Below are 115,343 nucleotides of genomic sequence, written 5' to 3' on the forward strand. Positions count from 1 at the left end.
GTCATCGTGCCCAGGCACAGCTCCGAAACAAACACACCGGTACGGCCTAACTGGTTGTATCGCATCGTCGAGACTCCATCGTGGATTCGTGGATCGGTGAGCCGTACAGGGTACTGCACCCGGCAAATTTCGGCAGGACCCGGCGCGCGTCCTGATCCGCCGCCCGACGAACGAATGTTTCAAACCACTTACGGTTCCCGCAGGAGTTACCGCAGCGCTTTTTCGGTCCGGAAAAAATGCCTTCTCCTGCGAAGAGCGAGGCGCCATGCGGGTCTCGGTCAAGCGTCGGCGATTCGCAACATATTCGTAATGTTATGTCGGGGACGTTTGGAAAGTTTTGGTAAGGCGTGTATAAGTCGGACCATTCCGCTCGTATGGTGCAGTGCCTTTAACAAGGACCGTGCGTATGAAGAAGAAGAAAACGTTTGGAATCGGCCTCGGCAGCGTCGTGCTGCTCACAAAGGCATTCACCCCCTCAGCCATGGCCGCGTGCAGCAATACCGCGCCGCCGAGCAATACGACAGTCACCTGCACGGGCAGCGGCATCGCCGCCGTGATTGCGCAAACCGGCAGCACCGGTGTGACGATCAATGCCGATAGCACCGCCTCGGGCAGCTTCGTGCGCAGCGCCAATCCGGTTATCTTCAGCGTCGACACCAACAGCACGATCAACAGCAGCGGCAACTTCACACTGACGGGAGGCGGCGGCACGGGCACCGTGCGCGGCGCGGTATTGCTCGGCGTGGGCAATGGCAATCAGATTACCAACGCGAGCGGCGCCGTCATCACCACGACCGGCGCCTTCAACGACGGCATGGCCGCCAACGGCAGCGGCAACACGCTGACCAATCGCGGATCGATCACCACCAGCGGTCCCAACGCTTACGGCATGACGGCCGCGTGGGGACAAACGAACGTCGGCCAGTTGAACAACACGTTGATCAACAGCGGCAGCGTGACGACCTCGGGCAGCAACGCGCGCGCGGCATCGATTCTGGGCGGCAGCGGCACCATCAACAACAGCGGCACGTTGACTACCACGGGCTCGGCCAGTCCAACCGCTTATCTGCAAGGCAATAACGACCAGTTGATCAACAGCGGCACGATCAGCGCGAGCGGCAGCGGTTCGGATGCGGTGTTTTCCAACACCGCGGGATCGAGCTTCGTGGCGACGATCCAGAACCTCGCGGGCGGCAGCATCATCAGCCAGAACGGCTCCGGCATCCGCACGCTCAACGGCAACAGCACCATCATCAATGCGGGGCTTGTGCAAAGCGGTATCGGCACGGCCATCACGATGGGCAACGGCAACGATTCGCTGATTCTGCAAACCGGATCGGTGATCAACGGCGCAGCCGATGGTGGCGCAGGATCGAATACGGTGACCTTGCAAGGCTCGGGCACGGCGTCGAATGCGTTCACCAACTTTCAGACCTTGCTGATGCAAGGCACGCTGTGGAACTGGACCGGTAGCGGGACCTTCACGCTCGCACATGTGCAAACCGGCACGCTGAATCTCACCGGCACGTTAGGCGCGAGCGCAACGGCGCTCGTCGATAGCGGCGCGACCTTGCAGGCGACTGCGCAGAACCTGCCCTCCACCGTGACCGACGATGGACTCGTGCGGTTTGCCCAGGATAGCGCGGGCACCTACACGGGATCGATCAGCGGCACCGGCGCAGTGGATAAAACCGGTGCCGGCGTGTTGACGCTTGCACCGGCTGCGGCGAGCGGCAACACCTATTCGGGCGGCACGACGATCGATCAAGGCACGATTGCCGTCGGCGCGGACAACGCGCTCGGCGCGAACACTGGCGGCCTCACGTTCAACAGCGGCACGCTGCAATTGACTACAAGTTTCGACCTCGCCGCCACACGTGCCATCACGTTGGCCGCGGGCGGCGGCACGATCGATACGCAATCCTTCGATAGCACGCTCTCCCAGGCGGTGAGCGGAACCGGCGCGTTGACGAAAGCCGGCAGTGGCAGCTTGCTGATGACCGGCGTGAGCACCTATAGCGGCGCAACCACGGTCGCAGCGGGCACCCTCGCGATCGGCGACGCCACCCATGCCAGCGCCGCGCTGACGGGCGGCGGCGCCATCACGGTGGCCGCAGGTGCGACGCTCGGCGGCTATGGCAGCGTGACGGGCGCGGTCACGAACAACGGCACGCTCGCGGTGGCGAATGCAGTGCCGTCGTTTGCCAGCGAAGGCAATGGCGCGTTCTCGATCAACGGTTCGCTGGTGAATGCCGGACTCGTGCAGATCGGCGGCCCTGCCGCCGGCGGTGTGGGCAACCGCTTGAATGTGGCGGGCAACTACACCGGACAGGACGGCACCATCGGCCTGAACACCGTCGTCGCCGGCGACGGCGCGGCGTCCGATCGCCTCGTGCTCAGCGGCGGAACGGCCACTGGTTCGACGCACTTGCAAGTCACGAACGTCGGCGGCCAGGGCGCACAAACAGTAGCGGACGGCATTCAGGTGATTCAGGCGACCAATGGCGCCACCACCGCCTCGAGCGCCTTTACGCTGGCTGCACCGGTGAAGGCCGGCGCGTATTCCTACTATCTGGCCAAAGGCGGTGTGAGCAGCGGCACGACGGACAACTGGTATCTGCGCAATACGGTTGCGCCGCTGCCGACCGCAACGGTACCCGGCCAGCCGCCGGTCACGACGCCGGGCGCCCCTGGCGAACCACCCGTTGTCGCGTCGGGCGTGCCGATTGCGGCCGAGGGCACGCCGCCCTTGCCGCCCGCGCCCCCCGCTGGCTCGGCCGCCATACCGCTGTATCGCGTCGAAGTGCCGGTCTACGCCGCAGCGCCCGGCGTCGCGCGTGAGCTCGGCCTGATGCAGATCGATACGTTTCATGACCGGCAAGGCGATCAGGCCTTGTTGAGCGAAAGCGGAAAATTGCCTGCCGCGTGGGGTCGCGTGTGGGGCGGCCATAGCGTGCTGAGCCAGAACGGCACGGCAAGTCCGCAATTCGACGGCTCCGTGTATGGCATCCAGGCCGGGCAGGATCTTTACGCGGATCGCAGCGCGAGCGGCCAGCGCAATCACTACGGTTTGTTTGTCGGTTTCGCGCGGGCCACCGGCGACGTCGACGGCTTCGCGCTCGGCATGCCCAATCTCGCGGTAGGCCACCTTGCGATCAACGCGTACAGCCTCGGCGGCTACTGGACGCATATCGGCCCAAGCGGCTGGTACACGGACGCCGTGCTGATGGGAAGTTCGTTGACCGTCGATCCGGATTCGCGCGACGGCCTCAATACGACGACTCACGGCAACGCAGTGACCGGCTCGCTCGAAGGCGGTCTGCCGATTCCGCTCGGCGCGGGGCTCACGCTCGAACCGCAAGCGCAACTCGTGTGGCAGCACCTGTCGTTGTCCGATTTCAACGATGGCGTATCGAGCGTCGGCTTCAACAGCGGTAATACTTTCGTCGGACGAATCGGCGCGCGCCTGCAAGCTCAGTTCGATGCCTTCGCAATCGCCTGGCGGCCCTATCTGCGTGTCAGCTTCCTACGCGAATTCGGCTCCGACGACAAAGTCACCTTCGGCGGCGGGACCGTGATTCCGGGCACTGTCGGGCAAACCGCGGCGCAACTCGGCGCGGGCGTGGTCGGCAAATTCAGCACGTCGGGCAGCGTGTTCGCGACGCTCGGCTGGGTGACGAATCTGGGTGGCGCACACCAGAGAACGGTGACGGGCGACGCAGGCGTACGCTGGGTCTGGTAGTTTTGCGCCGGACTGTGCTGCAGGTGCGGTGCGGTCCGCACCTGCGGTTTTTGCCGCCTTATTCAGCGCGATTGCCGCCACCCAGGCATCGGCAAAGCCGCCGAAAACCTGCCAGACTGATTGTTGATCCTCGAAACAGGCCGGCGCTTGCCGCCCTCTGGATATGGCACATCGCGTCCCCATCTATGCCAGCATGACTTCGGCCTCGACATCCACCGCCGCGTTGGACGAGCGCTCTGATTCTTCGGGCGTCGATCCGGTAGTGCAGCCAACTTCAAACGCTGCTTCGGGCCCTTTCACGCCTCGCGCGCTGGATGATTTCCATCCGGCAGTCGCCAGCTGGTTCCTGAAGACCTTCCCCGCCCCCACCGATGCCCAGGCCGCCGCCTGGCCGCAGATTCGCAGCGGACGCTCGACGCTGGTGGCCGCGCCGACCGGTTCGGGCAAAACTCTCACCGCCTTCCTGTCCGCGCTCGACGAACTCGTCCAGCAAGGCCTCGCCAACGGCGGCGCGTTGCCCGACGAAACCCTCGTGGTCTACGTCTCGCCGTTAAAAGCGCTCTCCAACGACATCCGCATCAACCTGGAGGTGCCTTTGCAAGGCATCGCAGCGGAACTCGAGGCGCGCGGCCTGCCGCCGCTCGACATCCGTACCGCAGTACGCACAGGCGACACCACGCAACAGGAGCGCAACGCGCTGAAAAAACGCGCGCCGCATATTCTCGTAACCACGCCGGAATCGCTCTACGTCCTGCTCGGCTCAGATTCCGGCCGGCGCATGCTGTCGACGGTGCGCACGGTGATCGTCGATGAAATTCATGCGCTTGCCGGCAGCAAGCGCGGCAGTCATCTGGCGCTCAGTCTCGAACGTCTCGACGCGTTGTGTCAACGACGCCTGCCGCGGATCGGTCTGTCGGCAACGCAAAAACCGGTGAGCGCCGTCGCGCGCTTTCTGGTGGGCGGCGCCAGCATCGAAAGCGATATTCCGGCGGACTGCGCGATCATCGACGTAGGTCACATTCGCGAGCGCGATCTCGCGCTGGAGATTCCGCCCGTGCCGCTCGAAGCGGTGATGCCGAACGAAGTGTGGGAGCGCATCTATGACCGCCTCGCCGAACTGATCGCGATGCATCGCACCACGCTGATTTTCGTGAACACCCGCCGCATGGCCGAACGCGCCGCGCGTCATCTGACCGAGCGGCTCGGCAAGGACGCAGTCGCCGCGCACCACGGCAGTCTCGCCAAGGAGCATCGCTTCGACGCCGAGCAGCGCCTGAAACGCGGCGAGTTGCGGGTGCTGATCGCGACCGCTTCACTGGAGTTGGGCATCGATATCGGCGACGTCGATCTGGTCTGCCAGATGGGTTCGCCGCGCGCGATCGCGCCGTTCCTGCAACGTGTGGGACGCTCGGGCCACCATGTGGGCGGCATGCCGAAGGGCCGGCTCTTTCCCGCTTCGCGCGACGATCTGATCGAATGTGCCGCCCTGCTCGATTGCGTGCGGCGTGGTGAACTCGACGCGTTGCGGATTCCGCGCGCGCCGCTCGATGTGCTGGCACAACAGATCGTCGCCGAAGTATCGAGCGCCGAATGGAGCGAAGACGCACTGTTCGAGATGCTGCGGCGCGCGGCCCCCTACGCGGACCTCGAACGCGAGCAATACGACGCCGTGCTGCGCATGCTGGCCGAAGGCTATACCAGCCGTCACGGCCCGCGCGGCGCCTATATCCATCGCGACGCGGTGAGCGGCACCTTGCGCGGCCGGCGCGGCGGCAAACTGGTCGCCGTGACCTCAGGTGGCACGATTCCCGAGAACGCCGACTATGCGGTGGTGCTCGAACCGCAGGCGATCAATATCGGCACCGTCAACGAGGATTTCGCCGTCGAGAGTCTGGCAGGCGACGTGTTTCAACTCGGCAATGCGTCGTACCGGATTCTGCGGATCGAGAGCGGCCGCGTGCGGGTCGAGGACGCACAGGGACAGCCGCCGAATATCCCGTTCTGGCTAGGCGAGGCGCCGGGGCGCAGCGATGAACTGTCGTTCGGCGTCGCACGCCTGCGTGAGCAGATTGGGCGCCTGCTCGATGGGGAAGAGCTCATGACGGCGCGCATCCAACGCGCAATCGACTGGCTCGTCGACGCCCTCGGTCTCGACGAAGCCGCCGCGCGGCAAATCGTCGACTATCTCGCCCGCGCACGCGCCGCGCTCGGCGTGCTGCCGACGCAAAACACGCTCGTGATGGAGCGCTTCTTCGACGAATCCGGCGGCACGCAACTCGTGATCCATGCACCCTTCGGCAGTCGCGTGAACCGCGCGTGGGGTCTCGCATTGCGCAAGCGTTTTTGCCGGACCTTCAACTTCGAACTGCAAGCCGCCGCCACCGAAGACGCGATCATCCTCTCGCTGACCGGCAGCCATTCCTTCGTACTCGACGAAGTATGGCGATACCTCCATTCGAACAGCGCCGAGCATCTGCTGATCCAGGCGCTGCTCGACGCGCCGCTCTTCGGCGTGCGCTGGCGCTGGAACGCGACCACCTCGCTCGGCCTGCCGCGTTATACCGGCGGGCGCAAGACCCCGCCGCAATTGCAGCGCATGCGTAGCGAAGATCTGCTGGCGAGCGTGTTTCCCGAACAGGCCGCATGCCTGGAGAACATCGTCGGCGAGCGCGAACTGCCGCATCATCCCTTAGTGGACCAAACCGTCGACGACTGCCTGCACGACGCGATGGACAGCGAAAGCTGGATCGCCTTGCTGCGTCGTATTGAACGGGGCGACGTGCAACTGATCGCCCGCGATCTGCCGGCGCCCTCGCCGCTTGCCGCCGAAATCCTCACGGCCAAGCCCTACGCCTATCTCGACGATGCGCCGATCGAAGAGCGCCGCACGCAAGCCGTGCAGAACCGCCGCTGGACCGATCCGTCCAGCGCCGACGACCTCGGCGCACTCGATGCTGACGCGATCGACAGTGTGCGCGACGAGGCATGGCCGCAGGCGCGCACCGCCGACGAGATGCACGAAGCGCTAACAGGTCTCGCCTGCATCACGCAGGCTGAAGCGCGCAATATCGAAGCGTGGCCGGCATGGCTCACCTCGCTTGCCGAATCCGGCCGCGCGACCCGCCTGCGGATCGCGGCTGAGGACGCGCTGTGGCTGCCCGCCGAGCGCCTGACCTGTTTCCAGGCGCTCTACCCAGATGCCCGGTTTGAGCCCGCGCTCACCGCACCGAAGGGCTATACCGATAGCTGGAGCGCCGACGACGCCCTGCTCGACGTGCTGCGCGCCCGGCTCACCGGCTTCGGCCCACTGCCGGTGCGTGCAATCGCGCAGGCACTGAACTTGCCCACGGCGTCGGTCGAACACACGCTGACGCGCCTCGAAGCTGAAGGCTACGTGATGCGCGGCCGCTTCTCGCCGGGCGCAACCGAAGAAGAATGGTGCGAACGCCATCTGCTTGCGCGGATCCACCGTTACACGGTCAAACGCTTGCGACGCGAAATCGAGCCCGTGGAACGGCACGACTTCATGCGTTTTCTGTTCGAGTGGCAGCATTTGACGCCGGACACCCGCAGCGAGGGACGCGACGCGTTAGCCGCCGTTCTCGACCAGATGGAGGGTTTTCAGGCCGCGGCGGGCGCATGGGAGGAAGATATTCTGCCGGCGCGCGTAAAGGCGTACGCGAACATTTCGCTCGACGAACTATGCCGTGCCGGCAAGATCGTCTGGACCCGTCTGACCGAGCGGGCACGCGGTACGGCGGGACCGGTGCGCAGCACGCCGATCGTGCTGTTGCCGCGCGCGCAGGTACGCGTCTGGCGCGCGCTGATCGATCCGTCGAAACAACCGGAGCTATCGGCGCGCGCGCAGAGCGTCCATGACACGTTATCGCAGCATGGCGCGATGTTTTTCGACGAATTGCTGGCCGAGGTACACGGCTTGCGTATGGAACTGGAGAACGCACTGGGCGAGCTGGTTGCCGCGGGCCTCGTGAATTCCGATAGTTTCGCCGGCTTGCGGGCGTTATTGAAACCCGTCGCCAAACGCAGTGCTTATTCCAGTAGCCGGCGTGTCAGGTCGAGTGCATTGATCGGAGGAATGGACGACGCGGGACGCTGGGCCCTCGTCAGCCGGCAGCCCGTTGTTGTGACATCCGAAGCATCGCCGGCGCGCCGTCAGCAATTCGCCCCCGAAGTACTCGAGCATGTCGCCATGACATTGCTGCGCCGCTATGGCGTGGTGTTCTGGCGTTTGCTCGAACGCGAGGCCGAGTGGCTGCCGCCGTGGCGGGACCTGTTACGCGTGTTTCAACGGCTCGAAGCGCGCGGTGTCATTCGTGGCGGGCGGTTTGTGAATGGCCTCGCCGGCGAACAGTTTGCTTTACCGGAAGCGATTCCAATCTTGCGTGAAGTTCGACGGCATGCGAACGATGGTGCTTTTGTGTGTGTCGCCGGAACCGATCCTTTGAATCTTGCCGGTACGCTGCTGGTGGGCGAACGCGTGCCTGCCGTTGCCGGGAATCGGGTTTTGTATCGCGATGGAATCGTTATCGCGACGCTGGTTGCGGGGACTTTCTGGTTTGACCCCGCGGTGGAAACGATTCCCACAGAGCGGGAACACGCCCGAAGCGCGTTGGCCAGGCGGTTTTGAGGCAGTCCTGAGCTAATTCCGCGGCGGTTTAATGCGGTTTTAATGCGATTTCGACGCTTCAGGCCAATGCGCACGCCAAAACAAAAGTCTTAAGACGAAGGCCATCACGACCGTTAATGTTTATAGGCCCGAAGGCCAGCCGCTTCGCTACAATGGGGTCAGTCTTTAAGTATGATGAAGACTGTTTGCCGCCACCCCACCTTTATGGTTGGCTCATCGGCACACCGCCCGGGGATCTCATGAACGACGACCAACACGATCAGGTGCTGTTTGCCCAGTTCGGCACAAGCAGCCCTTGCTGGCGTCTGTCGAACGACAGCAACGCGCTGGAACTCACGCCCGTCACCGGTGACGTGCCGGCTAATGTCGCCATTCCGCTGAATCCCCAACAGGCCTCGCAAATCCGCTGCCTCACCGGCATCACCTCGCACCTCGTCCTCGACGTACGGCTGTTCGGCGAACCACTGCGCCTGCACCTCGTCGGTAAAAAACTCGCCAGCAATACGTGGGCAGGCACCGCCTCGGCCTACGACGATACGGAGTCCGTTGCACGCGACCTCGTCCATGGTCTCTCTTTCGCGGAACAGGTCGTGTCCGAAGTCAATTCGGTCGTGGTGATCGTCGACAGACACGGTCGAATACAGCGCTTCAACCGTCTCGCCGAGGAACTCACCGGCGTCAAGGAAGAAGACATCGTCGGCCGCAATGTGTGGGCGCTGTTCATGTCCACTGAGTCCGGCGCGGCGTCGAGCCAGAACATCACGGGTTTCTTCAATCGCGGTGTCTCGTACGAAGTCGAGCGGCGCGTGAAAACCCTTCGCGGCGAACGGCTATTCCTGTTTCGCAACAAGTTCGTTCACAGCGGCAGCGGCGTCGAAGAACAGTTTCTGATCTGCTCGGGCACCGACATCACGGAAGAACGGCTCGCGCAGGAACGGCTCACCGAACTGGCGAACACCGATTCGCTCACCGGCCTCGCCAATCGCAACGCGATCCAGGACAAGATCAGCGCTGCGATCGAAGCGGCTGCCCCAGGTGAATCGGTCGGCGTGCTGTTCCTCGATCTGGACAACTTCAAGAAGGTCAACGACCACTACGGCCATGTCTTCGGCGACCGGTTGATCCGCGATGTGTCGTCGGCGATCAGCACCTGCCTGAACGAAGGCGACGTACTCGCGCGCCTCGGCGGCGATGAGTTCATCGTGCTCGCCGCCCAAGGCACCGCCCACGATCTCGAAGCCACCGCGCAGCGCATTCTCGAACGTCTGCGCACGCCGTTCAGCCTGGGGCTCGTCGAGGTCTACACGGGCTGCTCGATCGGCATCGCGCGCTATCCGGAACACGGCAACGACCTCGAATCGCTGATCCGTTCGGCGGACACGGCCATGTACGTTGCCAAAGACGAAGGCAAGCGCACCTATCGCGTGTTCTCACCCGACATGAACCGCAAGGTCGCCGAGTACATGTGGCTCGACACCAACCTGCGCCGCGGTCTCGAAGAGGGTCAGTTGACGCTGCACTACCAACCCAAGCTCGTACTCGCCACCGGTGCGGTGCAAGGCGTGGAGGCGCTGGTGCGCTGGAACTCGCCGGAGCGCGGGCAGATCATGCCGGTGGAATTCATTCGCTATGCGGAAGAATCCGGGCTCATCGGCGTGCTCGGCCGCTGGGTCATGGAAACGGCCGCGAAGCAGGCGGCCAAATGGAAGGCAGACGGCTACAACCTGCGCATTGCGATCAATGTGTCGGCACGGCAACTCGTGGATACGGCGGTGGTGCGGCATTTCAGCGAAGCGCTGCAGCGCGCGAATCTCGATCCGTGTCTGATCGACCTGGAACTCACCGAGAGCTGCCTGATCGAGGACGAAGCGGCGGCAATCGATCTGATCAAGCAGTTCCGCCAGCTCGGCGCGCAGGTTCACCTGGACGACTTCGGCACCGGCTATTCGTCGCTCTCGCAGTTGGGCCGCATTCCGCTCGACGTCATCAAGCTCGACCGCAGTTTTGTCCGCTCGATCAACGCCGACACCAAGGCGCAAGCACTCGTGCGCTCCATGGTGGTGGTCGCGCAGGAGTTGAATTTCAAGGTGGTCGCCGAAGGCATCGAAACCGAATCGGAAGAGGTGTTCATGAGGGGGCTGGGCGTCGATTACGTACAGGGCTTCCTGTACGGCCAGGCCATGCCGGTCGCGGAGTTCGAACGCTGGTTGCAGGACAGGCAGAAGCTCAGACTGATTGCCTGAGCTTCCACTCGCCCGAAAAACACGTCCCCTGGGGATTGAGGAACTCGCCCACTGCCGCTCGATAGGGTCGAGACCCGGAGCGATTCAGGCGAAATTGGCCGCGCTGGAGGCCGTCTGGCGCAGGTTCGAAGTACGGCGGTTCTGCAGCATCACCAGCCGCTCCATAAAGACGAGGTCCTTCTCCTCGATCGTGAACGCGGCATCCACCCAGTCCTCGGTAATTTCCATCAGCTCGGCGCGCGAGAGTTGCAGCACCCGTTGGCGTGCCCGCAGCATCGCGCGGATCCCGTTCATCTTCGGCCGGAGCGTATCGATGAAGGTGCGCGTCGCCATATAAGCGTCGCCCGGCTCGAACAGCTGATCGACCAGTCCCTTGCCGTGGTGCCACTCAGCCGTGTGCGACTCGCCCATGCCGATCAGTTCCTCGGCCAGACGCATCCCCACCTTGCGCGCGACCAGCGAATAGCCGCCCATGCCCGGGAACAGATTGAACGCGATCTCCGGAAAGCCCATGCGCGCGTCGTTCTGCGCCAGCAGGAAATGATGCGCGAGCGCCGCCTCGAACCCGCCACCAAGCGCAGTGCCCTCCACCATCGCGATCGAAATTGCCCCCGTATCAAAACCGCGCGCGGCAGCATGCACGCAATCGACGCAGGCGCGCGCGTACGCCATCAGCGCCTGGCGCTTGCCGGAGCGGATCGTGTCAGCGAAGAAATCGAGGTCGCCCCCGACGTTGAACATGGTCGGAATCAACGAGCCGGTCACCCAGAAATCGATCGGCAAACCGGATTCTCGTGCTGCCTGCGCGAGACCCAGAATGTCATGCACCAGATCGAGATTAAAACAGGGACGCGGCTGCGCCCGCAGCATCATCCACATGATGTTGCGGCCTTCTTCATAGTAGGCGGAGACTTGCGACAAATTGCCGGCTTCAAGGAACGGACGGCAGGCGTGGTGGTTATGCAGATTCATTTTGAACGGTCCTTTTAAGGTTAAACACTGGCATTGCAATGCGAGCCTAAAGCAGACCGGAATCGGATGGGAGCGGGGTAACCAACAGATGAATGCAACACGCGCGTGAAGCCCCGCCAGACGGCGCTCTGCGGGGAGGCGAACGGATGGGTAAAAGATCCTGCGGACGCAAACGCTTGCGCACCGGGGAAGGGCGAAATTAGCCCGCAAATGAGCATCCGGCTGCAATAAATTAGCGAACGAACAAAGCTTGAATTTTTTGCCGGATTTGGAAGAGAAAGAAATAGTCTTCGATTAGGTAATGCAATCGAAAATATAGCTTGTAGAGGTTTGTTTTTTATTTGTGGGCTAACAGACGGACTATTCAATTCGCATATTTAAACGCGGACGCCCCGGGGCGCCCGCTAATTCGCCTGCTGCGTCATTGCAGCGAAACGCTCATCAAGGCGCGGCCGCGATCACCTGAGCAACGGCTGCCGTGAGCTTCTTGCCATACGGCACGTGCAGGAACTCGTTCGGTCCGTGTGCGTTCGATTTCGGCCCGAGCACGCCGCACACCATGAACTGCGACTTCGGGAAGCCCGACTTCAATACGTTCATCAACGGGATCGTGCCGCCCTGCCCCATGTAGGCAACGTCCGCGCCGTAGTGGGTGCGCGACGCGTCGTTAAGCGCGGTGGCGAGCCACGGTGCGAGATCGGGCGCGCTCCAGCCGCTCGCCGCGCCGGCGTCCGGTTTGAAGGTGACCTTGGCGTTGTATGGCGGATCGAATTCGAGCAGCGCCTTCAGTTCGGCGACCGCCTTTTCCGCTTCGATCAGCGGCGGCAGGCGCAGCGACAGCTTGAATGCCGTGCGCGGACGCAGCACGTTGCCGGCGTCGGCAAGCGCGGGCAAGCCAGCCGCACCGGTGACCGACAACGACGGACGCCATGTCGAGTTGAGCAAGGCTTCCTGCGGATCGGTGGTGGTGGGCAGCACCTGACGGCCGTCCTGGCCGCAGGCCCACGGCAGTTTCTTCCAGACGTCGTCGCCAAGAATCTGCGCGGTCGCTTCCGTTTCGCGCAGACGGTCCGCCGGAATCTGAACGTGGAAACCCTTCGGCAGCAACGTGCCGTTGGCGGAGTCTTCGAGGCGGTCGAACAGTTGCCGCATGATGCGGAAGCTCGACGGTGCGATGCCGCCGTATCCGCCCGAGTGAATGCCTTCGTCGAGCACCTGCACTTCGAGGTCGCCGGCAACCAGACCGCGCAACGACGTAGTGAGCCACAGTTGATCGTAGTTGCCCGCACCCGAGTCGAGACACACCACAAGTCCGACTTTGCCGAGCCGTTCACGCAATGCGTCGACGTACGGCAGCAGATCGTAGCTGCCCGACTCCTCGCAGGTTTCGATCAGGCCGACGCAGCGCGGACGCTCGATGCCTTGCGCGTCCAGCGCGGCCAGCGCCGTGATGCTCGCGTAGATCGCATAGCCGTCGTCGGCACCGCCGCGGCCGTACAGCTTGTCGTTTTCGAGCTTCGGCGTCCAGGGGCCGAGGTCGTTGCGCCAGCCGTCGAATTCAGGCTGCTTGTCGAGGTGGCCGTAGAGCACGATGGTTTCTTCGCTGCCCGATCGGGTCGCGGCCGTTTCGAAGAAAATCACCGGCGTGCGGCCCGGCAAGCGGATCACTTCGAGTTTCAGGCCGCGCACGGGTTGCTGTTCGGCCCATTGCGCCGCGTCGGTAATCACGCGCTCAAGGTAGCCGTGCTTGACCCACTCGGGATCGAACGCCGGACTCTTGGCCGGCACGGCGATGTAGTCCGTGAGCGCAGGAACAATCTCGTCATTCCATTTACGGTCTACGAATTCGCGTAGCGTGTCCTGGTTGATGCGCTGGGTCTGCTGGGTCGTATCGTCGGAGATCATGGTGGCGGTCCGTGGCGGTTCTGTTCAGTCGAAACGTCCATGATAGTCCTGATGGGCGACGCGCTGAACCCCCTCGCCTTGCATGCAGGTTTCGGAACAACCCAGCGCAAAGAAAACAATCGCGCGACAATCGGGGGATACATCGCGTCCTGAGGAGCCAGGCTATGGGTGGCAACGTCGTGGTACAGGCCATCGCCGCGGTGCTCGCGCTGGCGCTGTATTTTCTGCCGAGCATTCTCGCGGACCGGCGCAAGCGTCATGACGTGCTGACGCTGGCGCTCTTCAACGCATGCCTCGGTTGGACCGGCTTTGGCTGGCTCCTCGCCCTCTACTGGTCGCTACAGCCCAACCCGCCGAAGAACGTGGCCGGCGAAGTGGTAGAGACGCGCAAGATCGTGCGGATGCGCGCGTTTTCATCGGCGCTTCTGGTGCGCGTGCAAAGGCGGTCCGCGGCGCGTGAGCGTCCGGAAAACAAGCAGCCTTGATTCAATAACAATTGTGCGCAGCAACCGCAGGCAGCCGGCTAGCGGTGCATTTGCTGCCGCGCGTCATAGCGCTCACGCGCAGCGTCGAGTTCGGCCGCGTTTTCCTCGGCCCAATGATCGAGCGTCACCAGCGCGTCACTGAGCGTTCGCCCCAGTTCGCTGAGCCGGTACTCCACGTGCGCCACCGCGCCCGGCTGCTCCTCACGAATCACCAGCCCGTTGCGCTCGAGTTCCTTGAGCGTCTGCGTCAGCACCTTCTGTGAAATGCCACCGATCTTGCGCAGCAAGGCGTTATTGCGCATCGGGCCGGGCAGCAGCGCCGGCATGATGAGCAGCGTCCACTTTCCCGCGATCAGTTCGAGCGCGAGCCGCGACGAACAGGCGGCGTCGAAAACGTCACCGCGGTAGGGCTGTTCGGTCGAGGCGAGGGGCGCGTTGGTGGACTCGGGCAATGCCATGGTTACCAGTGGGTAAGTAATGGTGAGCGCATCACTATAGCCCTAAGCTGGCCGCTCATTCACCACTCACCGATGGGGCTCACGATGGCATGGCTCATTCTGCTCGCCGCAAGCGCGGTCGAAATCCTGATGGCGTTGGCGTTGAAATATGCAAATGGATGGACGCGCTTGTGGCCGAGCATCGGCGGCGTTGCAGCCGCGCTCGGCAGCGTGTTTTTACTGACGCTGGCGATGAAGCATTTGCCGGCCGGTACGGCCTACGTGGTATGGACAGGGATCGGATCGTTTGGCATCACGGTGCTGGGCGTGATGCTGTTCAACGACCCGGTTTCGGCACCCCGCGTGATCTGCATGACCTTGATCGTGCTGTCAGTGGCGGGGTTGAAACTGATCGATGGATAAACCGGTTCGCGGGGCGAATACGTACGCTGGGCCGCTTCTCTCAGGCAGCCCGGCCCATTCTGCCCCACATCACCGAGCCGGCGGGAATCGAGCGCGGCTCAGCCCGCACGCTCTCGTGCGCGAACATTTCGCGGCGCAGCTCGCCATGTTCGTCGAACCACTCGCAAATCAGCCAGTCGCCCGGATTGAGCGCCACCGGTCCCGCATACGTCACCGTCATGCGCGGACCGCCTTCCTTCAGCGTGACGACATCGCCGACATTGAAGCGTGCGGCTGGCGGTGTTTCGAATACGTCAATGGTAGCGGTCAGCATATTCAATCCCCTGCGGAACCCGTTGAGCGGAATAAAGTCATCGCACCGTGCTTTGCAACATAGAACCCTGCCGAATGAAAACTCTAAAAAGTTGGCCAAGATTAACAATCGAAATTAACTACGGCAAGCGCTTTTTATTGATACCGTTTTCATTGGGACTGGAATAGGTTTCCCATCCCGGCAGTCGACGGGTAAAACCGGGGAAAACCCTTTATAACGGCGCCAGGCCACCACCCGTGCGGCATTGCACGATCGCAAAACTTACGGCGGCAAACCCGGTGCGCAAGTAGAAAATGCGCACTGGATTTGTCATATCTAAACTACCACCGACAAACCCGATTCGGGTTTATTCCGATCGCTCACACGCGGAATTACCTATGAACGGGAAACTCATCGGTAAATGCACCCACTCCAAAACCAGTTTTGTTTAAAGTGCATAATAGTTTTTAGCGACCCCCGTTGAAAACGATCTCCGGTCCGCTATTTTCAAACCGGCTGTGCAGCGCGACGCAATGCGAGCTGTTGATGCCGCACCAGCAGCACGCTCAAACCGATACACACGAACATCAGACACGCGTTGATCGCGAGGCTGTACTGGAACGCGTGAGCATAGGCAGCTGGCGTTTCACGGCCGCTGATCACACCGAAAAACGCGCCGCTGATGGCCGCCGTGCCGAACGCCGAGCCGATCTGCAAGGTCGACGACACCACGCCCGAAGCAAGCCCTGCCTTCTCCGGCGCGACTTCCAGCAGCACGATGCGCATGATCGACGGCAGGAGCAGGCCGTGACCGACACCCGCGCACACCAGTCCGCAATAGAACAGCAGATCAGGCGTAGCGGCATGGGTCGCGGACCAGCCGGTGACCGTGAAACCGATGGTCATCATCGAAAAGCCGAGCGCCAGCACATGACCGCCGATGCGCTTGACCACCGTGGGCGACGTCAACGGCCCGATCACGAAACCGATCGCGAACGGCATGATGGCCATGCCCGAGGCGAGCGGCGTCCAGTGCAAACCGGTTTGCAGGAAGATCCCGTAGGTCAGGAAAAACGCACTGTTGCAATAGAACAGAAACGCGAGCACCAGGCCCAGTGCGAAGGCCGGGTTGCGGAACAATTGCAGATCCACCAGAGGATGGCCACCGCCGCGCTCCACGCGCCGCTCGGTCGCCACGAATAGCGCGAAGACGGGGACGGCCAGTGCGAACATCACGAAGGTCCACGCGGGCCAGCCGGCTTCACGGCCGTGCGTCATCGGATAGATGACCAGCAGCAGGACCATCGAGAGCAGCGCGACGCCCTTCAGGTCGATGCCGGTGTTGGTGGCCGGCTGATTTTCCGGCACGAACTTCCATGTGCCGATGAAGGCCACGATGCCGATCGGAATGTTGATCAGAAAAATGATGCGCCAGTCGAGCCCGAACGGGTGATACGTGATCAGCGCGCCGCCGCCCAGTTGGCCCACGATCGACGACAGCCCGAAGACGAAACCATAAAGGCTCATGACCTTGGTCTGCCGATGCAACGGCACGACCGCGCGGATGGTGGCCAGCACTTGCGGCGCCATGACCGCGGCGGCGATGCCCTGCACGATCCGCGAGATCACCAGCATGTGGCCGCTGGTGGCGAAGCCACACAGCGCGGAGGCGACCACGAAGGCCGCCATGCCCGTCATGAACATGCGACGCCGGCCGAACAGGTCGCCGAGACGCCCTCCCGTGATCAGCAACACGGCATAAGCGGATGCGTAGGCGGACACCACGAGTTGCAATTGCGCGTCGGTAGCGTTCAGGCCGGTGTGAATCGACGGCAGCGCGAGGTTGACGATGAAATAGTCGAGCGGCGCGAGGAAGGCGCCGACGAACAGCACAGCAAGCGCGAGCCCCTGGCGCTCGAAGCCGGACGCGGCCTTTGCAGCGTGGGTGGCCTTCGTAGCAGTGGCAATCCCGCTAGCGGCAACCGCACCCACGCCTGGACAAACGGCGGCGGCTCCGCCTGCCGGCCCAACAAATGCCGCCGGAGCGGGCTTGATCGGGTCTCTATTCATGACCGTTCGTTCAAAAATTAGGTAAAAAAATTAGACGAGCGCACGCATGGCGACGTCCACGATTCCGATTAGCGCATCTTCCTTGTGGGCGACTCGCCCCAATACGCGCAGCCCTTGCATCACGCACAGGAGGAAATCGCCAACGGCTTTTTCGTCGAGCGTGGAATTGAAGGCACCGCTCGCCTGGCCGCGAATCACCGAGGCTGCCAGCAGCGTCGCCATGCGGCGTTGAATCGCCGCGACGCGGGTGCGCAGTTCTTCGTCCCCGGGTTGCATCTCCAGCGTGGTGTTGGTGATGAAGCAACTGCGCTCGCCGGTCAGCGCGCATGCGACCCGGGCGTAATGCAGCAAAGCGTTGCGCAGTGCCTCTTCTGCCGGCACCGGCGCGTTCAGCCGCTCGGCGAGCCGCGCGACCGAACCCTCCGCGTAATGATCGAGCGCGGCGAGCATGATGCCGTGCTTGTCGCCGAATACCCCGTACAGACTGCCCCGCAACAGGCCGGTGGCCTTACAGAGGTCGTCGATCGAGGTGGCGTGATAGCCGTGATTCCAGAAAACCTGGCTTGCGCTGGTTAAGACGGTGTCCGTGTCGAACTCGCGCGGCCGCCCCCGAGGGCAGGCCTCACCGTCTTTTTTCGCGAATTGCTTCGAATTGCCAGATTGCTTCATGTGACGGATATTATGACTAACCGTTCAAGAAAGCAAGGCGAGATTCGAAACGGGTGCGGCCGTCTATTTGCCCCACTTCTGCGCGGCGCTCGTGAAGAGCTGGTTGATCTCATTGCCGCTGGCGGCTTCTTTCGTGTAGTTGAAAGTGCCGTGATCTCGCATCTCGTGCGCGGCGCGGAGAAATGCACCCAACGCCGCGCGCGCCAACGAGCCGCCCACACTGACACGCCGCACACCCAGCGCCTGCAGGTCCTCGAAACTGAGCAGCACGCCTTGCAAGCCCATCAGCACATTGACCGGCCGGTCGAGCGAACTGACCACGGCGGCGATCTCTTCGCGCGTCTTCAGGCCGGGCGCGTAAAGCACGTCGGCCCCAGCCTCCTGGTAAGCCTGCAGACGCCGGATCGTATCGTCGAGATGGGGCCGACCCACCAGATAATTCTCGGCACGCGCCGTCAGCGTGAACGGAAACGGCAGAGCACGCGCCGCGACGACTGCCGCGCGCACGCGCTCCACGGCCGCCTCGAACGGGTAAATCGGTTCGTCCGCGCGACCGGTTGCATCCTCGATCGAGCCGCCGACCACGCCCGCAGCCGCGGCCTGCATGATCGTTTCGGCGCAGTCTTCAGGGCTGTCGCCAAAACCGTTTTCCAGATCGGCGCTGACCGGCAAATCGGTCGCACCCGCGATTTCGGCGAGGTGCACCATCATCTGCGCGCGGCCGATGGCGTTATCCGGCAGGCCACGCGAAAACGCATAGCCGGCGCTACTGGTGGCGAGCGCCTTGAAACCGGCCAGCGCGAGCAGACGCGCGGTGCCGATGTCCCAGGGATTCGGGATGATGAAGCCCTCGCCCGCTGCGTGATAAGACTGGAATTGCCGTGCTTTTTCGGTTTGCGTTGTCATCGACGGTCCCATTGAAAACGACGACCGGCGTTTTGCGCCCACGCGCTGCCGGATCGTCGTCGTGTGTTCGTTAAATAAGCAGCAAACAGCAAGAACGGAGAGTGGCAGCCGGCGGTCTGGCTACCGCCGCCAGCCTGCCCTTCATCTGTCCGCAATAGACGAACCGCACGCTCAGGTTTCGAGCTTCGCGTCCATCGTGATGGTGGCCTTCAGTACCTTGGAAACCGGGCAGCCCGCCTTGGCGTCCGCGGTCGCCTTCTCGAACGCGGCTTTATCGCCACCGGGGATTTTCACGGCTACATCCAGATGCACCGCGGTAATCGAAAAGCCGCCGCCGTCCTTGTCGAGCGTGACGGTGGCCGCTGTGGCGATACGTTCAGGGGTGATGCCGGCCTTGCTCAGTTCGGCCGATAGCGCCATCGAGAAACAACCCGCGTGCGCAGCCGCAATCAGCTCTTCCGGATTCGTGCCGATGCCGTCCGCGAAGCGCGTTGCAAACGAGTATTGGGTGTCCTTGAGGACGCCGCTGTCGGTGGAAATCGAGCCCTTGCCGTCTTGCAGGCCGCCTTGCCAGACTGCTGATGCCTTGCGCTTCATTGCTCTCTCCTGTTTGCCCTGCTTCGCACCGCTCCTCAACCCTACGTGATGCCGCCCACAACGGTCCAGCCCGGGTATTCGTAGTATCGGCATCGGTCGTGAGTGCCCCAAGGGAACTTCCTTCGGGGCGTGCCGCGCGGCGCAAGAGGTGCGGGCGTGGACCGAACTTCATCATAGGCGCTTCCGTGTGCCAGTGTCGTGACGACGCCGGCACACGGTTCGCCGATGCACGTCACGGTCCGTGCCGCAATCCGTGTAGCAGACTCAGGGCGCAGTCGCTACTCGGCGAACGGCAGGCTCTCCTGCCCCACTGCGCGCATGTCGAACACGTTCAGTGTCATCGCCACCAGGGCGTAGTAGCCGAGCAAGCCCACCAGGTTGATCACCACCTCGTGGCCGAAGCGCTCGACCGCCTTTCTATAGGTGACATCCGACACCCTTTTGGTGCCGTACAGTTCGCTCGCGAAGTCATGGATCAAGGCGTCGTCAGCATCCGCGAAAGATGGGCGATGACCCTGGCGGATCGCCTCGGCATCCGCCTCGGCCACCCCGGCATCCAGGGCGATTGGATAGTGGATATACCACTCGGCCTGCGCCTGCCAGCGCGCCGCGGTCACCAGAATCGCCAGCTCCGACAGGCGCAGCGGCAAGCCGGTGCGATAGCGGCAGAACGCGCCAAGCCGCTGCGCCTGCTGCGCCAGCTCCGGACTATGAATCCAGCCCAGAAACGGCCCGTTCAGATTGCCGCGTGGACCGGACAGAATCTCGTCGAGTACGGCCTTCTGTTCGGCTGTGGCATCGGATAGTTCGAAGTGAGGCAAACGGTCGGTCATCGTAAAATTCGCAGAGATGGAAAGGGTGTCAGATGGCAGTCAACGCGCCTTCGATCGCATCGGTCAAACGGCCGACGATCTCGTCGATGTTGCGCGCGGTGCAGATAAACGGAGGCGCCAGCAGCACATGATCGCCGATCTTGCCGTCGACCGTGCCGCCCATCGGATACACCATCAAGCCACGCGCGAACGCTTCGCGCCGGATCGCAGCGTGCAGTTTCAGCTTCGCGTCGAACGGCGTTTTAGTGACGCGGTCCTGTACGAGTTCGACGCCGACAAAGAGCCCTCGTCCGCGCACGTCGCCGATATGCGGATGCTGCGCATAGTGTTCACGCAGCCGGCCACGCAACTGTTCGCCGCGCGCCTGCACGTTCGCCAGAAGGTTGTCATCGGCAATCACGCGTTGCACTTCGAGCGCCGCGGCGCAGGCCGTGGCGTGCCCGATATAGGTATGCCCGTGCTGAAAGAAACCCGAGCCGCCGACGATCGTCTGGTAGATCCGGTCGCTGACCAGCGTCGCGCCGATCGGCTGATAGCCGGCACCGAGCCCCTTGGCGATCGTGAGGATGTCCGGCGCGATCCCGTCTTCTTCACAGGCATACAGGTAGCCTGTGCGGCCCATGCCCGACATGATCTCGTCGAGAATCAGCAGCACGCCGTAGCGATCGCACACCGCGCGGATCTTGCGGAAGTATTCGCGCACTGGCGGCACGGCGCCGGCCGTTGCGCCCACCACTGTTTCCGCAACGAATGCGGCCACCGTGTCAGCGCCGAGTTCGAGAATCTTCTGTTCGAGTTCATCCGCGAGACGCTGTGCGAACTGCTCTTCGGTTTCGTCGATGTGCTGCTCGCGATACGCGTAGCACGGACTCACGTGATGCGCTTCGATCAGGATCGGCAGAAACGGCTCGCGCCGCCATGCATTGCCGCCAATCGCCAGCGCCCCCAGCGTATTGCCGTGATAGCTCTGGCGACGCGCGACGAAATGACGGCGCTGCAACTCGCCCTTCTCCACAAAATACTGCCGCGCCAGTTTCAGCGCCGCCTCGATCGCTTCCGAGCCGCCCGACACGAAGTACGCATGTTCGAGCCCTTGCGGTGCGCTCGCCACCAGGCGGTCGGCGAGTTCCTCGGCGACCTGGGTGGTGAAGAACGATGTGTGCGCATACGGCAATTGCTGCGATTGCCGCTTGATCGCGTCGATCACACGCTGGTTGCTGTGGCCGAGGCATGAGACGGCTGCGCCGCCCGAGGCATCGATATAGCGTCTGCCGGTGGAATCGATGATCTCGATGCCGTCGCCGGCGATAGCCACCGGCAGTGACTGCTTCGGCGAACGATGGAATACGGTGGACATGGTTTTCCCTTTCCCTTCTACTGGCGACGGTTGATCAGACGCGGGGCTGCGTGGGCGGCACGCATGCGATGACTGTGTCGAACGCGCATTGCCCCTGTCGATAGACTTTCATCGAGACATCGGCGCTGCCGATTTCGAAGAGCGCCGTGGCGAGCGTGTTTTCGTCGTCGGGATCGAGCGGGTCGTCGCGGTAGATCGGCAGGCCTGCAGGCGCGCGATCCTGCAACACATCGAGCAAGGCGGCGGGGTTAATTGGACTGGCGAGCCTGGGCAGCAAATGTTCGACGCGCGTCTGCCTGTCATGCGAAGAATCGGTGACGATTTGCGCCTCGGCTTCGCAGCCAGGATGGATCAGATGGTTCGCATGGCTGGAGATAGCGTGCCAGCGTCGAACCGCCTGCCACGCGCTGCTTTGCTCCATGTATTCGGAGAACACCGGTCTGGCGATTTCACCCAGCCGGTAGCCGATGTCATACGGCTCACCACTTACCTGAAAGAGACTCAAATCCTGCTTCGACGCCACGGCCCGCACCCATTCAACAATCGGTACGCATTTATACTGTCAAACAACATTTGTTGTCAAACGATGCGATGGTGAAGCAAACGGAGTGTCTGCGCTCCGTGACATGCTGCTGCGTGTTTCAGAGGAAAAACTTCAGGGTACGTACGCGCCCTTTTCGTGGAGCGACTGCTCGGCGATGCCGAGTTGCTCGACGGCCCCCGCTCCTTCCAGCGCGAGCAGATGCGCGACCAGCGATTCGGCAATCGCCGTGGCCGCCACCAGTGATGGAAAGAACGACGGGCTTTCGTGCGAAAAAATCAGCACCTTGTCGGCGTTCAGCGCGATCGGCGAAACCGCGCTATCCGTGATAGCAATCAGCTTGCTGCCTTTTTCCAACGCGGCTTCGGCCACGCGCGCCGCCTCGACTGAATAGGGCGCGAAACTGATGACGATGGTGGCGCTGTCACGCGCCACCGTGCGCAGCTGCATCTCGAGCGTACCGGCTTCACCGTTGAGCAGCGACACCGACGAGCGAAACAGCCGGTAGCCGTAGACAAGCCCGAACGCCACCGCATAGCAGGAGCGAAAGCCTGCTACATGCACATGCGGCGCGCGCCGCAACAGACGCGCCGCTTCCACGATCACGCGGCCGTTATGCGCGGCGGTGACCTCGAGGTTGTGTTGTTGCGCGACCAGCAGGTCGCTGGCCAGCGCATCTTTCGATTTGACGAGAGAACGGGCCCGGCTCGTGAGCGGCTCGGGCCGCGTGCGCACGCGCGCGACGAACAGGTTGCGCAACTCGTTCCAGCCGGGAAAACCCAGTTGCTGCGACAGACGTACGAGCGAGGCCGGTTGCACCTGCGCCCGCTCGGCCACTTTGCGCATGGACGAGACCGCGACTTCGTCGGGATGATCGAGCAGGAACCCTGCCCCCATCTGAAACTGCGGACTCAGTTCGGAGAAGCGCGCCCGGATCAGGGCGGCGAGCTGGTCAAAACTGTCTGGCATGCGATATACCGGGCGAACGGTCGATAAGGATGACAACAAATGTTACCACCCGGTGTATCGCACCCAACAGAACTTCCAGTTTGAGCCGTACGCGAAATACGCGAATTCGCACTCGGACCTTCTTTGCAACCGGAGACTTGGCGCCAATTCACGCCCCACCCTTATACGTCGCAACAAAGCTCGCAAGGTCGCCCCAGTTCGGCGAAGACAGCAACTCCGGATGGTCTTGCTGGACCTTAAGCGCGACGCTACGAAAGGCTTGCGCGCATGCCGAGAAGCCAGTCGGTGGCGCAACGGGAGCCGGTGCAAGTAACTTGCTCGCTATGGGGACATTTAGCTTCGGTGCAGAGCCCGGCGTTCTGGTTTCAGAAAGAGCAGAGCTGAGCTTCGAAAGCTGAGTGCGTGCGCTGACCGGGGCAGAGTACGTACCACCAGCGTTGAATTTATCCGCGAGAAGCTGAAGTATCGACGTATGGTCCAGGTCGCCGGAGAAGACGCCCCCCGGCGCGACATAGGGTGAGACCAGGAACGCGGGTACACGCAGGCCAGTAGTTTGAAACTGATAACCGGCGACGTCGGTCGAAATCTCAAGCGGGCTTACATGGTCGAAGAACCCCCCGTGCTCGTCATACGTGACAATCATCAGCGTCTCATCCCATCGCTTGGACGCAGAAATCGTTTGATAAATGTCCGCAAGGAACGCTTGCCCTGGGGCGACGCCAGTAGGCGAATGGTCGTCATTTGGTACCCTGTGCGGCCCATCCGTGTATTCCGGCTCGATGAAAATGACTTGAGGCAAATTGCTACTGTTCGTCCAGTCTTCCTTGAAACGCGAATAACGCCTGAACCTCCCTCCATTGCCATCTAGCGGCAAGGCAAGCGAAGTGACTATCTCAGGCAACCACTTGGGCATCAAGCTGAAGAACGGGAAGAAGCCTCCCGACTGGTAGACACACCAACTTGCGCCGTGTGCGGTCAGCCAGTCGTAAACCAGGGATTGCTCGGGAAGAAAACCAGAAACGTTGTCGCTAATCGCACTCTCTCCCGCCATTGCCATCAAGCGATTTGCCTGGGTTCCGGTCGGAAGTGGCGCGAACCAGCTATCGCAGATCGTGAAATTCTTTGCGAAAAAATCATAAACAGGCAGCGCACCGGCCGTGTAGTAGCCCATCACCATCGACAGGTCGGCTGGCGGAGGGTTTCTTGTCGCATAGCTCGCGACGAATCCACCCAGTTCGGGACAGTCTCCATTCGCGCACGGCGTTTTTATTTGCGTCGAAATCGGCGTGCGGTCATGCGGTGGGTCGGGGATAAGTTGGGTCGACGGCGAAAGCGCATGTATGGGATACGTTTTTCCGCCGTAGAGGTTCGTGAAATTCTCTAGCCAGGTGGGGTCGGCCGAGAGGCCGTTGACATCCTTCCCGTCGAGGCTCAGGTAGCCAAGAACGTGGTCGAAAGACCTATTCTCCATCATGACTACGATGATGGTCTTAATGTTGTCAACGGGCATGCTCTCTCCGATATAAGGGCATCAGGGCGACGAAGTCACCTACAAACGTCCCAGCCCGAAGGAATCACCAGGCGCGCGGCACGGGAGGTCTCGCGACACGAACCTGTTTCCTGCTCAGGTCCTGCAGCGCTTGCCGGAACCGGATAGGTCAAACGTTCGCCACAGGCGGTTCACACCTCCGACGAGGCTCGATGCCAAAAGGCTCGCTTCCGCGCCAGACGTTAAGGCTAGTTCACGTTACATGACTGTTCAAGTTCACTTGCGCGGTAGCGTTACCCTCTTCACTTGCCACACGGCTCAGCTGCAGGTTGCGAAGGCGTATCGCCCACGCGCTACGCCTTCAGCAGTAACCGCACGTTACGAATCTCGCACCGCCGTTTCACATGTGTCCGACATCGCTCCTTACACTCCGAACCGTAGTCACTGACATTGCACTCAATGTGTGAGGAGTAGCGAAGATGAACAAGAAAATTCTCGGCGCAGCGCTCGGTCTGGCGGTACTCGCAGCATCAACGGCAGCATCGGCACACGTCGACGTCGCCATTGGATTGGGCATTCCCGGGGCTGTGTATGCGCCTGCAGAACCGGTGTACGCACCGCCACCTCCCGTCGTGTACGCTCCCGCACCGGTCGCCGTCGCGTACGGCGGTGACGGCGACTGGCGAGCCCGCGAATGGCGCGAGCATCGCGAGTGGCGTGAACGTGAATGGCGCCGCCGGGAATGGCGTGAGCACGAGTGGCGCGAGCGTCACGATTGGCGCGGGTATTGAAACGACACCGGACGGCGCCACGTCCGAAAAATTCAACCTCTGAGTATTTTCAAATGAACGCAAGCTTGATAAGAACCGCCCTGATTGCAACGGCGCTGGCCTTCGCAACAGCCGGCACGGCAAATGCCGCGGGCTGCCTCAAGGGCGCAGCGGTAGGCGGGGTTGCTGGGCATTATGCGGGGCACCACGCAGTCATCGGTGCGGTCGGAGGTTGCATGGTCGGTAGGCACCTTGCAAAGCAGCACGCTCAAGAGCAGGCTCAACAGCAAGCCGCCCTGCGTCAAGCAGCACAGGCGCAATAAAGCGTCGTCGGCGTGGTGTACCCGGTGGAACCAGAGAATTGCTGGTCCACCGGGTATCTGACCACTACGTTCAGGTCGTTAGCTCGGCGCCGGACTCGACTGTGGCCAACGGAGCGAGCACGGCCACCGCACCAGCCTGAATTGCTTCCAAAGTCGCTTCAACGCCGGTTGTAGCCTTAGTAGCCGGTAGTCAGACTCACAACGCCCGTGCCGACAGACGGTACGTAATGGTCCGCGGCATTCCTGCTTTGAAGACCGTTCCGGAGCGGTCGGCGAGCGGATGATTGGCAGGCGGAATCGCCACCCGGCCGAGGTCAAAGAAACTGTTGGCCGGCTCCACCCCTACAGCGAAGTGTCGCCCTGACCAGGGTTCGTGCGTACGCCCGCCGTTGCTAATCCAAAGCAATGCATCGGGAAGCTCTTCTGCATTCCAGTCGAGAAACACATCGGCGTGTTGCTCCGGGTACCGCAACACAAACGGTGGCTTACATTCCGAGATTTGCAATAACTCTTCGGTGGTTTCGGACAACGGCAGGCGGGTCGCATCCATAAACCCTCGTGTGGTCGGAATTTCCTTCAGGGTCGAGATGGTGCGGTTCGGGAGAATTCGCGAGACGCCGGGCTCCGGTTGAACGGGGTAGCTGTAAATAGCCTGATGCGCGCAAGCGAGGATTTCAACGCCTCCTACTGGAACAGCAAAAGTTGGATGAAGAGCGAACGGCAAATTCACGTCACGACGGGCATGGACGGTAAGTGAAACGAGCAGCGCTGGCGCGTCAGGCTCAACTTCAATCGTGCGCTCAAGCCTCTCGATCTCGCTCTCAAAGGGGTAGGCGATTTGAAGCGCAAGCATGCGGTCGCCTTGCCCCATCAGTTGCCACATGTGATTCGCGCCATACCCATGAACCCAGTCATCATCGGCGTCACGAGTCCGAAAATCAGGCGGCAGACCCGCTGGCGCAGCGACCATCCCGAACGGAACACAAGGCCATTCCCCGCGCAACGCGCGCATAAGACCAGGTCGGCGCAGATCATCCCCCCATGGAGCAACGTGCAGCGGCGAGACAGAACGTCCGGCTCCAATGTCAAATCGCACCGGCGCAAGCATTCCACCAAGCGCTTGAACCTCCGCCTCGCCGTGTGCCCATTTCAACGTCCAACGCTTGATTGATTCCATCGTGAAGTTTTATCCATGTTCAACCGGAAACCCATTGATACTCGAGGAGACCAACGCATAATGCATCGCCTCGTGGAGTGCCAGAATCCCCCAATGTGCCTTACGATGGCCAATGGAATTGAACATCGGCACGCTCTCTAGTTAAATCAATCGAGGTCGCGTTCACTTCGTCAGTTTTCTGAACCCACTGTTCTGCTGCAGCCTGGTCCCGGCCGAAACCAATATGCCGGCTAACAAGACGCTGCCGTCGCAGATCCGAGTCGACGTTGACATACCAAACTTCGTCGAGCAACGGTCGGGCAGCTTTCCAATGGCCATGCTCTAGAAGGAGGTAATTCCCTTCAGTAATTACAAGCGGTATATCAGGCGCCACAGGGATTGCGCCCGCGATGGGTTCTTCAATTTCCCGGCGAAATGTGGGAGCGTAGATTGTTTCGTCGTGACGCTGCTCACGCAGGCGCCTCAGAAGTGCAACATACCCCGCACTGTCGAACGTATCTTCCGCACCTTTGCGGGATGCGCGACCGAGCCGTGCAAGTTCGACATTCGCAAGATGAAACCCGTCCATCGGCACAACCGCCGCCTTTCCGGGAAAAGCATCAAGGATTGCTTGCGCCAGTGTCGATTTGCCTGCACCGGGCGCACCAACCAAACCAAGGATTTGGCGCCGCCCGTCAGAAATTAACTGGTGGAGGCGCCCCAGGTAGCGGTCTTCAATCGTCGACATAATCCGAGGTATTCCAAAAAATGGCGGTCGGCGAGCACTATTCTTATCCTCACCGAGGCCCGATTGTCGAACCGCTCGCGTCAACATTTCTCAACGCTTTGTGGTGTCGCGACACTTACTTCACCCGGTGGGCGTCTAGTGATGCGATTTTGCTCGCGCGGCGGCGTTGATGCCACCCGCCATAAACTCCCGCGCATGTTTCGCCAGGTCCATACTGTCATCCCACAAGTTACGCCAGATTGCCAACGCATTGGACAACTGCTCGTTGACGACCGTCGACGAAAAGCTCTCAAAAGTCACGACTCCCTTGTAGTCAATCATGGCGAGTGCATGGAAGAACTGAGAGAAGTCGATAGTCCCCGACCCGAGGTACCCGCGATTGCTTTCCCCAATATGAACATAGCCAAGACGCTTGCCACATTGCAGAACCGGCTGCATGAAATCGGACTCCTCAATGTTCATGTGATACGTATCGAGATGAACGACAACATTCGGCGCATCGACTTCGTCAATCATGGCAAGCGCCTGCGATGCAGTGTTCAGTAAATTGCTCTCGTAGCGATTCACCACTTCAAGCCCAAGCGTCACGTTCTTCTTCAACGCGAAATCAGCAATGCGCTTGAGCGAATCAATCGCGTTGCGGCGGCCTTGTTTGGTAACCGGCGCGTTGTATTTTCCCATCGCGCCGTAAAGAATTCCGCCGAAGTAGCCTCCACCCAGCTCTGCCGTGACACTTATGCCCTCCTCCAGCATCGAAACTCCGCGTGCGACCGTAGCAGAATCCTCGCTGGACACGTCCGCATCAAAGGTGAGACCGCGCGAGCAACCGATATCCAGCTCATGCTCTTGCAGCAAATCGCGCGTGAGCGCCAGGTCCATGACCTTCGGACCATGCAAGGACAGTTCAGCCAGGTCGAACCCGGCGGCTTTGGTCTGGCTCAAAACCTTGCGAGTCGATTCGGGGGTGAGGTCGCCAGCCCATACCAGTGCGTGTACGCCAAGCTTATTCATTGTGTAACTCCTTCAGATGCGGTCACGCGCCTGCGGACCAAAGTTTTCGAAATGCCGTTCGCCCATGCCCAACGGAAGAGCATCACGGCAAGCAGGAAGACACCCCACAACGCAGTCGCCAGGTGTTGGTTGGCACCGAGCAAATTGAGACCTGAAGCGATAACCTGCAGAATTACAAGTGCAATCACGACCGGGACCACGCGGCCAAAGCCGCCGAATGGATCGACGCGGCCCAGGAAGCACGCAAGCACGGAGATGAGCAGAAAGGCCTCTCCATGACCAACGCGAACCGAGTTGAACTGGGCCGCCATCACCACGCCAGCGACGCCGCACATCAGCCCCGACAGCATGTAGATTCGGGTGACGGCGCGTGTCGTCGCGATGCCGGAATATCGCGTTGCTTCCAGATTTGAACCAATCATGCGTGTGGCGAAACCTAGCCGCGACCGTGTCATGACAACGTGCCAAAGTAATGCGCAGCCGAGAAAAATCAGAAGGGGAATCGGTACGCCGAGGAAGACGCCGTTGCCCATTTCGCGCACAAACGGCGGAAACCCGGAGATGTCGCCCCCACGTGTGAGGAACTCCCCTAATCCGCGCAAGAAAATCATCATCGATAGAGACACGAGGATTGGGCTTGCGCCGGTGCGCGCAATAACGGCACCCATCACCCAACCGGCCGCGGAGCCGGTGGCCAATGCGGCAGCTATGCCGAGGATGATGGCTGCGGCGCCGGCGTCCGCTCCGCCATACGTATGAAGTACCCACGCCATCGCCAACCCCGATATGTTCGCGGTGAAAGTCACCGCGAGATTGAAGCCACCGGAAATCAAGGGCATCAACATGGCCAGCGTAAAGAAGCCGAGTTCCGGCAACTGGAACGCTATCGACACGAATGTGCTCGCTGAGAAAAAACGGTCAGATGCAAAGCTCAGGACCGCGATGACCAGGAGCAGAAACCCAAGCAACCCGGCGACGTCTGCCGGTACGAGCGGCGCGGCCGCGCGTTGAGATGAGGAGATTTTCATGACGGGGCCTTTACGCTTTGTGACGTGAATCGCGTTCCGACGAGTTTGGCGAAACCACCGCTCGACAACGTAATGGCGATAAGAATGATGGCTCCGATAATCATCTTGAACGCATACGGCGAGATACCGAGCAAGTTCAGGCCGTTGGCGGTGATAGCGGTCAGGAGGATGCCAAGAATGGCGCCGAGGATTGTGCCGCGCCCACCGCCTAACCTTGCACCACCGAGCACCACAGCAGCGAGCACATCCAGTTCACGGCCATAAAATGCGTTCGGAACGACTTCCTGCACGTAGTGGGCTTGCATGAGTCCGGCAATCCCCGCCATCATGCCGAGCCAGCCAAAAGCGATGTAATGCATCGCACCTATGTTGACCCCCACGCGTCGCGCTGCCTCGGGGTTGTCGCCCATGGCGTAGAGCTGTCGGCCGGTTGTCGTGCGCCGTAGCAGAAACCATGTTGCTATGACCATGACGACCATCACGGCCACAGGCAGTGCGAGATTTGCATTACCACTCGCGGTGTTGAAATTGACAATAGAAACTCTGTTAGTCCACCAGTCCGGCAGATCGTAGATGGACACCCCGCCCGTGAGAAACATCAATCCACCGAAAAACACGTTGAACGTGGCAATTGTCACGACAATCGAGACGATGCGAAATCTGTAGATAATCGTGGCGTTGATGGATCCAAGCACGAAGCCGAAGCAGGCAGAGACAATGAAGCCGAGCGCCCAGTTACCACCGCCGAGTCGCAACACTGTCAACGCAGTGAGGTACTGGACCACCGATGCGCCGACGGCGAATGAGATATCAATGCCACCAGCAATCAGCACGACCAGTAGCCCGACTGCGAAAATGATGTTGACGGAACTCTGATTAAGCAGGTCGAACAGGTTTGGAAGCGTAAGGAATGTCGAGGTTGAAAGGCTGAGGCCAATCACCATGACGGCGATAACGAGAATCAGCAGAGCCTCAATCGAACCGATTCCGAGTTTGCGAAAATCAGGCATGGACGTCTCGCTCGATTTGTTCCATCGTTGTCGTTCCCGGCACGTACTCTTTGACGATGCGACCTTCGCGCATATGCAGAATTCGGTCGGAATTGAAGTAGACCTCCGGAATTTCGTCCGATATCAGCAAGATGGCCATACCCTCAGCAGCGAGCTTGTGGATGATGGCAAAGATGCCAGCACGGGCGCCGACGTCGACGCCGACGGTGGGAGAATCCAGAATCAGAAGCTTCGGGTTTGTTGCCAACCACTTGGCGAGCACAATGCGCTGCTGATTCCCGCCGGACAGCGTTGAGACCGCGTCGTCCGGTTTCCCGATTTTCACGGCCAGTTGCTGAATCCAGTCTTGAATCAGCGCGTTTCGCTTTTTGGAAGCGATGAGATGGGTGCCGTCCAGAAGGTTGTCCAACACCGCCGCGACTGTGTTGTCTCCGATTGATTGCGGCTGCACAAGGCCGAGTTGAAGTCGGTCTTCGGATACGTAAGCTATCCCGGCCTGGATAGCGTCACGATTTGTTCGCAGCAAAATCTCTTTTCCGTCGAGCTGGATGGAACCCGCACCGGGGCGGGTCATTCCGAAAAGCGACAATGCGACTTCTGTTCTTCCTGCGCCAAGGCGTCCCGTGACGCCAAGAATCTCGCCTCGTCGCACTTTGAACGACACGTCATGGTATTGACGGGCTCGTGACAACCCCTGTACCTCCAGCACAACCGGCGCTTTCGTCAGGTCTGTCGTGCGTACTTCATAGTCGAAAGTGCGGCCCGTCATCAATTCCGTGAGGCGGGTTTGCGTCATCCCTTCGGTGGGAAAGGTGCCGACGTACTGTCCATCGCGGAAAACGGTCACGCGAGTGCAGACGTCCAGCACTTCAGCGAGGCGATGGCTGACGAACACCACGGCAATTCCGTCCGCAGAAAGTCGCCGGACAATTTTCAGCAGAGCTTCGGTCTCAGCATGACTGAGCGAGGCAGTCGGCTCGTCCATGAAGACAAGACGTGCGTCGCGAACAAGCGCTCTGGCGATTGCCACGACCTGGCGCTGGGCGATTGATAGCGAGCGAACAGAACGGTTGAGGTCGATGGAGACTCCGAGCCGCTCGAGAATCCGGCGTGCCGCCTCCTTCATCTTTCCATATCTGACGATACGCGGACGAGACCCCAGGTTCTGCTCGAAAGCAATGTTTTCCGCGACGGTCATTTCGGGGAAAAGCGCAAGGTCTTGCCAGATGACCTGAATGCCGAGGTCACGGGCCCTGGCCGGGTCGAGTCCTTCGATTGACTCACCGTCCATGAGCATCACCGCGCCAGGTTCCGGCTGATAGACCCCACTGATAATCTTGATGATGGTGCTCTTGCCGCAGCCATTCTCGCCCGCAAGGCAGAGAACTTCTCCGGGCATGATGTCGAACTTCACGGCCCGCAGCGCCTTAACACCGCCGAAGATTTTCGAAATGTTCTCGAGTTTAAGCAGAGGCATGCGGTCGGTGTCGAGCGCGCCCGCTGCCGTATGCGCATCACCTCGTTGAGAACGGTGGACGTTGATGGAAGCTGGTTGACTCATGGAAACGCTCCGATGGTACTTGCACATGACTGGCTGGCGACCAGATGTGTCGTACCGTTAACTTCCGGGTGAGCAGCGCTACACCGGCGCTCACCCGTTCGGCAAAAGGATTGCGGTCAGAGGCCCATCTTCGCGAGGTCGTCAACGGTTTTGGCGTTGAGGTCCACCAGTTGGTCGACAATCAGGTTATGACCGTCGGGATGAACAACACCCAGACCCGGGATATTCGTGCCGTCCTTAATCGGCTGCCCCTTTACGAGCATCGTGCCCAGCGTCACAAACACTTCACCGGCGACTTCCGGATTCCACATGTACCCGCCGCTCAACACGCCATCGTGGACGAGTTTTCGGCCCTGTCCAGGCGAGAACGGCCCAAGAACCAGGACCTTTCCTTTCGCCTGCTGCTCCGCGACAGCGCGAGCTGCCCCAATCGGGCCCTGACTGCCGAACGCAAGGATGCCCTTCAAGTTAGGATGAGCGCGCATCAGGTCAAGCGCAGTTTTGCGCGACGCGTCCACGTCTTCAGCGACGCCGTAGCGGTCGCCGACGAGGGTCATCCCGGGAAAGTTGGCCTTGATGTAGGCGATTGCCGCATCCGCCCAGGCGTTATGGAGCGGCACTGTCAGCGAGCCGACGAAAACGGCGTATTCGCCCTTCCCGCCCAGCGCCTCACCAAGGCGTTTTCCGTAGGCTTCGCCGAAACCTTTGGACGAGGCCAGCTCAAAGTCCCAGTCCACGTTCTGCTGCTTCGGGGACTCGTGGGTGATGACCTTGATACCGGCGGCTCTGGCGCGCTGAAGAACGGGTTCCAAAACCTGTGCGTCGTTCGGCACGACGCCAATGACGTCTACGTGCTGCGCAATCAGGTCCTCGATTGCTCGTACCTGCAGCGCAGGGTCTGCGCTCGTTGGTCCGACCATGAATGCCTTGACGCCGAGCTGGTCAGCGCGCTTCTTGATTCCCGCTTCCATGGCGTTGAACCATGGAATGCCGCCAATCTTCACAACAACACCGATTACCGGCTTGTCAGGCGAGGCCGAGGCAAAACTCGTCGTCAAAGCGAGCGCGACTGCGCCGGCACCCAAAGTGCGGATGATGTTCTTGAACATGTCTCCTCCGGTAGACGCCTGGGCACGCAGACGCCCTAAATGAGTGATGAAAGGCCCGACTTCGTATTCTGCTAAAGTTGCTAAATCCATTTAGCAATTCGGGTGGGTGTATGCTGAATCTATTTAGCAGTTCGGTCGAGCCGTAAAAACCCTGGTGTTGGGTACTGTCGCGAAACGGCTACCTTTTCGGGACACAACGGCGCAATGCCCTCGGAGCAACTTGATGGCAAGCAGCAATCCAGGACGCAAGTCCACGATTTATGACGTCGCAAAGGCGACAGGCTCCTCGACGGCTACGGTCAGCATGGTGTTGAACGGCAGTTGGGTCCGCTATCGAATCAAGGAGGAAACTGCGAACCGCATACTCGAAAGCGCCCGCCAGCTTGGGTATAACGTCAACATGAAAGCTCGAGGACTCAGGCTATCGCGCTCGGGTCTAGTGGGTATGGTTCTTCCCCATTATCGGAACCGTTTTTTTGCGGGACTCGCCGAGACCTTCGAAGAGCAGGCGCGTAGTCGTGGCCTTTGTCCGATCGTTGTCGGCACCCAACGCGACCCTGCAGTCGAGGTGAGCGTTACTGAAACACTTCTATCGCAGCGGGTTGAGCTGCTATTTATCGCCGGCGTGCGCAACCCGACACCGCTGAACACGCTCTGTTCGGCTGCAGGCGTCCCTTCCATCAACTTGGACCTGCCAGGAGACGGTGCGCCGTCGGTCGTTTCCGATAACCGCAAAGGCGCTCAAACTATTACGGATGTGCTGATTGAAAAGCTGCTAGCACGGGGCGCGGCACCAGACGAGTTGGTCTTGCTAGGAGGTGTAGCGGATGAATATGCAACTGAAATGCGTATCGCAGGATTCAGAGATGCTTTCGAAGCTCGTCACATGACGCCTGCTGCAGATGCAATCGAGTGTTGTGGATATAACGCCGCTGCTGCCAAGCGCGTACTCTCAATTCGCTATGAAAAACTTGGGCGACTTCCAGCCGGTTTGCTGATGAATTCGATTACCGCGTTTGAAGGGGTGGTTCAGTTCACGTCAACGTTGTCGCCCGACGCGTGGAAGACTGCGGTTGTTGGCTGCTTCGACTGGGACCCATTCGCGGCAAACCTACCTTTCGACGTGACCATGTTGAGGCAGGACGTGCAAGCAATCATCTCTGAAGCGTTCAAGTTGGCCGAAAACTATGACCCGACAGACCAGTCTCTGATTCTCGTGCCAACAGTTCTGGGCAAGAAGTTTGAAGAAGCTGAGCAAACGAAGGAGTTTGACCGATAACTACGGTCTAGAAATGGTTGCGGTCACAATCATCAGTCGTAGTTTCCGAAGCGAGACAAGATGCAGACCAACTCCACGCCGCGCGCCAGCACGCTTAGCCAAATCCCACGTGGCATCTGGATGCTCGGCTTTGTCAGCATGTTCATGGACATTTCTTCGGAAATCATTCACAGCCTTTTGCCGATGTTCCTGGTGACGAGTCTGGGCGCGAGCGCGATGATGGTGGGCTTGATTGAAGGCGTCGCGGAAGCGACTGCACCCATCGTGAAAATGTTCTCCGGCGCGCTCAGCGACTACCTTGGCAACCGGAAATGGCTCGCGGTCATCGGATACGGCATGGGTGCGTTGAGCAAACCGTTGTTTGCGCTCGCGCCAACAGCGGGCATCGTTCTGACGGCGCGCGTCGCGGACAGAATCGGGAAAGGTGTGCGGGGTGCGCCGCGCGACGCGCTCGTAGCTGATATCACGCCCGCTCACCTGCGTGGCGCCGCCTATGGTTTGCGACAGTCGCTCGACACGGTCGGCGCGTTTCTCGGGCCGTTGCTCGCCGTCGTGTTGATGTTGCTGTGGGCAGACAACTTTCGTCTCGTATTCTGGGTGGCTGTGATTCCAGGGCTCGTTGCGGTGTCGTTGCTGGTGTTCGGCATCAAGGAGCCAGCGCACCGTTCGGACGCGAAACGCGTCAACCCGATGAAGTTCGAAAGCCTGAAGAAGCTGAGCCGGCCGTACTGGTGGGTTGTATTCATTGGCGCGGTGTTCACGCTCGCACGATTCAGCGAGGCATTCCTGGTTTTGCGCGCAATGCAGGGTGGCGTGCCGGTGGCGCTGGTGCCACTCGTCATGGTTGCGATGAACCTGGTGTATTCGACGTCTGCTTATCCATCTGGCAAGCTGGCGGATTCAATGAGCCACACGAAACTTCTGGCCATCGGGCTGGTGGTACTCATTGCATCGGATGTCGTACTTGCGCATGGCAACCACTGGCCGGTCGTACTGCTGGGTGTCGCGTTGTGGGGCCTGCATATGGGGCTCACCCAGGGCTTGCTGGCGACCATGGTCGCCCATACAGCACCACCGGACCTGAAAGGCACCGCGTTCGGTTTGTTCAATTTGATGAGCGGTCTGGCGATGCTTGTGGCGAGCGTCGTCGCAGGCGAATTGTGGGACCGTCTGGGGGCCGGCGCGACATTCTATGCGGGAGCGGGGTTCTGTTTGCTGACCCTGTGCGCTCTGGCTATCGGTGGAGGACTGCGCCGATAGCGCGCCTTCCAGGCTGAATACGATACCGAGGAAGTCGTCACAACCTTGATGGAAACAAGAAAACAGTCCCCGCCCCTTGCCGAAATTTTGTAAGGCAACCCAATACCGATTGAGTGCAAATCTGTAAATCCCGCACTCTATAAAGGGCCGCCCAATGGGCGGTCCTTTTTTGCGTCGCCATATAAAACCGGTGGCCTCGCACTCACCGCCTTGCACCAAAATCCGCGGACATCGTCTGTCCGTTAATGATTTCGCCACAACGCAGGACAACATTGATTGTGACTGCATCTATAGCAGCGCGACCACCCGCACATCGCCCTGCTCGGCCGCCGACGCGACCACCTTGTCGCCGATCCGCCGGAACGTGATCGACACCGACGAATCGCCTACCCTTAGATCGCCAACTTCGAGCCAGTCGATGCCCTCGGGCAGCATGGGCTGCTCGATGACGACTTCGCGCCGCTCCGCATCGATCGTGATACCCAGACAGGCTTCGAGCATCATGAACGGTGAGCCCGCCGCCCAGGCTTGCGGCAGGCAGGCGACCGGATAGGCGGTAGGCGGCTCGCCCCGCCGCCGCGGGAAACCGCAGAACAGCTCGGGCAGACGCATGTCGAAATTGACCGCTGCCTGGAACAGTGCCTGCAACAGCCGCACGGCCGCCGCCTTGCCGCCGTAACGTGACAGGCCGCGTGCGCAGAGCGCGTTGTCATGCGGCCACACCGAACCGTTGTGGTACGCCATCGGATTGAAGCGCGCCTGGCTTGCGGCCAGCGTACGCACGCCCCAGCCGGTATGAAACAGCGTGGAGTCGAGCGCGTGCACCACCGCTTCGCCCCGCTCGCGCGAAGGCAGACCGAAGGCCAGCAAGTGACCCGCATTCGACGCCATTACGCGGCACAGTTCGCCGTGGCCATCAAGCGCGATGCCGTAGAAGCCGGACTCTTCCATCCAGTACTTTTCTTCGACGCACTGACGGATTTTCTTCGCGCGCTCGCTGTATTGCTTGGCCTGATCGTGCAGTCCGCGCAGCTTGGCGAAGTGAGCCATCGTATCGAAGGCGGCGCTCGCATACGCCTGCACTTCGACGAGTGCAATGGGACCATCGGGGAAACGGCCATCCGCGTGGAAGACCGAATCGTGACTGTCCTTCCAGCCTTGATTAGCGAGGCCGCCGTCGGACTCGCGCTGATAGTCCAGCAGACCGTAACGGTTCTTGTCGCAGACGCCCGCGACCCACTGCGCCGCGCGCTCCAGCGCCGGCCACAACTCGTCGACCAGTGCGAGATCACCCGTGCGTGCCGCATAGGCGCCGGCCAGCACGATGAAGAGCGGCGTGCTGTCGACGCCGCCATAGTACAGCGCGAACGGCACTTCGCCGGTGGCGGCCATTTCGCCCTTGCGCATCTCGTGCATGATCTTGCCGGGCGCTGCGTCACGAAACGGCGAATTTTCGCGCGCCTGATGTTCGGCGAGAAAACGCAGCACGCCCGCGGCCAGATTCGGTTGCAGCCACAGCGTCTGCAACGACGTGATGATCGCGTCGCGGCCGAACGGAGTTGAAAACCACGGGATGCCGGCGTAGGGATACGGACCGGTGGCGAGATCGGTCGTCAGCAAGCCGAGGTCGGCAAGCGAACGGTCGATCCACGCGTTGAAGAGCGGATTGCTCGAACGCACGCGAGCGGTGACGCGGCGGCGCTCGCGCATCACCAGGTGGGCGTCGACCAGTGCGGCGCGCACAGCAGCGCGGCCGACGCGCGGGCGCTCCGCATCGATTTGCGACAGATGGGCTTCGCTCACCGCGTGCGAGGGTTGCGCGACGCCCGCGGCCGGCTTGTCGGCTTGCGCGACCACTTGCACCGAGACGGACAGATAGATCGACACGCACGCTTGGGCCGGCAGCTTGACGGTGTAGTCCGCGCGATCGGCGAAGAGCTTGTCCGGTTCCGGCGAGAAGGCGATCTGCACATTGCGCGCCACGTCGTCGAGACCGACATAACCGAGCAGCACTTCGCGGTTCTCGACGCGCGCCGGTTCGACACGACCCTGTTTGTCGCGCCTGAGGCCGCGCACTTCGAACATGTCGCGAAAGTCGCTGGCGAAGGAGATGGACAGCGGCACGACTGCATCGCTCGTGCCGTAGTTGGTGAGTTCGATTGCTTCGTTGAGCACGGTGCCCGAGAGCACGCGCACGCGTTCGACGTGGATCACGCCTTCCGGGGTGCTGTCGCCGCCGAGCGGCGGCAGGGGGCGGTTGGTCAGGTGTGCCGTGAACGAGGTGTTGTCGCTGCTGACGCTGCCTGACAGCAACGAGGGCGCGCGGCCACCGAAGGTGAGGCGCAGGTTTGACAGGACGCGGGTGTCGTTGACGAACAGGCCGTCGTCGTGGCCGGTGATATCACCGAGGGGATCGTTGACGATAAAGGTGTCGCCAGACTTGAGCACATGCTGGGTGGCGCTTGCGACGTTGAGGTTTTCCGTCGGGATGAATGCGCCGTCCGGCTCGGGTTCGCGGTGGTCGATTCCGCCCGAGTGGGACAGGCCGCCGAGGGCTTCTGGCTGCTGCATCAGGGTCGCTCCTATAGTGTTCGCTTTCGGGTTAATTTCCAATTTCGGATGCCGGTGGGGGCTGGCTGGTCGATTCCGATTGTAGAGGGTCTGTCCGCGTCAGACGAACTTATCACAGGGGAGTTTCTTGTTTTTGGTTTTTGGTTTTTGGTTTGGCACGGGATGTGCAGGGGTTTTGCACCAAGTGCAAGGGGTTGCCTGCGCGGCGCTTGTTTGTCTGTGTTCTTAGGGCTTTGGCCTTTCCTTGAATTGTTAGTGGTCTATTAGTGTTGCCCCTGTGCGGGGCGGCACCTACTTCTCTTTGCCGGCTGCAAAGAGAAGTAGGCAAGAGAAAGCAGCTCAAACCGCTAATGCTAAGTGGGCACCGTGGTTTGCTACGGGTAGTGGTGCGACTGGAATCCGTGCTCTCCCACATTCCGCGTTAGTGACAAAGGAGTCATCAGCTCCCACTCCGCACTGCGTGCGTCGCGGACGGGTTTGCATGGGAAACCACGGGCTTCGATTGAGGTTTGTGGGGGCCGTCGGCTTCGCCTCGGCGACGCGCCGAGGCACTCACCAGCCTCCCACTTCAAATGATTTGTCGGCGTGCTGTAGTCACGATCATCGTTGCGATCGCAGTTCCAATCGCAATCGCAATCGCGGAGACGGAGACGGAGACGGAGACGGAGACGGAGACGGAGACGGAGCAATGATGGGCCAAGGCCCGGTGGGAAACACGGGCACAAGACGTAGTGGGAGGTTTTATGAAGTGCTCTTCGGCGCGCGCAGCGCCGCCGGAAGTATGACGCCCTTGTCACAAACATGTGCAGTGGCACGAACACAGATTCCAGATGCACCACTACCCGTAGCAGACCACGGTGCCCACTTAGCATTAGCGGTTTGAGCTGCTTTCTCTTGCCTACTTCTCTTTGCAGCCGGCAAAGAGAAGTAGGTGCCGCCCCGCACAGGGGCAACGCTAATAGACCACTAGCAAATCAAGGAAAGGCCAAAACCCTAAGAGCACTGACAAAAAAAGCGCCGCAAAGGCAAAAAAAACCCAAACCTTTACCGCTTGGAAAGCGCCCGAGCCTCCCGCTGAGTCTCCCCAACAAACAATTGCCGCGGCCGCCCAATCTTCTGCTCCGGATCAGCAATCATCTCATTCCACTGCGCAATCCACCCAACAGTCCGCGCCATCGCGAAGATACAAGTAAACATCGCCGTAGGAATCCCCAGTGCACGCTGCACAATCCCCGAATAAAAATCGACATTCGGATAAAGCTTCCGCGAAACGAAGTATTCATCCTCAAGCGCAATCTTCTCAAGCGCCATTGCGAGCTTGAACAACGGGTCATCATGCAGACCCAGCTCTTCGAGCACTTCGTGACAGGTCTCACGCATCAGCTTCGCGCGCGGATCGTAGTTCTTGTAGACGCGATGACCAAACCCCATCAGCTTCACGCCGGAGTTCTTGTCCTTCACCTTCGCAATGAACTCAGGAATGTTGTCGACCGAACCAATCTCTTCCAGCATGTTCAATGCGGCTTCATTCGCGCCACCGTGCGCCGGACCCCACAGGCATGCAATACCCGCTGCGATACACGCGAACGGATTGGCGCCCGACGAACCCGCGAGACGCACCGTCGATGTCGACGCATTCTGCTCGTGATCCGCATGCAGAATCAGAATGCGATCCAGCGCCCGCACCAGCACGTCGTTGACCTCGTACTCTTCCGCCGGATTGGCGAACATCATCCGCATGAAATTCGCGCTGTACGACAAGTCGTTCTTCGGATAAACGAAAGGCTGGCCCACGGTGTACTTGTACGCCATCGCAACCAGCGTCGGCAGCTTCGCGATCATGCGGATCGCCGATACGTCCCGGTGCTGCTGATTATTGATGTCGAGCGAGTCGTGATAGAACGCCGACAGTGCGCCCACTGCCGCGACCAGAATCGCCATCGGGTGCGCGTCGCGGCGGAAACCGCGGAAAAAGAAATGCATCTGCTCGTGCACCATCGTGTGCAGCGTGACAGTGTTGACGAACTCTTCCTTCTGCTCCGCATTCGGCAGTTCGCCCTTGAGCAGCAGGTAGCAGGTTTCGAGGAAGTCGGCATTCTGCGCCAGATTGTCGATCGGATAACCGCGGTACAGCAGCTCGCCTTTGTCACCGTCGATATACGTGATTTCGGAATTGCATGCCGCCGTGGACATGAAACCCGGGTCGTATGTGAACTTGCCAGTCTGGCCATACAGCTTGCGAATGTCGATGACATCCGGCCCGAGCGTGCCCTGATAGATCGGCAAATCAATCGTCTGATCGCTGTCGGAAAAGCTCAGCGTTGCGTGTGTCTTCGAGTTCATCTACACGTTCCTTTTACTTTCACATCGCACACATGCCGGCATGCTCGATCGTCGGATCGCCGCGTGGCATGCTCAGGCTCCGCTTCGCATTCTACGGTCCGAAGGTGCTTTGATTGCGGCGATTGGCAGCAACAATCCATCTCGGCTAGCGCAACATTCGTTGTCTGAAAGATGGGCGTAATCGCCGGAAACACGTAGAAATAAGCAGAAGTACGCAGCACGAAAACGCGTCGGGGCCGCCGGGCGGCGTTGCCAGCCAAATGAAAGTTAGTACGCTTGCTGCAACAATGTTTTGCGGCCGCCAGGCTGCACAAGCGACGCTGCTCTGCGATACTGAATCCGTGTTTTGCTTCCCCTGCGAACACATCGCTGTCTTTGGCCCGCCGTTCTACGGCGGGCCTTTTTAATCAGCCAGAAGAACAAGGAAGGACCAGATGAACGCATCACTCGAAACACTGTTTCCGGATCACGTCCATACCGAAGACAACATCGTCACCGCGCTGAATCATCAGGATATCGTCGTGGCGTTGTCAGCAGCATTGACGACGCAAGACGTGGCGGTGCTGCATATGCTCTACCCGCGTACCGACGCGCGCACCCATCGCAGCCTCGATACGCTGGTGAATGTGCTGCATGGCCATGGCCTGCATGAAGTCGCGGATCTGATCGCGCAGGAAGCGCACTATCTGCTCTTCAAAGACCCCGTGAAAGCATGGAAAGCCTTCCACGAAATTCGCAACGACTCGCTCGCAATCGGCGTGCATCTGTACTACCACGGCCTCGTCGGCGAAGCCGCGGAACGCGCGCTCGATAAAGACGCGCATCGCAAGGCCTGAACTACACCGGCATTTCAAACGTCCTCTGAGCGAATGAACTCGTCGACGTAACGATTGAACGCTGCCGGATGCGCGAGATTCATCCCGTGCGAGGCGCCGCGCACCGTTTCGCGGCGTGCGTCCGGCAGCCATGTTTGCAGCGCCGTCGCCGTGCGGCGGAACATGTCGGGACTCTTTTCGCCGTCGATCAATAGCACCGGGCAACGCACCTCAGCCGCATGTTCGGGTACGTAAGCCGGCAACGGGTCGCGGAATTGGCGCGCGAGCGTATGCGCGTTGTCGGTCGCCATCTTGCGAAAACCCGGTGTGCTCATCGCCCAGAAACCAGGGCGGCTCACCGAATCGACGAACAGCTGCAAGCCCGCCTCCACCTCACCTGTTTCGATCAGCTGCGCGGCTTTTGCGCGCAATGCGTTCACGGTCTCCGGCAAAGTTGCGGGCGGTCGCCCGGCAATCTGCAACGGGCCGCCCGGGTCGGCGAGCGTCAGCGTACGCACGTACTGCGGATGGCGCCGCGCGAAATGGAACGCCACGCAGCCGCCGCGCGAATGACCCACCACGTGCGCCGGCCCGGCGCCAAAACGATCGATGAATTCGGCCACGTCATCCGCATGCTCGCTCCAGCTAAACGGCTGGTCGGGCTCGGTATCCGTCACCGGCCAGTAATGCGTAAGACTCACCGTGACACAGCGGTATCGCTTCGACAGACCCGCGAGTTGCGGTTGCCAATAGCGGTAATCGCACAGCGAGCCATGCACGAACAGCAGCAGTTCGCCTTCCCCGGTTTCCACATAGGGCATGCGCAAGCCGCTATGCAATTCGATAAAGGACGGGGACGCGGGAGAGGACGAAGCGGAAACGGATTGATTCACAGGTGGTTCACGGACCGCGCGGCAACGGCTGAAACGATCGGCTGCGCCGGCTAGAAATGGATTCGAAGAAGAAAGCGTATTCGCGTCCCTAAAATTGGGACGAGGGACGTATTGTCACACAGCCATTCAATATCCGCCGGGCCTCATGCGGTCGGCCTGAGTCGCGGTCACCTGCAACGCGGGACGTCCCGCGTCAAATCATTCGTAGGCGGTGTCGTCGAGCAAACCCGCAGCCGCTGCCGCGCCCGCGCCACGCACCGCGCAAGTGAGCGGTTCATCGGCGACGCGGACCTCGAGCCCGAGCTCATTGGTCAGGCGCCGACCCAGATTACCGAGCAGCGCACCGCCGCCGGTCAGCACAATGCCGCTGTGCGCAATATCGGTCACCAGCTCGGCAGGCGCCGTTTCAAGCGCACGTTTCACCGCGCCGATTACCTGGCGCAGCGGACCCTCGATCGCGTCGGCGATATCGTGATTGCTCAGCTGAACCGTGCGCGGCAAACCATCGTCGACGCTGCGCCCGGTCGCGTTCATATGTTCGACCGGCACTTCGCGCAAGGCCGAACCGATGCCCTTCTTGACGTGTTCGGCGGTTTGTTCGCCGAGCAGCACGCCATACAGGTTGCGCACGTAACTGACGATCGCCATGTCGAAACTGTCGCCGCCCACGCGAATCGAGCCGCTATACGCGAGGCCGCCGAGCGAGATCACGCCGACTTCGGTCGTGCCGCCGCCGATGTCGACCACCATCGAGCCAGTCGCCTCCGAAACCGGCAGGCCCGCGCCGACCGCCGATGCCAGCGATTCGCCGATCAGACTGACCTTCCACGCGCCGGCCGCCACCGCGGCTTCCTTGATCGCGCGGCGTTCGACCTGGGTCGCGCCCGCCGGTACACACAAAGTGAACGCGGCACGCCGGCTGAACAGCGGCCGCGGCCGAGCCATGTCGACGAATTGCCGGATCATCTGCTCGGCGGCGGAAAAGTTAGCGATCACGCCGTGCCGCATCGGCCGTATGGCTTCGACGTTGCCCGGCGCGCGGCCGAGCAACTGGCGCGCTTCGGTGCCCACGGCCGTCACGCGTTTTTGCCCGGCGGCGGACTCTTTCTGGAACGCCACGACGGACGGCTCGTTCAGCACGATGCCGCCATTGTCGGTGTAGATAAGGGTATTGGCCGTGCCGAGGTCCACCGCCACGGAATGACGGAACAGTCGATCGAAAAGCGGGTAATGCGGCGTCGGTCTGGCCATAGGAAGGCTCTGATGTGTCGTTATCCGCCCTTGCAGGGCAATATGGAAAATGCGCCCCCGGTCACCCGAACCGCTTGGCACGCCCAGATGGGCGTTGCGCGATCCGCGCGGCGGGAGTGATTTTCATGCTAATGAGCAGTTAACGGCAAGCAGATCAGAATCTTTAGGGCCACTTTTCAATTGGGACCGTGTCAGTCGCGCGACACAGTGCCGAGCGCATGCTCCAGCGCCTGTTTGCCGAGTTCGACGCCGTCCGCGTTGATCGTGTGGCCGATGCCGGGCAAGGCGTAGGCATCGACCGTGTAGCCGGTGTTGCTGAAAGCATCCGCGGCGTATTCCAGTTCCTCAACCGGGATCACTTCGTCGTCTTCGCCGTGCACGAGCGTGAGCGGCGTACCGTTCTGCGCGACGATCACCGAGGCGAGCCGCCCCGAATACGCGACGACGGCAGCAGCGCCTTCCGCACTGGTCGCCACGTGATGCATCGCCATGATCGAGCCTTGCGAGAAACCGACCAATGCAAGGCGATCGAAAGAAAGCTGCCAGTTCGCCAGTTCCGCCTCGAGCATGTGCCGCAATGCCGGATAGGCGGCGGCCACACGCGCCTCGCGATTGCCCTCGTTGACATCGCGCAGGCTGAACCATTGGCGCCCGCCAAAGCCGCCGTCGAAAGCGTCAGTACCGTCGAGCGAGACAAACGCCACATCCGGCAGGCTCTCGCTCCAGATGTCCGCGAGCGGCATCAGATCGCGCGCATTGCTGCCTACGCCGTGCATCAGCACCACGAGGGCCTTGGCCGGCGTTATCGCCGGCGCGCGCCGCCAGCCGTGTTCGAATTGCTCCCAAGCCATATTCAATTCCTCTCTCTGTTCCCGCTGTACTTTAGATTTCACCGCGCGTGGTGTCGCTCCATGCGGCCTCAGGCGGGAGCATACGCTGCCGGATTCGGTTCTGTCGCCCGATCTGCATGGCTCGACGACGCCCAAACGCGAATACAGGTATGCTTTTTTGCGAGCATTCGATGGACCGCCCGGCTCATTGCCGGGTGGTGAATAGAACGCCGTGCAGAACGTCCGTCGCATCGTCATCCGGAGAATCGTTTGAGCCAGCCCTCTTCCCCGCCCGCCGCTGCCCCGCCTGCACCACCTGCACCGCCGCCTCTGCAAGGCGGCAAACTGGTTCTGGCGACCATCGCCGTTGCGCTCGCAACCTTCATGAACGTGCTCGACACGTCCATTGCGAACGTCGCGATTCCCACCATTTCGGGCAACCTCGGTGTATCGGTCGATGAAGGCACATGGGTCATCACGGTGTTCGCCGCGGCCAATGCGGTCTCGATTCCGCTAACCGGCTGGCTCACGCAACGCATTGGCCAGGTCAAGCTGTTTGTCGGCGCGATTCTGATGTTCGTGCTGGCTTCGTGGTTGTGCGGCATTGCGCCTACGCTGCCGATCCTGCTGGTCGCCCGGGTGTTCCAGGGCGCGGTGGCCGGCCCCCTGATTCCACTGTCGCAAGCGATTCTGCTCGGCTCCTATCCCAAGGAGAAATCGTCGACTGCACTCGCGCTATGGGCCATGACCGCCACCGTCGGCCCGATTGCCGGCCCCGCGCTCGGCGGCTGGATCACGGATAGCTACAGTTGGTCGTGGATCTTCTACATCAACATTCCGGTCGGCATTTTCGCGGCCGGCGTGACGTGGATGATCTATCGCACCCGTGAGTCGGCAACCCGCAAGCCGCCCATCGACGTGGTCGGGCTCGGCCTGCTGGTTACGTGGGTCGCGTCGCTGCAGATCATGCTCGACAAGGGCAAGGACCTCGACTGGTTTTCGTCGCCGGTGATCGTGATTCTGGGCATCACCGCGGTGATCAGCTTCGCGTTCTTCCTCGTGTGGGAATTGACTGAGGAAAACCCGATCGTCGATTTACGGCTGTTCCAGCAGCGCAATTTTCTCGGCGGCACGATTGCGATTTCGGTGGCGTACGGCGTGTTCTTCGGCAACCTGGTGCTGCTTCCGCAATGGATGCAGGAGTATCTGAACTACCGCTCCGTGGATGCGGGTCTCGTCACCGCGCCGCTCGGCATCTTCGCCGTGCTGCTCGCGCCGGTAATGGGCCGGGTGCTGCCGCGCTCGGATGCGCGCATCATCGCCACGCTCGCATTTATCGGCTTTGCGATCGTGTTTTATATGCGCTCGAAGTACGTGATCGAAATCGACACGTGGCACCTCGTACTCCCCACGTTGCTGCAAGGCATTCCGATGGCGCTGTTCTTCGTGCCGCTGACGGCGATCATTCTGTCCGGTCAGCCGCCGAACAAGATTCCGGCGGCCGCCGGCCTGTCGAATTTCGCACGGGTGTTTTGCGGCGCGGTGGGGACCTCGATCGCCGGCAACGAGTGGAACAACCGCACGGTGCTGCACCATGCAAGGCTGACCGAGCAGGCTACCGTGAACAACCCGCTGTTCAACCAGCAGATCGATTCGACCCAGTCGTTGCTCCATCTGAATACGCAATCGTCGCACGCGCTGTTCGATTTCACGGTGAACACTCAGGCCGCGATGATGGGCCTGAACGACATCTTCTTTGTGTCGGCGATCATTTTCATTTTGATCATTCCGCTGATCTGGATTACGAAGCCGGCCAAGGGCGGCGGCGGAGCGGCTGCGTCGGGCGCGCACTGATCGCGGTGTTGTTCGGCACTGCCTCAACGGAGTCAGCGGAGTCAACGGAAATAGCGGGCGGGCGTGTCGCCGAAGGCATCGCGGAACACCGCGATAAACGACGACACGTCGTTGTAGCCGACCTCGAGCGCCACCTGCGTGACGCTCTCTCCGGCGCCGAGATGCTCCAGTGCAACCAGCAAGCGCAGTTGCTGCCGCCACTGGCCGAAAGTCTGCCCGGTTTCCTTGACGAAAAGGCGCGCCGCCGTGCGAGCGGTGACGCCCGCAGCCCGGGCCAGGTCCTCGAGCACTGCCGGCTCCGCCGGGTTGGCGTTCAACGCTTCGGCGATCCGCTGGATCCGTGGATCTTGCGGCCAGTGCAGCGCCAGAGGGGCTGTGGGCAACCCCGACAGGCGGTCCAGTAAAACTTGCAGAAGACGCTCGGCCGGCTCGTCGAGCGGTTTGTCGTGCGGCAGATCGGCTGCGGCACTCAGCAAAGCTTCCGCCAGAGGGTCGAGCGCCAAGGCAACGCCTTGCGCGGGTAGCGGCGCGGCGTCCGCATCGGCATACAGCGAATGGAATTGCACCGGCTCGGCAGCCGACAGGTAATGCTGCACGTTCGCCATCAGCCAGAGCGCGTGCCCCGGCGGCACGACCCATCGGGCGGTTTCGGTGCGCACGGTCAGCACGCCGGCGCTCACGTGGATCAGCCGCGCGCGGCGGTAGGCGCGCCACGGTTCGTCCAGCACGTTGTAACGCTCATCGACCACGAATACCGGACGCTCGACGCCATCCGGATCGAAGGCTTGCGTCATGAAATGTCTGTTTTACCCGGTTACTGTAAGAAACACAGTAAGACTAGCATAGCCTTCGCGAAACGCCGTTCGAACCCGGCAGCGCCTCGCCGCACGAACAATTCGCGCCAGGTTGCCAGTAGAATCGCGGCTTCAAACGGTCCGAGCTCAATGAACTACGCATCCATACTCGAACAGATTCAACGCGATCTTCAGCCTTATCTGGGTACCGGCAAGGTCGCCGATTACATTCCAGAACTGGCAAAGGTCCCGGCCGACAGCTTTGGCATGGCGATCGTCACGCCGTCCGGCGAAGTCTTCCGCATCGGCCAGGCCGATACGCGCTTCTCGATTCAGAGTATCTCCAAGTTGTTCGCCTGCACCATGGCTTTCCGGCTGCTCGGCGACGAGCTGTGGCTGCGCGTCGGCCGCGAACCGTCGGGCACGCCGTTCAATTCGCTGGTGCAGCTTGAAGCGGAGCAAGGCAAGCCGCGCAACCCGTTTATCAACGCCGGGGCGCTGGTTGTCACCGATGTGCTGTGCCGCCGCTTCGTACGTGCCGAGACCGCGCTGGTGGAGTTTATGCGGCGGCTGACTGGCGAGATCACGATCGACTACGATTCGCGCGTCGCGCAGTCAGAGCTTCAACATGCAGATCGCAACCAGGCGATGGCGCATTTCATCGCGAGCTTCGGCAACATGGACATGCCCGTCCACGCGGTGGTCGAAGCGTATTGCCGGCAGTGTGCGATTTCGATGAGCTGTGTCGAGCTGGCGAAGGCTGCGTTGTTTCTAAGTAATGGCGGCGTTGTGCCGTCGACCGGGGAACGGATCCTCGACAGCAGTTCGACCAAGCGTTTGTCGGCCCTGATGCTGACCTGCGGCACCTACGACGCTGCGGGCGACTTCGTCTTTCGTGTCGGCTTACCGGCGAAGAGCGGCGTGGGCGGTGGCATCGTCGCGGTGCTACCGGGTGAGATGGCCGTGTGCGTGTGGTCGCCCGGGCTCGACGCGAACGGCAACTCACTCGCCGGTGCGAAGGCGCTGGAATTGCTGACCACGATTACGGGGCGGTCGATTTTTTGATTTTGTTGAGAGGGCGTTTCGGCGACGTATGCGATCCAGACGGTCGATGTCGGTCGCAGCGAGGCGCCTTTCCTCTGCCGGTCAAGCCACTCCGATCAGCACATCAGCAGGAATGTGCAATCCCGCGTGAAGGCGGCGAATCATCGTCAGGCTGAGGGCACGCTTGCGGTTCAAAACCTCGTAGACCCGGTTCGCGTTACCGATGTACGGCTGCATATCCGGGACCGACAAGCCGGCCTGCTCCATCCTGAATTTGATGGCCTCAACAGGATCCGGACTTTGCAGTGGAAAGGTTTCAGCTTCGTAGCGCTCCACCAGGATCGACAGAATATCAAGGCGATCACCATCCGGCGTGCCAGGCGCCGGGTCGGCATCGACAAGTTCGGATACGGTCGCGAGCGCGGCCTTGTAATCGTCCTCAGTATGCAGGGGGCGAATATCCATGTTCATTACTCCAATTCCACGGTTTCAGCGTCGATCTTGTCATACTCGGCGTGAGTGCCAACGAATTGGACATAGACCACACCGATTCGATACGCGATCGCGACTATCAATCGAAAATCGTTGCCCTTGATGTTGAACACCACTCTGTTTTTCCCAATGAAACTTGCCGAGCCATATTGATCCTTGATGTCCTGTGGCGTTTTCCAGTTCGCTTTAGAAGCTTCCGCGTGCCACGCCAACAGAGATTGCCCGGCTTGAGCGTGCCCTTCGATGAAGGAAAGAATGGTTTTTTTGGCAACGATTCGCATGCAAGACATTTTAGTCCCAAATTGGGACTGCCGCAACCGACGCGTTGAAATACAGACCTGACGATCCTCCCAGGGAATCAGCTTTCTACTCCCACTTCGCCGCCTTCTTTTTGTCGCGCAAGACGGCACGCACTGCGTGTCCCGCGTCCAACAACGCGCGTGCCGCCGCGCCGCCCACCTTCCCTCTCACACCGGTAATTGCATACCTCCTCATCGCTCCTTGAATACGGCCAATGCCGTTCTGAGCGTGATTCCCAGCGTTTCCCGTTGATTTCACGAGGGCACGAATGTCATCCGTTTAGTGACTCGGTGGCATGAAAAGCCTAATCCGAACCCCACCGGTGCAAAAAATGAGTTTGACAAACTATCTTTAGATATATATCTTACGACACATCTTAAGACACAAATGGGAGTACCCAACATGCGTCATCACCACCGTTTTTCCCGTTCGCGTGGCGCGGACGAAGGTTTCTTCGCAGGGCATGACCGCCCGTCACTGCATGCACTTTGGCATGTGTTCACCCGTCATTACGAGTTTCGCGGCGAGCGCGGCGGTGAACAACGTGGCGAAGACTTCGAACGCCGTCATGGCGGCCGTGGCAGCCGCGGCGGCCAGCACGAGTTCCACAGCGACGAGCGCGGCCATGGCCGCCACGGCGGCCGCAATGAACACGGCGACCGCGACGGCTTCGGCCATGGTCACCGCTTCGGCCATCAAGGCTACGACCGCTTCTCGCTTCACGCACTGTGGCACGCAATCGGCCGCCATGACGACTATCGCGGCGGCGGCGGTCGCGGCGGACGCTTCGGCGGCGGTGGCCCGGGCGGCTTCGGCGGCGACGGCGACGGTTTTCCGCGCGGCCGCAAATTCAGCTCCGACGATCTGCAATTGCTGCTGCTCTCGATGATCGACGCGCAGCCGAGCCACGGCTACGAGCTGATCAAGGCGCTCGAAACGCGTTCGAACGGCTTCTACAGTCCGAGCCCGGGCATGGTCTATCCGGCGCTCACGTATCTGGAAGAACTCGGCTACGTGACCGTGCAACTCGAAGGCAATCGCAAGCGTTACGAACTGTCGGAAACGGGCCGCGAGTACCTCGCCACCAACCGCGACCGCGTCGAATTGATGCTCGCCAAACTGTCGCACATCGCCCGCAAGATGGATTCCGTGCGCCGCGCGTTTGCCGGCGAGGAGCCCGCCGACATCAGCGAAGGCGGCTGGCTGCCCGAACTAAGCGAAGCACGTCGCGCGCTGAAGCATGCGCTCCTGCGCCGTGACAACGTGCCGGCTGCCGAACAGCGCCGCATCGCCGCGATTCTGATGCGTGCGGCGCGTGAAATCGAAGGCGAAGGCAAAGGCAAACCTGGCAGCGACCAGGGCGGTGATCAAGGCAGCGAGCCGAGCGCTTGAGATCGCGCTATCCAACACCCGCGTCCGGAGGCGCCCATGCGCGCTTTCGAATGCCAATCAAACCGACAGGAGTGGCACTCTTATGCTGACAAATGACAACCGAGCCGATCTGGCCGTCCACCGCGTGCGGCATCCGCTGAAGTTCCGTCTGTTGCAGGTCAAGAAGGTCCACGCGCTGAACCCGCATCTGATTCGCGTGACCTTCACGGGCAAGGATCTGCATGACTTCGTCTCCGCCTCGTTCGACGATCACATCAAAGTGTTCTTCCCCGAACCCGGCGCCGACAAACCCGTGCTGCCGGAAGCCGGCCCTGACGGTCCCGTGTTTCCCGCGGGCCAGCGGCCGATTGCCCGCGATTTCACGCCGCGCCGCTTCGACGCCGAAGCGCGCGAACTGGACATCGAGTTCGCCATGCACGAGGCCGGCCCGGCTGCAACGTGGGCGGCGCAAGCCAAAGTGGGCCAGTACCTCGGCATCGGCGGCCCGCGCGGCTCGCTGGTGATACCGACGGGCTTCGACTGGCATCTGCTGATCGGCGACGACACGGCGCTGCCGGCGATTGCTCGCCGCCTGGAAGAGTTGCCGGCAGGCACACGCGTCGCGGCAGTGATCGAAGTGGCCGATCCGTCGGCACAGATCGAATTCGCAACGAAGGCCGAACTGCACATCGTCTGGCGCCATCGCAGCGAGTCAGACTTTCGCGGCGAGGCGCTGCTGCAAGCGGTACGCGAAATCTATCTGCCCGAAGACGGTGAAGGCTACGTATGGGCCGCCGGCGAATCCGCGACGATGCGTGCAGTGCGCTACCACCTGTGCACGGAACGTGGCGTCGACAAGTCGCGCATTCGCGCGGCCAGCTACTGGAAACAGGGCGCCGAAGCGGTACATGAATCGCTCGACGACTAACTCTCTGCAGCGTACGCGCAATAAACTGCGCGAGCTCAGCAAGCGGCGTGCGTCGAACAAAAATAAGGAATTGACCGATGTATTCAATTAGCACAAAGCACGAGCGACGTTTGCTGTGGCTGCTTGCGCTGACGCAGTTCACCATCATCATGGACTTCATGGTGATGATGCCGCTCGGCCCGCAGATCATGCACTCGTTCAGCATCACACCGGCGGCGTTTGCGACGGCCGTATCAGCGTATTCGTGGTGTTCGGGGCTGTCGGGGCTATTCGCCGCGACTTATATCGACCGCTTCGATCGACGTCGTCTGTTGCTGACGATGTATGCACTGTTCGCGCTGTCGAACCTGGCGTGCGCGTTGGCAAGCAGCTTCCCCCTTCTGCTGGTCGCGCGCGCGTTTGCCGGCATCACGGGGGGCGTGTTGGGCTCGGTGATCATGGCGATTGTCGGCGACGTGATCCCGGTGCAGCGCCGTGGCGCCGCGACGGGCACGATCATGACCGCCTTTTCATTGGCCGCGATTGCCGGCGTGCCGGCTGGGGTGATGCTTGGCGCGCACTTCACCTGGGCAGCACCGTTCTATTTGCTGGTGGTGTTGTCGGTGGCCGTCTGGATTGTGGGGTGGCAACTTGTGCCATCGCTTGCGGAGCATTTGAGTCGTCGCCAGCCGGCGCTCGGCGAGGTGCTGCCTGATTTGTGGCGGCTGCTGAGCAACCCGCGGCATATGAATGCGTCTGCGCTGACTTTCATGATGATGGTCGCGCACATGCTGGTGATCCCCTTCATTTCACCGGTGCTGGTCGCCAATCATGGCGTGGCGCCCGCGCAATTGTCGTGGTTGTATATGGCCGGCGGCGCGGCAACATTCTTCACGTCGCGCCGGGTCGGCCGGCTGGCAGACCGGTTCGGCACGCGGCTCGTATTCCGGATTGCGGCAGTACTCTCGTTTCTGCCCGTCCTGTTTGTGACCCATCTGCCGAACCTGCCGTTCTACGCGCTGGTGATGTTTTTCCCGTTTTTCATGGTGCTGATGTCCGGGCGGATGGTGCCGATGCAGGCACTGCTGACGACCGTGCCGGAGCCTTCCCGCCGGGGTGCTTTTCTTAGCGCCAACAGCGCGCTGCAGGCATTGGGCACGGGGTGCGGCGCGTGGATCGGCGGCTTGATGCTGAGCAGTTCGCCCACGGGACAGATCGAAGGATATGGGACCGTCGGATGGGTGGCAGTTGCCGTCGCGTTAATCGGGGTGCTTTGGGTTTCCCGGGTTCGGGGGGCGCAAAGCACCGTGCCGCCAACAGGTGTATTCAGGGGCGACACCGTAGGAGAAGGTTGACGTTCAAGCGCGCCGACGCAGTCTGAAACACCGCGTCGGCGCGCGCAGCCTTTAGCCTTCTTCAACCCCCAACCCAACCAGCGGATGCGTTTCCCGCTTCCACGGCGAGCTCAGAAAATGCCGGACGCGTTCCGAGCGCACTTCCGCAAGCGTCGCCGGCGCCCAGCGGCTCTTGCGATCCTTGTCGATCAAGTGCGCCCTCACGCCTTCGCAGAAATCTCCTTCTTCGATCACCCGCTTGACGATGCCCAGTTCCATCCGGAAGCACTCCGCCAAGGTCATCTGCCGGCCGCGCAGGAGCGCCTCGCGCGTGACATACAGCATCGTGGGCGAGTGTCCAACCATCGCGTCGTAAGCAGACTGCAGCCACTGTTTCACCTCACGCGCAGGCTCGCGCTCCAGGTCGTGGCGCAACGTCGCGACGATCCGCTCGATGCTCGAGCGCCGGTCGAAATGCCGCAGAATCAACTGCGTAAACGGCCCCAATGCAGCATGCGGAATGATGTTGCACGGCGGCTCGAACACGCCGCGCAATGCAGCCATCAAATCTCCCGCGTGCGACATGCGCTGCAGGCGCTCTTCGAAAGTACCAAGCCACTCGGCCGGCACGCACAAATCCGCCAGTTGCAGGCGCAACGCATCGGCGCCGGATAAGGTCACGCCGGTGAGCCCGACATACAACTCGACCTCCGCCGGCATCACACTCAGGAATCGTGTCGCACCGACGTCGGGCAGGAAGCCGATGCGCGTCTCCGGCATCGCAATCTTGCTGCGTTCCGTGACGATGCGCAGCCGCGCGCCCTGACCGAGCCCCATGCCGCCACCCATCGAGATACCGTCGAGCAGGGCGACTACCGGCTTCGGAAACTTGTGCAACGCGTAGTCGAGCCGGTACTCGTCGACGAAGAACGCAAGCCACCGGCTGTCGCCATTCTTTGCGAGCCGGTACACCTCGCGCACGTCGCCGCCGGCGCAAAAGCCCTTGGTGCCCGCGCCTTTCAGCACGAGTGCAACGATGCCGTCGTCGGTACGGCAATGTTCGACCAGTATGGCAAGCTCGCGCACCATCGCGTGCGATAGCGCATTGAGCACGGCCGGCCGGTTCAGCGTGATGATCGCCACGTGGTTGACCACGCGAAACAGAATCTCGCGCTCCGCTTCGACGCCCGTGTCGACCGCGACGCTCTGCAAGGCGCTCATCGATGCGTCTCCTGCCCGGCGTTCGCCGTCGGCTCAGCCTGCGTCACCTGCCAGCGTGGCGCACGCTTCTCGAGAAACGCATTGACGCCTTCGCGCTGATCGGCGCCGTCGAACAGATCGACAAAGCGTTCCCGCTCCACCGCCAACGCCGCCGCACGCGGCACGCCATTGCGGCCCTGGTGAATCAGCGTCTTGCTGAAGCTGACGGCTTGCGGGCTGAGGCTCGCGACACGCGCCGCCATCGTCAACGCGGCCTCGCGCGCGGCGCCCTTTTCCACCACTTCTTCGACGAGACCGATACGCAATGCGGTCGCGGCGTCGACGCGTTCGCCGGTCAGAATCATCCGCTTGGCCCAGCCTTCACCGACCAGCCACGGCAGTGTCTGCGTGCCGCAGCCGCATGGCAGCAAGCCAACTGCCGTTTCCGGCAGAGCCATCAACGCGTGTTGCTCGGCGATGCGGATATCGCAGGCCAGCGCACATTCGAGTCCACCGCCCATCGCATAACCGTTGATCGCGGCGATCACCACCGGGCGCGCGTTCTGCAGGGTCTCGAACGCCGCGCCGAAGCGAGTCGCCGCCGTGCGCGCGACTTCGCGATTACCGTCAGCAAACGTATTCAGATCGGCGCCTGCGCTGAAGAACTTCGGGCCGTCGCCCGTGATCACGATGGCTCGCACGCCCGCTTCGCCGTTCAGACGCTCCACCGTCTGCTGCAATAGCAGCAAACCGTCCGGCGTGAACGCGTTCGCTGGCGGCCGTTTGAGCGTCAGCAGCGCGACGGCGCCGTCGTGTGCGTAGTCGAGTTCGATCATTACGCGTCTCCGTCCTTGCTGTCCTTACGATAGAGCTTGATCACCGCCGAGAAGTCCAGACGGCCTGCGCCCTTCGTGCTCATCGTCTGATAAAGCTGTTGGGCTAGAGCGCCGAGGTACACCGGTTGGCGCGCGAATTTCGCGGCGTCGGTGGCGAGGCCCAGGTCCTTGAGCATCAGATCGGTGCCGAAGCCGCCGGTGTAACCGCGCGTGGACGGCGCGGTTTCGATCACGCCAGGCATCGGGTTATACGTGTCCGAGCTCCAGCAGCGGCCCGTCGAAGTATTGATGATGCCGCCCAGCACTTTCGCGTCGATGCCGAGCGCCTCGCCCAGCGACATCGCTTCGGCCACGCCCGCCATCGTGATGCCGAGCACGAGGTTGTTGCAGATCTTCGCGACCTGACCGGTGCCGGTGTCGCCGCAATGCACGATGTTCTTGCCCATCGCCGACAACACCGGCTTGACCTGCTCATACGCGTCCGCGCTGCCGCCGACCATGAAGGTCAAGGTGCCCGCCGCCGCACCGCCGGTGCCGCCCGAGACGGGTGCATCGACGAAGGTGTTGCCGCGTTGCTCGGCCAGTTCGGCAAACGCCTTCACACTCGCCGGATCGATGGTGCTCGAATCGATGATCGTCACGCCTTCCGCGATGCCGGCGAAAACACCGTCATCCGCGATCAGCACGCTGCGCACGTGAGTGGCCGCGGGCAGCATCGTCACTACACATTCGGCGTCGGTCACCGCGGCCTTCGGCGAACTTGCGGCTTTGGCGCCCGAATCGACGAGTGCCTGCACCGCTTGCGCGTTGAGATCGAATACGTTGACCGCGTGGCCCGCCTTCAGCAGGTTGAGCGCCATCGGCGCGCCCATGTTGCCGAGTCCGATAAAGCCTATTTTCATGGTCGTCTCTCCAATAGACTGAATGGCTCAGCGCAGGCTGATGGTCGTGTTGACGCCGTCGTTGACGGTGTCGTCGTCGAACCAGCGGGCGGTAACCGTCTTGGTCTGCGTGTAGAACTGCACAACCTGTTTACCGTACGGCCCGAGGTCGCCGAGTTTCGAGCCGCGTGAGCCGGTGAAACTGAAGAACGGCACGGGCACCGGAATCGGAATGTTGATACCGACCTGACCGATATCGATCTCGCTCTGGAACTTGCGCGCCGCCGCGCCGCTTTGCGTGAAAAGACCCACGCCGTTGCCGAACGGATTGCTGTTGACGAGCGCGATCGCGTCATCGAGCGTCGCGGCATTCAGTACCACCAGCACCGGGCCGAAGATTTCCTGCTTGTAGATTTCCATCTCCGTGGTGACGTCCGTGAAGACCGTCGGGCCGATGAAGTTGCCTTGCTCGTAGCCCGGCACCTTCACATCGCGGCCATCGAGCGCCAGCGTTGCGCCCTCTTTCACGCCTGTTTCGATCAGGCCGAGAATGCGCTGCTTCGCGGCGCGTGAGACGACCGGGCCGACGTCCGTGCCCGGCTCATTGCCCGCGTTGACCTTCAGCGTCTTCGCCTTCGCGACCAGATCGGGCAGCCATTGCTGCGCCGCGCCGACCAGCACGACCACCGAGGTCGCCATGCAACGCTGTCCCGCTGCGCCGAACCCTGCACCGGCCAGCGCATTCAAGGTCTGCTCACGATTCGCGTCGGGCAGCACCACCGCGTGATTCTTTGCGCCCATCATCGATTGCACGCGTTTGCCGTGTTCGCTACCGAGGCGATAAACGTGCGTACCCACCGTGGTCGAGCCGACGAAGGAAATCGCCTTCACCAGATCGTGTGTGCAGAGCGCGTCGACCACGTCCTTGCCGCCATGCACGACATTCAGCACGCCCTTCGGCACACCAGCTTCGAGCGCCAGTTCGACCAGCTGCATCGTCGACATCGGGTCCTGCTCCGAAGGCTTCAGCACGAACGTATTGCCGCAGACGATCGCCATCGGGAACATCCACAACGGGATCATCGCGGGGAAATTGAACGGCGTGATGCCGGCGCATACGCCGATCGGCTGACGCAATGTATAGGTATCCACGCCGCCCGCCACGTTCTCGGCGAACTCACCCTGCTGCAAGGTGCCGATCGAGCAGGCATGCTCGACCACTTCGAGTCCGCGGAAGATATCGCCTTCCGCGTCGGGAATCGTCTTGCCCTGTTCGGCGCTCAAGGTTTTGGCGATACGCGGCGAATGCTCGCGAATCAGCGCCTGGAACTTCAGCATGATGCGCATCCGCGCACCGATCGGCGTGTCCTTCCATGTCTTGAACGCGGTGTGCGCGGAGCGGATCGCTTCGTTCACTTCATCGGCGGTGGCGAACGGCACGCGTGCGAGCACCTCTTGCGTGGCCGGGTTGACGATATCGCGCCATTCGGTGGTTTTGGATTCGACGAATTCACCGTTGATCAGCAGCTTGACGGTGGCGACCTTGTTCGATGCAGTTGCGCTCATGCTGAAACTCCTGTGCGGTGGCCGTGTATCGGCCGGCCAGTGACTGGAAATAAAAATAATCAACGCAGATCCGGGAAGTCTTCTTCCCAATACTCGCCCGGCAGGCGCGCGGGTTCGGCTTCGCGCTCCATTTCGCGGCGCCGCAATTCGACGCGGCGGATCTTGCCGGAGATGGTTTTCGGCAGCTCGCTGAATTGCAGGCGGCGAATCCGCTTGTACGGTGCGAGTTTTTCGCGCGAGAACGCGAAGACCGCACGCGCGAGTTCGGGGCTCGCTTCATAGCCCTGGCGCACGGTGACAAACGCTTTGGGCACCGCCAGACGCAATGCATCGGCGCTCGGCACCACGGCGGCTTCGCCGATCGCTTCGTGTTCGATCAGCACGCTTTCGAGTTCGAAGGGACTCAGCCGGTAATCGGAGGATTTGAAAACGTCATCGGCGCGGCCGACGTAGACATAGTAGCCGTCATCACGGCGCAACGCGACGTCGGAGGTGTGATAGAACCCGTTGCGCATGGCTTGCGCCGTGGCGTTGGCATTGTTCGCGTAGCCGGTCATCAAACCGAGCGGACGTTCGGCCAGAGGCAGCGAGATTTCCCCTTCGGTGACCGGTTGATCGTCCGCATCGAGGAGCTCGATTTTGTAGCCCGGCAGCGGACGGCCCATCGAACCCGGCACAACCGGTTGCCCCGGCGGGTTGCCGATCTGGCAGGTCGTTTCGGTCTGGCCGAAACCGTCGCGTATCGTGATGCCCCACGCATGCTTGACGCGTTCAATGATCTCCGGATTCAACGGCTCGCCCGCGCCGACGATCTCGCGCAGCTTCACCGGATAGTCCGCGAGATGCTCCTGCACGAGCATGCGCCACACAGTAGGCGGTGCGCACAGCGTGGTGACATTGAAACGCACCAGCACGTCGAGCGTGTCTTTCGGCACGAAGCGCGGAAAGTTGAAAACGAACACGCAGGCCTGCGCATTCCACGGCGCGTAGAAGCAGCTCCACGCGTGCTTGGCCCAGCCCGGCGAACTGATGTTCCAATGGATGTCGTTCGGTTGCAGGCCGATCCAATACATCGTCGACAGATGGCCGATCGGGTAGCTCTGATGCGTATGCTCGACCAACTTCGGCTTGGAGGTCGTGCCCGAGGTGAAGTACAGCAGCACCGGATCGGTGGCGTGCGTGACGCCGTCGGGCGTGAATTGCGGCGCTGCGTCATAGGCCGCGGCAAGATCGATCCAGCCGTCGCGCGGCGTGCCAACCGAGATGCGTGTGAGCGGCACGTCGAGTGCGTCGAACTTGGCGAGCTCCGCGCTATCGACCACCACGAACTGCGCGCCGCCGATCTGCACGCGATCGCGCACGTCGTCGGCGGAAAGCTGGGTGGTGGCCGGCAGCACGATCGCGCCGAGCTTCATGGCGGCGAGCATCACGTCCCAGAGTTCGACGCGGTTCGGCAGCATCAGCAGCAAGCGGTCGCCGCGCCCCACGCCGAGACCGCGCAGGAAGTTCGCCATGCGCGACGAGCGCTCCGACATCTGCGCGTAGGAGAGGCGCAGGCCGTCGCTGGCCGGATCGTCGACGATCCACAGCGCCGGGTTGTCGTTGTCGCGCGCGATCACGTCGAAGTAGTCGAGCGCCCAGTTGAACTGGCCCGGCGTCGGCCACGCGAATTCGCGGTAGGCGCGGTCGTAGTCGGTTCGATGGCGCAATAACAGGTCGCGCGCTTCGAGAAAGCCCTTCGCTGCAGTCATCGTCGTCTCCAATTCCATGCTGGTGGCGCGGTATGCGCTCTGATTTTTGCCTGTGCATTTGCCCTGCCGGCAGGCTATTTTGCGCTCAAACGCCGTTTAATTTGCGTTTAGACGTGGCGCGCAATAACCATCCGCTGCACTTCGCTGGTTCCTTCGTAAATCTGCGTGATGCGAGCGTCGCGATAGTGGCGTTCCACCGCGTAGTCCTCGAGATAGCCGTAACCGCCGTGAATCTGGATCGCATTCGAACAGATCTCTTCGGCGAGTTCCGACGCAAACAGCTTGGCCTGTGACGCCTCGGACAAACACGGCTTGCCTTCCGTGCGCAGACGCGCCGCGTGGTGCACGAGCAGACGCGCGGCGTTCAGCCGAGTCGCCATGTCGGCGAGCATATTGGCGATGGTTTGGTGCTCCTTCAGCGCCTTGCCGAACTGCACGCGTTCGTTGGCGTAGAGGCGCGCAGCATCGAATGCGGCCCGCGCAATGCCGACCGCCTGTGCCGCAATTCCGATGCGCCCGCCCTCGAGATTCGACAAGGCGATGCGCAGGCCTTCGCCAGGTTCGCCGAGCAGATTGGCTTCGGGCACCGCGCAATCGTCGAACGAGATCGGGCAGGTATCCGAGGCACGAATGCCGAGCTTGTGCTCGGGCTTGCCGACGTTGAAGCCCGGCGTATCGGTCGGCACGATAAAGGCCGACAGGCCGCGTTTGCCGCGATCGGGATCGGTGACGGCAAACACGATCGCGATGTTCGCGCGTGCCCCGTTGGTCACGAACTGCTTGTTGCCGTTGAGAATCCATTTGCCGTCGCGCAGCACCGCACGGGTGCGCAGATTGTTCGCCTCAGAGCCGGCTTGCGGCTCGGTCAGGCAGAACGCGCCGATGCGCCGGCCCGTGGCGAGGTCTTGCAGATAGCGGTCCTTTTGCGCGTCCGTGCCGAAGTTCAGAATCGGCCCGCAGCCGACCGAGTTGTGCACGCTCATCAGCGTGGCGCAGGCGGCGCAGCCCGCGGCGATCTCCTCGAGGGCGAGCGCATAGGCCACGTAGTCCGTATAGGAACCACCCCACTCGGACGGCACGATCATCCCAAGAAAGCCCAGCTCACCCATTTGCGTCACGACTTCAGAGGGCAGTTTCGCGTCGCGATCCCACTGTCCGGCGTAGGGCGCGAGACGTTCGGTGGCGAAGTCGCGGGCGGCGTCGCGGATCATCCGCTGTTCGTCGGTGTAGAAGCTATCCATGGCTCGATCCTGTTGTATGCATCGCGTCGCAGCGACGAGGCGCTGCTCGTCATTTGCGGCTCATCGCGGGGGGATGACCGGCTTCGCCGTTGTGTCTCCGGGGCGAGGCGTCCCGCGATTGGTTCAGGCCAAGTGTAGGGAAGCTACTGGACAGGTTCGATGCTCAGCCCGATCATTCTGACTGAGCGCATTTGCCATACCGGTATCATACAAACCCGATTCCAACCGCGTTTTCAAAGCCTTAGCGAAGCGCCCCAAGGAAAATGTTGAGCGCATTTGCCAGATAACCATGAAAAACGTGAAAAACGCCAGGGACGACAAGGGCACGATTTCCGTCAGTCTCGTCGAGGAGGCCCTGACGCTGGCGCGAGCGCGCGGGTTCGAGGCGCTGCCGCTCGCCGAAGCCGCCGGCATCGCGGCAACCATGCTGGCGTCGCCGAAAAGCCGGGTCTCGTCGGCGCAGTACGGCGCCCTGTGGGCCGGCATCGCCCGCGCGCTGGACGACGAGTTCTTCGGCCAGGACTCGCACCGCATGAAGAGCGGCAGTTTCATCGCAATGACGCAGACGGCACTGAGCGCGCGCAACGGCGCGCAGGCGCTCGCGCGGGCGATCGGCTTCATGCGGCTCGTGCTGGACGACCTCGGCGCAGAGATCGAAACGGATGCGCGGCGCGTGCGCTTGCGGTTTGTCGAACGCGAAGGTGCAAGACCGCCCGCCATGTTCGCTTATGCGACCTACTTCATCGTGGTTTATGGCCTGCTGTGCTGGCTGGTCGGGCGGCGCATTCCGCTGATCGAGGCGCGCTTTCGCTGCGCCGAACCGCCCGCCGCGCATGAATACCGTCTGATGTTCTGCGACGACATGGCGTTCGATCAAACCGAGTCATACGTCGATCTATCGCCGGCGTTTCTCGAACTGCCTGTGATCCAGACCACGAAGTCGGTCAAGCCGTTCCTGCGCGATGCGCCCGGCAGCTTCATCGTCAAATACCGCAATCCCGGCTCGCTTGCCGCGCGCGTGCGCAAGATGCTGCGCGCGCTGCCGATGGCCGGTTGGCCGGCCGCCGACCAGATGGCGCTGCGCCTGCACGTCGCCGAGGCGACCATGCGGCGGCGTTTGAAACAGGAAGGCTATACCTATCAGTCGATCAAGGACGACTTGCGGCGTGACATCGCAATCGGCGAACTGCAGGACACAGATCGCACGATCGCCGACATCGCCACCGCCGTGGGTTTTGCCGAACCGAGCGCGTTTCATCGCGCGTTTCGCAAGTGGACCGGGATGCGGCCGACCGACTACCGGCCGGCGCGCGCGGATTTCACGCGCCGCGCGGAATCGGACTAAGCTGTAAGGAGCAGGCCAGCCTTTTTGGGGTATCGGCCCGCGCCGGTCGATACCCATCGGCATGGCGCGGCAGCCGTCAGCGATGAGCACGTATCCGCGCCTCCCGTTCCGGCAGTCTGGTCCGCGCTTTGCGCATATCCGTGGCGGAGTCGTGGGCCGGTTGATGCGCGGCATGACCGCGTTCGGCGTACTGTTGGCGCTCGGGTTTGCATTGTGCGAAAACGCGCCGCGGGTTGGAGTCGCCGAGGCCGCCGTCGCGCCGAATAGCGTTGTCGTGATCCCGGTGAACGGCGCGATCAGTCCGGCCAGCGCGGACTTCATCGTGCGCAGCCTGCAGCGCGCCGCCGACGAACGCGCGCAACTCGCCGTGCTGCAACTCGATACGCCCGGCGGACTCGATACCTCGATGCGGCAGATCATCAAGGCGATCCTCGGCTCGCCGGTGCCGGTCGCGACCTTTATCGCCCCGAGTGGCGCGCGAGCGGCGAGCGCAGGTACCTATATCGTCTACGCCAGCCATATTGCGGCGATGGCGCCGGGCACCAATCTCGGTGCGGCTACGCCGATTCAGATGGGTATCGGTGGCGCGGAGCCGCCTGCGGGCGGCGGCGGGATGCCCGGTTTGCCCGGCACTGGAGGCGGCGCCGGCGCGCCAAAGAACGCGCCCGGAACGCAGGCCTCTGGGGATTCGGCGAACCCGGCGTCGCCAGCGAATTCTGCCAACTCAGCGAATTCTGCCAACTCAGCGAATTCTGCCAACTCAGCGAGTGCCGGCAACTCCGCCAGCGCCGCCCTCCCACTCGACACCCAATCCACCGAACTGCGCAAGCAGGTCCACGACGCGGCCGCCTACATCCGCGGCCTCGCGCAAATGCGCGGACGCAACGCCGACTGGGCCGAGCGCGCCGTACGCGAAGCCGTCAGCCTGTCGGCCAGCGAAGCGCTCGCGCAGCACGTGGTCGATCTGAATGCGCGCGACATTCCCGACCTGCTGCGCCAGGTGGACGGCCGCACGATCAACACCAGCCACGGCGACGTCAAACTCAGCACCGCCAACGCGCCGGTGGTCACGCTAGAAGCCGACTGGCGCAGCCAGTTTCTCGCGGTCATCACCGATCCGAACGTCGCGCTGGTTCTTCTGATGATCGGCATGTACGGCCTCTTCTTCGAGTTCGCCAATCCCGGCTTCGTGCTGCCGGGCGTGGTCGGCGCGATCAGTCTGCTGATGGGACTCTTTGCAATGCAGATGCTGCCCGTCAATTACGTCGGACTCGGCCTGATCGTTCTCGGCATCGCATTCCTGATCGGCGAAGCGTTTCTGCCGACCTTCGGCTCGCTCGGCTTCGGCGGCGTAGTCGCGTTCGTGATCGGCGCGTTGATGCTGATCGATACCGACGTGCCCGGTTACGGCATTCCGCTGCCCCTGATCGCGGCGGTGACCGTGTTCAGCGTCGCGTTCGTATTCGGCGTGTCGAGGCTCGCGCTGCGGGCGCGCCGCCGGCCCGTGGTGACAGGCTCGGAAGGACTGATCGGCAGCCTCGGCGTCGTGCTCGACGGCGGCCTGTCGCCGGACGGTGGTCCGCTGCAGGGCGACGCAACAGCAAACGCGGCAGCGGGCGGCACGCTGGCCGGCTGGGCTCAGATACATGGTGAACGCTGGCGGGTGTCCAGCACGGCCCCGGTCGCGGCCGGTCACGCGGTGCGCGTCACGGCGCGCCGCGGACTGACACTGACCGTGGTGCCCGCGGAAGCACAACAACAAGGAGAACGCTCATGATCGGTTTCACATTCGGCTTCAGCAGCATTCTGATTCTGCTGGTGGCCGCGCTGATTGCTTCATCGATACGGATTTTTCGTGAGTACGAACGCGGCGTGGTGTTCATGCTCGGGCGCTTCTGGAAGGTCAAGGGACCGGGACTCGTGCTGATCATCCCGATCGTGCAGCAGGTGGTGCGCATGGATCTGCGCACCGTCGTGTTCGACGTGCCGCCGCAAGACGTGATTACGCGCGACAACGTGTCGGTGAAGGTCAACGCGGTGGTGTATTTCCGCGTCGTCGATCCGGAAAAGGCGGTGATCCAGGTGGCGCGTTATTTCGAGGCGACCAGCCAGTTATCGCAAACCACACTGCGCGCGGTGCTCGGCAAACACGAACTCGATGACCTGCTGGCGGCGCGCGAGCAACTGAACGCCGATATCCAGAAGGTGCTCGATGCACAAACCGACGCGTGGGGCATCAAGGTGGCGATCGTCGAGATCAAGCACGTGGACATCAACGAAACGATGATCCGTGCGATCGCACGTCAGGCCGAAGCCGAGCGCGAACGGCGCGCCAAGGTGATTCACGCAGAAGGCGAATTGCAGGCCTCACAGCATCTGCTGGAGGCAGCGCAGACGCTGTCGAAACAACCGCAGGCGATGCAGTTGCGTTACCTGCAAACTCTCACGACGATCGCCGCCGACAAGAATTCGACGATCGTTTTTCCACTGCCGATCGATCTGCTGAGCGCGGTGCTGGATCGCTTCAGCAAGCCGTCGGCATCCTGAACCGGGGGCGCGCCGCTTCGCGTTTGCCCGCTTTGGATCACGGGGTGAAATGGTGCATTGCCTGCAATCGACTTACTCGGAATGACCATGAAATTTAAAATTTAGGGGTTGTTTTTAACCGCTCCATAGGAGCCAATCATGAAAATCGTCTCTCTCGTTGGACTCGGCGCGTTGTTAGCCGCCGTGAGTATGAGCAGCGCGTTTGCGCAGACCTCGCGGCCTTACGACCCGTCGACGCCGCTAACGCGCGCCCAGGTGAAAGCCGATCTGGCAGCCTGGCGCGCAGCAGGCTACGATCCGCTCGACTGGATCGACTATCCGGACAACGCGCAACGCGCGGGTCGCATCGTCGCCGCGCGGCGAGCGCAGCAGATGGGTGGGAGCACGGCGCAGTAATCCGTCTCATCCTGGCCTTGAAGCGGCGGGCCGGACTGTTCGCGACTGCAAAGGTCGTAGGCGGCGCCGGCCTTGGATGCTCTGCACATCCCTGCTAGAACTGCCTGCCGCGCCCTTTCCCCTCCTGCGCTTTCTTCCTGCCGTTTTAGCCCGAATCGTTCCAATTCACTCCTCCCCACCAGATTCCGCCTGTCCCCACGCCCCCGCAAGCCCACCGTTTCCAGCCGCAACATCGTAAATTCGCTTGCCGCACCGCCCCGCGCGCTGGCAAGGTATCATCTCGCCCCTTCGGCACAGCCCACAGTCACGCAACTCACGCAACTCACGCAAACCGGTGCGCCGCCAATCATGACTACAATCCGCCCGTAGGCTTCGCCGCGTAGTGCATCGGTGCCGTGTCGGACGGCACAGTCGCCCGCTTATTCGCGACGCATTGCCCGTATCAACCACAAGAAACGCTTTTGAACAACGAGAGACCCGCCTCATGGACTCCATAAAACGATACTTCGGCTTCGAAGCCGCCGGCACCAACCTGCGCACCGAGGTGCTCGCTGGGCTAACCACCTTCCTGACGATGGCCTACATCATCTTCGTCAACCCGGCGATTCTCGGCGACGCCGGCATGCCGAAGGACGCGGTGTTCGTCGCGACCTGCATCGTGGCCTCACTGGCCTCGCTGATCATGGGTCTCTACGCCAACTACCCGATTGCGCTCGCGCCCGGCATGGGTCTGAATGCGTACTTCGCGTACACCGTCGTGAAAGGCATGGGCTTCACGTGGCAAGCGGCGCTCGGCGCGGTATTCATCTCCGGCTGCCTGTTCATGATCGTCACGCTGTTTCGCGTGCGCGAGGTGATCGTGAACGGAATTCCGCATTCCATACGCATTGCCATCACCGGCGGCATCGGCCTCTTTCTCGCGATCATTTCGCTGAAGTCGGCCGGTGTGGTGGTCGGCAATCCGGCCACGCTCGTCACGCTCGGCGATCTGCATAACCCGCACGTGATCCTCGCGGTGATCGGCTTCTTCGCGATCGTCACGCTCGACTATCTGCGGGTGCGCGGCGCGATCCTGATCGGCATTGTCGGCGTGACGGTGCTGAGCTTTTTCTTCGGCGGCAATCAGTTTCACGGCATCGTTTCCGCGCCGCCGTCAATTGCACCGACGCTGTTCCAGCTCGACATTCGCGGCGCGCTCTCCGGCGGCGTGCTGAACGTGATCCTGGTGTTTTTCCTCGTCGAACTGTTCGACGCGACCGGTACGCTGATGGGCGTGGCCAATCGCGCCGGGCTGCTGGTCGAAGGCAAGATGTTCCGGCTTAACCGCGCGCTGCTCGCTGACAGCACGGCGATTCTGGCCGGCTCGATGCTGGGCACCTCGTCGACCACGGCGTATATCGAAAGCGCGTCGGGCGTGCAGGCCGGCGGTCGCACGGGCGTGACCGCGATCACCGTCGCCGTGCTGTTCCTCGCGGCGCTGTTTTTTGCGCCGCTGGCGGGTGTGGTGCCCGGCTACGCAACGGCGCCGGCCCTGTTGTACGTGTCCTGCCTGATGCTGCGCGAAATGCTCGATCTGCCGTGGGACGACGCCACTGAAGTCGTGCCGGCCGCCCTGACCGCCCTGTTGATGCCCTTCACCTACTCGATCGCCAATGGCGTGGCGTTCGGCTTCATCTCGTATGCCGGTCTGAAACTGCTGACCGGACAGGCGCGCAAAGTGAAACTGGTGGTGTGGATCATCGCGGCGATTTTCCTGTTCCGCTATTTCTACCTCGGCAGCGAATAAGCTGCGGCGGCAATTGACGTGAAGGCACGGGAGTGAAAGCGCAGGACAACACCTGACACGGCGTGGCATGACGATGCTCGATGCCATGTCAGGCAACGCGTCGCAGCCTGACTGAAATCACTGCGGCATCGTCGCCGCGTCGGTCACGGTTCGGTCTGGATCAACAATCATTTTATTGATGGGACCCGTTCTGGTCGGGCACCCTTTATCATCTGATGATTGATAAAAACCAACGAACCGGTCACGGGAGTTCCCTGCATGTCTTCTTACAGCCACAGCCGCGCCACGGACCGTTATACGTCGCCCGCCATCTTTTTCCACTGGGCGATCTTTCTGCTGATCGCGCTCGCTTATCTGGCAATCGAAATCCGCGGACCGAAAGGCTCCGACAGCCGGGTCTTCTGGAGCAGCGTGCATTTCTGGGCCGGTACCCTCGTGCTGGGACTGGCGGTCCTGCGCGTGCTATGGCGTCTGTGGGCCCGCGCGCCCGCGGAAATCGAAGGCAATCGCCTGCTCGCCTTTCTGGCGCGGGCTGCACATCTCGCCCTGTACATTTTTATCTTCGCGCAGCCGCTGCTGGGCATCCTGATGATCAACACAGGCGGCCATCCAGTCACGCTCGCCTGGGCCAACTTCAGCTTCACATTGGTCGGCGCGGATCCGCTTGCGCGGCCATTGCTCAAGACCGCGCACGAGTGGCTCGGCAATGCGTTTTACTGGGTGATCGGATTACACGCGCTTGCGGCAATTGCGCATCACGTGGTGTTCAAGGATCGGACGCTGCGGCGGATGGTTTGATCGGTTTCCAGTCTTCGGCGCTTGCGTTTGCAGTATCTCCAACTTACAGCCGCACGAGCGCAGACCTGAGCGGCGCGAATGGCCGCGGCCAGTTGTTGACCCGTTGAGATGCGGACGCCGCGCCTGGGTTTGCGTCTCGTGTTGCTCTTGCGCGGCTGATTCTGCTTTCCTGCTCTACCCGCTCGTTGGGCTTACTTTTGGGCTTACTTTTGGACTGACTTCCGCGCTCTTTTCCGGGCTGACGCCGGTCAGGCGCGGATTCGCTCAGTTCCGCCAGTTCGCTTCATAGAAGCGCACGTAGCCGCTTCTCAGCACCAGGCATTGCGCTCGCGTTTCCGATAGCAGGCGCCGTGTGGCCGCTTCGATCCGGGCCCGGTGTGCGTCGAATGCATCGACCATGTCCTCCAGACGCGGCGATGCGGCACCAAAGTGATCTTCCAGCGCCTCAGCGGTGATCATGCACTCCACCCTTTGCCCATCAACCATCGCCGGGAACGCCAAGGTAAGTTCGCGACCTGAATATTCAGGAGTTTCGTTCGGGAATAGGATCTGCATGGGAGTTCACCTGAAAGGTTGGGTGCTGCGCATGGGTCGATTGGTACTGCGCACGCTGGTTAAGACTGGTCGCACCTGCAGCGCGTGTCCCCCTTTTCGAATGCTGATGGCGCGGGTCCGTCACCCCATAGTTTCGCGAGCGCCGTACTTCGCGCCCCGCGGAGGTGATTTGATTCACTGTAGACGAGTTCGGCCACTGCGCAAGTTTTCCTTTTTGTTTGCTTGATTTTGGTGCCTGACGTGGTCTTTTGAGGCACTTTTTCTCTCCCGCGCGACCTAGTTTTATTCATGCTGCGCGGCTTTCGCCAGGCTCCTGTTTCGTCCTGTAATATCGGTGTTCGGCCGCAGACGCGTATGTTGCACTGCGGAACGCAACGGCAGGCAACGCACCCGCCGGGTCCGATAACCGGAGACATGCTTTGAGCCATCGTTCTGCCACGCCGCCCACCGTTGGTCGGCCAGACGTCATCGCGCAAGCTCATGCCCGCTCGCTCGAAGTCGGCCTGCGAGCGTCGGAAACGCCGGACTTCCATCCGCTGCGCCGCCCCGCCCTGCGTGAACTCCTCGAACGAAACCAGTCGCTCTATACCCACGCGCTCCCCGTCATGGAGACGCTGCACGCGCAGATCGTCGACACGCAAAGCATGGTGCTGCTCACCGACAATCACGGCGTGATTCTCCACAGTCTCGGTGATAGCGACTTTGTCGAAAAAGCCAATCGCGTCGCGTTGTGCCCGGGCGTGTCATGGGCCGAAGCGGATCGCGGCACGAACGCGATCGGCACCGCCCTGATCGACGGGCAGCCGACTGTCGTGCATGCCGGCGAGCACTTCCTCCATGCGAACCGGATTCTCACCTGTTCGTGCGCGCCCATCGCTGATCCGTTCGGGCGCACCATCGGCGCGCTGGACGTCAGTGGCGACACGCGCGGCTTCCACAAGCACACGCTTGCGCTCGTGCGGATGTCGGCGCAGATGATCGAAAATCATCTGTTCTCCAATCAATTCGTCGATGCCATTCGCATTCACTTTCACGCACGTGCTGAATTTATCGGCACGCTGTACGAAGGGCTCGCGGCGTTCGCGCCGGACGGCACCTTCCTGTCCGCGAATCGCAGCGCACTGTTTCAATTCGGGCAGCCGCTTGGCGAGCTGTTACGGCAACCGTTCGACGCGCTGTTCGGGGTCACCTTTGCGAGAGTGTTGCAGCAGATCGCCCGCGCACCAGGCGAAAGCATCGAGCTGACGCTGCCGAGCGGCGTGCGTGTGATCGCACGCGGCGAATTTGCGGCGCCACGTTATGTTGGTTCATCAGAAGGCTTTGCTGACGTAACGCGTACGGCCATGTCCAGCGGCGCGCGTGCTGCGGCTCAGTCCTGCGAGGTGGCACCGCTCGCCACACTTGAAACGCTCGATACCGGCGATGCGGCGGTCGCGGCGATCCTGCGACGAGTCGCAAAGCTGCGCGGACGCGATATTCCCATTCTCGTGCTCGGCAAAACCGGTACCGGCAAGGAATGGCTCGCCCGCGCGATCCATCACGATTCGCCGCGGCGGCATGCGCCCTTCGTCGCACTGAATTGCGCATCGTTGCCCGACACGCTGATCGAGGCAGAGTTGTTCGGCTATGAAGACGGCGCGTTCACCGGCGCGAAGAAACGCGGCAGCGTCGGCAAGATCGTGCAGGCCGATGGCGGGACGCTGTTTCTCGACGAAATCGGCGACATGCCGCTCGCCCAGCAAGTGCGCCTGATGCGCGTGTTGCAGGAGCGCACCGTTGTGCCGCTGGGCGGCACGCGGGCGATTCCGGTCGATCTGCGCATTGTCTGCGCAACTCACCGCAACCTGCGCGAGATGATCGAAGCCGGCACCTTCCGCGAAGACCTGTATTACCGGATCAACGGGCTCGTCGTCACCTTGCCGGCGCTGCGCGAGCGCAGCGATCTGGCGACGCTCGTCGAACGCATGCTGGCATTGCAGCCGGATGGCGAGCGGTTACCGCGTCGCGTGTCCGATGAGGTGCTGGAACGCTTTGCGCAATGCCGCTGGCCAGGCAATCTGCGGCAATTGGCCAACGTGCTGCGCACCGCCAGCATCATGGCCGAAGGCGCGCAGCAGATCGAACTCGAGGATTTGCCGGAGGATTTTCTGCAGGATTGCGAGGCTTCGCCGGTCAACGTCCGCGCCCAGGCGCACGGGGCGCTGCCGGACAACGTCAATGGCAATGGCGGCAACGGACGCGACAAGCCAGCAGCCGAGCCCGCGAATGCGTCGCCCGCGCGGATGGAGGAATGGCAGACCACATTGATTGCGCAAACGCTCGCGCGACTCGACGGTAATGTGTCGGCAGCGGCACGCGAGTTGGGGCTTGCGCGAAATACGGTGTATCGGTATCTGCGGCGTGGAAACACGACGCATTGAAATGGCGGCGCCGGAGCCTGGGCGTTTGGTGTGAACGTGTAAAGTGTGGCGCAATCCGTCACCGATTCACACGATGTCCGACTCTACCCGCCCACCTCTCGTTCGTGTCGAGCCGCTCGGCCAAAGCTTCGAAGCGCCCGATTCGCTGACGATCCTTGAAGCCGCCGGCTTTGCGAATCTGCGTCTGCCGCGCTCGTGCCGCAACGGCACATGCCGCACCTGCCTATGCAAAATGACGTCGGGACGCGTGCGCTACACGATCGAATGGCCGGGTCTTAGCCGGGAAGAGAAAGCGGAAGGCTACATCCTGCCGTGTGTGGCGATCGCGGAAACGGACGTGGTGATCGAGGCGCCGGACGCGGTCGAAATCTAGCAGCGCGTGGACTACGCCTCGCGCCGCCCGCATCGCATTCGGCCTTACCGACCGTTGCCCATCGCCCGGGCGATTTTCTTGTCGGTGTTGTACTGACTCAGCGCATACACCGACCAGATCGCGGCCGGGATCCAGCCGATCAGCGTGATCTGCAGGATCAGGCAGATGATGCCGGCAAAAGGCCGGCCGATCGTGAAGAACTGAAACCACGGCAGAATGATGGCAAGCAAAAGACGCATTCAGATTTCCTGTTTGTATTGATCTGGCGGCACACGTTCTTCGAGCGCAAACGTGATGACGATAACGATTGCCTGAACGGGGCAGCCTAGTTGATCGGTGCGAAGCGCGGCACCTCGGTGCCGTCGACTTCGACCAGCTCGAAAAACACCGAAGCCGGACGGGTCCAGATCGTACCATTGCTGGCTTTGTAGACGATCATCGTGACAGTCGGATCCGACTCGAGCGTGGCCTCGCAAACCAGTTCGTAAATGCCGCCTTTGTAGTGTCGATAACGCACCATTCAACTACTCCTGTCCCAGTCAACGGAATCTTTTATAAACGGGCCGACGTCCTCCGAAGCAGAGCACGTGGTTTTATTGCGGCTGTCATTGTAAACCTGTGCTGGACCGCGAAAGATCACTGATGCAGGCTTACGCTGTCGCCAACACTTGCAGAGAAACCTTCGCCCGGCGCATTTCGACGCGTGCCCAGGCCGTGGCATGTGCATGCGCTCAATCTTTTGACGTGACACCCAAGAGGACAATGATGACTCTCGCGATCGCAACCGCCACCTCGGACGCAGATTCACCCAACTATGTCGTCAAAATCGATGCAGGCACACATAGCCTGCTCGGCGATGAAGGGCCGCGCGAAGGGGGGCAGGATAGCGGCCCGGCTCCCTTCGAATTCGTCCTTTCGGGTCTCGCGGCCTGCACCGCGGCAACGCTCAGGATGTACATGCAGAAGAAAGCATGGCCGGGCGGCCGGATCAAGGTCGACACGCAACTGCACGTGGAGCGCGAAGGCGGTCAATACATTCGGCGCACCGTATCCGTCGATGGGCCTCTCGACGATAGCCAGCGCAAGCGCCTTGGCGAGATCTGCGAGAAGACGCCGGTCACCCTGTTCATCAAGCGGGGAACACGAATCGACACGACGATGCAGTGGTGAGGCGGCCCACGATCTTTCCATTATTTTTGAAAATGATTCAAAAGGCACCCCAATTATCAAAAAACGCTCCAGCTCGCACAATGCGTCACGTCCTCAGAACAGTCCGGCGATCAAAAGCATCGAGTATCGATGCTTTTGACGGGCAACCTTAGATGGCGCACGCAACGCTAATGCAGGCTCACCCCGCAGCAAGGAGCAGAACATGTTTGTCTATCGCGGCTCGACCGCCCTGATTACCGGAGCCTCAAAAGGGCTCGGCAAGGTCTTTGCGGAAACGCTGGCCGCGCGTGGCATGAACCTTGTGTTGGTCGCCCGCTCGGCTGACACATTGCAGGTTCTGGCTGAGGGACTTTCCGCCAGACACGGCGTGCAAACCGTTGCGCTCAATATCGACTTGAGCCATCCCGACGCCGCCCTCCAGATCGGCGAGGAACTCGAGCGCCGCGACATTCAGGTCGATCTGCTCGTCAACAATGCGGGGCTAGGTCTGACCGGCAGTTTCCTCTCGCACGATCCGACGAAAGAGCAGTCGCAGATTCAGGTCAATGTCCAGGCGCTCGTCGCTCTCAGTCATCGGTTTGGCAGCGGTATGGCGAAGCGCGGCAGGGGCGGCATCATCAACCTCGCATCCAACGCGAGCTTTCAGCCCCTCCCGCATATGGCCACTTACGCGGCGACCAAGGCCTTCGTCCTGTTCTTCAGCGAGGCGCTGCAATTCGAACTCGTCGGCACGGGCGTGCATGTGATGGCCGCCTGTCCGGGACCTACGGCAACGAGCTTCTTCGAAGGCGTGTCGACCAATGTGTCGCCGAAAGACATGGACAGCTCGGAGTCCGTCGTTCAGGAAACGCTCAAGGCCTTCGATAAACGAAAAGCGGTTGCGTATCCTGGACGGACCAGCGTACGCGCTGCGACCTTGCTGTCACGCTTGCTTCCCAGGGGGCTTGTGGTCCGCGTCGCCGCCATGGCGAGCGGCAAAATGGGGCTGCATAGCTAAACGCAGCGGTTCTTCACGCGGTGCGGGCGTAGTCTCCTGGGCGCATCGGCCCACTGCCGGGCCCGGCGCTGGGCAGCGCTAGCCCACTACGATTTGCGGACCGTCAGCCGCCCTCTTTCATCTGCTTCAGAATCTTATAGACGGTAGCGCGGCCCATCGTTAGCACAGCGGCCACGTAGTTGGCTGAACTACGGCCGCGAAACGCGCCCTGCGCATGCAGCGCCTCGACGATTTCCCGTTTGTGTTCGCGCGTGAGTGCATTGATGCCGATTTGCCGCTCGCGCAGCCAGGTGTGCAGGAACGTGTTGATGCGGTCCTGCCAGTCGTCGCGGAACAGTTCCTCCGCGGGCGCGTCCGTCAGACTGCCGCCTTTGATGAACAGATCGAGCGTGGAGCGCACATCTTCAAACACCGCGATGTTGAAGTTCACGCACAGCATGCCGGCCGGCTTGCCCTCGTCGTCGAACAGGATGTTGCTCACGCAGCGCATGCGGCGACCGTCCCAGTTGAGCTTCTCGTATGGCCCGATCGTCCGGCCGCGTGCCGCGTAGTGGACTTCGTCGAGCACCGAAGGGCCACCGACTTCGAGCTTCGACAGATTGTTCACGAGATACGCGATGGTCTGATCGCGCAGGTCGTGAATCACGACTTCGGCACACGGATAGAACAAGGCCGCGATGCCGTCTGCAATGGGTGCGTAGCGGTCCAGCAGCAGGCCTTTCACAGGAGAGACGGTTGAGTTGCGCATTGAGAAATCGCAGTGTTCCAGAGAGGCGCCGTCGCTTTAGCCTGATTGAGCTAAAAGGGACACCGAGGTTATGGCCGGCAGGCGAGGCAAGCACAACAATGCCGCAAGCCGTGCGCTGCAACTCGCCATTGTAACGACCCCAATCGCCAGCGACGACCGTAGCGGCACGGGGCCAACGCAGCCGTTATTTTATTGCGGGGCCGCATCACTCGCGGGGCCTTGATGGGGGCTCGGCGGCATACTGCCGCCCCTTCCAGTTGTTGCATCCGCACCCAGGGATTTTTGTTCGCTTGGCGTGCGATTTTTTTTCGTGCGATAAAAGAAGCAACTATTTCACGGAGCAACAGATGGCCACGCTCGAAGCGTTTCGCGCCGTGCTCGATGACGAAGGCACGCCTGAAATCATCCGCAATCACATCATCGATTCGCTGCAATACACGCTGCGCAATCACGGACAGATTTTTACCTCGAAGGAAGTCGAATGGCTCGCCGGCTGGGATGATGCGCGCATTCCGCTCGCCGCTTCACGCGAGCTGCAAAAGCGCGTCGCCGAAACCACCCGCTGAAACTCACCCGCCTTCACCCTCACGGCGCGACCTCACACCCGGCGTGCCGCTCATGCCCCGGCGCGCCGTTCGCGGCAGCTCTTTTTCGCCCAAAGCCCCGCCGGCTGGGCGGTTTGCCCGCGCGCGGAACTTTTTGCTATCCAATTAGCCCCATTTAGTGCATCATATTGGAATAGCTGTATTCCGCATCCGCCCTATTAGGGATACAGCGCGGAAATACAAGCGGCAGTATCAAGCACAGTATCAATCGGCGTCTCCGCACCACCCCCGACTGTTCGACCGCTGCGTGTCAGCGATCCCGTCACTCCGGCAATGCGCCGCCTGCATTCGCCGTCGCGAGTTGTGCAGCTGAGTGGTTCAGCTTTTACGCGCCCGGTGTCTGCGCGACATCAGCGTGTTTCTTCTCCATCGAATCCGCGATTTTGCGCGGCCGCGCTCATGCCCTTGCCATCGGGCCTGTGCCAACCTTTTTCCATGGCGGCGCGCCCCAAGGTGCTGCGCTGCCGGGTCTGTCGTGCCGCGCGTAACACGCGTGACACGGCGACCACGTAATACAGGACACGTGCTTCATGAATTCAGTTGTCAAGACGTACAAGGGTTATGAAATTCACCCGCTCGTCTATCCGCGCCGCCCGGCGGACGGTCAGACGGGCCGCAATCCGGACGCAGGTTACGACGCGTCGGTGCGCATCTGCCGCGTGGGCGCCAATCCGGCAGCCGACGGGCGTGTGTTCCGTCTGCAGTATCTGTTTCCGTTCGACGGCACGGGCAAGGCGCGCATTGCGTGCATGGCCCACGCCGAGCAATTGATTGACGGCCGTGTAGACGGCCAGTCCGTCGCCGATCTTTGAGCGGTACTATCAGCGAATCAGCTGGTGCCGCAGCAGCTGGCCTGAAAGCCGACTGCCAACCGTATCAGATGTTGCGCCATGCTTAACCGCGCGGCCAACACCCACTTATCCCATCGACCAGGAGTTATGCATGGCGAAAGAAGAACTGCTTGAACTTGACGGTATCGTCGACGAAGTACTTCCGGACAGTCGTTACCGCGTGACGCTCGACAACGGCGTCGTGGTTGGCGCTTACGCGTCCGGACGCATGCGCAAGAATCACATCCGTATTCTCGCGGGCGACCGCGTGACGCTGGAACTGTCGGTTTACGATCTGACCAAAGGCCGGATCAATTTCCGTCACAAAGACGAGCGCGCCACCGGTGGCGGCGGCGCACGCAATACGCAATTCCGTCGCCGTTAAGGCTGGCGGCACGCTGACCGTTTCCTGAGTTGTTTCATGACCGGTCCGGGCGTGGTCAATTGTTGTTATCTGGTTGTTCGCGAAGCCTTTCGCGCGCCTTCTCCGGCTTGATTCGTTGACTCGAGCCTGAGCGGCGCGCCGCGGCGTCGCATGCGTTAACCCCTCCCTTCCTACACCCCGAACACCGCACCGAGATCTGCTCCTGCGGCGCTTTTGCGTACCTGTTCGACCACCCGCTCCTCCAGTTCCGACAGATGCTCGCGCATCGCCGCGAGAGCCGCGTGCAGATCTCCCGCGTCGAGCGCTTCGATAATCTGCATATGCTCGTCCGCGGAGCAGGCCGAACCCTTCGACGGGTCGAACAACGCCTTGTATAACTCGGTCTTTGCGACGAGCTGCCCAACCAGACCGAGCAATTCCGTCCCGCCCGCCAGTTCGGTCAACAACACATGAAACTGGCCCGCGAGCCGCACGGATTCCTCGATGGTGCCGGCGTGTGACGCCTTCTCTTCGCTGCGCACATGGGCGCGCAGGCGACGTTTGTGGGCCACGCTCAAACTCCCGCACAAAGCTGCAACGATGCCCGCCTCGACAATCTGCCGGGCGCGATACACCTGACGAATGTCTTCCTCCGACGGCGACGGCACGAACGCGCCGCGATTCGCCTCGAGCACCAGCTTGCCCTCGAAACCCAGCCGCGCGAGCACCTTGCGCAACGCGCCGCGCGTGCAGCCGAACGCCGCGGCGAGATCGCGCTCGACCAGTTGCGCGCCCGGCCGCAGACGGCCTTGCAGCAATGCCGCGGTGATCGACGCATAAATGCGCTCTTCGACGCTGATCGAGTCGTCTTCAGGCGCGCTGCGGATGGGTGTGCCGGTGTTGGCTGACGGCGTACGCGAGGAACGGGAGGCCATGAGTTCAGTAGTGGAGAACGGAGCGATATCGCCCGGCATTGTAGCGACGAGGGGTAGCAGACGCCATCCGCGGGCGCTCGGACTTATACCGGGCATCAGGAAAATGGTTAACCATGCCATGATATTATGGTTAACCAAAATAGTCGCGCACGGTATTTTTCACCCTGTTCGCGCCTCGTCATCCGCCTTGCCGCCGCCGGTCGCGCAGCGCCCCGCAGCGTTCTCTTCCCGCTTGCAAGGTGTCGCCCACTCTCGCATTCAGGTCCCTTGTGAATTCGCACTCCAGCGCCAGCCCGACCCCAGCCCATGCCAACGACGCCTCCCACGCGCTCACGTGGCGAGACGCGCTATGGCTGGGCGCGATTGTCGTGATCGGCATCAATCTGCGGCCCCTGCTGACGTCGATCAGCCCGCTGATGACGACGATCCGCGATGCAACCGGGTTGAGCTTTTACGGCGCGTCGTTGTTGACCAGCCTGCCGGTCGTCGCGATGGGCATCGGCGCATTCGGCGCGGGCGCGCTAACCCGGTCGATCGGCGAAACGCGCGGCGTTGCGCTCGGTTTGCTGGCGATCGCGCTTGCTTGCGGCGCCCGCTGGTCGACCGCCGGTGGCGCGGCTCTCCTTACGACGGCAGCGCTCGCGGGCGTCGGTGTCGCGGCGATTCAGGCGCTGCTGCCCGCCGTCCTGAAGCAGCGTTTCCCTGCGCGCGTGCCGCTGGCGATGGGGGTTTTCTCCGCATCGATCATGGGCGGCGGCGGCCTCGGGGCACGCTTGAGTCCTTGGGTGAGCGCAGCGACGGGGTCGTGGCATGCGGGGCTCGCGGTATGGGCGATTCCCGCTCTCGTGGCGTTGCTGTGCTGGTTGGCTTTGAACCGCGGACCTTCGCACGGGCCGGCGGCACAGCGCGCTCCGGCAGACGCGATCGCTTTTTCGCTTTGGCGCAAGCGGCGCGCGTGGACGCTTGGTTTGTACTTCGGGATCGTCAACGGCGGTTATACGACGCTCGTCGCGTGGTTGCCCGCGTTCTATCAACAGCATGGCGCGAGTGTCGCGGAGAGCGGTTCGCTCCTTGCCGGCATGACGGTGTTTCAGGCCGCTGCGGCCTTACTGCTGCCTCTTGCTGCCGCACCATCCCGGGATCGGCGCCCCTGGTTGGTCCTCGGATTGTCGGCGCAACTGGTCGGCCTGCTTGGCTTGATCTTCTGGCCCGATGCCGCGCCGCTGGTGTGGGTCGCCATTGCCGGTGCCGGGCTGGGTGGCACGTTCTCGCTGACGCTCGTTACCGCTATGGATCATTCGGCACATCACAGTGTAGCCGGAAAGCTTGTCGCGTTTACGCAAGGTGTCGGCTTTGTCGTAGCGGCCATTACGCCCATTTTCGCTGGCATGGTCCGGGGCTGGACTGGCGGGTTCGGCGCCGCCTGGGTCATGCTGGCCGTTAGCGTTGCCGCCATGATCGTCGTGAGCGTCTTCTTTTCGCCCCGCAGTTACGTGAAGTGGCACTGATGCATTGGCTTGCTGAGTGCGTGTGCATCAACGGTCTTACACGGCCGGTAAATTATCTGACCGAAAAATAGAAAGGCCTGATTGTTTATATCAATTAGGCTATTTATTATCCTCACCAAGCTATTTATAGCGTCCAAACATAAGAACCTGACCGGCTGACAAACAGCCGCAGAAGGTCACGTACCACGCAGCCGTCACCAACGGTCATTAGTCAGGAATCTTAACTCGACCCGAAAAATAGCCTGTGCCGGCTGGCCAAAGGACGGCCTATGGATTTGGCACCGCTGATGACCGCCGTACGACTGCTTCATGAAAACAGGGGCAATCATTTCTGTATGTCGTACCGGGAATAAAACCGTGAATCAAAAGAAAGATGAGAGCGTGCGGAACGACTCTCGTAGAACAACGGCTTACGTTAGCGCGCTGTGGTCCAAAGGAGGTGCGCGCTATGCATTGAAAAACACTGCCTGTATTTCGCTTTCGCTGGCACTCGTGGCATGTGGCGGAAATGTCGGCGACGATATGACATCCGAACCAACACCGCCCCTGGAAAAGACAGCGGCATTAGCGGCGGCATCAAACACTGTTCCTCTGCAATTGTCCTTAAAGATGAACGCGAGCGGCCTGGCTTCGGATGCGTCCAACGACCGCTTCATTGTCAAATACAAAACCGGCACCGTTGAACGCGGTTCAGTCACCGCGGTCCAGTCAAGACTCGACCGGCTGACGAATGCCTTCCCTTCGAAAGCGCGTCATGTGCGCCGCATGGGCATCGGAGCTGATGTGGTTACAACGGAACGCAAGCTGAACGTCAAAGATGCCAAATCATTCATGCGCGCCATTGCGTCCGATCCTGATGTCGAATACGTAGAGCCCGACACGCCGATGTCCGTAACAATGGCGCCAAACGACCCAGAATACAGCAGGCAGTGGGGCCTAAGCTCGAACCAGAAACCCGGCGTCACCACTGCGGGCATACGGGCAGAGCCCGCCTGGGACATGGCTAACGGCTCCGGAACCGTGATCGCGATGGTCGACAACGGCGTGACCAGTCATAGCGATCTGAATGCCAATATCCTGCCCGGGTACGATTTCACCGCGAACAATCGCGGCGGCGACGGCACGAATCCGGGTATCACGAGAGAGACATGCGAAGTCGTGTGGCACGGCACTCACGTCGCGGGGATCATGGCCGCGCAGACGAACAACGGCATCGGTATAGCCGGCGTCGCGCCGGCGGCAAAGGTCGTCCCGGTCCGCGTCATGAATGCATGCGGAAGAGGCTTTACGTCAGATGTCGCCGACGGCGTGACGTGGGCCGCCGGTGGCAGCGTGTCGGGCGTTCCCAACAACGTCTACCCGGCGAAAGTCATTAACGTGAGCCTCGGTGGTGCGGGCTCCTGCGGGATGACGTTTCAGAACGCAATTGACTACGCGGCCAGTCGCGGTGCCGTTGTAGTTGCAGCAGTCGGCAACAATGGCAACAGCGCAACGAATTTCACGCCGTCGAACTGCCGGAACGTTATCAGCGTCGGCGGCAGCAATCGCCCCGGCTTGAAGTGGGTTCTTTCGAACTACGGGCAGACCGTTGATATCGCCGCGCCCGGCGACTCGATCTGGTCCACCTACAACAACGGAACCGCCGCGCCGGGCAGTGAAGGCTATACGTATCTTGACGGCACGTCGATGGCCGCGCCGATGGTGAGCGGCGTTATCGCACTTGCTCAGTCAGTCGCGCCCACACCCCTGACCTCCGCTGAAATGAGAGCGTTGCTGACACAGAATGTGCAAGCGTTTCCCAACGGCAAACCGGATCAACCGATCGGCTCAGGGATTCTTGATGCGAACGCGACTGTCATTGCCGCCCGGTCTGGAAAAATTCCAGCGGCAGCGGATTTCACATGCTGGGAAGCCACGACGATCATGCAGGTGACATGCAAGGACCTGTCCACCGCCAGGGGCGCGCCGATCAAGTCATGGGCCTGGAACTTCGGCACGGGCGCTCCTGATCTGGTGCGCACGCAATCTGTCACGCCCTATATGAACTTCGACTATCCGGGCACATATGAAATCACATTCACGGTGACGGATAGCACTGGGGCCATTAGCAAGCTGACGCGCCCGTTTCAGGTTATTCCGCCAATCCTTACGGACCTGAGTGCCGGTAGTCCGTTGACGATCTCAGCGAAAAACGGCGAGATGCAAAACTACGCTCTGGTTGTTCCCGCGGGCGTCAAGAGCCTGACGTTCACCCTGTCGCCAGAAACAGCCAGCCAGATCGCGACTCTGTATGTCAGAGTCGGTACGCCGTCCTCGCTCCATCCTGACTGTGAGTCGCTCATGGTGAGAGGCGGGATCGCCACCTGCACGATCACCAACCCGCCGGCCGGAACTTACTACGGCATATTGAGTGCCGGCTCAAAACTGAGCGGCGTTTCTCTTCTGGCCACCTACACGCAATAAATCGGCTAAGCCAGCGTTGCCCCCTGTGTCGCGGCTGCGAATCGCAGGGGCGTACTTCCGACAATCCACAGGCAAGCAATGAATCACGATGACGCAGACGTGAACGCTTTCGTCGCGCGCGCAGATGCCCATTTTTCCGCGCGACGTATGACCATGGCGATGATCGGTTACCGCAAGGTGCTCGCCGTGCGCCCGCACGACGCGCACGCGCTGCACCGTATGGGACTCGCCTGTGTTCATACGGATGAAATGGATCAGGCGCGCGCATACCTGGAACAGGCGTTGCAGGCAGCTCCTGAGCGGGCTGAATTGTGGGAACACGCAGGTCTGCTTGCCGCGTTGAAGGGTGACCATGCAGCGGCTGAAGCGTCCTATCGACGTGCGATCAGCCTGACTGGTGGTACCGCCAGTCTTCATCGGAACCTTGCCGACTGCCTGCGAGTGTCCGGCCGTCTTAACGAGGCAATGGTCCACTACGATAAGTCCGTTCAGATTGATTCGCGAGGACACCACGCCGTTCGCGCGCTTGCCCGAATTTGCACGGAGCTCGGGAAGGTCCAGGAAGCTGCTGACTACTGGCAACGAGCGTGGATGCTCGACCCGGCAAACCTGCAAGACGGACTCGACCTGATCGCGGCATTAGCTAAAGCCGGCCATAGTCGCCCGCTCAATGAAATGATCGAGCAGGTCAAAACCCGTATTGCCGACAATGCCGATTCGCTTAATTCATTAGCCTACGTGTTGAACACTAACGACCGCTTCAGCGAAGCGCTCAGCGTGGCCAGGCAGGGACTCGCCATCAATCCGCAACACCCGCTTCTGCATCACAACGCAGCAAGAGCACTCAGTATCACCGGCAACGTCGCCGAAAGCCGACCGCATAGTATCGAAGCAGCACGGCTTCTGCCGGATAACCCATACCTGCAGTTTCATCTCGCTGGCGTGCACCTGACCCTTGGTGAGTTCGAAGAAGGCTGGAAGAAGTACAGATGGTTTTACGAACTCCCCGGCACGGAACACGAGCGGATTCGCCCAGACTTCCCCGAGTGGCATGGCGAACCCGTCGCAGGGTGCCGGTTCCTGCTCGTCGGCGAACAGGGGCGCGGTGATGAAATCCAGTTCCTCAGATTCGCCGATTGGCTGAGTCGTCAGGGTGCAATGGTGGATGTGCTGGTCAGCCAGCCGATCGCGGGGCTGGCTGCGAGCATGGCAGCTGTGCGGACCGTGTTCACCACCCTGCCTCCCGGTCCATACGACTACTGGTGTCATATGCTAAGGATGCCGGAGCATATGAGCCTCGATTTACCCATGCTTCCGATTGCCATGCCCTACCTCGCGGCGACACCGGAAAAACTAAGTCATTGGCAGATTCAGATAGCAGCAGTTCCACAAGACACGACGCGCGCAAAAAACAAACGTGTCGGCATCGTTTGGGCCGGCAACCCGAACCACGTTCATGACCGTTACCGGTCGATTCGGCTCGATACGCTAAAGCCCCTACTTGGGCTTGCCGGGGTAACCTGGTATTCAGTGCAAAAAGGCGCCCGCGAGCGCGAAAGCGAGGGCCTGACGCATGAATACGACTTGCACACGCTCGGCCCTGCAATCCACGATTTCACGGACACCTTGGCGATATTGCAGACGCTCGATCTTCTGATTACCGTCGACACTTCCGTCGCGCATCTTGCCGGCGCGGCCGGGCTCCCCGTTTGGTTGCTCGCGCCGGCCTACCCGGAGTGGCGATGGCTGACCAACAGAACCGATAGCCCGTGGTATCCGTCAATGCGTCTATTCCGGCAGCAGAAACTGGGCGAGTGGGATCCCGTTGTCAAAGAAGTGCGAGCAGCGCTGCAACTGTGGCGTGACGCCCCGGCAGCCCACCTTTGCGCTCATTAAAACAATGTTCATACCTCGTGCGCCGCTTCGGTGCATGCCTTGCGCATGCCCCGTACGGGTGCAGGCCCTGCTGTCTAAACTATTTATAAGCCCATGATCGCGTTGCCTTCAGCGTAATCGTCCCGCACTGGCATACACGTTGCTTTATCGGTAGTCAGCCGTCGATAAACCACACCCCATGCTGCGTGTTCTCCTCGTAACCGATACCGACAAGCCGATAGGCGATCTGCGCGATGCCCTCGCACGACTCGGCTACGAGATGCTGGCCGGCACGGCGACGCCGCAAGCGCTGCATCGCGTGGTTCAGAGCGAGCGGCCCGACGTCATCATCATCGATACGGAATCGCCGTCGCGCGACACGCTTGAACAACTCGCGGTGATGAACGCCACCGCGCCACGTCCGGTGCTGATGTTCAGTCACGATGCGAATCAGCAATTGATCCGCGACGCGGTCGGCGCCGGAGTCACGGCCTATCTCGTCGAAGGGCTCGCCACGGAACGACTGGCGCCGATCCTCGAAGTCGCCCTCGCACGATTCGCACAGGAATCGGAGCTGCGCGAACGCCTCGCGCAAGTCGAAAACGAACTCGCCGAGCGCAAGCTGATCGATCGCGCCAAACGCCTGCTGATGGATCAACTGAAGATCACGGAACACGCCGCCTATGCCAACCTGCGCAAGCGCGCAATGAACCAGGGCGTCAAACTCGCCGAAGTCGCGCGCGCCGTCGTCGCGGCGGCCGACTCGCTCAAATGAAGCGCCGCACATGAACTCTCCCACCTCCCTCGCCCCATCGTCCGCGCCTGCGTCGCTCGAGAAAACCCATCTGCGGCTCGGTTTCGTTGCACTTGCCGATGTCGCACCGCTCGTCGCCGCGAAGCTGCTCGAATTCGGTCACGCTCATGGCTTGACACTGGAACTGTGCCGACAGCCGTCATGGGCCGCCGTGCGCGACAAACTGCTGTCGGGCGATCTCGATGCGGCGCATGCACTCTACGGTCTCGTCTACGGTGTGCAACTCGGCCTCGGTGGTCCGCAAACGGACATGGCCGTGCTGATGGTGCTCAATCGCAACGGCCAGGCCATCACGCTTTCGAATCGTCTCGCAGATGCTTTAGCCAAACACGGCACCCTCCCCAAGGCTTTGGCGACGCTCGAACGCAAGCCGGTGTTCGCACAGACCTTCCCCACCGGCACGCACGCCATGTGGCTGTACTACTGGCTCGCGTCGCAAGGCGTGCATCCGTTGCACGATATCGAGAGCGTGGCGATTCCGCCGCCGCAAATGGTCGCCGCGCTCGCGGAAGAAAGGCTCGATGGCTTCTGTGTCGGCGAGCCGTGGAATGCGATGGCTGAAGCGGAAGGCGTCGGCAGAACGGTCGCCTATACGAGTGAAGTGTGGCCCGATCATCCAGAGAAGGTGCTGGCGTGCCGGCGAGATTTTGTCAGCGCGAATCCGAACACGGCGCGAGCGCTGGTGCAGACCATGCTCGAAGCGTGCCGCTGGCTCGACGGCGCGGGGCATCGCGAGGAGATCGCACGCTGGCTCGCGCGGCCGGAATTTATCGGCATCGATGAAGCGTTGATCGCGGCGCGGCTCGGTAGCGAGATCGCGGCCTCAGCGCCGCGAGGTTTGCCCATGCGATTCTTTGATAATGGCACAGTGAACTATCCGCGAACAACCGACGGTGCGTGGTTTCTCACCCAGTTCGAACGTTGGGGCATGATTGACCCACGCGCGGATTACGCGGAAATCGCGGCGCACATCAATCAGACGGAGTTATATCGCGAGGCGGCAGCACGCGTCGGCATCGTGGTGCCGGGCGACGAGCGCTCTCAAGTGCTGATCGACGGTAAGGTGTGGGGTAGCGAAACGGAACCCACGGCCTACGCTCAGAGCTTCACGATCCGCGCGTAGCGATGCGGTTGCAACATGCTCGTCACGCGGACTTTAACGCCGGAAACAGCACGCTAACCACCAACCCACCACCGGACGCATCACTCAACGCAATCACCGCGCCATGCACGCGTGTGATCTCCCGCACGATCGATAAACCCAGCCCGCTGCCCTCGACCGCCTGCGTCGCTTCGCTGCGATAGAACCGCTCGAACACCGCATCGCGTTCACCGATGGAAATCCCCGGCCCGTTATCGATCACCTGCAGCAACGGTTGCTCAGCTTCGCATGCAACGCGTACGGTAATCACCGCCCCATCGCCCGAATAACGAATCGCGTTGTCGATCAGATTGCCGACCAGTTCCGCCAGCAGATCGGTCTGACCCATCACGTCGATACGCACGTCCTGTTCAAAGCCGAGATCGATACCACGCGAGCGCGCCACCGGCGACCAGTCGAGCGTGACGCTGCGCGCCACTTTATGCAGCGGCACAGCGGCATGCTTGATCGTATAACCGCTGTCCGCATCGAGCCGCGAGAGCGACAGCAATTGCTGCACGATACGCACCGCCTGCTGCACCGCGCGATTCAGCCGTCGCAAATGCACGCCTTGCCGAGCATTGCCGTTCGAGGGCTCATCGCCACCGTCGATATCGCGCAACGCCAGCTCCGACTCCGCCTGAATGATCGCAAGCGGCGTCTTTAACTGATGCGCCGCGTCGTTAAAGAATCGCCGGCGCGATAACTGCATCAACTGCGTGCGGCCGATGTACTGATTGATCGAATCGACCAGCGGCGCGACTTCACTCGGCAGGCCCACCGTATCGAGCGGCGTAGGATCGTCCTCGGCACGCGCGGCGACTTTCGCCGACAGGCGGTTCAGCGGCCGCAAGCCGCGCGCCACCCCCAGCCACACAATGCCGAGCGCGAGCACCACCAGCAGGAATTCCTGTTGCAGTGAGCCAATCAGAATCTCGCGCGCCAATGCCTGGCGCTGCTCGATCGTTTCGCCGACCCGCACCAGCACCACACGCGTCTGCGCTGACGGCACATCATGGACTGGCAATCTCAGCATCGCGATGCGTAACGGCCGTCCGCGAAACACGTCGTCGTAAAACTGCACACTGTAGGGCTCGGCAAGCGCCTTCGTGCCTGAGGGCAGATCCGGATAGCCGGTCACCACCCGGCCGCCCTCCTCGCGGATCTGATAGTAGATGTTGCCGCCGCCGTTGGATTCGAACATCTCCAGCGCGAGATACGGCAAGTCGACTTCGATCTGGCCGTCGCGCAAACGGATACCGTCGCGTATCGAACGCAGCGAAAACTCCAACGTGCGATCGAAAGCCGCATGCGCCGCGTTCATTGCGCGCTGATACGTGAGCCATGCATCGAAGGCGAGCAGCAGAAGCAGCGGCAGCAACAACCAGAGCGCGACGCGAACGCGCAGATTCGGCCGCGTCATGCGTCTTTCGCTTCCAGCAGATAGCCAAGCCCGCGCAGCGTCACGATGCCGACCGAACTGCGTTCGAGTTTCTTGCGCAGACGATGCACGTAGATTTCGATGGCATCGGCATTCACCGATTCATCGAGCCCAAAGATTTTCTCGGAGAGCGTGTCCTTATTGATCGCGCGACCGTTACGCAGAATCAGCACCTCGAGCACCGAACGTTCGCGCGGGGTCAAGGCGAGCGGCTCGCCATTGAGCGTGAAGCCGCGGTCGACGCTGTCATAAAGCAGCGTGCCGCATTGCGCATGCAGCGGTTCCTGGCCGTGACTGCGGCGCAGCAGCGCCCGGGCACGCGCCTCGAGTTCGGTAAGCGCAAAGGGCTTGGCGAGGTAATCGTCGGCGCCGAGATCGAGTCCGCGCACGCGCTCTTCCACCGAACCATGCGCAGTCAGCATCAATACCGGCACCGCGTTGCGCCGCGCGCGCAAACGACGCAGCACTTCGAGGCCGTCGAGCTTCGGCAAACCGATATCGAGAATCACCAGCGCGTAGTCCTGTGTGCGCAAAACATGGTCGGCGGATTCGCCGTCGTGCATGCAGTCAACCGTGAGTTTCGCGCTGGTCAGCGCATCGGTTAGCGAGCGGGAAAGGATCGGATTGTCTTCGACGAGCAGCACACGCATAAACAGAATCCCAGGGAAATCCATGAGGCGAATTCGACCATTGTGACGCATTTTCCTCGAAAACTGAAAGCATTCAGAAAGCACGCGTCTCTTACCATTCGCCTACACAAAACAAACACAATGTTTTCTGGAGGAAGACGTGCAAATCTCTTTGAAGTATCTCGCCGTAGCCGTTGTATTCGCCGCAAACTCAGCATGGGCGGCCTTTCCGGCCGGTTATCCCAGCGATTACCAGACCACCGTCGACGGGGCAAAGAAGGAAGGCAAGCTGATCGTGTATTCGGTCACGGACACGGCCCTCGTGCGCCCGCTCATCAAGGATTTTGAAAGCTTGTATGGCGTCAAGGTCGAATACAACGACATGAACAGCACCGAGCTGTACAACCGCTACATCAGCGAAAACGCGGCCAGCAGCACGAGCGCCGACGTGCTGTGGAGCTCGGCGATGGACCTGCAGGTCAAGCTCGTCAACGACGGTCTGATGGCGAGTTACGAATCGCCCGAAGCGAAGCAGTTGCCTCAATGGGCGCAGTACCAGAAGCAGGCGTACGGCACCACGTATGAGCCGCTGGCGATCGTCTACAACAAGCGCTTGCTGGCCGCAGGGGAAGTGCCGCAAACCCGCGCCGATCTGATCAAGCTGCTGCAAAGCAAACCGGATCAATTCAAGGGCAAGGTCACCACGTACGACATCGAAAAATCCGGCGTCGGCTTCAACTATCTGACGCAAGACGCGCGCGTCAATCCTCAAGTCACGTGGGACCTCGTGAAAGCAATGGGCGCCACCGGCCCGAAACTGCAATCGAGTACCGGCGCGATGATGGAGCGCATTTCTTCGGGTGAAAACCTGATCGGCTACAACATTCTCGGCTCCTACGCGCTCACCAAAGCGAAGAAGGACCCGTCGATCGGCTACGTCTACCCGAAGGACTACACGCTGGTGGTGAGCCGCCTCGTGACGATTTCGAAGAAGGCGCAAAGCCCGAACGCCGCAAAGCTGTGGGTCGATTACCTGCTGTCGCAACGCGGCCAGACCTTGCTCGCGAACCAGGCGAGCCTGTTCTCGATTCGCGCGGACGTCGACGGCGAAACGTCGATGGCGGGTCTCACGAAACAACTCGGCGACTCGCTCAAGCCGATCCCGATCGGCTCCGGCCTGCTGGTTTATCTCGACCAGTCCAAGCGGCTTGAATTCCTCAAGCAATGGCAACAGTCGATCAAGCGCTAAGCCTCGGCTGACCTGACGGCGTCCACGCTGAAACGCGCGGACGCCGCGCCTTCCTTCACTACCTGTCGATATGCGGCTTTCACGCTGCAGGGGGACACTCATGCTTTCCACTAGCGCAACCGGACACCGCGATGCCCCACCTCTCGCGGCCGACGGCGGCACGATAGGCGCGCTGCCGCGCGGCGGTCTGCAGCCGTTTGCGGGGCTGCTGCGCTGGCTCGTCATCGCGGTGCTGACCGTCGCGGTGGCGCTGCCGCTCGGCTTCATTCTGTTCCAGAGCGTGCTGAACGCGCCGTTCTTCGACGCCAAACGCACGCTCGGTCTTGCCGGCTTCGAATTCATTTTCAGCGACCCCGACTTCTGGTCCGCGCTGAAGAACTCTTTCGTCATCGCGGCAGGGATGCTGTTCATCTCGATCCCACTCGGCGGCATTCTCGCGTTCCTGATGGTGCGCACCGACCTGCCGTGCCGCCGCTGGCTCGAACCGCTGCTGCTCACCCCCGTATTCGTTTCGCCGATGGTGCTCGCATTCGGCTATGTGGTCGCGGCCGGTCCGGTCGGCTTCTATTCGGTCTGGTGGAAGGCACTGTTCGGCACCGCCGAAGCGCCATGGAGCGTGTACTCGATTCTCGCGATTACGATCATCGTCGGCCTCACGCATGTGCCGCACGTGTACCTGTATTCGTCGGCGGCGCTGCGCAATCTCGGCTCGGACGTCGAAGAAGCGGCGCGTGTCGCCGGTGCGCGACCGTTCCGTGTCGCGCTCGACGTCAGCCTGCCGATGACGCTGCCAGCATTGTTATTCGCCGGCGTGCTGGTGTTCTTCCTCGGCTTCGAAGTGTTTGGTCTGCCGCTCGTACTCGGCGACCCCGAAGGTCACCTCGTACTGGCGACGTATCTGTACAAGCTCACCAACAAGCTCGGCGTGCCTTCGTATCACCTGATGGCCGCGGTCGCCGTGTGCATCGTCGCAATCACGTTCCCGCTCGTGCTGCTGCAACGACGCCTGCTGAAGAGCGCGAACCGCTTCGTCACGGTCAAGGGTAAGGCGGGACGTCAAACCGTACTGCCGCTCGGCGCATGGCGCTGGGTTGCGCTGGCGATCGTCGCGCTGTGGCTGCTGCTCACGGTGTTCGTGCCGCTCTCCGGCATCACGCTGCGCGCGTTCGTCACCAACTGGGGCGAAGGCGTGAATCTCGCCGAAGTGCTGACGCTCGCCAACTTCACCGAGTTGTTCGAACAGGACAACCTGGTCCGCGCGATTCTCAATACGCTCGGCATCGGCGTGCTCGGTGGCGCGCTCGCAGTGGGTTTCTATTCGCTGGTCGCCTTTGCCGGTCATCGCCGCAACGACTGGGCCACGCGCCTGCTCGACTACCTCGTTCTGCTGCCGCGTGCGGTGCCCGGCCTGCTCGCCGGTCTCGCCTTCCTGTGGATTTTCCTCTTCGTGCCCGGCCTGAAGGAACTGAAGAACTCCATGTGGAGCATCTGGATCGCGTACACGGTCGTGTGGCTCGCGTACGGCATGCGCCTGATTCAAAGCGCGTTGCTGCAGGTCGGCCCCGAACTCGAAGAAGCGGGACGCAGCGTCGGCGGCACCCGCGCGCGCGTCAGTCTCGACGTGACGCTGCCGCTCGTGCGTTTCGGTCTGCTCGCGGCATGGCTGCTGATCTTCATGATCTTCGAGCGCGAATACTCGACCGCCGTCTATCTGCTCTCGCCCGGCACGGAAGTGATCGGCGCGCTACTGGTGTCGCTGTGGGCGACCGGCGCGGTCGATCAGGTCGCGGCGCTTTCTGTCATCAACATCGCGATGGTCGGCGTCGGACTCGGCGTCGCCCTGCGCTTCGGAGTGAAATTGCATGGATAAGCTCTCGGTCGACAACCTGTTTCTCAGCTATGGCGACAACCCGATTCTAAAGGGCGTGTCGTTCGAACTGAACCCCGGCGAAGTGGTATGCCTGCTGGGCGCATCGGGCAGCGGCAAGACCACCCTGCTGCGCGCAGTCGCGGGACTCGAACAACCGTCTTCGGGCCGTATCGAACTGGACGGCAAGGTGTTTTTCGACGGTGCGTCCAAAGTCGATCTGCCAGTCGAACAACGTTCGCTTGGGTTGGTGTTTCAGTCGTATGCGCTGTGGCCGCATCGCACGGTGGCGGACAACGTGGGCTATGGATTGAAGTTGCGACGCGTATCGAGCGCTGAGCAAAAAAAGCGTGTGCAGTCTGCGCTCGACCAGCTCGGCCTCGGCCATCTCGCCGCGCGTTATCCGTATCAACTTTCCGGTGGCCAGCAACAGCGTGTGGCGATTGCGCGGGCGCTGGTCTACAACCCACCCGTCATTCTGCTCGACGAACCGCTGTCGAATCTCGACGCCAAGCTGCGCGAAGAAGCGCGCGCCTGGTTGCGCGAACTGATCGTATCGCTCGGCCTGTCCGCCTTGTGCGTCACGCACGACCAGACCGAAGCGATGGCGATGTCCGACCGCATCCTGCTTCTGCGCAACGGCCGCATCGAACAGGAAGGCACGCCCGCTGAACTGTATGGCGCGCCCCGCTCGCTCTATACCGCCGAATTCATGGGCAGCAATAACCGGATCGACGCGCGCGTTGCCGCGGTCGACGGTGAACGCGTGACGCTGGCCGGCGACGGCTGGCAATTGCAAGCCCAGGCGCGCGAAGCGCTTACCACCGGGCAAAACGCGCAGGCCGTGATTCGCCTCGAGCGCGTGCAGGTCACCGATGGCCCAGGCGCAAACCGCCTCGAGGCCGACCTCATCACGTCGATGTATCTCGGCGATCGTTGGGAATACCTGTTCCATTGCGGCGATCTGCGCCTACGCGCCTTCGGCCATGTGCCGCGCGCCGCCGGCCGTCACTGGATCGAATTCCCGGCCAACGACTGCTGGGCCTTCGCACAGGCGGGCTGAAGCGAGTTAAAACGTGCTGATGGACCCAGCCACACCGTATCCCCAACCGAAGTGAATAAACCAAGCACAGGAGACTGTTGATGAAGTCGAGCATGACAAAGGCGACCCTCGGCGTGACGTGCGCCGGCCTCGCTGGATTTGCAGCAACGGCGCATGCGCAATCGAGCGTGACCTTGTACGGGATCGTCGATGCGGGCGTCGAATACGTGAATCATGCGAGCAAGGACGGCGGCGCTGCGCGTCTTGTCTCGGGCGGCAAGAACACCTCGCGCTGGGGCCTGCGTGGCGTCGAAGACCTCGGTGGCGGACTGAAGGCGGTCTTCCAGTTGGAGAGCGGCATCAACGTCGCGAACGGCCAGTTCGACGACGGTCCCGGCGCGATCTTCGACCGCCGCGCCACAATCGGCCTGAAAAACCGCTTCGGGCAAATCACGCTCGGCCGCAATTTCACGACCACCTACGACTACATGCTGCAGTTCGACCCGATGGGTTACGCGCCGAACTATTCGTGGGCGACGTCATCCACTGCTACCGGTGGTCGTAAGGACGGCTTGTTCTCGCGCTCGGCCAACGCCGTGCGCTATGACGGCACGTACGCCGGCTTCAAGTTCGGCGCCATGTACGGCTTCGGCAACGTGCCGGGCAGCATGAAGTCGAGCTCCAAGTACGACTTCGGTCTCGGCTACGAGAACGGTCCGTTTGCCGTCGTCGCCACCTTCGACCGGCAGAACGGCGCGAACGACAGCGTGACGCCCGCGGATACCACCAACTACATTCAAGGCATCCACGCGGGCTTGAGCTACGACTTCGGCACGGTGAAGGCCATGGCCGGTTATCGCAACTATCGGCGCACCTTCCACACCGCCGCGCCGACCTTGCGCAGCGATATGTACTGGGTCGGCGGCCAATACGATGTGACGCCGTTCTTCTCGCTGTTTGCCGCGGTCTACCATCAGGACATCAAGGACGCGAGCGACGCCGATCCGACGCTGTTCTCGCTGCGCGCGCAATACGCATTGTCGAAGCGGACGGTGCTGTATATGGCGGGCGGTTACGCGATGGCCAAGCATGACAACGCGGTCAGTCTGTCGCGTGACCTGACTGGCGCGGCGGATACGCAAGCGGGTGTGACGGCGGGGATTCAGCACCGGTTCTGACGCATCATGAACGGATAACGCATAGAGGCGTGCAGGCATCCAAAGCGGAGCGAGGCGCGGCGAAGGTCAATCCTTCGCCGCGCCTCGCTCGTTTGCTTTTAGATGGATTCGGGCAGTCCATTCGCCTAGAATGGATCAGACAAACGGAGCACTCGCCGACAGGAGCCATGCCATGTCCCAGGTAAGCCGTGATACCCGTAAGACGCCTCGCCACGGCCTGCTGTGGTTCATTGCATTGTGGCTGCTTGGCGTCGGCGGGACGGCACTGCTCGTGCTTCCGTTTCATCTCCTGGTCGCTGCAGCAATGCATCACTAGCATCGGCATGGTCGCCGGCGCTTCTGCGTCCGTCCTTGCGCAATTCAAGAATGTTCAAGCGTTGGTGGCAACTGTCCAAGTTGCCGGAACACCGATAGCCAGTCTTCAAGATGCCACGTCTTCGCGATTAAATTTCCACGCATCTGATGGAAAGAGTGAATCGCGAAGCTGATGTGTTTGGAACTGGCAGCAATGCCCAGTAGCGTCCCGGTTTGCGTGCCCGTGATCTCTGCGCGAACGCCCACCCGGTCTCCATGAATCAACACGTCGAGAATGGTGATTTTCATATCCGGCAGTGCTGTGGCGATGTTCGCGAATATTTGAACCATCTGGTCAGGTCCCGGCGCCGCCCCAGCGGGCTCAGGAATATATTCCCAATCGGGCGTAACGACCTTTCGTAACAACACGACGCTTTTCTGCTCGAAGGCGCGATAGAGCCCTTCAATCGCTTCACGAGTGGTAGCTTCGTCGGTAGATACGGCCATGTCCGGTTACTCCTGAAGAATGCACACGGTCAGGCAAGCGGTTTGCGAAACACACTCCCGCCGTAACCGAGCACGATATTGTCGACTTCAAACGGTGACGCCTCCTGCGCCTCGAGGATGAATGCCACGTGGCCCGGGGTCAGTTTGCCGGATATCGATGCGACCAGGTCGTCGTCGAACGTCGCCTTGATCGCATGCTCAGCCAGTCCACCGCTCGCCCCTATCGTGAAGCCAAGTAGCGCCCCTGCCGGTCCACCAAGCATCCCAATCAAACCGCCCGTCAGCGCACCGATCACTGTGCCCCAAAACGGCCGGGTTTGCTTGTCGAGCAGGATCAGCTTACCTGTGGCGTCCTTTTGAACCAGCACGCCGCTCTCGATTTTGAAACCAAGGTCTTTTTCCTCAAAATTCCGGAAATCCCGACCGGCTCTTTCGGCGACGTCCACACTGTCGAAAACCGCGACGATCAACTGTTGTGCCATTTGATAGCTCCTTGACTCGGCTACGTTGTCTATCAAAGATAGTGATTTTCGCATCGCGTGCCATTTGTTTATTTCCGATTCATGGTATCGGTCGAGGTGGGCTTTGACCTCGGCGCGCGCTCTGCCGAGGATTTCCGGCGTGCAATGGTTTAGCATCGTCACAATCAGTTGTACCCGCATGGGTATCTGGCGTTGGGTCTGACTTAGGAGATTCAGTTCGAATGGCGGCAGCTCGAATTCCGGCAGGATTCGGACCAGCTTGCCCTCCGCAAGCGCATCGACGCATGCCGGCTCTTCCAGCACCCCGATGCCGGCGCCCGAAACGATCATTTCATACATGGGTCGCCAATGACTGGTCTTGATCGCAGTACGGATCGGCGCGCTCTCCACAATGTTCGCCATGTGCCTGAGCGGCAACTGATCCGTGCCGAACATGCCCTGAACCCGAATAAACGGATGCTTGACCAGTTCAGACGGCTCGGTGATCGGACCGTGCTGGCTGAGATAGCCTGGCGCGGCAACGAGAACCCGCCCAACCTGCCCCAACTGACGGGCAATGAACGCCCCTTCGCCAAGTTGTCCAAGACGAAACGAAATATCGACGCCCTCCGTCACCAGGTCGACGATCCGGTCGTTCAGGACCAGCTCCAGGTCCAGTTGCGGATAGGCTGCGCGCACCAGCGTCAACGCTTCCGGCACGACCGTCTCGCCAAAACAATGAGGCGCCGCGATACGAATCGTTCCCTTGAGACCCTGCTCGTCGCTCGACACTTCAGCGACCGCCTGTTCCACGGCGTGCAGAATCCTCTTGCTACAGTTGTAGAAGGTGACGCCTTCGGGCGTGCGATTGAAAGCGCGTGCGCTACGGCGCAGGAGCCGGCAGCCAAGGTACTTCTCCAGCCGCTCGATGCGTTCGCTCGCGGCCGGCTGTCCGATATTGAGGTCCCGCGCCGCGCCGGAGATACTCCCACGCTCAACCACCCTGACGTAGATGCGCATGGCTTCGAGCAGATTCACCGCACCCCACCTCCATTCGCAATGCGAATTATCTGGCGCAGCCTTTCTTGCTGCGATAGACAGCCTTGAACGGATGGTAACGATATGACAGGAGAATAAAAGACCGCCAGTCCGATATGAAGTATCGAATGAGAAGCAGAGATTTACGACAAAACCATGTCGAACTTTATCAGCGCATGATCTCGCCTGACGCCGCTTGATACGTTGCCCGCCGGCAAACATGCAAAACACAATCGGGTCGCCCGTCTGGCTTCGGAATGCCGCATTCGGACTCATCCAGATCCTTTGCCCTGTTTCCATAATGTGCCTGGGCGGTATAACATCTCTGGACGCATAGTTGAACATCGACAATGTCACGTATATCTGCGCACCTCCTGATGACGAAGCAACGCTTAATGTGTACTTGCGGCGGCTGCGGCAGCACACATGCCTCAATCATCCGGACGAAAAATTTGCGCGAGCCTTAGACAGATGATCGCGAAGGCGGAAAGACATTCGCTCCATTCCCGGAATCAATAACGGTTCATCAATATTCAATCCGATGCCCAAAGACACCCCAGAATCGCAAGCCGTCTGTAATGACATCACACGTAGCGCGATCTTCATCGTCGCGACCCTCGCGCCCGGCCAGGAGCCCGCTGAACAGGTGCGTGCGTGGTGCGGGGACGTTGCCGCCCTGGTGCGCTCGGTCGGCAAGCGCGTCCCCTCCGGCAACCTGTCATGCGTGGTCGGCTTCGGCTCCGACGTGTGGGACACGTTGTTCGGCGCCCCGCGCCCGGCGAGTTTGCATCCGTTCCGCGAATTCGGCGCCGGCGAACGCCGCGCCGTGAGTACGCCGGGGGATATCCTGCTGCACATCCGCGCGGATCAGATGGATCTCTGCTTCGAGCTCGCCACGCAGCTGACAGGAAGGCTCGGTACGGCGGTCTCGGTCATCGAGGAAGTACACGGTTTTCGCAACTTCGATCTGCGCAGCATGGTGGGCTTTGTTGACGGCACCGAGAATCCGCAGGGTCGCGAGGCTGTCGATTTCACCCGCATCGGTGACGAGGACCCGGAGTTCGAGGCCGGCAGTTATGTCATCGTGCAGAAGTATCTGCACGACATGACCGGCTGGAATTCGCTTTCCGTCGAGACTCAGGAGCGCATTATCGGCCGTACGAAACTGGCCGACATTGAGCTCGATGCAGCGGTCAAACCGACGTGTTCGCACAGCTCGCTCACCACGATCACCGAGAACGGCGAGGAAGTGAAAATCCTCCGCGACAACATGCCATTCGGCCGCCCCGGCATGGGCGAATTCGGCACCTACTTTATCGGTTACGCGCGTTCGCCCGAGCCTATCGAGCAGATGATGGAAAACATGTTCGTCGGGCGGCCGCCGGGCAACTACGACCGGCTGCTCGACTACAGCCGCGCGGTCACGGGCAACCTCTTCTTCATCCCGTCGGCCACCTTGCTCGAAGCGCTCGCAGATCGCGATCCGCAAGCGGCCGCCGCCGTTGTCGAGCAACCGCTCGAATCAACTTCATCCGCCGAGTCGCGTCACGACGGCTCGCTGAACATTGGCTCTCTCAAGGGAATCTCTCAACATGAATAATCTGCATCGCGAGCTTGCCCCCATCTCCCGTGCCGCCTGGTCGCAGCTCGAAGACGAAGTGGCGCGCACGTTCAAGCGCAGCGTCGCCGGCCGTCGTGTGGTCGATGTCAAGGGTCCTGGCGGAACCGAACTGTCTGGCGTCGGCACAGGGCATCAGATCGCAATCGCCGCGCCGCAGCAGGGCGTCGTAGCGAAGCTGGCTGAGGTAAAGAGCCTCGTGCAATTGACCGTGCCGTTCGAGCTGCAGCGCGAAGCAATCGACAGCGTCGTGCGCGGCGCGAAAGACGCCGACTGGCAGCCCGCGAAGGAAGCAGCCAAGCAGCTCGCCTATGCCGAAGATCGCGCGATTTTCGATGGATATAAGGCTGCGGGCATTGGCGGGCTTCGCGAAGGCTCGTCGAATCCGTCGCTCGCGCTGCCGGCCGACGTCAGCGATTATCCGAACACGATCAGCAACGCGCTCGAAGAGCTGCGGCTTGCCGGTGTCGACGGACCCTATTCCGTGCTGCTCGGCGCCGATGCATATACGGCGCTCGGCGAGGCGCGCGATCAGGGTTATCCGGTGATCGAGCACATCAAGCGGATCGTGAATGGCGACATCATCTGGGCGCCCGCGCTTGCCGGCGGCAGCGTGCTATCCACGCGTGGCGGCGACTTCGAGTTGCATCTTGGCGAAGAGCTGTCTATCGGATACGTGAGCCATACCGATACCGTAGTGCGCCTCTATCTGTGCGAGACGCTGACATTCCTGATGCTGACGAGCGAAGCGTCGGTGTCGTTGACGCAGGCAGAGTAAGCACCTTCCGATTCCTGCTATCGGTTGCCGGGGGTTGCCAGATATCCCGGCCTCAGCCATCGTTGCACGTTCAGGCCCGCAACGATGGTGTTAGAAGTGCGGACACATCATCGTCGGGAACTACTTCCAGGCGACTCGTTACTTCGCCGTAGTCGACGTGCGCCCTCTCGAGGATTTCCGACGTGCACTTTCTCAACATCGTCACCATCATCCGTACCCGTGGCGGCACCGGACGTTGCGCCTGAATCAGTACATTCAGATCGAAAGGCAGCACCTCGAATTCCGGCAGAAGGCGCACGAGCCTGCCCTCTGCAAGCGCATCGACGCATGCCGGTTCTTCCAGCACCCCGATGCCGACGCCGGACAGAATCATTTCATACATGGGCCGCCAATGACTGGTCTTGATTGCGGTACGGATCGGCGCGCTCTCCACGACGGTCGCCATGTGCCTGAGCGGCAACTGATCGGTGCCGAACATGCCCTGGACCCGAATGAACGGATGCTTGACCAGTTCAGACGGTTCGGTGATCGGACCGTGCTGGCTGAGATATCCTGGCGCGGCAACGAGAACCCGCCCGACCTGCCCCAACTGACGGGCAATGAACGCCCCTTCCCCAAGTTGCCCAAGACGAAACGAAATATCGACGCCTTCGGTCACGAGGTCGACGATCCGGTCGTTCAGGACCAGCTCCAGGTCCAGTTGCGGATAAGCTGCGCGCACGAGGGTCAACGCTTCCGGCACGACCGTCTCGCCAAAGCAATGAGGCGCCGCGATACGAATCGTTCCCTTGAGATCCTGCGCGTCGTTCGACACTTCAGCGACCGCCTGCTCCACGGCGAGCAGAATCGCTTTGCTACGCTCGTAGAAGGTGACGCCTTCGGGCGTGCAATTGAAAGCGCGTGCGCTACGGAGCAGGAGCCGGCAGCCGAGGTATTTCTCCAGCCGCTCGATACGTTCGCTCGTGGCCGGCTGCCCGATATTGAGGTCCCGTGCCGCGCCGGAAATACTCTCGCGCTCAACCACCCTGACGTAAATCCGCATGGCTTCTAGCAGATTCATAGTGCCCAACCTCCCTTTGTACCGATCTCGCATGATTCGAACCAGTTTTTACGCATCGGAGGGCCCCTGCGAGGCGGCTTGGCAATGCGTATTCGATGGAGAACAGGTTAAGGCTGGGTCATCAGTCGCTGAGTGCACACATCGGGCCGACTCGGGTCAGTACAGTTCTGCTACGCTCCTTGCACCGGGCGGCGGCATGGCGAGGCGAGCGCATGCAGGCCGGTGGAGAGGCCGATACAACGTGCCGCTGCGGAACGCTAAGGGAATCGTCCGATGAATCTCTACGAGAAGCTGGCAGATGACATCGAGAAGCTGATCCGGCAAGGCGTGTACGGGCATGGCGAACGCCTTCCATCGGTACGGCAGACCAGCCAGCAGCACCGGCTCAGCGTGACGACCGTCATCCGCGCCTATTTGCTGCTCGAAAGTCGTGGTTTGTTGACGGCAAGGCCTCAGTCGGGCTATTTCGTCAACTTCCGGGGCGACGGGGGCGAACGGAAAACACTCGAACTCCGGCCATCGAAGCCAATTCCGATTTCGTCGCCGGTCGACGTGAGCCGGCTGGTGCTGTCCACCTTGCGCTCGATCGGTGTCGACGATGCCGTGCCGCTCGGTTCGCCCTACCCCGACCCTGGCCTCTTTCCCTTCGAAAGGATCAATCGCTACGCCTACGACGCGGGACGCGGCAAGACGCGCTGGGGCGTGACCGACGCGCTGCCGCCCGGCAATGCGGCGCTTGTGCGGCAGATCGCGCGACGCTACCTCGAGAACGGCATGGCCGTCGATCCGAACGAGATCATCATCACGGTCGGCGCAACTGAGGCGATCAATCTGTGCCTGCAAGCGGTCGCGAAGCCCGGCGACGTGATCGCGGTCGAGTCACCGACGTTCTACGCGATGCTCCATGCGATCGAACGGATGGGCATGAAAGCGATCGAGGTGTCGACGCATCCGGAGCATGGCATCGATATTGAAGCGCTCGCCGCGATCGTGGAGTCGCAGACCATCACGGCCTGCATGGTCATGCCGAACTTCCAGAATCCGCTGGGTTTTCTGATGCCCGACGAACGCAAGCGCGAACTCGTGGAATTCCTGACGAAGCGGGACATTCCGGTCATCGAGAATGGTGTCTACAACGAGCTTCACTATGACAGCACGCATCCCAGCACGTTGAAGTCCTTCGACACGAAGGGGCTGGTGCTGCACTGCGGGTCGTTCTCGAAGACCCTCACGGCAGCCTATCGGATTGGTTGGGCGCTGCCGGGCCGATATCGCGATCAGGTGGAGAAACTCAAGTTCCTGAATACGCTGACGTCTCCGTCGATTCCGCAAATGGCGATTGCGGAATTCCTTGAACGCGACGGCTATGAGCATCATCTGCGCAGGGTGCGCAGAGCGTATGCGCAGCAGGCCAATCTGATGAAGGCGACCGTCTCGCGTTTCTTTCCTGAAGGCACCCGCATGTCCAACCCCGCGGGCGGATATGTGCTGTGGATCGAGCTGCCGCCAAAGGTCGACGCGATGCGGCTCTATAACCTCGCGCTCGAGCAAGGTATCACCATCGGACCGGGCTACATGTTCTCGGTCTCGGAGACGACCTATCGGAACTTCATCCGCCTCAATTACAGCAGCCCCTGGTCAAGCGAGATCGAGCAGGCGGTGATTACTGTGGGCAAGCTCGTCGCGATGTGCGCCAGGTAGCGGCTCGATTGGGATCTTGAAGGCAGCAGCCTCAGCCACCCGTCACTGGCGGAAAGAACGCGATTTCGCTGTCCTCGCGCACGACAAAGGTGTCGGCGACCATCTCGTGATTGACGGCTGTGCGCAGCGGCCGGCCCACGCGCAGTGCCTCGGCCATCCGCTCGTCTCTCGACGCGAGCCTGACCCGCAAGGAGTCAACGGGGAGTTCGGGCGCGTCTATGTGCACAATCTCCTGCGAGATGCCGAGTTGTTCACGAACGCTAGCGAAATATCTGATGGTGAGTTTCATTGATATGTTCCTGTTGCCGGCGCGATGTGGGCGCACGTTTTGAGCGAATCGCGCATCAACCCCACCGTAGCATCGCCTGTTCGTCGTGCGTCTTGGCTTCGACCCATGTGACTTCGCCGTCACGGCGGATTTCCTTCTTCCACAGCGGTGCATGGGCCTTCAGGAAGTCCATCAGGAATTCACACGCGTCGAATGCTGCCCTGCGATGCGGCGCGGCCACCACGACGAGCACCACCGCCTCGCCAAGCGCGACGCGGCCCACCCGATGCACGATCTTCACCGCCTCCAGGTGCCATCGTGCGATGGCCTCTTCAACGATGCTGCTGAACGACTGCTCCGTCATCCCCGGATAGTGCTCGAGCTCGAGTGCGACCACGTCGTCGAAATCGCCGCAATGACGTACCACGCCGAGGAAGTTCACGATCGCGCCAACGTTGGGATTGCGCGTGACCGGCATGATTTCCGACTGGATGTCGATCGGCTGAAGCTGGACCCGCACTTCGAAGCCCGACGCGATCGTGGCCTGGACAAGCGCAGGATCGTTTGCACGCTTGCCGACATTCGCCACGTCAAGCTGTGCGCGATCGCTGGGCGACGGTGTTGTCATGGCAGAACTCCGGTCTGTGCCTGCTTCGCAAGGACTCGTCAGGCCTCAACCGCCGACCAGCGACATGCGGACGGTGGGATAGGCTTTCCCCGATCCTGGCCGACGCGGCGTCGAGCGAAGCTCGGAGTAGCGATCGTCGCGCTGGGTCCACCGGCTGCGGACGACCCCAGCCAGTTGCTCAACTGAAGCGGCCTCAGTGAGCCAGGGCTTGAGGTCCGTGCCATGCGTGGCGAAAAGACATGAATAAAGTTGACCGTCGGCCGATACACGAGCGCGCGAACACGACCCGCAGAATGGCTGCGATACGCTCGCGATGAAGCCGACTTCGCCTGTGCCGTCGGCATGGCGATAGTTGACGGCGGTGCCCGTCTGTTCACGAACGACGACGGGGACCAGCGGAAACGCTGATTCGACGATGTCACGCGTCTCGCGCGCCGTGATCACCTTCGTGTTCGACCAGCCGCCCGCGCCGCCAACGTCCATAAATTCGATGAAGCGCACGGCCACGCCGGTGCCCCTGAACTGCCGCACGAGCGGGAGGATCTGGCTGTCGTTGACGCCTCGCTCGATCACGGCGTTGACCTTGACCGGGTCGAGTCCCACCGCGCGCGCGGCCTCGATCCCATCCAGGATCCGCGACACGGGCATGTCGACGTCACTCATCCGGCGGAATATGGCATCGTCCACCGCGTCGAGACTCACCGTCACGCGACCGAGGCCGGCGTCACGCAACGAACGCGCCTTTGCGGCAAGCAGGGAGCCGTTTGTCGTCAGCGCGAGCTCCAGCGGTTTGCCGCCAGGTGTGGTCAGTTTCGCGAGTTGTTCGATCAGGGATTCGAGTCCACGCCGCAGGAGCGGCTCGCCGCCCGTGATGCGGATTTTCTCCACCCCGAGCAGTGCGAACGCTTTCGCGAGCTTGACCATCTGTTCAAACGACAGGCGTTCCGAAGACGGCAGGAACCGGTAGTCTGCGCCGAAGGTCTCCCGCGGCATGCAGTACGTACAGCGGAAATTGCATTGATCGATAACGGACAGGCGTAAATCCCGCAGTGGACGATCAAGCGTATCGAGCGTAGTCGTGACGGCACCGGCGGATATGCCATGGGGAGATGCAGTGTCGGCGAATATGGGCTGGTGGACGATGTTCACGATCTATCCGAAGGTGGGCGGCGGCATGTGGCGTTGGCGGCAGTCGATCTGTCTGACCGGGACGACCGCCGGTTCGCCAATGTCCTGTTGGCAGGATAGTGCGTCGGGCTCGCCCTCGGGACGCACAGTCTGTGCCGAATTTCAGGAGTACAGTTCGCGCGCCGTATCATGAGCGACGGCGAAGCTGGTGCACGTCCTGTCGGGCAGACTGACCGAACGCGTCGAAGAACGCCCCCTAAGTCAACTGGTACGCACGCACCGGTACGACCTCCTCAGGAAGTTCGCAGCCGCAAAGCTCGAGAATCGAACGCTCGATGTTGCGGGTCATGGCATCAAGCGCCAGCGCATTCGGCGCGACGGTAAAAGGCTCGGCGACTTCGCTAGCAATCGCTTCGAGCGCAATGAGCGTATAGGAAATGAAAACACAAAGAAGCGGCGTGAAGAACTCCGTCGAATCGACCAGACCGAACGGCAACAAAACGCAATAGGCGTAGACGGTGCGGTGCAGCAACACACTGTAGGCAAACGGGATGGGCGTCGATGCGATCCGTTCACACCCTCCCACCGTCTTTCCCAATTCGTTGATCTGCGCGTCCAGCATCCAGAGCTGGGTATCCGACATCAAGGCCCGCACTTGCAGATCGGCAAAGTCGCGACGAAGCTCATTGAGCAGCGCGGTCGGTTTGTAGCAGGTGTGCTGCAATGCCTCTGTGCGCGTGCGTCCGAGAAAGCGAACGAGATCGGAAGTCGGGTCGGTCCCGCGCAGTTGATGCTTCAACGCGTACACACTCGCAATCAGCGTATGAGCCATTTGAACGTGGTGATCGCTCCGCGGCACGTAACACAGCATCTGCGAAGTCAGCGCCCGCGCCGAGATCAGGATGCTGCCCCAAAGATGGCGCGCCTCATTGAAGCGCTCGTAACTTGCGTTGTTGCGGAACGCCAGGAAGATCGCAAGCGCCAGGCCGAACAATGTGAACGGCGCCGTATTAAGTGGGATTTTCTCGCCGAAAATGCGCCCTTGCGTCACGACAGCAAGACTGCTGACCGCGGCCATAAAAACCAACTGCGGAATAATCGACTGCAACACGGAACCGTTCCAGACAAACAGCAGCCGGAACCAGTTCTGCCCTGGCCTCACAATCATAATGTGCTCTTTTAATGGTCTGGCTGCGCCGTCACCTCAGTGGTAACCGGCATCCCCTTCGCGCACCTTGCCCCGGAACACGCGATACTGCATGACGTTGTAGACAAGGATGATCGGCAGCACGATCACCGTGCCGACCAGCGCAAACAACTGGCTCGAGTGGCTCGACGATGCTTCCCAGATCGTCAGCGACGGCGGAACGATGTTCGGCCAGATGCTGATGAGCAAACCGCTATAGCCGAGAAAGCACAGCGCGAGCGTGAGCAGGAACGGCGTCGCCTCGTGCTTCTGGCGAAGCGAACGGAAGACGCCCCACACACAAGCGACCACAAGAATCGGCACCGGCAGAAACCAGCCGAGATTGCCGCTGCCGAACCAGCGATGTGCAACCGCCGGCAAGCCGATTACCGTCCATAGACTCACGACGACCATCACCCCGAGCAGGATGCTCACAAGCGGCCGCATCACCTCACGCATCTTGTGCTGCAATTCGCCATCCGTCTTCAGGACAAGCCAGCCGCAACCGAGCGTCGCATACGTGGTGAGTACGCCGATTCCGCAGAACAGGCTGAACGGCGACAGCCAGTCGAACGCGCCGCCGGCAAAGCGGCCATCGACGATCTTGATGCCTTGCAGCAGCGACCCCAGCACGATGCCCTGGCAGAGCCCCGCGAGCGCGGAACCGCCAATGAAGGCGAGGTCCCACGCGTGTTGGGTCCTGACGGCCTTGGCGCGCAGTTCGAAGGCCGCCCCGCGGAAGATCAGGCCGATCACCATCAGGATCAGCGGGAGATAGTTCGCCGGCAGCAGCGTCGAATAGACCACCGGGAACGCCCCGTAAAGCCCGGCGCCGCCGAGCACGAGGAATGTCTCGTTACCGTCCCAGACCGGCGCGATGGTATTGAGCATCACTTGCCGGTCGCCCTTCTCCTCGAAAAACGGAAACAGCAGGCCGATGCCCAAGTCGAAGCCGTCCAGCATCACGTAGATAAAAACGCCGAGTCCGATGATCGCGGCCCACACAACAGGAAGATCGATTTGCATGGCGTCACTCCCCTTCCAGTGCGTCCAACGGACGATTACGCAGGACCGGATGCCGACGGGAATCGCGGCGCTCGACGTGCTCTTCAGGTCCGCGCTTCATCATCTTCATCATGTAGTAGAAGCCCATGCCGAACACGAGGAAATACACCAGCACAAAAATCAGCAAGGAAACGCCGACCTGCTGGGAACTGACCGGCGAGACAGAGTCCGCAGTGCGCAGGACACCGTAGACCGTCCACGGTTGACGGCCGACCTCGGTCGTTACCCACCCCGCCAATAGCGCCACGATTCCGGAAGGCCCCATGCACAGGACGAAACCCTGATACCAGCGCGTCTCGTAGAGGCGGCCGCGCACTCTGAGCAGCAGACCAAGCAGCGCCGTCAACAACATCAACATGCCGAGACCCGCCATGATCCGGAAAGTCCAGAACACGATCGGCGAATACGGACGGTCCTCGGGCGGAAACTCTTTCAGGCCGCGAATCTCGCCATCCCAACTGTGAGTCAGAATCAGGCTGCCCAGATGCGGTATCTGGATCGTGTATCGCGTCACTTCCGCATCCATATCGGGCAGGCCGACCAGATTGAGCGCGGTGCCCCCGTGCTCGGTTTCCCACAGGCCTTCAATCGCCGCGATCTTGGCCGGCTGATATTTGCGCGTGTTGAGTCCGTGCGCATCGCCGACGAAAATCTGTATTGGCGTCAGGAAAAGCAGAATCCACAGCGCCATCGAAAAACTACGCGTGACGGGTTTGTCGCGCCGACCCTGCAACAGATGCCACGCACCGCACGCGGCAACAATGAAGCCCGCGACGATGAACGCGGCAATCGTCATATGCGCGAGGCGATACGGAAACGAAGGATTGAAAATCACCTTCATCCAGTCGACCGGTACGATCCGACCATTCTCGACAGCGAATCCTTGCGGCGTCTGCATGAAGCTGTTCGACGCGAGAATCCAGAACGTGGAAATGAGTGTGCCCACCGCAACCATTAGCGTGGCGAAGAAGTGCGCGCGTGGACTGACGCGTTGCCAGCCAAACAGCATGACGCCGAGAAAGCCGGCCTCGAGAAAGAATGCGGTCAGCACTTCGTAAGTCAGAAGCGGCCCCGTGACGTTGCCGGCCACGCTGGAAAAGCCACTCCAGTTGGTGCCGAACTCGTAAGCCATCACCACGCCCGAGACCACCCCCATGCCGAAGCCCACCGCGAAGATCTTCGACCAGAACTGGAACATCTCCTTATAGGCAACGTCGCCGGTGAGCAGCCAGCGCCATTCCAGCACCGCGAGGAAACTCGCCATGCCGATACTGATCGCGGGAAAAATAATGTGAAATGAAACCGTAAACGCAAACTGCAACCTGGCAAGGTGGAATGCATCGAAGATTTCCATAATTGATCAATGGCTCCAGGTGACAACCGCATTTGCGTAAAACGGCGTTCACGCCCGTTATCCTGCAGGCCGGTCAACTGGACGCGCACGTCCGGTTGATCGACCCGTCATCGCTCAAAGTCAGGCTTGTGCCGAGCGCACAACATGAACCGGAACAGACTTGTACGAAGGCGTGCCGCTCTCCTTATCGATAAAGTCGAGCGGCACCAGCACGTTCGCTTCAGGATAGTATGCCGCCACTGAACCCGGTGCGATGTTGTAAGCAATTACCGTTATTTTCTTCAAGCTTCGCTGCCTGCCCGCTGAAATCGTTTCAATGTCGACCAGATCGCCATGCTCGAGTCCACGTGCGGCAAGATCGTCTTCGTTCATAAACAGCACGTCACGGCGACCGAACACGCCCCGGTAACGATCGTCCATGGCATAGATGGTGGTGTTGTACTGGTCGTGGCTGCGGATTGTGATGAGTCGCAGCACATTTTCAGCGCCGAAAACGTCTGCATCTTCCTTCACCCCGCCGTACACCGAGAACATCGCCTTGCCTGACGGCGTGGGCCACACGCGTTCGGTCGGGGGAAGCGGCATACGGAATCCGCCCGGCACTCTGATTCGTGCGTTGAATGCCTCGAATCCCGGCACAGTTTGCTCGATCAGGTCCCGAATCTTGTCGTAGTCGGCAACCAGTTCCGACCATGCCACCTTGCTATTCGGTAACGCAGCTCTCGCAATACCGGCGACGATCGCAGGCTCAGATAGCAAGTGTTCGGAAGCAGGCTTCAGCTTGCCCGAAGAAGCGTGGACCATCGACATGGAATCCTCGACCGTAATGGATTGCCGGCCGGTCGCCTGGATATCCAGTTCCGTGCGCCCCACAACTGGCAGCACGTACGTTTCTTTTGCCACCAGCAGGTGCGAACGATTGAGCTTGGTACCGAGATGGACGCTCAGATCGAGCTTGCCCATGGCCGGAAAGCACTGCTCGGAATCAGGTAACGCAACAGCGAAGTTTCCACCGAGACAAATCAGCGCCTTGGCCGTACCGTCGATCATTGCCTGCATCGCCTGGACGGCATCGTGTCCGTGCGCCGCGGGCGGCTTGAAGCCAAATACATCTTCGATCTGCTTGAGGAAGGTGGCGGACGGTTTTTCGGTGATACCGACCGTGCGGTTCCCCTGCACGTTGGAATGCCCGCGCAAAGGACAGATGCCTGCGCCGGGTTTGCCGATGTTCCCGCGCAATAGCAACAGATCCGCAATCAGACGGACATTGGCGGTACCTTTGTTATGCTGGGTAACGCCCATACCATACGTGACAATCGTCGCATTCGATTTTGCATAGGCAATCGCAACCTCGTCGATATCCTCACGCGTGAGTCCACTGGCCTTTTCGATATCGTCCCATGACGTCGCTTCCAGATCGGCGGCAAACGCGTCGAACCCCTGGGTATGCGTTGCAATGAACTCGTGGTCCAGAACCGTGTTGCCCTGTTCCGCGTCCATCTGCAGGAGCGCCTTCATGATGCCTTTGAGGGCGGCTGCGTCTCCACCGGCGTCGAGCTGAAAATAGGTCGACGCGATTCGGGTCGACGCGAAGGTCGCCATTTCGAAAACGCTCTGCGGATCAGCGAAGCGCTCCAGCGCGCGCTCGCGCAGCGGATTGAACACGATGATCGGCACGTTGCGCCGCGAACATTCGTGGAGCGTCCCCATCATGCGGGGATGATTCGTGCCCGGGTTGTGGCCGATCGAGAGGATCAGTTCGGTCTTGTCGAAATCATCCAGCGATACCGTACCTTTGCCGATCCCGATCGACTGGGGCAAGCCAACGCTGGTCGGCTCGTGACACATGTTCGAGCAATCCGGGAAATTGTTGGTGCCATATTCCCGCGCAAGCAACTGAAAGAGGTAGGCGGCCTCATTCGACGCTCTGCCTGAGGTATAAAACTCGGCCTCGTCGGGCGAGGACAAGCCGCGCAGCACTTCACCAATGCGAGCAAATGCGTCCTCCCATTCGACCGCCCGGAATTTGTCCGTGGCACGGTCGTAGACGAGCGGATGCGTCAGGCGGCCGAGATCCTCCAGTTCGTAATCCGTCCGTTGCAGCAGCGACGACACCGTGTTGTTCTCGAAGAACTCCGGCGTGACCCGCTTGGTCGTCGCTTCCCATGTGACCGCCTTGGCGCCGTTCTCGCAGAACTGGAACGTGGATTTGTGCTCCTTGTCAGGCCACGCGCAACCCGGACAATCGAAGCCATCAGGCTGATTGGTCCGCATCAACGTGATCGGCGCCTCGATGCTTTCCATTTGTGTTCGGACGGCCTGAGCTGTCGCCCGGAGCGCTCCCCAGCCCCCAGCGGGTCCGTCATACGGTCGGATTCCAGGCACTTCGCGTCGTGTGGTCATCTGAAACTCCATGGCCTTTATTAGGATGCCTGATGGCTATCCGGATTGAGGTTACGCCGCATCACGGCATAAAGCGTGGATACGAGATCAGTCTAATCAGGTTGATGCATCGTGAAAGGTACAGATCGATCCGTGGCGGGCGTGCACAGTACACGCAGCACAAGCACTGTCACATCGCCCGGATCACCCAGGCTGGGACCCCGTACACCGTCGGCAATGACGTAGCGGTGGCTCCCAGCTGGTTATGCACCTCATTGCTTCGAGTGAGCGCTTTCCGTTTCCTCGGGGCTGCTGGCCTCTTTGGACGGTTTCTTCTTCGCACGTCCGTTGCTACCCTTCGCGCCCGTTGCCTTGGGCGTGGATGGCGCCTCGCTCTTGCTGAACTTCACTTTGCCGCTATCCTTGTCGTAACTGACATCGACGGTGTCACCCGACTTCAGGACGTCGCCAAGCATCTCCTTCGCAAGCCGCGTTTCCAGTTCCTGGCGAATCTGGCGCTTCAACTCGCGTGCACCGAACTCCGGCCGGTAACCAGCATCGGCGAGGTGATCGACAACCGATTCGTCTATCTTGAGAGTAATGTCCTGTGCAGCGGCAGTGCGCACGACCCGTTCGAGCTGGATCTGCACGATCGAGCGGATGTTGTCGCGCGAGAGCCCGTGGAAAACGATGATCTCGTCGATCCGGTTCAGGAACTCAGGCCGGAAGTGGCCCTTGAGCACCCCCATCAATTCCTCGCGGATTGCTTTCTCGGTCTGGCGGTCCCCCTCCGGTTTTTCGAGGTTGTCCATGATGATCGATGCGCCGAGGTTGCTCGTCGCAATGATGATCGTGTTGCTGAAGTCCACCACGCGGCCCTTGCCGTCGGTCAGCCGCCCGTCGTCGAACACCTGCAGCAGCACGTTGTACACGTCGGGGTGCGCCTTCTCGATCTCGTCAAGCAGGATCACGCTGTAAGGGCGCCGCCGCACGCGCTCGGTCAGTTGCCCGCCCTCGTCGTACCCGACGTAGCCCGGAGGGGCCCCGATCAACCGCGCGACCGAGTGACGCTCCATGTACTCGGACATGTCGATACGAACGACCGCCTGCTCGTCGCCGAACACCGTTTCTGCCAGCGCCTTAGCGAGTTCGGTCTTGCCGACGCCCGTGGGTCCGAGGAACAGGAACGTCGCGATCGGCCGGTTCGTCTGGCCGAGTCCGGCTCTTGACAGGCGCACGGCATCGCTCACGGCAATCACCGCGTCATCCTGGCCGACCACGCGTTCGCGCAGCTTCTTCTCCATATCCAGCAGCTTCTGGCGCTCTTCCTGCGTGAGTTCCGTGACCGGAATCCCGGTAAGACGCGACACCACTTCGGCGATTGACTGCACGGTCACTTCGAGCGTCTCCGAACCGGTCTTGCGCTGCCATGCTTCCATCTGCTCGTCGAGTTTCGTCTGCTTTTCGCCGATAGTTGCCTCGAAAGCCTTCGCTTCATCGAAGCGTTTGCGCGAGGAGGCATAATCCTGCTCGCGCTTCGTCTGCGCGATTTCGGCTTCGAGTTCCTGGATGGCCGCGGGACGCGAGGTCGCGCCGATGCGCACACGTGCCGCCGCCTGGTCAATCAGGTCGATGGCCTTGTCCGGCAAAAAGCGCGACGTAATGTAGCGATCCGACAGTTCGGCTGCCGCAACGAACGCATCGTCGGCGAACGTCACCTGGTGGTGTGCCTCGAGCTTGTCGCGCAGGCCACGCAGGATGACGATGGTCTGCTCGACCGTCGGCTCCGGCACCAACACCGGCTGGAAGCGCCGCTCGAGCGCGGCATCCTTTTCAATGTACTTCTGATACTCGTTGAGTGTCGTTGCGCCGATCAGACTGAGTTCGCCGCGCGCAAGCGCAGGCTTGAGCACGTTCGCGATATCGAGGCCGCCCTCGCCCCCGCCCTGCCCCGCGCCCACGATCGTGTGCAGTTCGTCGATGAACAGAATCAGCTCGTCCTGCTTCGCTGTGACTTCATCGATCAGTTGCTTGGCGCGCTCCTCGAATTCGCCGCGATACTTCGCGCCCGCTACCATCGAGTTGATGTTGACTTCGACGAGCCGCTTGCCGCGCAGCACTTCAGGCACGTCGCCGTTGATGATGCGTTGCGCCAGCCCTTCGACGATCGCTGTCTTGCCGACACCCGGCTCGCCGATCAGCACGGGGTTGTTCTTCTTGCGCCGCGCGAGCACTTCGATCGTACTTTCGATTTCCTGCGCGCGGCCGAGCACCGGGTCGAGCTTGCCCTGACGTGCCATGGCTGTGAGGTCGCGCCCGAACTTGTCAAGGTTGGGCGTGCCGGTGGGCGTGTCGACACGACCGTCCTCCGCGCCTTTGCCCACGACTTTTACGACCTTCTGCCGCAACGCCTCTGGCGTCACGCCATATTTCTTCAGCAGTGTGCCCGCGATACTGTCCGGCACGGCAGCAAGCCCAATGAGCAGATGTTCTGGGCCGACGTATGAATGCCCGAGATCGCGCGACGCCTGGAACGCATACTGGAACGCCTTTTTCAAACGAGGCGATATGGTCATCTTGTCGACCGGCGAGTCAGGATCACCCTTTCCTTTTTGCGCATGCTGATCGATGTAAGCCTTGATGTCCTGCGGCGAGAGCTTGAGTTCCTTCAGCAACGCCGCACACACATCAGTGTCCGCGAGCACGTACAGCAGGTGTTCGGTGTCGAGTTCGTTACGGCCAAGCTCGTGTGCTTTTTCCGCGGCGCGCTGTAACAATTCGAGCGTCTGCTCGCTGAAAGCATCGGTGGCATCGACCGATTCACGCGGCACTTCGGCATAGCCAGCATCATCTTCCTCGTCCCCGCCCTCCATGCCGCCGAAGAAGCGCGACAGGCCTCCGCCTCCCAGCAGTGAATCGAATGGGTTCTGCATGCTTTGATGTCGCATCAATTGCCGATAGTCGTAGTCGCAGATCGATAAGGACTTCCGCTCGCCGTTTTGCACAACGGTTACACGGGCGACAGCGGGACGGGCATTACAGATTTCGCAGAGAGCTGGCATCGGGAGTCACCTTTTCGGTTAAGGCATCCGGCTACGTAAAAGGTTATGGGGCACGGTCATATGGGTTGCGAACGTTCGACGGGCTTGGTGAACATGTCACCTGAGTGACGGTTGATGGCCCGTTTGTCTGGCTCAATAACCGGGGACACGTGATAGTGATAGCTCATCGAGCGCGTTTAAGCATCGGCGCGGAGCAGCTGTTCGTGCTCGACGAGCACTGTCTGAACAATACGGATTGGTTACAACGGCGATATCAGCATGATTAGCATAACGAAACCCTGAATCCGTCATTGGATTCTATGAGGGGCTTGTGAATAATGGAACATTGGTTTTTCCGATGATAGGCATTGGCGCAATCTGCCAGCGGCACCTCATGGAACAGGATTTCGCGGTCCGGATTCAGGACCGCATCAGGTCTTTTCTGACATCACAGCGGCGTTGGACACCATTATTTGCCGGTCTCGCGCCGGCTCTGCTCTTCAACAGTCAGGATCGCTTCCGGGGCGACTTCGAGCCGGCCTTTCGGTATCGGGTCACCACTCTCATCGGAGAGACCGTAAGTCCCCTCGTCGATCTTCTGAAGCGCGCGCTCGATATCGCTGATGCGTTGGTCGTTCACGTCGTGCAGCGCCTGGTTGACCTCGTTCTGCGCCATGCCCTGCGCCTCGTCCTCGAACTCGTGCGCTTCGTCGCCGTGCTCCTCCTCGGCCGTTCGCTCGTCCGCGATCGTATTCTCCTCTCCACCCAACAGTTCCTGGCGTAACGCGAGGAGGCGCTTGCGCTGCTGCGCGATGAACTCGTCACTCAACGTACCCTGCTGCTCCGACATGGTTCTCTCCCTCGCCCTATATCATTCGACAGCGCGCTTTCAGCCAGCCTAAGGCAAGAATAGTACTAATCTGTAGAGATCAAAGTGCTATGTCGCGGTCAGGCGCCCAACTCCTGAAACGCATGGCCGTTGGCCTCGAGCCCCTTCAGAATGTCCGGCGTCAGCTCGCCTTGCCACACGTGTCCACTGAGTTGCCAGTCACTTGTGTCGACGAGGTCGGGGAGGCCCGCTCCCGCGCGCACATAGAGACCGAGTGTCGGCTTCTTCAGGTTGATGTAGAAATCGAATTCCTGCTGCATGGCAGCACCTCATGCGGGATACGGAGAATCAACTATCGTCGACGTTGTCCGCATAGTGGTCGATAGTGACTTTGCATTCGTCCACAACGACCTGAAGGAAAGCGGGCTCATTTCTTTCAACCCATCGTTCCACATGGAGAAAGCGTGCCGTTCCCAGATCGGCAATGCGCGCCTGATCGGAGGTTGTGACATCGACTGTGACGATCCCCCGGTTACCCTGCAGCGGTGAGATCGTTGCGGCGATCTGGAACCGCCGATATGAAAGTTCATTCTGTGCCATGAAACCTCCCATCAATCGAAAAGTTTGAGCCTCATGATTCTTTTGTACTCGAAGTCTATGAGCAAAGTCATGCTCATGTGAACATCGGTTTCTCCGATGCTAGATATTGGTGAAATACGTCTACCGGTTTGTCACTTAACCTCAATAATCCGCGTGTCGGACTGCTGGAGTTACGGCATGATGACGCTGGAAGAGAAGCCCGCACGCCGCGTTGCGGGCGGATATCGATCATGACCGCTGCAAAGGAGAGAACGATGCCAGCACGCACTGTTTCTTACGGCGAATTCGAAATCGCCGTGCGCCCTGAGCGCAACAAGCTCGGCGCCTGGATCGCAAGTGTGAGTGTGAGTCACGGCACCCGAACAGTCGTCGATATTCGTCCCATGACCGTTCAACCCGAGTGGCTAACCGAAGAAGAGGCAGCAAGAGACGGGGTCGAATGGGGATGCCGGTTTGTCGATCGCGAGTTCAACTCGCCGCCGTCCCGCTCATGGGTTGCCGAGCGCTCTCATGCGGAAACCTGGTTCCGTGATGCAGAAGAATCGGGTAGCTCTGAAACCAGCGCGTAGATAACACACTGACACAGAAACCCTGCGAGGCCACGAATCGTGGCCTCGCAGGGTTAAGTGTGTGAAGGCCGATCAGTGTCGCCGCAGGCGCGCCTCGATTTCCCGGGCATTGAGCGTCGACAGATCCTCACTGGTTTGCTCGAATATCAGTCGACGGGTTTCCTCGCTGAGATCCGCTTTGACCATGCCGAGAAATTTCGGCTCGATGGCAAGTCTTAGCCGATTGTAGAGTTGATGGAGCCGCCCTGCCTCCAGATACTCGGCAACGCGCTTCGCGAATTTCTCGCGGTCCTTTTCCGTCAGCATCGTGCCGGTATATTCAGTGTTGATGAGACTTTCTTTTTCATGCAAGTCGAGTGTGAGCCCGGGCGTCTGGAAAACACGCGCACGGCCTCCGTCAGCCACAACAAGCCACGTCATTCCGATCATCATGCACCTCTAAGCAGGGATTTATCTGCGTGTACGGCATCCGTTCTGACTGCTCGCCTCCGTCCTCGCCGAAAACCGCGACCGCCAACTGCTGCGTCAATGATCATCCATGGTCTGAACGGCGATCACTCAAGATAGCAGTTCGGAGCCACCACGCCCACGGTCGATTTACCGATTCATAGTATAGGTCTTAAAGTTCACGACAACGCCTCCCGTGCGCATCCGCAGCGGCTTCCGGTTTGGCCGGGAGGCACGCATATCCCGTACCCGAATTGCGGGTCTCTGGCTTGCTGGTTAGAAATTGAAGTTGTCGATATTGCTTGAGTCGAACGTGGTCGGCGGTCCAAGAATGATTTCGCCTTGCGGTCCGATCGTGCGCTTGCCGAGCTTGCCGGCATCAAACGATTCGCCTTCCTTGCCGGCAATCGTCCCCGACGACAGCGCCGCTGCCGCATAGGCCGCCAGATAGCCGAGCTGATTCGGATCCCACAACTGGAACGCCTTGACGGTCCCGTTCTTCACGAATGCACGCATCTGATTCGGCGTGCCCAAGCCGGTCACCTGTACCTTGCCCTTGCTCGACGACGACGAGATGTAACGCGCCGCCGCTGCAATGCCCACCGTGGTCGGCGCAACGATCGCCTTCAGATTCGGATACGCCTGGAGCAAGCCTTGTGTTTCGACGAACGACTTCTGGTCGTCGTCATTGCCGTACGCGATCTTCACGAGCTTGATCTTCGAATACTCGGGCTTTTTCAACTCCTCCTGCATCCACTTGATCCAGGTATTCTGATTCGTCGCGTTAGGCGTGGCCGACAGCACGGCAAACTCGCCCTCGCCGCCCATCAGTTTCGCGACCAGTTGGATCTGGCCCCGCCCGATTCCCTCCGCGTTCGCCTGGTTGACGAAAAGCTGACGCCCTTCAGGCGCCGTGTCCGAGTCGAAGGTCACGACCTTGATGCCTTGCGACATCGCTTTCTTCAGATACGGCACGACCGCGTTCGCGTCGTTGGCCGCGATCACAATTGCGTCCTGCCGCTGCGTGATCAGCGTATTGATGTATTGCACCTGCGACGATGCGCCCGCATCCGACGGTCCCACGACCTTGCCTACCCCGTTGAATTCCTTGATCGCGGCCATGCCACCGTCGTCGGCAATCACTTCATAGGGGTTGTTGATCTGCTTCGGCACGAAGGCAATCTTCAGACCGCTTTTCAGGCCTGCTGCGGATGCGGCACAACTGATCGCGACCAGCGCAATGCACAGCGCAGTCTTGCCGGTGTGACGTAAAGGATTGAACATGAGGTGTCTCCTGCTTTGTTGTTGGACGACATGCTGTCCGGGTTGTCGGTATTTGGTATTGGGTATTTCTTGTGGAGCCGGTTATAAGAGAACGTTATAAAGAAGAAGCGGACTTCGCGATGAAACGCCGGTCACGCGCCGCACGCCAGCGCGCAACCAGATTGGGAATCAGCACCGATGCCAGCAGCAGCACGCCGGTGACGATCGCCAGCGTTTCGCTCGACACGTCGTCGAGCGTCAGCGCGTTCTTCAACACGCCGATAATCAGCAGCGAGAGCAGAACGCCGAACATCGAGCCGCGTCCGCCGAAAATACTCACGCCGCCGAACAGCACCGCCGCGATCACGGACAATTCGAACCCTTCGCCGTTATCACCACGGGCGCTGGTGAAGCGCAGCGTGTAGACGACGCCCGCCAGCGCGCTCATCGCGCCGGACAGCACGAACAAACGCAGCCTGATCTTCGCGACCTCGATACCGGAGAAAGCCGCCGCGGTAGGATTCGCGCCGATTGCGTAGAGGCTGCGGCCGAACGCCGTGGACTGCAGCAGCACGGTAAACAGCACCGCGCCGACGATCACGATCGCAAAGGGCAACGGAATGAAAGTCGAGCCGACCGTATCCATGCCGAACGCCGTATAAGCTGCGGGAAAATCCGCGACCGCCTGATCGCCGAGCAACACATAAGCCAGACCGCGAAACAGCGCTAGCGTGCCGATGGTGACCGCGAGCGAAGGCAGGTTGAGTTTGACGATCACGAGGCCGTTCAGCAGACCCGCCAGCGCGCCGGCAATCAATACCAGCACGATCACGACCGGCATCGGCAAGCCCATGTGCCACAGCACGCCCATCAGTGCGCTGGACGCGCCCAGCACTGACGCCACCGAAAGATCGATTTCCGCGGCGACGATAATCAGCGTCATGGGCAGCGCCATCAATGCGATCTCGGTCAGATCGGCGAGGATATTGCTGACATTCGCACCCGTGAGAAAGACCGGCGACAACAAGCGCCCGAGCACGAGCGACAGGGCCAGTACGATGACCAGCAACACTTCCCATTGCAAGGGCGTTTCGCGTTTGCGCGTGAGCAGTGCCGAATCGGGTTTAGCCATGATCGCGTTTCCTCATCATGCGTTTGGCGACGGAGCGGGCCAGCAAGGTGTCGGCGGTAATGGCGGCGACGATCAGCGCACCCTGAATCGCCTGCTCCCAGAATGGCGAGACGTGCAGCACAACGAGCGCGATGCTGATCACACCCAGCACGAGCGCGCCAAGCGTGGCGCCAAGAATGGTGCCCACTCCACCGGTGATCGCCACGCTACCCACCACGGCGGCGGCAACGACCTGCAATTCGATGCCCTTTGCGGTGCTTGCATCGACGGTGCCGAAGCGAGCGAGCCACAATGCGCCCGCGAAACCGGCAATCGCGCCGGACAGCAGAAAACCCGCCATCACGCGACGTTCGACGTTCACGCCGGCAAGCCGCGCCGCCTCCGGATTCGAGCCGATGGCGTAGTGTTCGCGTCCGCCGCGAAACTGCTTCAGATAGACAGCCAGCCCCGCCAGCAGGACGATTGCGATCAGCGCGAGCGTCGGTATGCCGAAGAAAGTGCCGGTAGCGAGACGGGAAAACGCGTCAGGCAAACTGGTCGCGTTGATCTGGCCGCCGTGTACCCATGCATAATCCGCGCCGCGAAAGATGTAGAGCGTGGAGAGCGTCGCCACTAGCGACGGCACGCGCCCCACGGCAACGAGCAATGCGTTGATACTGCCCGCCACCAATCCGATCGCAAGTCCGGCCAGCAACGCGACGATCACCGGCATATGCGGGAACGCAACGTACAGGCTGCCGACCGCATATGCGCTGATACCGACCGTCGACCCCACCGACAGATCGATATGCCGCATCAGGATGACCACGGT

At 61.2% G+C, this 115,343-nt stretch carries 102 protein-coding genes and 1 pseudogene (2 of these 103 cut by a window edge); 42 read left to right on the forward strand and 61 right to left on the reverse strand.

Annotation, left to right across the window (positions count from 1 at the left end; genetic code table 11):
- Nucleotides 1-65 carry the 5' end (the start) of an aldo/keto reductase gene (locus tag M0D68_RS16520; RefSeq protein ID WP_211706709.1) on the reverse strand. The gene continues 985 nt to the left of window position 1, outside the view, so only the first 65 of its 1,050 coding nucleotides appear in the window; it begins with the start codon at nucleotides 63-65; its stop codon lies beyond the left edge, outside the window.
- A gap of 341 nt (nucleotides 66-406) precedes the next feature.
- On the opposite strand from M0D68_RS16520, the gene M0D68_RS16525 reads away from it, so the two are divergent.
- From M0D68_RS16525 to pdeR, 3 genes are all read left to right on the forward strand, one after another.
- Nucleotides 407-3,742: an autotransporter outer membrane beta-barrel domain-containing protein gene (locus M0D68_RS16525; protein WP_266210781.1), complete on the forward strand. Its 3,336-nt coding sequence runs from the start codon at nucleotides 407-409 to the stop codon at nucleotides 3,740-3,742.
- 193 nt (nucleotides 3,743-3,935) lie between these two features.
- Nucleotides 3,936-8,390 carry a DEAD/DEAH box helicase gene (locus tag M0D68_RS16530; RefSeq protein ID WP_266224851.1) on the forward strand — a complete coding sequence of 1,485 codons (4,455 nt, stop codon included), beginning with the start codon at nucleotides 3,936-3,938 and terminating at the stop codon, nucleotides 8,388-8,390.
- A gap of 239 nt (nucleotides 8,391-8,629) precedes the next feature.
- A complete protein-coding gene (pdeR, locus tag M0D68_RS16535) occupies nucleotides 8,630-10,633 on the forward strand; it encodes a cyclic di-GMP phosphodiesterase (RefSeq protein ID WP_093635873.1) in 2,004 nt (667 codons plus the stop codon).
- Between the two features lie 84 nt (nucleotides 10,634-10,717).
- Here the strand turns inward: pdeR and M0D68_RS16540 are convergent, their stop codons facing one another.
- A complete protein-coding gene (locus M0D68_RS16540) occupies nucleotides 10,718-11,605 on the reverse strand; it encodes a crotonase/enoyl-CoA hydratase family protein (protein ID WP_093635875.1) in 888 nt (295 codons plus the stop codon).
- A 441-nt stretch (nucleotides 11,606-12,046) separates the two neighbouring features.
- Nucleotides 12,047-13,510, reverse strand: a complete 1,464-nt coding sequence (locus M0D68_RS16545) for a M20 family metallopeptidase (RefSeq protein WP_200620531.1) — start codon at nucleotides 13,508-13,510, stop codon at nucleotides 12,047-12,049.
- 164 nt (nucleotides 13,511-13,674) lie between these two features.
- Between M0D68_RS16545 and M0D68_RS16550 the strand changes: the two genes are divergently transcribed.
- Nucleotides 13,675-13,995, forward strand: a complete 321-nt coding sequence (locus tag M0D68_RS16550) for a superinfection immunity protein (protein ID WP_093635880.1) — start codon at nucleotides 13,675-13,677, stop codon at nucleotides 13,993-13,995.
- 38 nt (nucleotides 13,996-14,033) lie between these two features.
- On the opposite strand, the gene M0D68_RS16555 is transcribed toward M0D68_RS16550, so the two are convergent.
- Nucleotides 14,034-14,453, reverse strand: a complete 420-nt coding sequence (locus tag M0D68_RS16555) for a helix-turn-helix domain-containing protein (RefSeq protein ID WP_200620530.1) — start codon at nucleotides 14,451-14,453, stop codon at nucleotides 14,034-14,036.
- An 84-nt stretch (nucleotides 14,454-14,537) separates the two neighbouring features.
- Between M0D68_RS16555 and M0D68_RS16560 the strand changes: the two genes are divergently transcribed.
- The gene (locus M0D68_RS16560; RefSeq protein ID WP_093635885.1) at nucleotides 14,538-14,855 is read left to right on the forward strand and encodes a multidrug efflux SMR transporter; all 318 of its coding nucleotides are present in this window, start codon (nucleotides 14,538-14,540) and stop codon (nucleotides 14,853-14,855) included.
- Nucleotides 14,856-14,895: 40 nt separating this feature from the next.
- On the opposite strand, the gene M0D68_RS16565 is transcribed toward M0D68_RS16560, so the two are convergent.
- From M0D68_RS16565 to M0D68_RS16610, 10 genes are all read right to left on the reverse strand, one after another.
- Nucleotides 14,896-15,168 (reverse strand): YodC family protein, encoded by a 273-nt coding sequence (locus M0D68_RS16565; RefSeq protein WP_093635887.1) that lies wholly within the window; start codon nucleotides 15,166-15,168, stop codon nucleotides 14,896-14,898.
- 486 nt (nucleotides 15,169-15,654) lie between these two features.
- Complete coding sequence (locus M0D68_RS16570; protein ID WP_211706712.1) at nucleotides 15,655-17,217, reverse strand: MFS transporter; 1,563 nt, start codon at nucleotides 17,215-17,217, stop codon at nucleotides 15,655-15,657.
- A 30-nt stretch (nucleotides 17,218-17,247) separates the two neighbouring features.
- Complete coding sequence (locus M0D68_RS16575) at nucleotides 17,248-17,886, reverse strand: TetR/AcrR family transcriptional regulator (protein ID WP_093635891.1); 639 nt, start codon at nucleotides 17,884-17,886, stop codon at nucleotides 17,248-17,250.
- 63 nt (nucleotides 17,887-17,949) lie between these two features.
- A complete protein-coding gene (locus M0D68_RS16580; RefSeq protein WP_200653011.1) occupies nucleotides 17,950-18,792 on the reverse strand; it encodes an oxaloacetate decarboxylase in 843 nt (280 codons plus the stop codon).
- 171 nt (nucleotides 18,793-18,963) lie between these two features.
- Nucleotides 18,964-19,389 carry an OsmC family protein gene (locus M0D68_RS16585; RefSeq protein WP_093635893.1) on the reverse strand — a complete coding sequence of 142 codons (426 nt, stop codon included), beginning with the start codon at nucleotides 19,387-19,389 and terminating at the stop codon, nucleotides 18,964-18,966.
- Between the two features lie 278 nt (nucleotides 19,390-19,667).
- Entirely contained in the window at nucleotides 19,668-20,222 is a 555-nt protein-coding gene (locus tag M0D68_RS16590; protein WP_211706713.1) for a carboxymuconolactone decarboxylase family protein, read from the reverse strand.
- Between the two features lie 28 nt (nucleotides 20,223-20,250).
- A complete protein-coding gene (locus M0D68_RS16595; RefSeq protein ID WP_211706714.1) occupies nucleotides 20,251-21,579 on the reverse strand; it encodes an aspartate aminotransferase family protein in 1,329 nt (442 codons plus the stop codon).
- A 34-nt stretch (nucleotides 21,580-21,613) separates the two neighbouring features.
- On the reverse strand, nucleotides 21,614-22,102 hold the full coding sequence (locus M0D68_RS16600) for a carcinine hydrolase/isopenicillin-N N-acyltransferase family protein (protein WP_211706715.1): 489 nt from the start codon (nucleotides 22,100-22,102) through the stop codon (nucleotides 21,614-21,616).
- A gap of 132 nt (nucleotides 22,103-22,234) precedes the next feature.
- Nucleotides 22,235-23,089, reverse strand: coding sequence for a MurR/RpiR family transcriptional regulator (locus M0D68_RS16605; RefSeq protein ID WP_093635902.1), 855 nt, complete (start codon nucleotides 23,087-23,089; stop codon nucleotides 22,235-22,237).
- A 148-nt stretch (nucleotides 23,090-23,237) separates the two neighbouring features.
- Nucleotides 23,238-24,599, reverse strand: coding sequence for an alkaline phosphatase family protein (locus tag M0D68_RS16610; protein WP_211706716.1), 1,362 nt, complete (start codon nucleotides 24,597-24,599; stop codon nucleotides 23,238-23,240).
- A 458-nt stretch (nucleotides 24,600-25,057) separates the two neighbouring features.
- Between M0D68_RS16610 and M0D68_RS16615 the strand changes: the two genes are divergently transcribed.
- Both M0D68_RS16615 and M0D68_RS16620 read left to right on the forward strand, forming a co-directional pair.
- Nucleotides 25,058-25,369, forward strand: coding sequence for a hypothetical protein (locus tag M0D68_RS16615; RefSeq protein WP_200620523.1), 312 nt, complete (start codon nucleotides 25,058-25,060; stop codon nucleotides 25,367-25,369).
- A 53-nt stretch (nucleotides 25,370-25,422) separates the two neighbouring features.
- Nucleotides 25,423-25,671, forward strand: a complete 249-nt coding sequence (locus tag M0D68_RS16620) for a hypothetical protein (protein ID WP_234486888.1) — start codon at nucleotides 25,423-25,425, stop codon at nucleotides 25,669-25,671.
- Between the two features lie 196 nt (nucleotides 25,672-25,867).
- Here M0D68_RS16620 and M0D68_RS16625 read toward each other — a convergent pair whose 3' ends face one another.
- The 7 genes from M0D68_RS16625 to M0D68_RS16655 all read right to left on the reverse strand — a co-directional run bounded on the left by M0D68_RS16625 (nucleotide 25,868) and on the right by M0D68_RS16655 (nucleotide 33,294).
- Nucleotides 25,868-26,848, reverse strand: coding sequence for a hypothetical protein (locus tag M0D68_RS16625; protein ID WP_200620522.1), 981 nt, complete (start codon nucleotides 26,846-26,848; stop codon nucleotides 25,868-25,870).
- Nucleotides 26,849-26,948: 100 nt separating this feature from the next.
- Nucleotides 26,949-27,575 (reverse strand): nucleoside/nucleotide kinase family protein, encoded by a 627-nt coding sequence (locus M0D68_RS16630; protein ID WP_093635910.1) that lies wholly within the window; start codon nucleotides 27,573-27,575, stop codon nucleotides 26,949-26,951.
- Nucleotides 27,576-27,710: 135 nt separating this feature from the next.
- A complete protein-coding gene (locus M0D68_RS16635; RefSeq protein ID WP_093635912.1) occupies nucleotides 27,711-28,586 on the reverse strand; it encodes a sugar phosphate isomerase/epimerase in 876 nt (291 codons plus the stop codon).
- Complete coding sequence (locus tag M0D68_RS16640; RefSeq protein WP_093635915.1) at nucleotides 28,583-29,614, reverse strand: ABC transporter permease; 1,032 nt, start codon at nucleotides 29,612-29,614, stop codon at nucleotides 28,583-28,585. Before M0D68_RS16640 ends, M0D68_RS16635 begins: the two co-directional genes overlap by 4 nt.
- Nucleotides 29,611-30,624, reverse strand: coding sequence for an ABC transporter permease (locus M0D68_RS16645; protein WP_211706717.1), 1,014 nt, complete (start codon nucleotides 30,622-30,624; stop codon nucleotides 29,611-29,613). Before M0D68_RS16645 ends, M0D68_RS16640 begins: the two co-directional genes overlap by 4 nt.
- A complete protein-coding gene (locus M0D68_RS16650) occupies nucleotides 30,617-32,101 on the reverse strand; it encodes a sugar ABC transporter ATP-binding protein (RefSeq protein ID WP_211706720.1) in 1,485 nt (494 codons plus the stop codon). Before M0D68_RS16650 ends, M0D68_RS16645 begins: the two co-directional genes overlap by 8 nt.
- A 200-nt stretch (nucleotides 32,102-32,301) precedes the next feature.
- Nucleotides 32,302-33,294 (reverse strand): substrate-binding domain-containing protein, encoded by a 993-nt coding sequence (locus M0D68_RS16655; protein ID WP_093635921.1) that lies wholly within the window; start codon nucleotides 33,292-33,294, stop codon nucleotides 32,302-32,304.
- 223 nt (nucleotides 33,295-33,517) lie between these two features.
- Between M0D68_RS16655 and M0D68_RS16660 the strand changes: the two genes are divergently transcribed.
- Both M0D68_RS16660 and M0D68_RS16665 read left to right on the forward strand, forming a co-directional pair.
- A complete protein-coding gene (locus M0D68_RS16660; RefSeq protein WP_093635923.1) occupies nucleotides 33,518-34,573 on the forward strand; it encodes a LacI family DNA-binding transcriptional regulator in 1,056 nt (351 codons plus the stop codon).
- Nucleotides 34,574-34,633: 60 nt separating this feature from the next.
- Nucleotides 34,634-35,833, forward strand: coding sequence for an MFS transporter (locus M0D68_RS16665; RefSeq protein WP_200620520.1), 1,200 nt, complete (start codon nucleotides 34,634-34,636; stop codon nucleotides 35,831-35,833).
- Nucleotides 35,834-36,121: 288 nt separating this feature from the next.
- On the opposite strand, the gene M0D68_RS16670 is transcribed toward M0D68_RS16665, so the two are convergent.
- The gene (locus M0D68_RS16670) at nucleotides 36,122-38,404 is read right to left on the reverse strand and encodes an amylo-alpha-1,6-glucosidase (protein WP_093635927.1); all 2,283 of its coding nucleotides are present in this window, start codon (nucleotides 38,402-38,404) and stop codon (nucleotides 36,122-36,124) included.
- A 1,044-nt stretch (nucleotides 38,405-39,448) separates the two neighbouring features.
- Complete coding sequence (gene gltA, locus M0D68_RS16675; RefSeq protein ID WP_093635931.1) at nucleotides 39,449-40,747, reverse strand: citrate synthase; 1,299 nt, start codon at nucleotides 40,745-40,747, stop codon at nucleotides 39,449-39,451.
- 434 nt (nucleotides 40,748-41,181) lie between these two features.
- On the opposite strand from gltA, the gene M0D68_RS16680 reads away from it, so the two are divergent.
- Nucleotides 41,182-41,583: a hypothetical protein gene (locus M0D68_RS16680; RefSeq protein ID WP_200621629.1), complete on the forward strand. Its 402-nt coding sequence runs from the start codon at nucleotides 41,182-41,184 to the stop codon at nucleotides 41,581-41,583.
- Between the two features lie 14 nt (nucleotides 41,584-41,597).
- Here the strand turns inward: M0D68_RS16680 and M0D68_RS16685 are convergent, their stop codons facing one another.
- The 3 genes from M0D68_RS16685 to M0D68_RS16695 form a co-directional block, all read right to left on the reverse strand.
- Nucleotides 41,598-42,383 (reverse strand): alpha/beta fold hydrolase, encoded by a 786-nt coding sequence (locus M0D68_RS16685; protein ID WP_211706979.1) that lies wholly within the window; start codon nucleotides 42,381-42,383, stop codon nucleotides 41,598-41,600.
- 270 nt (nucleotides 42,384-42,653) lie between these two features.
- Nucleotides 42,654-43,706 (reverse strand): rod shape-determining protein, encoded by a 1,053-nt coding sequence (locus M0D68_RS16690; RefSeq protein WP_093635938.1) that lies wholly within the window; start codon nucleotides 43,704-43,706, stop codon nucleotides 42,654-42,656.
- A gap of 191 nt (nucleotides 43,707-43,897) precedes the next feature.
- A complete protein-coding gene (locus tag M0D68_RS16695) occupies nucleotides 43,898-44,557 on the reverse strand; it encodes an alpha/beta hydrolase (RefSeq protein WP_211700741.1) in 660 nt (219 codons plus the stop codon).
- Between the two features lie 249 nt (nucleotides 44,558-44,806).
- On the opposite strand from M0D68_RS16695, the gene M0D68_RS16700 reads away from it, so the two are divergent.
- Nucleotides 44,807-46,390 (forward strand): DHA2 family efflux MFS transporter permease subunit, encoded by a 1,584-nt coding sequence (locus tag M0D68_RS16700; protein WP_093635942.1) that lies wholly within the window; start codon nucleotides 44,807-44,809, stop codon nucleotides 46,388-46,390.
- Between the two features lie 41 nt (nucleotides 46,391-46,431).
- On the opposite strand, the gene M0D68_RS16705 is transcribed toward M0D68_RS16700, so the two are convergent.
- The gene (locus M0D68_RS16705; protein WP_211700740.1) at nucleotides 46,432-47,184 is read right to left on the reverse strand and encodes an AraC family transcriptional regulator; all 753 of its coding nucleotides are present in this window, start codon (nucleotides 47,182-47,184) and stop codon (nucleotides 46,432-46,434) included.
- 150 nt (nucleotides 47,185-47,334) lie between these two features.
- Between M0D68_RS16705 and M0D68_RS16710 the strand changes: the two genes are divergently transcribed.
- Nucleotides 47,335-48,249, forward strand: a complete 915-nt coding sequence (locus M0D68_RS16710; RefSeq protein WP_200654266.1) for a glutaminase — start codon at nucleotides 47,335-47,337, stop codon at nucleotides 48,247-48,249.
- Nucleotides 48,250-48,330: 81 nt separating this feature from the next.
- Here M0D68_RS16710 and M0D68_RS16715 read toward each other — a convergent pair whose 3' ends face one another.
- Both M0D68_RS16715 and M0D68_RS16720 read right to left on the reverse strand, forming a co-directional pair.
- Nucleotides 48,331-48,693 carry a type II toxin-antitoxin system HigA family antitoxin gene (locus M0D68_RS16715; RefSeq protein WP_093636157.1) on the reverse strand — a complete coding sequence of 121 codons (363 nt, stop codon included), beginning with the start codon at nucleotides 48,691-48,693 and terminating at the stop codon, nucleotides 48,331-48,333.
- Nucleotides 48,694-48,698: 5 nt separating this feature from the next.
- Nucleotides 48,699-49,001, reverse strand: a complete 303-nt coding sequence (locus M0D68_RS16720) for a type II toxin-antitoxin system HigB family toxin (protein WP_093636155.1) — start codon at nucleotides 48,999-49,001, stop codon at nucleotides 48,699-48,701.
- A 421-nt stretch (nucleotides 49,002-49,422) separates the two neighbouring features.
- On the opposite strand from M0D68_RS16720, the gene M0D68_RS16725 reads away from it, so the two are divergent.
- The 3 genes from M0D68_RS16725 (at nucleotide 49,423) to M0D68_RS16735 (ending at nucleotide 52,653) form a co-directional block, all read left to right on the forward strand.
- The gene (locus M0D68_RS16725; protein ID WP_211706940.1) at nucleotides 49,423-50,412 is read left to right on the forward strand and encodes a PadR family transcriptional regulator; all 990 of its coding nucleotides are present in this window, start codon (nucleotides 49,423-49,425) and stop codon (nucleotides 50,410-50,412) included.
- 82 nt (nucleotides 50,413-50,494) lie between these two features.
- Nucleotides 50,495-51,319, forward strand: coding sequence for a siderophore-interacting protein (locus tag M0D68_RS16730; protein WP_211706941.1), 825 nt, complete (start codon nucleotides 50,495-50,497; stop codon nucleotides 51,317-51,319).
- Between the two features lie 77 nt (nucleotides 51,320-51,396).
- A complete protein-coding gene (locus M0D68_RS16735; RefSeq protein WP_211706942.1) occupies nucleotides 51,397-52,653 on the forward strand; it encodes an MFS transporter in 1,257 nt (418 codons plus the stop codon).
- Nucleotides 52,654-52,704: 51 nt separating this feature from the next.
- On the opposite strand, the gene M0D68_RS16740 is transcribed toward M0D68_RS16735, so the two are convergent.
- The 6 genes from M0D68_RS16740 to M0D68_RS16765 form a co-directional block, all read right to left on the reverse strand.
- The gene (locus M0D68_RS16740; RefSeq protein WP_211706943.1) at nucleotides 52,705-53,853 is read right to left on the reverse strand and encodes an enoyl-CoA hydratase/isomerase family protein; all 1,149 of its coding nucleotides are present in this window, start codon (nucleotides 53,851-53,853) and stop codon (nucleotides 52,705-52,707) included.
- Nucleotides 53,850-54,668, reverse strand: coding sequence for an enoyl-CoA hydratase (locus M0D68_RS16745; protein ID WP_211706944.1), 819 nt, complete (start codon nucleotides 54,666-54,668; stop codon nucleotides 53,850-53,852). The genes M0D68_RS16740 and M0D68_RS16745 overlap by 4 nt, the downstream gene beginning before the upstream one ends.
- Complete coding sequence (gene mmsB / locus M0D68_RS16750) at nucleotides 54,668-55,570, reverse strand: 3-hydroxyisobutyrate dehydrogenase (protein WP_211706945.1); 903 nt, start codon at nucleotides 55,568-55,570, stop codon at nucleotides 54,668-54,670. The genes M0D68_RS16745 and mmsB overlap by 1 nt, the downstream gene beginning before the upstream one ends.
- Before the next feature lie 27 nt (nucleotides 55,571-55,597).
- A complete protein-coding gene (locus M0D68_RS16755; protein ID WP_211706946.1) occupies nucleotides 55,598-57,115 on the reverse strand; it encodes a CoA-acylating methylmalonate-semialdehyde dehydrogenase in 1,518 nt (505 codons plus the stop codon).
- Between the two features lie 59 nt (nucleotides 57,116-57,174).
- The gene (locus M0D68_RS16760) at nucleotides 57,175-58,866 is read right to left on the reverse strand and encodes an AMP-binding protein (protein WP_211706947.1); all 1,692 of its coding nucleotides are present in this window, start codon (nucleotides 58,864-58,866) and stop codon (nucleotides 57,175-57,177) included.
- Nucleotides 58,867-58,973: 107 nt separating this feature from the next.
- Nucleotides 58,974-60,107, reverse strand: coding sequence for an acyl-CoA dehydrogenase (locus M0D68_RS16765; RefSeq protein ID WP_093635962.1), 1,134 nt, complete (start codon nucleotides 60,105-60,107; stop codon nucleotides 58,974-58,976).
- A gap of 289 nt (nucleotides 60,108-60,396) precedes the next feature.
- Here M0D68_RS16765 and M0D68_RS16770 point away from each other — a divergent pair, with 289 nt between their 5' ends.
- From M0D68_RS16770 to M0D68_RS16795, 6 genes are all read left to right on the forward strand, one after another.
- Nucleotides 60,397-61,452 (forward strand): AraC family transcriptional regulator, encoded by a 1,056-nt coding sequence (locus tag M0D68_RS16770; RefSeq protein ID WP_093635964.1) that lies wholly within the window; start codon nucleotides 60,397-60,399, stop codon nucleotides 61,450-61,452.
- Between the two features lie 82 nt (nucleotides 61,453-61,534).
- Complete coding sequence (locus M0D68_RS16775; RefSeq protein WP_266224853.1) at nucleotides 61,535-63,229, forward strand: nodulation protein NfeD; 1,695 nt, start codon at nucleotides 61,535-61,537, stop codon at nucleotides 63,227-63,229.
- On the forward strand, nucleotides 63,226-63,999 hold the full coding sequence (locus M0D68_RS16780) for a slipin family protein (RefSeq protein WP_054036028.1): 774 nt from the start codon (nucleotides 63,226-63,228) through the stop codon (nucleotides 63,997-63,999). Before M0D68_RS16775 ends, M0D68_RS16780 begins: the two co-directional genes overlap by 4 nt.
- 138 nt (nucleotides 64,000-64,137) lie before the next feature.
- A complete protein-coding gene (locus tag M0D68_RS16785; RefSeq protein WP_093635970.1) occupies nucleotides 64,138-64,395 on the forward strand; it encodes a DUF4148 domain-containing protein in 258 nt (85 codons plus the stop codon).
- 484 nt (nucleotides 64,396-64,879) lie between these two features.
- A complete protein-coding gene (locus M0D68_RS16790; protein ID WP_211706949.1) occupies nucleotides 64,880-66,181 on the forward strand; it encodes an NCS2 family permease in 1,302 nt (433 codons plus the stop codon).
- A gap of 258 nt (nucleotides 66,182-66,439) precedes the next feature.
- Nucleotides 66,440-66,979: a cytochrome b gene (locus M0D68_RS16795; RefSeq protein WP_093635975.1), complete on the forward strand. Its 540-nt coding sequence runs from the start codon at nucleotides 66,440-66,442 to the stop codon at nucleotides 66,977-66,979.
- Between the two features lie 264 nt (nucleotides 66,980-67,243).
- Here M0D68_RS16795 and M0D68_RS16800 read toward each other — a convergent pair whose 3' ends face one another.
- Nucleotides 67,244-67,534, reverse strand: coding sequence for a DUF1488 domain-containing protein (locus M0D68_RS16800; protein ID WP_074287282.1), 291 nt, complete (start codon nucleotides 67,532-67,534; stop codon nucleotides 67,244-67,246).
- 419 nt (nucleotides 67,535-67,953) lie between these two features.
- Here M0D68_RS16800 and M0D68_RS16805 point away from each other — a divergent pair, with 419 nt between their 5' ends.
- Nucleotides 67,954-69,954, forward strand: coding sequence for a sigma-54-dependent Fis family transcriptional regulator (locus M0D68_RS16805; RefSeq protein WP_211706950.1), 2,001 nt, complete (start codon nucleotides 67,954-67,956; stop codon nucleotides 69,952-69,954).
- Nucleotides 69,955-70,027: 73 nt separating this feature from the next.
- The gene (locus M0D68_RS16810) at nucleotides 70,028-70,327 is read left to right on the forward strand and encodes a 2Fe-2S iron-sulfur cluster-binding protein (protein WP_200620575.1); all 300 of its coding nucleotides are present in this window, start codon (nucleotides 70,028-70,030) and stop codon (nucleotides 70,325-70,327) included.
- Between the two features lie 44 nt (nucleotides 70,328-70,371).
- Here M0D68_RS16810 and M0D68_RS16815 read toward each other — a convergent pair whose 3' ends face one another.
- Both M0D68_RS16815 and M0D68_RS16820 read right to left on the reverse strand, forming a co-directional pair.
- The gene (locus M0D68_RS16815) at nucleotides 70,372-70,566 is read right to left on the reverse strand and encodes a YqaE/Pmp3 family membrane protein (protein ID WP_028194701.1); all 195 of its coding nucleotides are present in this window, start codon (nucleotides 70,564-70,566) and stop codon (nucleotides 70,372-70,374) included.
- 86 nt (nucleotides 70,567-70,652) lie between these two features.
- Entirely contained in the window at nucleotides 70,653-70,847 is a 195-nt protein-coding gene (locus tag M0D68_RS16820; protein WP_093635979.1) for a DUF1653 domain-containing protein, read from the reverse strand.
- Nucleotides 70,848-71,092: 245 nt separating this feature from the next.
- Between M0D68_RS16820 and M0D68_RS16825 the strand changes: the two genes are divergently transcribed.
- Together M0D68_RS16825 and M0D68_RS16830 are read left to right on the forward strand one after the other, a co-directional pair.
- Nucleotides 71,093-71,497 (forward strand): OsmC family protein, encoded by a 405-nt coding sequence (locus M0D68_RS16825; protein ID WP_093636165.1) that lies wholly within the window; start codon nucleotides 71,093-71,095, stop codon nucleotides 71,495-71,497.
- Between the two features lie 202 nt (nucleotides 71,498-71,699).
- A complete protein-coding gene (locus M0D68_RS16830; protein WP_200620573.1) occupies nucleotides 71,700-72,494 on the forward strand; it encodes an SDR family oxidoreductase in 795 nt (264 codons plus the stop codon).
- Between the two features lie 103 nt (nucleotides 72,495-72,597).
- On the opposite strand, the gene M0D68_RS16835 is transcribed toward M0D68_RS16830, so the two are convergent.
- Nucleotides 72,598-73,242, reverse strand: coding sequence for a transcriptional regulator (locus M0D68_RS16835; protein WP_266224855.1), 645 nt, complete (start codon nucleotides 73,240-73,242; stop codon nucleotides 72,598-72,600).
- Between the two features lie 347 nt (nucleotides 73,243-73,589).
- On the opposite strand from M0D68_RS16835, the gene M0D68_RS16840 reads away from it, so the two are divergent.
- The 3 genes from M0D68_RS16840 to infA all read left to right on the forward strand — a co-directional run bounded on the left by M0D68_RS16840 (nucleotide 73,590) and on the right by infA (nucleotide 75,062).
- Nucleotides 73,590-73,808 carry a hypothetical protein gene (locus M0D68_RS16840; RefSeq protein WP_028194708.1) on the forward strand — a complete coding sequence of 73 codons (219 nt, stop codon included), beginning with the start codon at nucleotides 73,590-73,592 and terminating at the stop codon, nucleotides 73,806-73,808.
- A gap of 569 nt (nucleotides 73,809-74,377) precedes the next feature.
- Nucleotides 74,378-74,659: a hypothetical protein gene (locus tag M0D68_RS16845; RefSeq protein ID WP_093635985.1), complete on the forward strand. Its 282-nt coding sequence runs from the start codon at nucleotides 74,378-74,380 to the stop codon at nucleotides 74,657-74,659.
- 130 nt (nucleotides 74,660-74,789) lie between these two features.
- Nucleotides 74,790-75,062 (forward strand): translation initiation factor IF-1, encoded by a 273-nt coding sequence (gene infA, locus M0D68_RS16850; RefSeq protein WP_012427521.1) that lies wholly within the window; start codon nucleotides 74,790-74,792, stop codon nucleotides 75,060-75,062.
- 170 nt (nucleotides 75,063-75,232) lie between these two features.
- Here infA and M0D68_RS16855 read toward each other — a convergent pair whose 3' ends face one another.
- Complete coding sequence (locus M0D68_RS16855; protein ID WP_200653680.1) at nucleotides 75,233-75,976, reverse strand: GntR family transcriptional regulator; 744 nt, start codon at nucleotides 75,974-75,976, stop codon at nucleotides 75,233-75,235.
- A 269-nt stretch (nucleotides 75,977-76,245) separates the two neighbouring features.
- Between M0D68_RS16855 and M0D68_RS16860 the strand changes: the two genes are divergently transcribed.
- The 5 genes from M0D68_RS16860 (at nucleotide 76,246) to M0D68_RS16880 (ending at nucleotide 83,759) form a co-directional block, all read left to right on the forward strand.
- The gene (locus M0D68_RS16860; RefSeq protein WP_211706952.1) at nucleotides 76,246-77,484 is read left to right on the forward strand and encodes a cyanate transporter; all 1,239 of its coding nucleotides are present in this window, start codon (nucleotides 76,246-76,248) and stop codon (nucleotides 77,482-77,484) included.
- 309 nt (nucleotides 77,485-77,793) lie between these two features.
- Complete coding sequence (locus M0D68_RS16865) at nucleotides 77,794-79,947, forward strand: S8 family serine peptidase (RefSeq protein WP_211706953.1); 2,154 nt, start codon at nucleotides 77,794-77,796, stop codon at nucleotides 79,945-79,947.
- Between the two features lie 78 nt (nucleotides 79,948-80,025).
- Nucleotides 80,026-81,843: a tetratricopeptide repeat protein gene (locus M0D68_RS16870; protein ID WP_211706954.1), complete on the forward strand. Its 1,818-nt coding sequence runs from the start codon at nucleotides 80,026-80,028 to the stop codon at nucleotides 81,841-81,843.
- A gap of 178 nt (nucleotides 81,844-82,021) precedes the next feature.
- Nucleotides 82,022-82,597 carry an ANTAR domain-containing response regulator gene (locus M0D68_RS16875; protein ID WP_054036012.1) on the forward strand — a complete coding sequence of 192 codons (576 nt, stop codon included), beginning with the start codon at nucleotides 82,022-82,024 and terminating at the stop codon, nucleotides 82,595-82,597.
- Between the two features lie 10 nt (nucleotides 82,598-82,607).
- Entirely contained in the window at nucleotides 82,608-83,759 is a 1,152-nt protein-coding gene (locus tag M0D68_RS16880) for a CmpA/NrtA family ABC transporter substrate-binding protein (protein ID WP_211706955.1), read from the forward strand.
- A gap of 22 nt (nucleotides 83,760-83,781) precedes the next feature.
- On the opposite strand, the gene M0D68_RS16885 is transcribed toward M0D68_RS16880, so the two are convergent.
- Nucleotides 83,782-85,200, reverse strand: coding sequence for a sensor histidine kinase (locus M0D68_RS16885; protein WP_211706956.1), 1,419 nt, complete (start codon nucleotides 85,198-85,200; stop codon nucleotides 83,782-83,784).
- A complete protein-coding gene (locus M0D68_RS16890; protein ID WP_093635997.1) occupies nucleotides 85,197-85,868 on the reverse strand; it encodes a response regulator in 672 nt (223 codons plus the stop codon). The genes M0D68_RS16885 and M0D68_RS16890 overlap by 4 nt, the downstream gene beginning before the upstream one ends.
- A gap of 139 nt (nucleotides 85,869-86,007) precedes the next feature.
- On the opposite strand from M0D68_RS16890, the gene M0D68_RS16895 reads away from it, so the two are divergent.
- The 5 genes from M0D68_RS16895 to M0D68_RS16915 all read left to right on the forward strand — a co-directional run bounded on the left by M0D68_RS16895 (nucleotide 86,008) and on the right by M0D68_RS16915 (nucleotide 91,499).
- Nucleotides 86,008-87,096: an ABC transporter substrate-binding protein gene (locus M0D68_RS16895; protein WP_211706957.1), complete on the forward strand. Its 1,089-nt coding sequence runs from the start codon at nucleotides 86,008-86,010 to the stop codon at nucleotides 87,094-87,096.
- 100 nt (nucleotides 87,097-87,196) lie between these two features.
- Complete coding sequence (locus M0D68_RS16900; RefSeq protein ID WP_211706958.1) at nucleotides 87,197-88,966, forward strand: iron ABC transporter permease; 1,770 nt, start codon at nucleotides 87,197-87,199, stop codon at nucleotides 88,964-88,966.
- Entirely contained in the window at nucleotides 88,959-90,026 is a 1,068-nt protein-coding gene (locus M0D68_RS16905; protein ID WP_093636003.1) for an ABC transporter ATP-binding protein, read from the forward strand. Before M0D68_RS16900 ends, M0D68_RS16905 begins: the two co-directional genes overlap by 8 nt.
- A gap of 80 nt (nucleotides 90,027-90,106) precedes the next feature.
- Nucleotides 90,107-91,183 (forward strand): porin, encoded by a 1,077-nt coding sequence (locus tag M0D68_RS16910; protein WP_266224856.1) that lies wholly within the window; start codon nucleotides 90,107-90,109, stop codon nucleotides 91,181-91,183.
- Nucleotides 91,184-91,355: 172 nt separating this feature from the next.
- Nucleotides 91,356-91,499, forward strand: a complete 144-nt coding sequence (locus M0D68_RS16915; protein ID WP_167378415.1) for a hypothetical protein — start codon at nucleotides 91,356-91,358, stop codon at nucleotides 91,497-91,499.
- A gap of 44 nt (nucleotides 91,500-91,543) precedes the next feature.
- On the opposite strand, the gene M0D68_RS16920 is transcribed toward M0D68_RS16915, so the two are convergent.
- The 3 genes and pseudogenes from M0D68_RS16920 to M0D68_RS16930 all read right to left on the reverse strand — a co-directional run.
- A complete protein-coding gene (locus M0D68_RS16920; RefSeq protein ID WP_093636007.1) occupies nucleotides 91,544-91,984 on the reverse strand; it encodes an ester cyclase in 441 nt (146 codons plus the stop codon).
- 29 nt (nucleotides 91,985-92,013) lie between these two features.
- Nucleotides 92,014-92,520: a DUF1269 domain-containing protein gene (locus M0D68_RS16925; protein ID WP_307857195.1), complete on the reverse strand. Its 507-nt coding sequence runs from the start codon at nucleotides 92,518-92,520 to the stop codon at nucleotides 92,014-92,016.
- A 72-nt stretch (nucleotides 92,521-92,592) separates the two neighbouring features.
- A pseudogene (locus M0D68_RS16930) lies at nucleotides 92,593-93,483 on the reverse strand (LysR family transcriptional regulator); the annotation flags it as partial.
- A 541-nt stretch (nucleotides 93,484-94,024) separates the two neighbouring features.
- Here M0D68_RS16930 and M0D68_RS16935 point away from each other — a divergent pair.
- Together M0D68_RS16935 and M0D68_RS16940 are read left to right on the forward strand one after the other, a co-directional pair.
- A complete protein-coding gene (locus M0D68_RS16935) occupies nucleotides 94,025-95,083 on the forward strand; it encodes a Dyp-type peroxidase (RefSeq protein ID WP_211700725.1) in 1,059 nt (352 codons plus the stop codon).
- Nucleotides 95,076-95,879, forward strand: coding sequence for a family 1 encapsulin nanocompartment shell protein (locus tag M0D68_RS16940; protein ID WP_093636012.1), 804 nt, complete (start codon nucleotides 95,076-95,078; stop codon nucleotides 95,877-95,879). The genes M0D68_RS16935 and M0D68_RS16940 overlap by 8 nt, the downstream gene beginning before the upstream one ends.
- A 70-nt stretch (nucleotides 95,880-95,949) precedes the next feature.
- Here M0D68_RS16940 and M0D68_RS16945 read toward each other — a convergent pair whose 3' ends face one another.
- Nucleotides 95,950-96,939: a LysR family transcriptional regulator gene (locus tag M0D68_RS16945; protein WP_211706959.1), complete on the reverse strand. Its 990-nt coding sequence runs from the start codon at nucleotides 96,937-96,939 to the stop codon at nucleotides 95,950-95,952.
- 273 nt (nucleotides 96,940-97,212) lie between these two features.
- Here M0D68_RS16945 and M0D68_RS16950 point away from each other — a divergent pair, with 273 nt between their 5' ends.
- A complete protein-coding gene (locus M0D68_RS16950; protein WP_093636169.1) occupies nucleotides 97,213-98,640 on the forward strand; it encodes a PLP-dependent aminotransferase family protein in 1,428 nt (475 codons plus the stop codon).
- A gap of 31 nt (nucleotides 98,641-98,671) precedes the next feature.
- Here the strand turns inward: M0D68_RS16950 and M0D68_RS16955 are convergent, their stop codons facing one another.
- From M0D68_RS16955 to M0D68_RS17005, 11 genes are all read right to left on the reverse strand, one after another.
- Nucleotides 98,672-98,929: a MoaD/ThiS family protein gene (locus M0D68_RS16955; RefSeq protein ID WP_211706960.1), complete on the reverse strand. Its 258-nt coding sequence runs from the start codon at nucleotides 98,927-98,929 to the stop codon at nucleotides 98,672-98,674.
- A gap of 55 nt (nucleotides 98,930-98,984) precedes the next feature.
- Nucleotides 98,985-99,536 (reverse strand): molybdenum cofactor biosynthesis protein MoaE, encoded by a 552-nt coding sequence (locus M0D68_RS16960; protein WP_211706961.1) that lies wholly within the window; start codon nucleotides 99,534-99,536, stop codon nucleotides 98,985-98,987.
- A gap of 45 nt (nucleotides 99,537-99,581) precedes the next feature.
- Nucleotides 99,582-100,664, reverse strand: coding sequence for a GTP 3',8-cyclase MoaA (gene moaA, locus M0D68_RS16965; RefSeq protein ID WP_244869790.1), 1,083 nt, complete (start codon nucleotides 100,662-100,664; stop codon nucleotides 99,582-99,584).
- A 256-nt stretch (nucleotides 100,665-100,920) separates the two neighbouring features.
- Nucleotides 100,921-101,832: a bestrophin family protein gene (locus tag M0D68_RS16970; protein WP_054036000.1), complete on the reverse strand. Its 912-nt coding sequence runs from the start codon at nucleotides 101,830-101,832 to the stop codon at nucleotides 100,921-100,923.
- 36 nt (nucleotides 101,833-101,868) lie between these two features.
- Complete coding sequence (cydB, locus tag M0D68_RS16975) at nucleotides 101,869-102,876, reverse strand: cytochrome d ubiquinol oxidase subunit II (RefSeq protein ID WP_093636022.1); 1,008 nt, start codon at nucleotides 102,874-102,876, stop codon at nucleotides 101,869-101,871.
- Between the two features lie 4 nt (nucleotides 102,877-102,880).
- On the reverse strand, nucleotides 102,881-104,269 hold the full coding sequence (locus M0D68_RS16980) for a cytochrome ubiquinol oxidase subunit I (RefSeq protein ID WP_093636024.1): 1,389 nt from the start codon (nucleotides 104,267-104,269) through the stop codon (nucleotides 102,881-102,883).
- A 120-nt stretch (nucleotides 104,270-104,389) separates the two neighbouring features.
- Nucleotides 104,390-106,672, reverse strand: a complete 2,283-nt coding sequence (locus tag M0D68_RS16985) for an FdhF/YdeP family oxidoreductase (RefSeq protein WP_093636026.1) — start codon at nucleotides 106,670-106,672, stop codon at nucleotides 104,390-104,392.
- Between the two features lie 251 nt (nucleotides 106,673-106,923).
- Entirely contained in the window at nucleotides 106,924-109,713 is a 2,790-nt protein-coding gene (locus M0D68_RS16990; RefSeq protein WP_093636028.1) for an ATP-dependent Clp protease ATP-binding subunit, read from the reverse strand.
- Between the two features lie 448 nt (nucleotides 109,714-110,161).
- Nucleotides 110,162-110,542, reverse strand: a complete 381-nt coding sequence (locus M0D68_RS16995) for a TraR/DksA family transcriptional regulator (RefSeq protein WP_211706963.1) — start codon at nucleotides 110,540-110,542, stop codon at nucleotides 110,162-110,164.
- A gap of 98 nt (nucleotides 110,543-110,640) precedes the next feature.
- Complete coding sequence (locus M0D68_RS17000) at nucleotides 110,641-110,841, reverse strand: hypothetical protein (RefSeq protein WP_211706964.1); 201 nt, start codon at nucleotides 110,839-110,841, stop codon at nucleotides 110,641-110,643.
- Nucleotides 110,842-110,869: 28 nt separating this feature from the next.
- A complete protein-coding gene (locus tag M0D68_RS17005; protein ID WP_093636035.1) occupies nucleotides 110,870-111,121 on the reverse strand; it encodes a hypothetical protein in 252 nt (83 codons plus the stop codon).
- 230 nt (nucleotides 111,122-111,351) lie between these two features.
- Between M0D68_RS17005 and M0D68_RS17010 the strand changes: the two genes are divergently transcribed.
- Nucleotides 111,352-111,690, forward strand: a complete 339-nt coding sequence (locus tag M0D68_RS17010; protein WP_244869788.1) for a DUF6566 family protein — start codon at nucleotides 111,352-111,354, stop codon at nucleotides 111,688-111,690.
- 72 nt (nucleotides 111,691-111,762) lie between these two features.
- Here the strand turns inward: M0D68_RS17010 and M0D68_RS17015 are convergent, their stop codons facing one another.
- From M0D68_RS17015 to M0D68_RS17030, 4 genes are all read right to left on the reverse strand, one after another.
- Nucleotides 111,763-112,122: a host attachment protein gene (locus M0D68_RS17015; protein WP_234487718.1), complete on the reverse strand. Its 360-nt coding sequence runs from the start codon at nucleotides 112,120-112,122 to the stop codon at nucleotides 111,763-111,765.
- Nucleotides 112,123-112,413: 291 nt separating this feature from the next.
- Nucleotides 112,414-113,421 (reverse strand): rhamnose ABC transporter substrate-binding protein, encoded by a 1,008-nt coding sequence (gene rhaS / locus M0D68_RS17020; RefSeq protein WP_054035983.1) that lies wholly within the window; start codon nucleotides 113,419-113,421, stop codon nucleotides 112,414-112,416.
- Between the two features lie 94 nt (nucleotides 113,422-113,515).
- Nucleotides 113,516-114,532 (reverse strand): ABC transporter permease, encoded by a 1,017-nt coding sequence (locus M0D68_RS17025; protein WP_211706965.1) that lies wholly within the window; start codon nucleotides 114,530-114,532, stop codon nucleotides 113,516-113,518.
- Nucleotides 114,525-115,343: the 3' portion of an ABC transporter permease gene (locus M0D68_RS17030; RefSeq protein WP_211706966.1), read on the reverse strand. Its footprint extends 240 nt past the window's final position; 819 of the gene's 1,059 nt are visible here — the last part of the coding sequence; its start codon lies beyond the right edge, outside the window; it ends in the stop codon at nucleotides 114,525-114,527. The genes M0D68_RS17025 and M0D68_RS17030 overlap by 8 nt, the downstream gene beginning before the upstream one ends.

Source organism: Paraburkholderia sp. SEWSISQ10-3 4, assembly GCF_030464785.1.
Lineage (GTDB): Bacteria > Pseudomonadota > Gammaproteobacteria > Burkholderiales > Burkholderiaceae > Paraburkholderia > Paraburkholderia aspalathi.

Coding starts and splice junctions, on each gene's coding strand:
- M0D68_RS16525 (WP_266210781.1), top strand. CDS start 407: ATGAAGAAGAAGAAAACGTTTGGAATCGGCCTCGGCAGCGTCGTGCTG.
- M0D68_RS16530 (WP_266224851.1), top strand. CDS start 3,936: ATGACTTCGGCCTCGACATCCACCGCCGCGTTGGACGAGCGCTCTGAT.
- pdeR (WP_093635873.1), top strand. CDS start 8,630: ATGAACGACGACCAACACGATCAGGTGCTGTTTGCCCAGTTCGGCACA.
- M0D68_RS16540 (WP_093635875.1), bottom strand. CDS start 11,605: ATGAATCTGCATAACCACCACGCCTGCCGTCCGTTCCTTGAAGCCGGC.
- M0D68_RS16545 (WP_200620531.1), bottom strand. CDS start 13,510: ATGATCTCCGACGATACGACCCAGCAGACCCAGCGCATCAACCAGGAC.
- M0D68_RS16550 (WP_093635880.1), top strand. CDS start 13,675: ATGGGTGGCAACGTCGTGGTACAGGCCATCGCCGCGGTGCTCGCGCTG.
- M0D68_RS16555 (WP_200620530.1), bottom strand. CDS start 14,453: ATGGCATTGCCCGAGTCCACCAACGCGCCCCTCGCCTCGACCGAACAG.
- M0D68_RS16560 (WP_093635885.1), top strand. CDS start 14,538: ATGGCATGGCTCATTCTGCTCGCCGCAAGCGCGGTCGAAATCCTGATG.
- M0D68_RS16565 (WP_093635887.1), bottom strand. CDS start 15,168: ATGCTGACCGCTACCATTGACGTATTCGAAACACCGCCAGCCGCACGC.
- M0D68_RS16570 (WP_211706712.1), bottom strand. CDS start 17,217: ATGAATAGAGACCCGATCAAGCCCGCTCCGGCGGCATTTGTTGGGCCG.
- M0D68_RS16575 (WP_093635891.1), bottom strand. CDS start 17,886: ATGAAGCAATCTGGCAATTCGAAGCAATTCGCGAAAAAAGACGGTGAG.
- M0D68_RS16580 (WP_200653011.1), bottom strand. CDS start 18,792: ATGACAACGCAAACCGAAAAAGCACGGCAATTCCAGTCTTATCACGCA.
- M0D68_RS16585 (WP_093635893.1), bottom strand. CDS start 19,389: ATGAAGCGCAAGGCATCAGCAGTCTGGCAAGGCGGCCTGCAAGACGGC.
- M0D68_RS16590 (WP_211706713.1), bottom strand. CDS start 20,222: ATGACCGACCGTTTGCCTCACTTCGAACTATCCGATGCCACAGCCGAA.
- M0D68_RS16595 (WP_211706714.1), bottom strand. CDS start 21,579: ATGTCCACCGTATTCCATCGTTCGCCGAAGCAGTCACTGCCGGTGGCT.
- M0D68_RS16605 (WP_093635902.1), bottom strand. CDS start 23,089: ATGCCAGACAGTTTTGACCAGCTCGCCGCCCTGATCCGGGCGCGCTTC.
- M0D68_RS16610 (WP_211706716.1), bottom strand. CDS start 24,599: ATGCCCGTTGACAACATTAAGACCATCATCGTAGTCATGATGGAGAAT.
- M0D68_RS16615 (WP_200620523.1), top strand. CDS start 25,058: ATGAACAAGAAAATTCTCGGCGCAGCGCTCGGTCTGGCGGTACTCGCA.
- M0D68_RS16620 (WP_234486888.1), top strand. CDS start 25,423: ATGAACGCAAGCTTGATAAGAACCGCCCTGATTGCAACGGCGCTGGCC.
- M0D68_RS16625 (WP_200620522.1), bottom strand. CDS start 26,848: ATGGAATCAATCAAGCGTTGGACGTTGAAATGGGCACACGGCGAGGCG.
- M0D68_RS16630 (WP_093635910.1), bottom strand. CDS start 27,575: ATGTCGACGATTGAAGACCGCTACCTGGGGCGCCTCCACCAGTTAATT.
- M0D68_RS16635 (WP_093635912.1), bottom strand. CDS start 28,586: ATGAATAAGCTTGGCGTACACGCACTGGTATGGGCTGGCGACCTCACC.
- M0D68_RS16640 (WP_093635915.1), bottom strand. CDS start 29,614: ATGAAAATCTCCTCATCTCAACGCGCGGCCGCGCCGCTCGTACCGGCA.
- M0D68_RS16645 (WP_211706717.1), bottom strand. CDS start 30,624: ATGCCTGATTTTCGCAAACTCGGAATCGGTTCGATTGAGGCTCTGCTG.
- M0D68_RS16650 (WP_211706720.1), bottom strand. CDS start 32,101: ATGCCTCTGCTTAAACTCGAGAACATTTCGAAAATCTTCGGCGGTGTT.
- M0D68_RS16655 (WP_093635921.1), bottom strand. CDS start 33,294: ATGTTCAAGAACATCATCCGCACTTTGGGTGCCGGCGCAGTCGCGCTC.
- M0D68_RS16660 (WP_093635923.1), top strand. CDS start 33,518: ATGGCAAGCAGCAATCCAGGACGCAAGTCCACGATTTATGACGTCGCA.
- M0D68_RS16665 (WP_200620520.1), top strand. CDS start 34,634: ATGCAGACCAACTCCACGCCGCGCGCCAGCACGCTTAGCCAAATCCCA.
- M0D68_RS16670 (WP_093635927.1), bottom strand. CDS start 38,404: ATGCAGCAGCCAGAAGCCCTCGGCGGCCTGTCCCACTCGGGCGGAATC.
- gltA (WP_093635931.1), bottom strand. CDS start 40,747: ATGAACTCGAAGACACACGCAACGCTGAGCTTTTCCGACAGCGATCAG.
- M0D68_RS16680 (WP_200621629.1), top strand. CDS start 41,182: ATGAACGCATCACTCGAAACACTGTTTCCGGATCACGTCCATACCGAA.
- M0D68_RS16685 (WP_211706979.1), bottom strand. CDS start 42,383: ATGCCCTATGTGGAAACCGGGGAAGGCGAACTGCTGCTGTTCGTGCAT.
- M0D68_RS16690 (WP_093635938.1), bottom strand. CDS start 43,706: ATGGCCAGACCGACGCCGCATTACCCGCTTTTCGATCGACTGTTCCGT.
- M0D68_RS16695 (WP_211700741.1), bottom strand. CDS start 44,557: ATGGCTTGGGAGCAATTCGAACACGGCTGGCGGCGCGCGCCGGCGATA.
- M0D68_RS16705 (WP_211700740.1), bottom strand. CDS start 47,184: ATGACGCAAGCCTTCGATCCGGATGGCGTCGAGCGTCCGGTATTCGTG.
- M0D68_RS16710 (WP_200654266.1), top strand. CDS start 47,335: ATGAACTACGCATCCATACTCGAACAGATTCAACGCGATCTTCAGCCT.
- M0D68_RS16715 (WP_093636157.1), bottom strand. CDS start 48,693: ATGGATATTCGCCCCCTGCATACTGAGGACGATTACAAGGCCGCGCTC.
- M0D68_RS16720 (WP_093636155.1), bottom strand. CDS start 49,001: ATGCGAATCGTTGCCAAAAAAACCATTCTTTCCTTCATCGAAGGGCAC.
- M0D68_RS16725 (WP_211706940.1), top strand. CDS start 49,423: ATGCGTCATCACCACCGTTTTTCCCGTTCGCGTGGCGCGGACGAAGGT.
- M0D68_RS16730 (WP_211706941.1), top strand. CDS start 50,495: ATGCTGACAAATGACAACCGAGCCGATCTGGCCGTCCACCGCGTGCGG.
- M0D68_RS16735 (WP_211706942.1), top strand. CDS start 51,397: ATGTATTCAATTAGCACAAAGCACGAGCGACGTTTGCTGTGGCTGCTT.
- M0D68_RS16740 (WP_211706943.1), bottom strand. CDS start 53,853: ATGAGCGCCTTGCAGAGCGTCGCGGTCGACACGGGCGTCGAAGCGGAG.
- M0D68_RS16745 (WP_211706944.1), bottom strand. CDS start 54,668: ATGATCGAACTCGACTACGCACACGACGGCGCCGTCGCGCTGCTGACG.
- mmsB (WP_211706945.1), bottom strand. CDS start 55,570: ATGAAAATAGGCTTTATCGGACTCGGCAACATGGGCGCGCCGATGGCG.
- M0D68_RS16755 (WP_211706946.1), bottom strand. CDS start 57,115: ATGAGCGCAACTGCATCGAACAAGGTCGCCACCGTCAAGCTGCTGATC.
- M0D68_RS16760 (WP_211706947.1), bottom strand. CDS start 58,866: ATGACTGCAGCGAAGGGCTTTCTCGAAGCGCGCGACCTGTTATTGCGC.
- M0D68_RS16765 (WP_093635962.1), bottom strand. CDS start 60,107: ATGGATAGCTTCTACACCGACGAACAGCGGATGATCCGCGACGCCGCC.
- M0D68_RS16770 (WP_093635964.1), top strand. CDS start 60,397: ATGAAAAACGTGAAAAACGCCAGGGACGACAAGGGCACGATTTCCGTC.
- M0D68_RS16775 (WP_266224853.1), top strand. CDS start 61,535: ATGAGCACGTATCCGCGCCTCCCGTTCCGGCAGTCTGGTCCGCGCTTT.
- M0D68_RS16780 (WP_054036028.1), top strand. CDS start 63,226: ATGATCGGTTTCACATTCGGCTTCAGCAGCATTCTGATTCTGCTGGTG.
- M0D68_RS16785 (WP_093635970.1), top strand. CDS start 64,138: ATGAAAATCGTCTCTCTCGTTGGACTCGGCGCGTTGTTAGCCGCCGTG.
- M0D68_RS16790 (WP_211706949.1), top strand. CDS start 64,880: ATGGACTCCATAAAACGATACTTCGGCTTCGAAGCCGCCGGCACCAAC.
- M0D68_RS16795 (WP_093635975.1), top strand. CDS start 66,440: ATGTCTTCTTACAGCCACAGCCGCGCCACGGACCGTTATACGTCGCCC.
- M0D68_RS16800 (WP_074287282.1), bottom strand. CDS start 67,534: ATGCAGATCCTATTCCCGAACGAAACTCCTGAATATTCAGGTCGCGAA.
- M0D68_RS16810 (WP_200620575.1), top strand. CDS start 70,028: ATGTCCGACTCTACCCGCCCACCTCTCGTTCGTGTCGAGCCGCTCGGC.
- M0D68_RS16815 (WP_028194701.1), bottom strand. CDS start 70,566: ATGCGTCTTTTGCTTGCCATCATTCTGCCGTGGTTTCAGTTCTTCACG.
- M0D68_RS16820 (WP_093635979.1), bottom strand. CDS start 70,847: ATGGTGCGTTATCGACACTACAAAGGCGGCATTTACGAACTGGTTTGC.
- M0D68_RS16825 (WP_093636165.1), top strand. CDS start 71,093: ATGACTCTCGCGATCGCAACCGCCACCTCGGACGCAGATTCACCCAAC.
- M0D68_RS16830 (WP_200620573.1), top strand. CDS start 71,700: ATGTTTGTCTATCGCGGCTCGACCGCCCTGATTACCGGAGCCTCAAAA.
- M0D68_RS16835 (WP_266224855.1), bottom strand. CDS start 73,242: ATGCGCAACTCAACCGTCTCTCCTGTGAAAGGCCTGCTGCTGGACCGC.
- M0D68_RS16840 (WP_028194708.1), top strand. CDS start 73,590: ATGGCCACGCTCGAAGCGTTTCGCGCCGTGCTCGATGACGAAGGCACG.
- M0D68_RS16845 (WP_093635985.1), top strand. CDS start 74,378: ATGAATTCAGTTGTCAAGACGTACAAGGGTTATGAAATTCACCCGCTC.
- infA (WP_012427521.1), top strand. CDS start 74,790: ATGGCGAAAGAAGAACTGCTTGAACTTGACGGTATCGTCGACGAAGTA.
- M0D68_RS16855 (WP_200653680.1), bottom strand. CDS start 75,976: ATGGCCTCCCGTTCCTCGCGTACGCCGTCAGCCAACACCGGCACACCC.
- M0D68_RS16865 (WP_211706953.1), top strand. CDS start 77,794: ATGAAAACAGGGGCAATCATTTCTGTATGTCGTACCGGGAATAAAACC.
- M0D68_RS16870 (WP_211706954.1), top strand. CDS start 80,026: ATGAATCACGATGACGCAGACGTGAACGCTTTCGTCGCGCGCGCAGAT.
- M0D68_RS16875 (WP_054036012.1), top strand. CDS start 82,022: ATGCTGCGTGTTCTCCTCGTAACCGATACCGACAAGCCGATAGGCGAT.
- M0D68_RS16880 (WP_211706955.1), top strand. CDS start 82,608: ATGAACTCTCCCACCTCCCTCGCCCCATCGTCCGCGCCTGCGTCGCTC.
- M0D68_RS16885 (WP_211706956.1), bottom strand. CDS start 85,200: ATGACGCGGCCGAATCTGCGCGTTCGCGTCGCGCTCTGGTTGTTGCTG.
- M0D68_RS16890 (WP_093635997.1), bottom strand. CDS start 85,868: ATGCGTGTGCTGCTCGTCGAAGACAATCCGATCCTTTCCCGCTCGCTA.
- M0D68_RS16900 (WP_211706958.1), top strand. CDS start 87,197: ATGCTTTCCACTAGCGCAACCGGACACCGCGATGCCCCACCTCTCGCG.
- M0D68_RS16905 (WP_093636003.1), top strand. CDS start 88,959: ATGGATAAGCTCTCGGTCGACAACCTGTTTCTCAGCTATGGCGACAAC.
- M0D68_RS16910 (WP_266224856.1), top strand. CDS start 90,107: ATGAAGTCGAGCATGACAAAGGCGACCCTCGGCGTGACGTGCGCCGGC.
- M0D68_RS16915 (WP_167378415.1), top strand. CDS start 91,356: ATGTCCCAGGTAAGCCGTGATACCCGTAAGACGCCTCGCCACGGCCTG.
- M0D68_RS16920 (WP_093636007.1), bottom strand. CDS start 91,984: ATGGCCGTATCTACCGACGAAGCTACCACTCGTGAAGCGATTGAAGGG.
- M0D68_RS16925 (WP_307857195.1), bottom strand. CDS start 92,520: ATGCGAAAATCACTATCTTTGATAGACAACGTAGCCGAGTCAAGGAGC.
- M0D68_RS16935 (WP_211700725.1), top strand. CDS start 94,025: ATGCCCAAAGACACCCCAGAATCGCAAGCCGTCTGTAATGACATCACA.
- M0D68_RS16940 (WP_093636012.1), top strand. CDS start 95,076: ATGAATAATCTGCATCGCGAGCTTGCCCCCATCTCCCGTGCCGCCTGG.
- M0D68_RS16945 (WP_211706959.1), bottom strand. CDS start 96,939: ATGAATCTGCTAGAAGCCATGCGGATTTACGTCAGGGTGGTTGAGCGC.
- M0D68_RS16950 (WP_093636169.1), top strand. CDS start 97,213: ATGAATCTCTACGAGAAGCTGGCAGATGACATCGAGAAGCTGATCCGG.
- M0D68_RS16955 (WP_211706960.1), bottom strand. CDS start 98,929: ATGAAACTCACCATCAGATATTTCGCTAGCGTTCGTGAACAACTCGGC.
- M0D68_RS16960 (WP_211706961.1), bottom strand. CDS start 99,536: ATGACAACACCGTCGCCCAGCGATCGCGCACAGCTTGACGTGGCGAAT.
- M0D68_RS16970 (WP_054036000.1), bottom strand. CDS start 101,832: ATGATTGTGAGGCCAGGGCAGAACTGGTTCCGGCTGCTGTTTGTCTGG.
- cydB (WP_093636022.1), bottom strand. CDS start 102,876: ATGCAAATCGATCTTCCTGTTGTGTGGGCCGCGATCATCGGACTCGGC.
- M0D68_RS16980 (WP_093636024.1), bottom strand. CDS start 104,269: ATGGAAATCTTCGATGCATTCCACCTTGCCAGGTTGCAGTTTGCGTTT.
- M0D68_RS16985 (WP_093636026.1), bottom strand. CDS start 106,672: ATGACCACACGACGCGAAGTGCCTGGAATCCGACCGTATGACGGACCC.
- M0D68_RS16990 (WP_093636028.1), bottom strand. CDS start 109,713: ATGCCAGCTCTCTGCGAAATCTGTAATGCCCGTCCCGCTGTCGCCCGT.
- M0D68_RS16995 (WP_211706963.1), bottom strand. CDS start 110,542: ATGTCGGAGCAGCAGGGTACGTTGAGTGACGAGTTCATCGCGCAGCAG.
- M0D68_RS17000 (WP_211706964.1), bottom strand. CDS start 110,841: ATGCAGCAGGAATTCGATTTCTACATCAACCTGAAGAAGCCGACACTC.
- M0D68_RS17005 (WP_093636035.1), bottom strand. CDS start 111,121: ATGGCACAGAATGAACTTTCATATCGGCGGTTCCAGATCGCCGCAACG.
- M0D68_RS17010 (WP_244869788.1), top strand. CDS start 111,352: ATGACCGCTGCAAAGGAGAGAACGATGCCAGCACGCACTGTTTCTTAC.
- M0D68_RS17015 (WP_234487718.1), bottom strand. CDS start 112,122: ATGATGATCGGAATGACGTGGCTTGTTGTGGCTGACGGAGGCCGTGCG.
- rhaS (WP_054035983.1), bottom strand. CDS start 113,421: ATGTTCAATCCTTTACGTCACACCGGCAAGACTGCGCTGTGCATTGCG.
- M0D68_RS17025 (WP_211706965.1), bottom strand. CDS start 114,532: ATGGCTAAACCCGATTCGGCACTGCTCACGCGCAAACGCGAAACGCCC.